General features: G+C 74.3%; 89 protein-coding genes (2 of these 89 cut by a window edge). 47 read left to right on the top strand and 42 right to left on the bottom strand.

The genetic code is table 11. The features are described from left to right. A protein-coding gene (locus AC0HI0_RS07795; RefSeq protein ID WP_480931593.1) for an FAD/NAD(P)-binding protein crosses the window boundary here: on the top strand, positions 1-1,053 show its 3' portion. The gene continues 813 nt to the left of window position 1, outside the view; the window shows 1,053 of its 1,866 coding nt (coding positions 814-1,866); its start codon lies beyond the left edge, outside the window; its stop codon occupies positions 1,051-1,053. Between the two features lie 339 nt (positions 1,054-1,392). Beyond that, complete coding sequence (locus AC0HI0_RS07790) at positions 1,393-2,616, top strand: putative PEP-binding protein (protein WP_480931592.1); 1,224 nt, start codon at positions 1,393-1,395, stop codon at positions 2,614-2,616. 43 nt (positions 2,617-2,659) lie between these two features. Here the strand turns inward: AC0HI0_RS07790 and AC0HI0_RS07785 are convergent, their stop codons facing one another. Continuing rightward, on the bottom strand, positions 2,660-3,226 hold the full coding sequence (locus AC0HI0_RS07785) for a hypothetical protein (protein WP_480931591.1): 567 nt from the start codon (positions 3,224-3,226) through the stop codon (positions 2,660-2,662). Between the two features lie 41 nt (positions 3,227-3,267). After that, on the bottom strand, positions 3,268-4,071 hold the full coding sequence (locus tag AC0HI0_RS07780; RefSeq protein ID WP_480931590.1) for a hypothetical protein: 804 nt from the start codon (positions 4,069-4,071) through the stop codon (positions 3,268-3,270). A 58-nt stretch (positions 4,072-4,129) separates the two neighbouring features. Here AC0HI0_RS07780 and AC0HI0_RS07775 point away from each other — a divergent pair, with 58 nt between their 5' ends. Continuing rightward, on the top strand, positions 4,130-4,999 hold the full coding sequence (locus AC0HI0_RS07775) for an alpha/beta fold hydrolase (RefSeq protein ID WP_480931589.1): 870 nt from the start codon (positions 4,130-4,132) through the stop codon (positions 4,997-4,999). Here AC0HI0_RS07775 and AC0HI0_RS07770 read toward each other — a convergent pair. Then, positions 4,947-5,600, bottom strand: a complete 654-nt coding sequence (locus tag AC0HI0_RS07770) for a mycothiol-dependent nitroreductase Rv2466c family protein (protein WP_480931588.1) — start codon at positions 5,598-5,600, stop codon at positions 4,947-4,949. The two genes, AC0HI0_RS07775 and AC0HI0_RS07770, sit on opposite strands and share 53 nt — an antisense overlap. Before the next feature lie 134 nt (positions 5,601-5,734). Here AC0HI0_RS07770 and AC0HI0_RS07765 point away from each other — a divergent pair, with 134 nt between their 5' ends. From AC0HI0_RS07765 to AC0HI0_RS07755, 3 genes are all read left to right on the top strand, one after another. Next, positions 5,735-7,123 carry a class-II fumarase/aspartase family protein gene (locus tag AC0HI0_RS07765; RefSeq protein ID WP_480931587.1) on the top strand — a complete coding sequence of 463 codons (1,389 nt, stop codon included), beginning with the start codon at positions 5,735-5,737 and terminating at the stop codon, positions 7,121-7,123. Positions 7,124-7,211: 88 nt separating this feature from the next. Next, positions 7,212-7,667: a hypothetical protein gene (locus AC0HI0_RS07760; RefSeq protein ID WP_480931586.1), complete on the top strand. Its 456-nt coding sequence runs from the start codon at positions 7,212-7,214 to the stop codon at positions 7,665-7,667. Positions 7,668-7,802: 135 nt separating this feature from the next. Further along, positions 7,803-7,949, top strand: a complete 147-nt coding sequence (locus AC0HI0_RS07755; RefSeq protein WP_073892909.1) for a DUF1059 domain-containing protein — start codon at positions 7,803-7,805, stop codon at positions 7,947-7,949. 158 nt (positions 7,950-8,107) lie between these two features. Here the strand turns inward: AC0HI0_RS07755 and AC0HI0_RS07750 are convergent, their stop codons facing one another. The 8 genes from AC0HI0_RS07750 to AC0HI0_RS07715 form a co-directional block, all read right to left on the bottom strand. After that, positions 8,108-9,244: a serine hydrolase domain-containing protein gene (locus tag AC0HI0_RS07750; RefSeq protein WP_480931585.1), complete on the bottom strand. Its 1,137-nt coding sequence runs from the start codon at positions 9,242-9,244 to the stop codon at positions 8,108-8,110. A 94-nt stretch (positions 9,245-9,338) separates the two neighbouring features. After that, on the bottom strand, positions 9,339-9,881 hold the full coding sequence (locus tag AC0HI0_RS07745; protein ID WP_480931584.1) for a discoidin domain-containing protein: 543 nt from the start codon (positions 9,879-9,881) through the stop codon (positions 9,339-9,341). A 485-nt stretch (positions 9,882-10,366) separates the two neighbouring features. After that, on the bottom strand, positions 10,367-11,404 hold the full coding sequence (locus AC0HI0_RS07740) for an LCP family protein (protein WP_480931583.1): 1,038 nt from the start codon (positions 11,402-11,404) through the stop codon (positions 10,367-10,369). Next, positions 11,401-11,904: a SigE family RNA polymerase sigma factor gene (locus AC0HI0_RS07735; protein WP_480931582.1), complete on the bottom strand. Its 504-nt coding sequence runs from the start codon at positions 11,902-11,904 to the stop codon at positions 11,401-11,403. The genes AC0HI0_RS07740 and AC0HI0_RS07735 overlap by 4 nt, the downstream gene beginning before the upstream one ends. A gap of 101 nt (positions 11,905-12,005) precedes the next feature. After that, positions 12,006-13,238, bottom strand: coding sequence for an MFS transporter (locus AC0HI0_RS07730; protein WP_480931581.1), 1,233 nt, complete (start codon positions 13,236-13,238; stop codon positions 12,006-12,008). After that, on the bottom strand, positions 13,235-13,945 hold the full coding sequence (locus AC0HI0_RS07725; protein WP_480931580.1) for a TetR/AcrR family transcriptional regulator: 711 nt from the start codon (positions 13,943-13,945) through the stop codon (positions 13,235-13,237). Before AC0HI0_RS07725 ends, AC0HI0_RS07730 begins: the two co-directional genes overlap by 4 nt. Positions 13,946-14,085: 140 nt before the next feature. Next, positions 14,086-14,730 (bottom strand): lytic polysaccharide monooxygenase auxiliary activity family 9 protein, encoded by a 645-nt coding sequence (locus AC0HI0_RS07720; RefSeq protein WP_480931579.1) that lies wholly within the window; start codon positions 14,728-14,730, stop codon positions 14,086-14,088. 268 nt (positions 14,731-14,998) lie between these two features. Beyond that, complete coding sequence (locus AC0HI0_RS07715; RefSeq protein WP_480931578.1) at positions 14,999-18,109, bottom strand: amidohydrolase family protein; 3,111 nt, start codon at positions 18,107-18,109, stop codon at positions 14,999-15,001. A gap of 215 nt (positions 18,110-18,324) precedes the next feature. Here AC0HI0_RS07715 and AC0HI0_RS07710 point away from each other — a divergent pair, with 215 nt between their 5' ends. The 3 genes from AC0HI0_RS07710 to AC0HI0_RS07700 all read left to right on the top strand — a co-directional run bounded on the left by AC0HI0_RS07710 (position 18,325) and on the right by AC0HI0_RS07700 (position 21,874). Continuing rightward, positions 18,325-19,377 carry a DNA glycosylase AlkZ-like family protein gene (locus AC0HI0_RS07710; protein ID WP_480931577.1) on the top strand — a complete coding sequence of 351 codons (1,053 nt, stop codon included), beginning with the start codon at positions 18,325-18,327 and terminating at the stop codon, positions 19,375-19,377. 111 nt (positions 19,378-19,488) lie between these two features. Then, positions 19,489-20,826: an anaerobic C4-dicarboxylate transporter family protein gene (locus AC0HI0_RS07705; RefSeq protein ID WP_480931576.1), complete on the top strand. Its 1,338-nt coding sequence runs from the start codon at positions 19,489-19,491 to the stop codon at positions 20,824-20,826. Between the two features lie 19 nt (positions 20,827-20,845). Beyond that, complete coding sequence (locus tag AC0HI0_RS07700; protein WP_480931575.1) at positions 20,846-21,874, top strand: N-formylglutamate amidohydrolase; 1,029 nt, start codon at positions 20,846-20,848, stop codon at positions 21,872-21,874. 108 nt (positions 21,875-21,982) lie between these two features. On the opposite strand, the gene AC0HI0_RS07695 is transcribed toward AC0HI0_RS07700, so the two are convergent. The 3 genes from AC0HI0_RS07695 to AC0HI0_RS07685 form a co-directional block, all read right to left on the bottom strand. Then, entirely contained in the window at positions 21,983-22,330 is a 348-nt protein-coding gene (locus AC0HI0_RS07695; RefSeq protein WP_480931574.1) for a hypothetical protein, read from the bottom strand. A gap of 64 nt (positions 22,331-22,394) precedes the next feature. Beyond that, positions 22,395-22,610, bottom strand: a complete 216-nt coding sequence (locus tag AC0HI0_RS07690) for a helix-hairpin-helix domain-containing protein (protein ID WP_480931573.1) — start codon at positions 22,608-22,610, stop codon at positions 22,395-22,397. Between the two features lie 53 nt (positions 22,611-22,663). Further along, positions 22,664-23,767: a serine hydrolase domain-containing protein gene (locus AC0HI0_RS07685; RefSeq protein ID WP_480931572.1), complete on the bottom strand. Its 1,104-nt coding sequence runs from the start codon at positions 23,765-23,767 to the stop codon at positions 22,664-22,666. A 290-nt stretch (positions 23,768-24,057) separates the two neighbouring features. Between AC0HI0_RS07685 and AC0HI0_RS07680 the strand changes: the two genes are divergently transcribed. From AC0HI0_RS07680 to phoA, 3 genes are all read left to right on the top strand, one after another. Further along, positions 24,058-24,633, top strand: coding sequence for a snapalysin family zinc-dependent metalloprotease (locus AC0HI0_RS07680; protein ID WP_480931571.1), 576 nt, complete (start codon positions 24,058-24,060; stop codon positions 24,631-24,633). 175 nt (positions 24,634-24,808) lie between these two features. Beyond that, the gene (locus AC0HI0_RS07675; protein ID WP_480931570.1) at positions 24,809-26,407 is read left to right on the top strand and encodes an ABC-F family ATP-binding cassette domain-containing protein; all 1,599 of its coding nucleotides are present in this window, start codon (positions 24,809-24,811) and stop codon (positions 26,405-26,407) included. A 204-nt stretch (positions 26,408-26,611) separates the two neighbouring features. Next, entirely contained in the window at positions 26,612-28,009 is a 1,398-nt protein-coding gene (gene phoA, locus AC0HI0_RS07670; RefSeq protein ID WP_480931569.1) for an alkaline phosphatase, read from the top strand. 98 nt (positions 28,010-28,107) lie between these two features. On the opposite strand, the gene AC0HI0_RS07665 is transcribed toward phoA, so the two are convergent. Both AC0HI0_RS07665 and AC0HI0_RS07660 read right to left on the bottom strand, forming a co-directional pair. Continuing rightward, positions 28,108-29,034, bottom strand: coding sequence for an arginase family protein (locus AC0HI0_RS07665; protein WP_480931568.1), 927 nt, complete (start codon positions 29,032-29,034; stop codon positions 28,108-28,110). Positions 29,035-29,132: 98 nt separating this feature from the next. Beyond that, positions 29,133-29,597 carry a MarR family winged helix-turn-helix transcriptional regulator gene (locus tag AC0HI0_RS07660; protein WP_480931567.1) on the bottom strand — a complete coding sequence of 155 codons (465 nt, stop codon included), beginning with the start codon at positions 29,595-29,597 and terminating at the stop codon, positions 29,133-29,135. A 62-nt stretch (positions 29,598-29,659) separates the two neighbouring features. Here AC0HI0_RS07660 and AC0HI0_RS07655 point away from each other — a divergent pair, with 62 nt between their 5' ends. From AC0HI0_RS07655 to AC0HI0_RS07645, 3 genes are read left to right on the top strand one after another with little or no spacing between them, the layout of a single operon-like run. Further along, positions 29,660-30,409, top strand: a complete 750-nt coding sequence (locus AC0HI0_RS07655; protein WP_480931566.1) for an SDR family NAD(P)-dependent oxidoreductase — start codon at positions 29,660-29,662, stop codon at positions 30,407-30,409. Further along, positions 30,406-31,053: a DUF4386 domain-containing protein gene (locus AC0HI0_RS07650; protein ID WP_480931565.1), complete on the top strand. Its 648-nt coding sequence runs from the start codon at positions 30,406-30,408 to the stop codon at positions 31,051-31,053. The genes AC0HI0_RS07655 and AC0HI0_RS07650 overlap by 4 nt, the downstream gene beginning before the upstream one ends. Beyond that, entirely contained in the window at positions 31,050-31,853 is an 804-nt protein-coding gene (locus AC0HI0_RS07645; RefSeq protein ID WP_480931564.1) for an SGNH/GDSL hydrolase family protein, read from the top strand. Before AC0HI0_RS07650 ends, AC0HI0_RS07645 begins: the two co-directional genes overlap by 4 nt. Before the next feature lie 20 nt (positions 31,854-31,873). Here the strand turns inward: AC0HI0_RS07645 and AC0HI0_RS07640 are convergent, their stop codons facing one another. Beyond that, positions 31,874-33,178: an MFS transporter gene (locus AC0HI0_RS07640; protein WP_480931563.1), complete on the bottom strand. Its 1,305-nt coding sequence runs from the start codon at positions 33,176-33,178 to the stop codon at positions 31,874-31,876. An 84-nt stretch (positions 33,179-33,262) separates the two neighbouring features. On the opposite strand from AC0HI0_RS07640, the gene AC0HI0_RS07635 reads away from it, so the two are divergent. Then, positions 33,263-34,135, top strand: coding sequence for a LysR family transcriptional regulator (locus tag AC0HI0_RS07635; RefSeq protein WP_480931562.1), 873 nt, complete (start codon positions 33,263-33,265; stop codon positions 34,133-34,135). 117 nt (positions 34,136-34,252) lie between these two features. Beyond that, positions 34,253-35,041 carry an SDR family NAD(P)-dependent oxidoreductase gene (locus AC0HI0_RS07630; protein ID WP_480931561.1) on the top strand — a complete coding sequence of 263 codons (789 nt, stop codon included), beginning with the start codon at positions 34,253-34,255 and terminating at the stop codon, positions 35,039-35,041. On the opposite strand, the gene AC0HI0_RS07625 is transcribed toward AC0HI0_RS07630, so the two are convergent. From AC0HI0_RS07625 to AC0HI0_RS07610, 4 genes are all read right to left on the bottom strand, one after another. After that, positions 34,995-35,636 (bottom strand): TetR/AcrR family transcriptional regulator, encoded by a 642-nt coding sequence (locus AC0HI0_RS07625; RefSeq protein ID WP_480931560.1) that lies wholly within the window; start codon positions 35,634-35,636, stop codon positions 34,995-34,997. The two genes, AC0HI0_RS07630 and AC0HI0_RS07625, sit on opposite strands and share 47 nt — an antisense overlap. Before the next feature lie 15 nt (positions 35,637-35,651). Continuing rightward, positions 35,652-36,191, bottom strand: a complete 540-nt coding sequence (locus AC0HI0_RS07620; RefSeq protein WP_480931559.1) for a hypothetical protein — start codon at positions 36,189-36,191, stop codon at positions 35,652-35,654. Between the two features lie 40 nt (positions 36,192-36,231). Continuing rightward, a complete protein-coding gene (locus AC0HI0_RS07615; RefSeq protein ID WP_480931558.1) occupies positions 36,232-37,956 on the bottom strand; it encodes a glycosyltransferase in 1,725 nt (574 codons plus the stop codon). Between the two features lie 685 nt (positions 37,957-38,641). Next, positions 38,642-39,265 carry an alpha/beta fold hydrolase gene (locus tag AC0HI0_RS07610; RefSeq protein ID WP_480931557.1) on the bottom strand — a complete coding sequence of 208 codons (624 nt, stop codon included), beginning with the start codon at positions 39,263-39,265 and terminating at the stop codon, positions 38,642-38,644. A 147-nt stretch (positions 39,266-39,412) separates the two neighbouring features. Here AC0HI0_RS07610 and AC0HI0_RS07605 point away from each other — a divergent pair, with 147 nt between their 5' ends. The 9 genes from AC0HI0_RS07605 to AC0HI0_RS07565 all read left to right on the top strand — a co-directional run bounded on the left by AC0HI0_RS07605 (position 39,413) and on the right by AC0HI0_RS07565 (position 51,789). After that, positions 39,413-40,555: an alkaline phosphatase family protein gene (locus AC0HI0_RS07605; RefSeq protein ID WP_480931556.1), complete on the top strand. Its 1,143-nt coding sequence runs from the start codon at positions 39,413-39,415 to the stop codon at positions 40,553-40,555. A 219-nt stretch (positions 40,556-40,774) separates the two neighbouring features. Beyond that, positions 40,775-43,162, top strand: a complete 2,388-nt coding sequence (locus AC0HI0_RS07600) for an ATP-binding protein (protein ID WP_480931555.1) — start codon at positions 40,775-40,777, stop codon at positions 43,160-43,162. Between the two features lie 121 nt (positions 43,163-43,283). After that, positions 43,284-44,516 carry a cytochrome P450 family protein gene (locus AC0HI0_RS07595; RefSeq protein ID WP_480931554.1) on the top strand — a complete coding sequence of 411 codons (1,233 nt, stop codon included), beginning with the start codon at positions 43,284-43,286 and terminating at the stop codon, positions 44,514-44,516. Further along, entirely contained in the window at positions 44,503-46,110 is a 1,608-nt protein-coding gene (locus tag AC0HI0_RS07590) for a tryptophan halogenase family protein (protein ID WP_480931553.1), read from the top strand. Before AC0HI0_RS07595 ends, AC0HI0_RS07590 begins: the two co-directional genes overlap by 14 nt. Continuing rightward, positions 46,100-47,545 (top strand): FAD/NAD(P)-binding protein, encoded by a 1,446-nt coding sequence (locus AC0HI0_RS07585; protein WP_480931552.1) that lies wholly within the window; start codon positions 46,100-46,102, stop codon positions 47,543-47,545. The genes AC0HI0_RS07590 and AC0HI0_RS07585 overlap by 11 nt, the downstream gene beginning before the upstream one ends. Then, complete coding sequence (locus AC0HI0_RS07580; RefSeq protein WP_480931551.1) at positions 47,542-49,182, top strand: non-ribosomal peptide synthetase; 1,641 nt, start codon at positions 47,542-47,544, stop codon at positions 49,180-49,182. The genes AC0HI0_RS07585 and AC0HI0_RS07580 overlap by 4 nt, the downstream gene beginning before the upstream one ends. Further along, the gene (locus AC0HI0_RS07575; protein WP_480931550.1) at positions 49,182-49,955 is read left to right on the top strand and encodes a thioesterase II family protein; all 774 of its coding nucleotides are present in this window, start codon (positions 49,182-49,184) and stop codon (positions 49,953-49,955) included. The genes AC0HI0_RS07580 and AC0HI0_RS07575 overlap by 1 nt, the downstream gene beginning before the upstream one ends. Then, complete coding sequence (locus AC0HI0_RS07570) at positions 49,952-50,464, top strand: flavin reductase family protein (protein ID WP_480931549.1); 513 nt, start codon at positions 49,952-49,954, stop codon at positions 50,462-50,464. The genes AC0HI0_RS07575 and AC0HI0_RS07570 overlap by 4 nt, the downstream gene beginning before the upstream one ends. Next, the gene (locus AC0HI0_RS07565) at positions 50,443-51,789 is read left to right on the top strand and encodes a cytochrome P450 (RefSeq protein WP_480931548.1); all 1,347 of its coding nucleotides are present in this window, start codon (positions 50,443-50,445) and stop codon (positions 51,787-51,789) included. The genes AC0HI0_RS07570 and AC0HI0_RS07565 overlap by 22 nt, the downstream gene beginning before the upstream one ends. Before the next feature lie 31 nt (positions 51,790-51,820). On the opposite strand, the gene AC0HI0_RS07560 is transcribed toward AC0HI0_RS07565, so the two are convergent. Beyond that, a complete protein-coding gene (locus AC0HI0_RS07560; RefSeq protein WP_480931547.1) occupies positions 51,821-52,615 on the bottom strand; it encodes an SAM-dependent methyltransferase in 795 nt (264 codons plus the stop codon). Between the two features lie 228 nt (positions 52,616-52,843). Between AC0HI0_RS07560 and AC0HI0_RS07555 the strand changes: the two genes are divergently transcribed. Genes AC0HI0_RS07555 through AC0HI0_RS07545 form a run of 3 tightly spaced genes read left to right on the top strand, consistent with a single transcriptional unit; the run spans position 52,844 to position 56,014 of the window. After that, the gene (locus AC0HI0_RS07555; RefSeq protein WP_480931546.1) at positions 52,844-53,743 is read left to right on the top strand and encodes a phosphate/phosphite/phosphonate ABC transporter substrate-binding protein; all 900 of its coding nucleotides are present in this window, start codon (positions 52,844-52,846) and stop codon (positions 53,741-53,743) included. Then, entirely contained in the window at positions 53,733-54,482 is a 750-nt protein-coding gene (locus tag AC0HI0_RS07550) for a phosphonate ABC transporter ATP-binding protein (protein ID WP_480931545.1), read from the top strand. Before AC0HI0_RS07555 ends, AC0HI0_RS07550 begins: the two co-directional genes overlap by 11 nt. Further along, a complete protein-coding gene (locus AC0HI0_RS07545; protein ID WP_480931544.1) occupies positions 54,479-56,014 on the top strand; it encodes a PhnE/PtxC family ABC transporter permease in 1,536 nt (511 codons plus the stop codon). Before AC0HI0_RS07550 ends, AC0HI0_RS07545 begins: the two co-directional genes overlap by 4 nt. A gap of 87 nt (positions 56,015-56,101) precedes the next feature. Here AC0HI0_RS07545 and AC0HI0_RS07540 read toward each other — a convergent pair whose 3' ends face one another. The 9 genes from AC0HI0_RS07540 to AC0HI0_RS07500 all read right to left on the bottom strand — a co-directional run bounded on the left by AC0HI0_RS07540 (position 56,102) and on the right by AC0HI0_RS07500 (position 67,740). Then, complete coding sequence (locus AC0HI0_RS07540; protein ID WP_480931543.1) at positions 56,102-56,515, bottom strand: peptidase inhibitor family I36 protein; 414 nt, start codon at positions 56,513-56,515, stop codon at positions 56,102-56,104. A gap of 930 nt (positions 56,516-57,445) precedes the next feature. Further along, the gene (locus AC0HI0_RS07535) at positions 57,446-57,880 is read right to left on the bottom strand and encodes a hypothetical protein (RefSeq protein WP_480931542.1); all 435 of its coding nucleotides are present in this window, start codon (positions 57,878-57,880) and stop codon (positions 57,446-57,448) included. A gap of 264 nt (positions 57,881-58,144) precedes the next feature. Then, complete coding sequence (locus tag AC0HI0_RS07530) at positions 58,145-58,987, bottom strand: ATP-grasp domain-containing protein (RefSeq protein ID WP_480931541.1); 843 nt, start codon at positions 58,985-58,987, stop codon at positions 58,145-58,147. Positions 58,988-59,103: 116 nt separating this feature from the next. After that, entirely contained in the window at positions 59,104-59,619 is a 516-nt protein-coding gene (locus AC0HI0_RS07525; RefSeq protein ID WP_480931540.1) for a flavin reductase family protein, read from the bottom strand. 22 nt (positions 59,620-59,641) lie between these two features. Next, positions 59,642-61,204 (bottom strand): tryptophan halogenase family protein, encoded by a 1,563-nt coding sequence (locus AC0HI0_RS07520; RefSeq protein WP_480931539.1) that lies wholly within the window; start codon positions 61,202-61,204, stop codon positions 59,642-59,644. 1,590 nt (positions 61,205-62,794) lie between these two features. Beyond that, positions 62,795-64,960 (bottom strand): TerD family protein, encoded by a 2,166-nt coding sequence (locus AC0HI0_RS07515; protein ID WP_480931538.1) that lies wholly within the window; start codon positions 64,958-64,960, stop codon positions 62,795-62,797. Positions 64,961-65,037: 77 nt separating this feature from the next. Next, a complete protein-coding gene (locus AC0HI0_RS07510) occupies positions 65,038-66,645 on the bottom strand; it encodes a hypothetical protein (protein ID WP_480931537.1) in 1,608 nt (535 codons plus the stop codon). A gap of 40 nt (positions 66,646-66,685) precedes the next feature. After that, positions 66,686-67,132, bottom strand: a complete 447-nt coding sequence (locus AC0HI0_RS07505) for a hypothetical protein (RefSeq protein WP_480931536.1) — start codon at positions 67,130-67,132, stop codon at positions 66,686-66,688. Next, on the bottom strand, positions 67,129-67,740 hold the full coding sequence (locus tag AC0HI0_RS07500) for a DJ-1/PfpI family protein (RefSeq protein ID WP_480931535.1): 612 nt from the start codon (positions 67,738-67,740) through the stop codon (positions 67,129-67,131). Before AC0HI0_RS07500 ends, AC0HI0_RS07505 begins: the two co-directional genes overlap by 4 nt. Before the next feature lie 180 nt (positions 67,741-67,920). On the opposite strand from AC0HI0_RS07500, the gene AC0HI0_RS07495 reads away from it, so the two are divergent. Beyond that, on the top strand, positions 67,921-68,865 hold the full coding sequence (locus AC0HI0_RS07495) for a GlxA family transcriptional regulator (protein WP_480931534.1): 945 nt from the start codon (positions 67,921-67,923) through the stop codon (positions 68,863-68,865). Between the two features lies 1 nt (position 68,866). Here AC0HI0_RS07495 and AC0HI0_RS07490 read toward each other — a convergent pair whose 3' ends face one another. From AC0HI0_RS07490 to AC0HI0_RS07460, 7 genes are all read right to left on the bottom strand, one after another. Then, a complete protein-coding gene (locus AC0HI0_RS07490) occupies positions 68,867-69,667 on the bottom strand; it encodes an RNA polymerase sigma factor (protein WP_480931533.1) in 801 nt (266 codons plus the stop codon). A gap of 429 nt (positions 69,668-70,096) precedes the next feature. Further along, positions 70,097-70,816: a TetR/AcrR family transcriptional regulator gene (locus AC0HI0_RS07485; RefSeq protein WP_480931532.1), complete on the bottom strand. Its 720-nt coding sequence runs from the start codon at positions 70,814-70,816 to the stop codon at positions 70,097-70,099. Positions 70,817-71,126: 310 nt separating this feature from the next. Continuing rightward, positions 71,127-74,120, bottom strand: a complete 2,994-nt coding sequence (locus AC0HI0_RS07480; protein ID WP_480931531.1) for an amidohydrolase family protein — start codon at positions 74,118-74,120, stop codon at positions 71,127-71,129. Between the two features lie 63 nt (positions 74,121-74,183). Continuing rightward, positions 74,184-75,728, bottom strand: a complete 1,545-nt coding sequence (locus AC0HI0_RS07475) for an outer membrane protein assembly factor BamB family protein (RefSeq protein WP_480931530.1) — start codon at positions 75,726-75,728, stop codon at positions 74,184-74,186. 131 nt (positions 75,729-75,859) lie between these two features. Further along, a complete protein-coding gene (locus AC0HI0_RS07470; RefSeq protein WP_480931529.1) occupies positions 75,860-76,879 on the bottom strand; it encodes an acetamidase/formamidase family protein in 1,020 nt (339 codons plus the stop codon). Next, positions 76,876-78,270 (bottom strand): APC family permease, encoded by a 1,395-nt coding sequence (locus AC0HI0_RS07465; RefSeq protein WP_480931528.1) that lies wholly within the window; start codon positions 78,268-78,270, stop codon positions 76,876-76,878. The genes AC0HI0_RS07470 and AC0HI0_RS07465 overlap by 4 nt, the downstream gene beginning before the upstream one ends. A 187-nt stretch (positions 78,271-78,457) precedes the next feature. Continuing rightward, positions 78,458-79,594, bottom strand: a complete 1,137-nt coding sequence (locus tag AC0HI0_RS07460; RefSeq protein ID WP_480931527.1) for a substrate-binding domain-containing protein — start codon at positions 79,592-79,594, stop codon at positions 78,458-78,460. 46 nt (positions 79,595-79,640) lie between these two features. Here AC0HI0_RS07460 and AC0HI0_RS07455 point away from each other — a divergent pair, with 46 nt between their 5' ends. Beyond that, positions 79,641-80,060 carry a MarR family winged helix-turn-helix transcriptional regulator gene (locus AC0HI0_RS07455; protein ID WP_480931526.1) on the top strand — a complete coding sequence of 140 codons (420 nt, stop codon included), beginning with the start codon at positions 79,641-79,643 and terminating at the stop codon, positions 80,058-80,060. 482 nt (positions 80,061-80,542) lie between these two features. Here AC0HI0_RS07455 and AC0HI0_RS07450 read toward each other — a convergent pair whose 3' ends face one another. Beyond that, positions 80,543-80,962, bottom strand: coding sequence for an Hsp20/alpha crystallin family protein (locus AC0HI0_RS07450; RefSeq protein WP_480931525.1), 420 nt, complete (start codon positions 80,960-80,962; stop codon positions 80,543-80,545). 99 nt (positions 80,963-81,061) lie between these two features. Next, a complete protein-coding gene (locus AC0HI0_RS07445; RefSeq protein WP_480931524.1) occupies positions 81,062-81,202 on the bottom strand; it encodes a hypothetical protein in 141 nt (46 codons plus the stop codon). A gap of 113 nt (positions 81,203-81,315) precedes the next feature. Between AC0HI0_RS07445 and AC0HI0_RS07440 the strand changes: the two genes are divergently transcribed. Beyond that, positions 81,316-82,614 (top strand): MFS transporter, encoded by a 1,299-nt coding sequence (locus AC0HI0_RS07440; protein WP_480931523.1) that lies wholly within the window; start codon positions 81,316-81,318, stop codon positions 82,612-82,614. Next, positions 82,611-84,011 (top strand): pyridoxal phosphate-dependent decarboxylase family protein, encoded by a 1,401-nt coding sequence (locus AC0HI0_RS07435; RefSeq protein ID WP_480931522.1) that lies wholly within the window; start codon positions 82,611-82,613, stop codon positions 84,009-84,011. The genes AC0HI0_RS07440 and AC0HI0_RS07435 overlap by 4 nt, the downstream gene beginning before the upstream one ends. A 45-nt stretch (positions 84,012-84,056) precedes the next feature. Here AC0HI0_RS07435 and AC0HI0_RS07430 read toward each other — a convergent pair whose 3' ends face one another. Both AC0HI0_RS07430 and AC0HI0_RS07425 read right to left on the bottom strand, forming a co-directional pair. Beyond that, positions 84,057-84,794, bottom strand: a complete 738-nt coding sequence (locus AC0HI0_RS07430) for a RibD family protein (RefSeq protein ID WP_480931521.1) — start codon at positions 84,792-84,794, stop codon at positions 84,057-84,059. Further along, entirely contained in the window at positions 84,782-86,008 is a 1,227-nt protein-coding gene (locus AC0HI0_RS07425; RefSeq protein ID WP_480931520.1) for a helix-turn-helix transcriptional regulator, read from the bottom strand. Before AC0HI0_RS07425 ends, AC0HI0_RS07430 begins: the two co-directional genes overlap by 13 nt. A 261-nt stretch (positions 86,009-86,269) precedes the next feature. Here AC0HI0_RS07425 and AC0HI0_RS07420 point away from each other — a divergent pair, with 261 nt between their 5' ends. The 14 genes from AC0HI0_RS07420 to AC0HI0_RS07355 all read left to right on the top strand — a co-directional run. Continuing rightward, the gene (locus AC0HI0_RS07420; RefSeq protein ID WP_480931519.1) at positions 86,270-86,842 is read left to right on the top strand and encodes a hypothetical protein; all 573 of its coding nucleotides are present in this window, start codon (positions 86,270-86,272) and stop codon (positions 86,840-86,842) included. A 33-nt stretch (positions 86,843-86,875) separates the two neighbouring features. After that, a complete protein-coding gene (locus AC0HI0_RS07415; protein ID WP_480931518.1) occupies positions 86,876-87,541 on the top strand; it encodes a TetR/AcrR family transcriptional regulator in 666 nt (221 codons plus the stop codon). 61 nt (positions 87,542-87,602) lie between these two features. After that, complete coding sequence (locus tag AC0HI0_RS07410; protein WP_480931517.1) at positions 87,603-88,790, top strand: metallophosphoesterase; 1,188 nt, start codon at positions 87,603-87,605, stop codon at positions 88,788-88,790. Between the two features lie 320 nt (positions 88,791-89,110). Further along, the gene (locus tag AC0HI0_RS07405; RefSeq protein ID WP_480931516.1) at positions 89,111-89,326 is read left to right on the top strand and encodes an MbtH family protein; all 216 of its coding nucleotides are present in this window, start codon (positions 89,111-89,113) and stop codon (positions 89,324-89,326) included. A 35-nt stretch (positions 89,327-89,361) separates the two neighbouring features. Beyond that, entirely contained in the window at positions 89,362-95,175 is a 5,814-nt protein-coding gene (locus AC0HI0_RS07400; protein ID WP_480931515.1) for an amino acid adenylation domain-containing protein, read from the top strand. Continuing rightward, positions 95,172-98,288, top strand: coding sequence for an amino acid adenylation domain-containing protein (locus AC0HI0_RS07395; protein WP_480931514.1), 3,117 nt, complete (start codon positions 95,172-95,174; stop codon positions 98,286-98,288). The genes AC0HI0_RS07400 and AC0HI0_RS07395 overlap by 4 nt, the downstream gene beginning before the upstream one ends. Before the next feature lie 73 nt (positions 98,289-98,361). After that, positions 98,362-99,714: an FAD-dependent oxidoreductase gene (locus AC0HI0_RS07390; protein ID WP_480931513.1), complete on the top strand. Its 1,353-nt coding sequence runs from the start codon at positions 98,362-98,364 to the stop codon at positions 99,712-99,714. Continuing rightward, a complete protein-coding gene (locus AC0HI0_RS07385) occupies positions 99,711-100,394 on the top strand; it encodes a DUF6875 domain-containing protein (RefSeq protein WP_480931512.1) in 684 nt (227 codons plus the stop codon). The genes AC0HI0_RS07390 and AC0HI0_RS07385 overlap by 4 nt, the downstream gene beginning before the upstream one ends. Position 100,395: 1 nt before the next feature. Beyond that, positions 100,396-103,641 (top strand): amino acid adenylation domain-containing protein, encoded by a 3,246-nt coding sequence (locus AC0HI0_RS07380; protein WP_480931511.1) that lies wholly within the window; start codon positions 100,396-100,398, stop codon positions 103,639-103,641. Then, the gene (locus AC0HI0_RS07375; protein ID WP_480931510.1) at positions 103,638-104,927 is read left to right on the top strand and encodes an MFS transporter; all 1,290 of its coding nucleotides are present in this window, start codon (positions 103,638-103,640) and stop codon (positions 104,925-104,927) included. Before AC0HI0_RS07380 ends, AC0HI0_RS07375 begins: the two co-directional genes overlap by 4 nt. Beyond that, on the top strand, positions 104,924-109,309 hold the full coding sequence (locus AC0HI0_RS07370; RefSeq protein WP_480931509.1) for a non-ribosomal peptide synthetase family protein: 4,386 nt from the start codon (positions 104,924-104,926) through the stop codon (positions 109,307-109,309). The genes AC0HI0_RS07375 and AC0HI0_RS07370 overlap by 4 nt, the downstream gene beginning before the upstream one ends. Positions 109,310-109,311: 2 nt before the next feature. Beyond that, the gene (locus AC0HI0_RS07365; RefSeq protein ID WP_480931508.1) at positions 109,312-110,313 is read left to right on the top strand and encodes a class I SAM-dependent methyltransferase; all 1,002 of its coding nucleotides are present in this window, start codon (positions 109,312-109,314) and stop codon (positions 110,311-110,313) included. A gap of 10 nt (positions 110,314-110,323) precedes the next feature. Further along, positions 110,324-112,516: a PQQ-dependent sugar dehydrogenase gene (locus AC0HI0_RS07360; protein WP_480931507.1), complete on the top strand. Its 2,193-nt coding sequence runs from the start codon at positions 110,324-110,326 to the stop codon at positions 112,514-112,516. A gap of 299 nt (positions 112,517-112,815) precedes the next feature. Further along, positions 112,816-115,343 carry the 5' portion of a DUF4082 domain-containing protein gene (locus AC0HI0_RS07355; protein ID WP_480931506.1) on the top strand. It continues 2,302 nt past the right edge of the window, so the window shows 2,528 of its 4,830 coding nt (coding positions 1-2,528); the start codon lies at positions 112,816-112,818; its stop codon lies off the right edge, out of view.

Here is a 115,343-nt window from a genome sequence, read left to right as displayed (position 1 = left end):
CCGCCGCCCCGGTTGGCGGCCGAGGAGTACGAAGGGCGCGAGGAGTTCCTCCGCCGGTTCACCGCGGAGTGGGAACGCGCGTGCGCGGGCGTCGCCGCCGAACACCCCGAGATCGCGCCGCAGGTGGTCACCGAGCGGGTCGCGAAGTCGTGGGAGCCCTACCTGCCCGCGATCCTGGAACGGGTGCCCTCGGCCGACCTGCGCCGGATCCTCGACCGGCACGGCAGCCTGCTGGCCGTGCTGCGGGTCGGCGCGATGGCCTACACCACGCGGGCCGTCGACGCCGCCCTGGCCACCGGCCGGATCACCCTGTCCTGCGGGAAGGTCGAGCACATCCGGGCCGGTGCGGGCGGCTCGCTGGCGCTCTCGGTCGCCGGCCGGGACGGCGCGCACACCGTCGAAGCCGACCTGGTGCTGGGCAACTTCGGCCGCGAGTCCGACTACACGCGCGCCGACTCGGCGCTCTGGGCGAACCTGCTGGGGCGCGGGACGGCCGTCGCGCACCGCCGCACCGGGCGCGGGGTCGAGGTGGACGCGGCGGGCAACCTGCTCGGCCCGGACGGCGCGCCGAGCGGCCCGCTGCTGGTCGTGGGCAGCCCCCGGGAGGGCGACGAGCTGGTCCGCAACGGCCGGACGGGCGCGTTCACCTTCAACCTCGCCGCCATCAAGAACCACTCCGTGGTCGCCGCCACGACCGTGCTGCACCGGGTCGAGTCCTGTTTCGACGACCAGGCGGTCGACGTCGCCGTCGCGCTGACCGGCACGGCCGACCGCGAGCTGGACCAGGCCGTCGCGCGCGCGGTGACCGCCGACGTGCGGCGCATGGCCACCCGTCGGCGTGAACCGCGCGACGCGTTCGCCATCCGTCTGGAGCAGAACCTCCAACGAATCCGTGACATCAATACCCGAAATGGTGGAAAACCGGTTTCCGATCGCGCACTGCGTTTCGTGGTGAACGCCGCGGCGACGACCGGAATGACCGACCTCTCGGTGACCCCGCGCGAGCTGAGGACCCTCCTCGAACTCGACGAACCGGCGGATCCGATCGGCTGAACGCCATTCCCGGCGGCCGGCCGGCGCGTTCGGCGACAAACCCCTCGGTGCGTGATTGCGCGCCGATCGACAGCCCCGGCAGAATGACCGGCGGGGTTTCCGTCCAGCGCGGCCGGACACTTCGCAAGCGAGAAGAAGCCGAATGGTCCGGGCTGCTGCGAGGCTCGTGTCATGACTACCGGACGGGACGTGTTCCGCGGGATGTCCCGGCGATCACGCGCGTGTCCGTCCGCAGCCGCGCGACGCCCGGGGGCCGCCGACGCCACGCCCCGGGCGACCGCCCCGGCCCCCTTGTCGCGCCCCCGTCCGCAGGCCAACCGGATCCGGCAGGAGAGCAACGTGAGCTTTCGGGAGATACCGGGGGTGCTGCTCGTCGGTTCCCCGGCGACCAGCGTCCGGGGTGTCAGCAACCGCACCGGGCGGCCCCGGCGCGGCGGAGTCCTGGTGGTCGACAGACTCGGTCCGGAGCTGTACGACGTGATCGTCGTGTCGGCCGCCGTCGTCTGCTCGGGAGGCGGCCGGACCGGGCACATGGAATCGCTGTGCCGCTCGCGCGGCATCCCGGTGCTCCGGGTCGCCGCCGCCGACCTGCCCTCCGTCGTCGGCGAGGTCACCGTGCGCACTGACCGCCAGTCGGTGACGTTCGGCGGCTTCGAGCCGGACGACGAGGTCGCGGGCCTGCCCGCCGTCGAACCCGGTGACCTGCGGTCGATCTGCGTGGTGGTCGCCGACGCGACCGACGTGCGGGCGACCAACGCGCTCACGCCCCGGGTCGAGCAGGTGGACTCCTTCTTCGTCCGCGAGGAGTTCGTCTGCCTGTCGGCCGGGTTGAGCCCGCTGGACGCCCTGCGCGCGGGCGTGCGCGAGGCGCGGCGCTACGGCGCGGCGGTCGGTGCCGAGCTGTGCGCGATCGCCGGGGAGCTGCTGCCCGGCCAGCGCCTGGTGACGCGGCTGCTGGACCTGCGCTCCGACGACGCCGCCCAGATCACCAGCGCGGCCGACGTCGACCACGAGACCAACCCGGAGCTGGGCCTGCACGGGGCGCGCTGGCTGTTGCAGGAGCCGCACTACCCGGACGCCTTCCGGGCGCTGCGCGAGCACGTCGCGCGGCGGCTGGGGCCGGGTGCGGGCCGGTTGAGCTTCGCCGTGCCGTTCATCAACGACAGCGACGAGTTCGTGCGGCTGCGGGCCCGGCTGGGCCTGCCGGACGAGCTGCCGCTGTCGGTGTTCGTGGAGACGCCCGCCGCCGTGCACTCGGCGGCCGGGTTCTGCGCCGCCGGGGCGAGCGAGATCTTCGTCGGCACCAAGGACCTCACCCAGTTCTACCTGGCGGCCGACCGGGGCAACCACCGGGTCGCCGCGTCCTACCAGACCCGGCACCCCGCCGTGCTGGCCGGCCTGCGCCAGGCGGTGGAGGACGGCCGTGCCGCGGGTGTGCCGGTGCACGTGTTCGCGCTCGGCGCGGACGCCGGCCACTACCTGGCGAACCTGCCGGTGGACCGCTTCATGATGTGCACGGCGGAACTGGGCCAGCTGGTGGACCGGCGGCCCAGTCGGGTGTAGCCCACTCGGGATCTGGCGCAGTCGGGATCTGGTGCAGTCGGGGTCAGCGCACGCCGAGCAGTCCGGCGACGCGCACGGCGCGGCGCACGTCGTCGTCCAGCCGGTCGGCGGCGTGCCTGCCGTCCGCGAAGCACAGCAGTTCCCGTTCGCGCAGCGACCAGCGCGGCAGGTCTTCGGCGATCATCGCCTCGGCGAGCGCCGGCGACACCGCGGCGGACGGGCCGCCCGGCACGTCGGTGCGCACCCGGAACCTGCGGTCGAACGCGGCGTGCCCCACGGGGTCCTCGGCCCTGCGGCGGTCCAGTTCCGTTGCGGCGTAGGCGTTCCGCAGGTGCAGCACGACGATCGTCAGCTCGATGATTCCGCCGGAATCGGAATCGCCGTAGGAGTGCGCGACGTAGGCGAGGGTGAACGGGTGGCCGCCCGCGACCCCGTCGACCTGGAACTTCGTGCCCGCCTCGGCCCGTCTGGGCAGCGAGTACACCCACGCCAGTTCGGCCGCGCCCAGGCGGAAGGTCAGCCCGCGCGCCCGTGCCCACTCCTCGACCGCACGCAGGTGGTCGCGGTCCTTGCGGCGCGACCGCAGGTAGAACACGACGCCGCCGGTCACGAAGGCGACCGTCCAGACAGCGGCCCAGTCGCCCGCGCCCACTAGCGCACGCCCAGCAGGTCGGCGACCCGGATCGCCCGGTCGACCTGCTCGTCCAGCGTGTGCCCGCCCAGCCGGCGCACGGCTTCGGCGAGCCTCGGCCGTTCGACCAGCGCGGGCGCTCCCCCGTGCTCGGTGCACACCAGTTCGCGCCCGTGCAGCGCCCACACCGGGATCTCCCGCCGGACCTGCGCCTCCGCCACGGCGTGCGGCACCCCGGCGGAGGGCCCGCCGGGCACCTCGGCGTGCACGGTGAACAGCTCGTCGAACCGGGCGTGCCCGACCGTGCCGTACTCGCGGCCGGCGACACCGGCCCACCCGCGCCGCTCCGCCACCTCGACCGGCGGGTGGTCCGCGGCCAGGTGGATCACGACCACGGTCAGGTGGACCCGTTGCGCGACAGGCGTCTGCGCCACGCCGACGAGCCGGTCGCCCCAGTCGTGGCGGACGTGCGCGAGGGTGAACCGCCGCCCGGCGCGCTCGCCGGACACCTGGAACCGGACGCCCGCGTTCGCGCCGTGCGGCAGGCGGTACGCCCAGGCCGGTGGACCGCCACCGGCCCGGAACGCCCAGCCGTGCCGAGCGGCCCACCTGGCGACGTGCCGGTCGTACGCGCTGGTGGAGCCCCGGACAACCACCCTGCCCACCACGGCGACGGCCAGCAGGAACGCCGCCGTCACGGCCACGCCGAGTCCGTTGTCCCAGTCGGGCACGCCGCACCTCCTGCCGGGGTCGAACACGTTGTACCGCAACGAATTCCACCTCGACAGCGCCATCCGGCCGCCGTTGCCGGAAGCTGCCGGCACGCCCCACCCCCGCCGACGCCCCACTACGGTGGGCCGAAGTCGGAAGGAGAGGGTGGCCGTGGGGGAAGCGCACACGCAGGGCACACCGGCCACCGCGTCGGTCGGCGGCGGACGCGAGCTGTACTACGTCGAACTGCCCGGCCCCGGCGGCGGCGCGCCGACCGTCGTGTTCGAGGCCGGTATGGCGGCCACCCGCTCGTACTGGTCGCTGGTGCAACTTCTGGTGGCGCGGTGGGCGCGGGCGGTGGCCTACGACCGGGCCGGGCTGGGGCGCAGCGCGCCGGACCCCGGCCCCCCGCGCACCGTCGACCACCTCGCGGCCGACCTGAACGCCCTGCTCGACCACCTCGGGCCCGGACCGTTCGTGCTGGTCGCGCACAGCGGCGGCGGGCCGGTCGTCCGGGTCGCGGCGGCGCGGCGGCCCGAGCGGGTGGCCGGGCTCGTGCTGGTGGACACCACGGACGAGGCGTGCGACCTGCTGCTCGACCCGACCTTCCGGCGGGTCGAGCGGATCGCGCAGCGGGTCAGCGCGGTGCTCGCGCGGGTCGGGCTGCTCGGGTTCGCGTTCCGCGGCCACGTGCGGGCGTTCCCGCCGGACGTGGCCGCGGAGGTCCGCGCGGAGGCGTACACGCCCGGGGCGATGCGCACCAGAGGCCGTGAACTGGCCGCGCTGGTCGCGGCCACCACGGCGTTCCGCGACCGGCCGCCGGTCCTGCCCGCCGACATCCCGGTCACCTCGATCTCCGGCGTGCGCGCGGACAGCGGGATGCCCGAGAGGTTCCGGCGGGCCGCCACCGAGTCCCACCGGTTGCGGGCCACCCGGTCCGCGCACGGCCGGCACGTCCTGGCGCACCGCTCCGGGCACAACGTCGTGCTCACCGAACCCGGGCTGATCGCCGACGAGGTCCACCTGCTGCTGGACCGGTGACCGGGCGGGTGCGGGCGCGCTTCAGCTCGGAGAAGCCGTCGGTGCCGGCGAGCAGCCGCACGCCGTCCCACAACCGGCCCGCCGCCTCGCCGCGCGGCACGGGGCTGACCACCGGGCCGAAGAACGCGACCACCCGGCCGTCCGGGTCGGGCAGGTGGATCGCGGGCACGCCCAGGTCGTCGCCGATCGGGTCCAGCGCGGCGGCGTTGCCGGCGGCGAGCACGTCGTCCAGCGCGGCGCTGTCGGCGGCGTCGGCGAGGTCGGCGGGCAGGCCGACCTCGGCGAGCGCGTCGAGGCTGAGTTCCCGGTCCACCGGGCGCTGGTCGACGTGCAGGCGGGTGCCGAACGCGGTGCAGAGGCCGCGCACCACCTCGCCGCCGTGCGCGCGCTCGGCCGCCGCGACCACCCGCGCCGGGCCCCAGCGCTCGTCCAGCCACGCGCGGTACCACCGGTCGACCTCCCGGTCCCGGTTGTGCAGGGCGAGGCTGAACACGTGGAAGCGCGACTGCACCGGGCGCACGCCTTCCACCTCTTCCAGCCATCGCGACGCGATCCACGCCCACGGGCACACCGGGTCGAACCACAGGTCCACCGTCACCACGGTCGGCTCCTTCCACTGTCGGGAAACGGACCGTACGGCGTGGATTGGCACCTGAACGAGGGCCGATCAAGCCGCGTTTTCCTGGGCCACTTCCCAGCCGCCGCCGACCGCCGGACGCCAGTACCGTGAACCGGATGACCGGTCGAGATGTCGATTCCGCGTTGTTGTCCCCGGTGTGGGCGGGCACGGGCGCCCCGCTGTCCGACGAGTCCTGGCTCGCCGCGATGCTGGAGGTCGAGGCGGCGCTCGCGGCGGCGCAGGCCGAACTCGGCGTGGTGCCCGAAGCGGCGGCCCGGGTGATCGCCGACGTCGTCGCGACGGCGCACCTCGACGTGGTGGACATCGCCCTCCGGTCCCGCGAGGCAGCGAACCCCGTGGTCGCCCTCGTCCAGCAGCTCACCGCGGCCGTCGCGGCGGTCGACCCGGCCGCCGCCGAGCACGTGCACCGGGGCAGCACCAGCCAGGACGTCCTCGACTCGGCCGCGATGCTGCTCGCCGCCCGCACCCTGCGCCGGATCGACGCCGACCTGGTGGCGTGCGCCGGCTCGCTGGCCCGGCTCGCCGACGAGCACCGGGGCACGGTGCTGGCCGGCCGCACGCTCGCCCAGCACGCCGTGCCGATCACCTTCGGGCTCAAGGCCGCCGGGTGGCTGGCGGGCGTGCTGGACGCCTCCGACCGGGTCCGGCGGACCGCCGCCGACCTGCCCGCGCAACTGGGCGGCGCGGCGGGCACGCTGGCGGCCTACGAGGAGTACGCGGGCGAGCCCGGCCACGGCGTGCGGCTGGCCAGGCACTTCGCCGCCCGGCTCGGGCTGCGCGAGCCGGACGCGCCCTGGCACAGCCGGCGGACCCCGCTGCTCGACCTGGGCTGGGCGCTGACCTCGGTCACCGGGTCGCTGGGCAAGATCGCGCTGGACGTGCAGGGCATGTCCCGCACCGAGGTCGGCGAACTCGCCGAACCCGCCGCCGACGGCCGGGGCGCGTCCTCGGCCATGCCGCAGAAGCGCAACCCGGTGCTGGCCACGCTGCTGGTCTCGGCCGCCCGGACGGTGCCCGCGCAGGCCCTGGTGCTGGGGCAGGCGATGCTGGCCGAGGACGAGCGCGCGCCCGGCGCGTGGCACTCCGAGTGGCAGCCGCTGCGCGAGGCCCTGCGCACGGCGGCCGGAGCGGCGCACACCGCCGTGACGCTGCTGGACGGGCTGGAGGTGTTCCCCGCGCGGATGCGGACCAACGTGGACCTCACCGGCGGGGCGATCGTCGCCGAGCGGCTCACCGCCGCGCTCGCGCCACGCCTGGGCAAAGCGCCCGCGAAGGCGCTGCTCGGCCGGGTCACCCGCGAGGCGGCGGCGAGCGGGCGGCCGTTGCGCGAGTTGCTGCGCGAGGTCCCGGAACTGGACCCGGACGCGGTGCGCGACCTGCTGGAACCCGAGCACTACCTGGGCGCGTCCGGCGACCTGGTCGACCGGGTCCTGGCCCGCCACCGCGACCACGACCGGTCCACGAACGTCCACAGTGGACTGTGACCGTCCACTGCGGACTCGACGCCGGCGCGGACCTCGGACCGGAAGGTTCCGGACCCCCGGTCGACCGGACGTCGTTAGCATCGGGAGAATGACGTTACGCGGTACAACCGCCCTCGCGGCCACGGTCTTCCTGCTGGTCACCGCCTGCGGCTCGGAGCCGACGTCCGACACCCCCGAGAACGCGCTGGCCGCCCTGGTCAAGGCCGGCAACGACCGCGACGACGCGGCGGTCCGCAAGCTGGTGTGCCCGGAGAAGTGGCAGGAGAACCTGACCTTCGCGGCCACCAAGGCCCAGGTGGTGGAGCTGGACCCGCGACTCGGCGACATGTCCTACCACTTCACCGACAGCGGCATCAAGGACAAAACCGACACCACCGCGACCGGCCGGATGGACCTGGACGTCAGCGGGAAGCCCGACGACCTCTCCGCCGAGGCCGAGAACGGGCTGGACGCCATGCAGGCACCGCTGCCGATCGCCCTGTACGGCCCCGACCGCAGCATCAAGCTGGTGAAACGCGACAGCGGCTGGGTCGCGTGCGACTGACCGCGCTCCACAGTGGAAGCGGCCCCCGAAGGACACCCCGAACGCACCCGGCCGGGCGATCCGCGCAACCAGGTCGACAAGCGCGCCACCGTCAGTAGAGTCGGGAAGCGAGATCGGCGTGACGGAGGACCAGCGATGAAGCGCAACATCACGTGCCCCTGCGGTGAGCACATCACCGGCCAGGACGAGGACGACCTGGTGGCCAAGACCCAGCAGCACCTCAAGGAGAACCACCCCGGTCACGACTACTCGCGGGACGAGATCCTGTTCATGGCCTACTGAAAGACACCTCCGCGACACCAGCCGGACACCTCCGGCTCCCTCGTCGACCGGTCGACGGCCGTCGACGGGGAGTGGGGAACCGCCGACTCGGGCCCGTGGTCCGAGCGGCGGTCGTGGCGCGGCTGCGGCGAGGTCGGCGGGCCGCGCGCGAGCGCGGCTCAGGCGGCGTAGCGCCAGAAGTCCCGCATCCAGGCCGGCGCGACCGGGGCGTCCTCGCCGACCTGGGTCAGCAGGACGGCGATGGTCGAGGTGGACGGGACCAGGTGCGCCGAGGTGCCGGTGCCGCCGACCCAGCCGTACCGGCCCGGCACGTGCCACGGGTCGAGGACGGCGATGTCGACCGAGCCGCCCATCCCCCACCCCTGGCCCTCCAGGAACAGCGCGCCGATCGCGCGCTGCGCCGCCGTGGTGTGGTCGGTGGTCATCAGCCGCACGGCCTGGGCGGACAGCACCCGGCGACCGTCGGCCACGCCCCCGGCGAGCAGCATCCGGGCGAAGGCGAACCAGTCGTCCACGGTCCCGACCAGGCCGCCGGACCCCAGCGGGAACGCGGGCGGCGCGCTCCACTGCCCGTCCGGCGCGTCGGCCAGTCGCAGCCCGCCGTCGTGCACCTTGTAGAAGCTGGTGAACCGGTCCCGGTCGGCGGCGGGCACGACGAAACCGGCGCCGGTCATGCCCAGCGGCGCGAACAGGCGTTCGGCGAGGAACTCCGGCAGCGTCCGGCCCGACGCGCGGGCGATCAGCACGCCCTGCACCGCCGAGCACGTGTCGTAGAGCCACGACTCGCCGGGCTGGTAGAGCAGCGGCACGCGGGACAGCTCGTCCAGCCACACGTCGGCGGCGGGGAAGCTCTGCGGTTCGCGCCCGTCCTTCTGCACCGGGAACAGCCGTCGCACGGCGGGCAGCGAGAAGTCCGACGCGAACCCGTAGCCGGCCTGCGAGGTGAGCAGGTCGAACACCGTGATCGGCCGGGCGAGCGGCACCACGTCGTCCAGCGCGCTGCCCGGCGTGCGGACGACCACCGGCGCGGCCAGTTCCGGCAGCCAGCGGGCGATCGGGTCGTGCAGGCCGACCTGCCCGTCGTCCACCAGCGCGAGCAGCGCGGCGGCCGTGACGGGCTTGGTGAGCGAGGCGTACCGGAAGATCGAGTCCCGGGTCATCGCCGCCGAGCCCTCGACGTCCGCCGAGCCCACCGCCGCGAACTCGACCTGGTCGCCCCGGGCCACCAAGGCGACCGCGCCGGGCAGCGCGCCCGTGGCGACGTGGGCCGCCAGCACACCGTGCAAGTCGGTCATGGAACCCTCCCTCGACACGGGCACGCTAACCCACCCGGGCGAGGTCGGGGTTCCGATGACCGACCGCGGAGCGCGCACCAGGGGCGAACCTGGCTCAGAAGTCGAACGCCTGGATCTCGTTCACCCGGGTGTGACCGGGCTGGTGGGTCGGGCCGACCTTGGCGAGCACGCGCACGCCGATCACCGCACTGGCCGGGAAGGTCACGCTGACCGAGGTCGAGGTGTTGTAGTTGAAGGTCGCCAGGGTGTCGAACCAGCCCGCGCCGACCCGCTGCACCTGGACGTCGAAGTCGCGCAGTTCGTAGCCGGCGGTGGTGACCACGACGATCCGGCTGATGGTGCGGACCTGGCCCAGGCTGACGTGCACCCACTGCGGGTTGACCGGCGGGTAGTCGACCAGGGCGTTGTTGCACCAGCTGGCCCCGCCGCCGAGCGTCGTGCTCGCGTCGCCGTCGTTGACCTTCGCCGCCGCGTAGCCGGGGAAGGTCGAGGACGCGCTCGCCGTGCCGGACAGCGCGTAGTTCACCGACTGCGCGGTGACCGGGTCGGCGGAGGCGACGGACGGGATCAGGGCGGCGGCCACGACGGCGACCACCGTCGCGAGGAGGCGGAGCGGTCTCCGGGTCGAGCTGCTCATGGGTTGCCTTTCCTTGTCCTGAACGGGAAATCGGGTTCGATCCCGGTTGAGAACATGCCGGGTGCGCCGACGCGGTGCCTACCGCCGACCCGGTGACGCGCCACCCGACCCTGCGCGGTGCCGCACCGTGTGTTATCCACTGTGGACGGTCCGGCGACTCTTCCACCGGACGGGCGAACCGACCGCGCCACAAGGCTTCCACCGCCCTGCGTCGACCGCCGGCCGGGCACCCGCGCGGTGCCCCGGCGGGGGTAGCCCGACCGGCGCGGGCGGTGCGGCCACCGGCGCCACCGCCCGCGCGCCGACCCCGACCGCGTGCGGCCCAACGGTTCAGCCCCGCTCGTACGTCCGCCCGCCGGGCCGCCCGACCCGCGTTACCACCGGTACGAACGGCAACGCGATGCCGGGTGGAATCCCGTTGTGCGGCAACGGCGACGCCCGGCGACCCCGACCGATGCGGTCGGGGTCGCCGGGCGTCGCCGAGGTCAGGCCACGCAGCCGTCGGCGGGTTCCGCCGGGGTCCCGGGCGTGCCGGAGGACGGGGTTTCGCCGGTGAAGTCCGTCACGAAGGCGCGGACCGCCGCCGGGTCGACCTGGACGACCTGGCCGGCCTCCTGGTCGAAGGTGGACTCGCCCACCGGGATGGTGGCGGCGCGGACCGGGGCTCCCGGCGTGAGGCCGCGGGCGAAGTCGAGCAGGTTCCACCCCTCGTCGGTGCGGGTCTGCGCGGTGGCCACGTCGACCACGGTGCCCAGCTTGGCCGGGTCGCCCAGGACCTCCGGGCTCAGGTACTTGCCGGCCAGGGCGCGCAGCACCGCCTGCTGGCGGACCACCCGGTCCAGGTCGCCCCGGGGCAGGTCGTGGCGCTGGCGCATGAACGCCACCGCGGCGTCGCCGCCGATGGTCTGCCGCCCGGCGGGCAGGTCCACCCCGGAGTACTCCTCCTTCGCCGGGGCCTTGAGGCACACCTCGACGCCGTCGACCGCGTCCACCAGCCGACCGAGCGCGGACATCTCCACCACCGCGTAGTGGTCGATCCGCGCGCCCGTCAACTGGCCGACCGCGCCGAGCAGCGCCTGCGCGCCCGCCCGGACCCGGTCGCCGGTCGCGGTCTCCTGGGCCCGGCCGTAGATCGTGTTCAGCTTGGCCTTCGCACCGCCGGGCACGTCGACCCACGCGTCCCGGGGCAGCGAGACCGCGTTCACCGCGCCGGCCGCCGTCACGTGGGCGAGCACCACCGAGTCGGTGCGGCCGCCCTCGTCCAGGCCGACCAGCAGCACGTTGTGCGGCTCGGCGAGCGGCGTCGCCGGCGGCGCGGGCGTGCTGGGGCGCGACAGCGTCAGCGGCACGACCACGGCGATCGCCGCCGCCACCGTGGCCACCGTCGCCGCGGCGATCAACGCCCACGGGCGCCGCCGCCGCGCCCGGCCCCGGTGCAGGGCGGCCAGCACGTCCCGGCTGTCCACGGCCTCGGCCGCCTCGGCCGCGACGGCCTCGCGGATGAGCTGTTCCTGGTAGGTCATCGCAGCACCTCCACCGGGTTGTTCTCGTTGGTGCGCAAGGTCTTGAGCGCGCGGGATATGTGACTGCGCACGGTGCCGACCGTGCAGCCGAGCACGCCGGCGATCTCCTCGTCGGAGCTGTCCTCGTAGTAGCGCAGGACGATCGCCGCCCGCTGCCGTCGCGGCAGCACCGCGATCCGGGCGCGCATCGCGTCGCGTTCGGCGTGCCGGACGGCGTGGTCGGCCACGGTGGGCGCGACCTCGTCCAGCGCGGCGTGCGAGGAGACCACGTCGCGGGCGGCCCTGCGCCGCCGCCACGAGAGGTACTCGTTGGTCACCATCCGCTTGACGTAGAGGTAGGGCGCGTCCATCGCCGCGATCCGGGTCCAGCGGTCCTGCACGCGCAGCAACACGTCCTGCACGATGTCCTGGGCGAGGTGCTTGTCGCAGGTCATCGCCGTGGCATAGCGCAGGAGCCGATCGAGGCGATCGGCGACGAACCGGTCGTAGTCGTCGGGCACGTCGTTCCTCTCTGCCGAACTGTCGTCCACGTCCCGGGAAAGGCCGCCGGCCACCCCTGACATTGAACGGTGTGACGTGCTTCACGTCCCGACCCGGAGGTTCAGCGCGGGTCGGGCACCGGTTCCACGAGGATCGGCGCGCGGGTCCGCGCGAACCTCGGGTGGATCAGCACGAACGCCGTCACGGTCGCCATCACGACCGCGCTGATCACCAGCGGCAGCGGGGCCCACAGCGAGTAGAGCGAGGTGCCGGCGGTGGGCGCCACGACGAACGTCAGGCCGTTGTTCGCGCCGATCAGCCCGGCCAGCCCGCCCTGCTCCTCGCGGGTCATCAGCAGGGTGGGGCCGGCGGTGTAGCCGGGCATCCCGATGCCCAGCCCGAGGCCGACCAGGAGCATCGCCACCACCAGCGTTGCGATGCCGAGGTCCGGGACCAGCGCCAGGAACCCCAGCGTGGCGACCACCCCGCCGACCCGCAGCAGCGTGCCGGGCTGCCACCCGCTGCGCGGCACGAGGACCACCTGGGCCGCGATCAGGCCGACCCCGGAGGCGAGCAGCGCCGCCCCGGTGACCAGGCCGGTGGTCTCCGCGTCGAGCCCGAACCGGTCCTGCACCACGAACCCGGTGACGAACTGGATGAACCCCAGCGCGGTGAACATGCCGAACCCGGCGACCAGGTAGGGCCACACCCGGTCGTCGCGTGGGCTGATCCTCGGCGGGTTCACGACGAGGTCCGCGCCGGTCTCCCGGCGCAGCCGCAGGACGACCAGCAGCAGCCCGCCGGCCAGCAGCACCGGCACCGCGACCAGCGGCACCATCAGGCCGAACCCGGCCAGCAGGCCGCCGACCACGGCCCCGGCGGTGATCGCGACGCCCTGCACCGCGCCGATCCCGGCCATCCCCTTGACCCGCTGGGTCTCGTCGGTGGTCACGTCGGCGATGTAGGCCTGCGCGGTGGGCGGCACGGCGGCGATCGCGGTGCCGAACGCGACCCCGCGCAGCAGCACGAACAGCGCGAACAGCCACGCCCCGGCCAGCACGCCGGTGATCCCCAGGTAGGCGACCAGCGCGAACAGCGCCATGGCGGTGGCGGCCAGCCCCATCGCCGCGATCAGCACCGGGCGGCTGCCCCACGACTGGGACCGGCGGCCCCACAGCTGGCTGGTGGTGACCACCATCAGCGCGGCGACGCTGATCGTCACGCCCACCTGCCACTCGGCGAGGCCCACCTCGCGGGACAGCGGCGCGATGATGGGGTTGAGCGTCATCTGGCCGAGGAAGGCCAGGAACACCGCGGCGAGCACCAGGGAGAGCTGGTGGGTCCGTCCGGTCACGGTCGGTCTCCCCCGTTGTCCGGTCGAGGGGCGAGTTCGCGTTCGATGCCGGCGAGCACCACGCGCAGCTTGCCGAGGAACCACTCGACGGGGTCGGCGCGGATCGCCGCCGACATGGCCGCGCGCACCGCCCGGCGCTCCTCGTCGGTGGCCGTGCCGGCACCGGCCGGCGCGGTGCCGGCGGTCCACAGCTCGTCCAGCCGGCCGCGCTGGTCCGCGGTGCCGCGCCCGGACGGGAGGGCGAGCAGCTCCACGCCCCGCCTGCTGTCCGCCGCCAGGTCGAAGACCAGGTCGAACGCGCGCACCGCGTCGTCGGGCGAGAACCCGGCGCGCAGCAGCACCGCGCCGACCTCGTCGGACAGCGCGACGACGGTCGGCGGCAGCACGCCCCGGGTCACCTCGACCACCGCGCCGGGGTGGGCCTCCCACGCCCGCCACGAGGCGAGCGCGTACCGCTCCAGCACCTCCCGCCACGTCCCGTCCGGGGACGGCCACGGGTGGCGGCGGACCGCCAGGTCCAGGCCCAGCCGGACCAGGTCGTCCCGGTTGGGGACGTGCCGGAACAGGGTGGCCTGGCCGATGCCCAGCCGGTCCGCGACGGCGGTGAAGGTCAGGTCGCGGAACCCGACCTCCAGCACGGCGGCGGCGATCGCCTCCCGCGTGACCTGCGGCGGCCGGCCGAGCCGGCGGCGGGTGACTCCTGGCACGGGCACGCTCCTCAGGTAAGCCTCACCTTATTTCGAGAGCGTACTATCAGAAGTACCCGGGCGGAAGGCGCCACCCGGGGGAGGCCGGGCCGGCGGTGACCCGCGCGGCCCCCGGCCGGACACCGGGGGCCGCGCGCGGATCAGCCGAGGACCACGTCGGAGCAGGTGTAGAACGCCTCGCCGCTGTCCGGCTTGTGGCGCTGCCAGATCGAGTAGACCAGGTGCCGGCCGGTGTGCCCGCCCGGGATCGTGGCGGCCAACTGGTACGCGCCGCCGGTGACCGGCGGGTTGTTCTGCTGGTAGAACGGCACGTCCTCCAGGTCGGACCACTTCAGCGGCTTGGTCGGGTCGTAGCCCGCCTTGGTGATGTACAGCTCGAACGTGCCGGGGTGCCGGGCGGTCGCCTTGTACGCGAAGGTGTACGCGCCACCGGCGGGCAGGGTGGTCGCCGGCCAGTCGGCGCGCGGCAGGTCGAGCCCCTTGTACTTGTCCCGGCCGGCGCTGCACAGCTTGCCGTCCGGGATGATCTTGCGGCTGTTGCCGTCGGCGTTGGGCTGGTTCACCTCGTCCCAGTCGTAGAGCGGCCAGCTCTCGCCGGCCGCAACCGCCGCCTTGCACGCGGCCGACTTCGGGTTCTCCGGTCCTTCGGTGAAACAGCGGTAGATGCGGCTCGCGGGGTTGCTCATCGAGCCGTGCGCGTACGCGGGCGCGACCACCACCGCGCCCAGCGTCAGGATCGCGCCGGTCAGGGCGGCCAGTACGGCGACGGGGCGTCGTAGCCTCATCACAGTCTCCACTTCCGCGGCGGCCTGGTGTTTACCGCAGAGGTCTAGACCATGGTGGGCTGACGGCGCACGGCGGCGGTACCCCCGATCGTGCGTCGTCGGTGAATGCCGAACAACCTCGCAGAGCGGACATTCGACGGTCGCGCCGACGACTCCACGTCACCTCGCCCCCGCGTCGACCACCGGAACGGCCGAAGACGTGCGGCCGTGGTTCCTCCCCGTCGGCGTCGGCGCCGACGGCCTCGGCGGAAGCGTTCCCGCCGACCGGTCAGAACTCGCCGCAGCACACGTGCGCGGACCACTCCGGCTCGTGCCACCAGTGGTCGTGGTCGTGCGCGGCGGACGCCGACGGCGGCAACGGTTCGGCGGTCGCGACCGCGTTCGCCCCGGCCCGCGCCGACCGGTACGGGGCCAGCAGGTCCGCCACGTCGTGCAGCACTCCCCCGACCATCACCCGGCGCACCGCGGCGGCGGCCCGGATGTCGGCCAGCGGGTCGCCCGCCACGAACGCCACGTCCGCGTGCGCGCCGGGCCGCAGGGTGCCGATCCGGCCGGACAACCCCAGCCACGCCGCCGGGTTGCGGGTCGCGGTGGTCAGCGCCTCCAGCGGGGTGAACCCGCCCGCCACCATCGCCCGCAGGTTCTGGTGGGTGGCGGTGGCGATGTAGTCCAGCGGCGCGTCCGTGCCGCAGATGACCAGCCCGCCGGCGCGGTGGATCCGCAGCACCATGTCCACCCAGCCCGCCAGGACGTCCTTCGACCACGGCGACGCGGGCGTGCCGGCCGCCGCCGCCTCGGCCACGTACCGCTCGTACTCCCACGGCGGGAACAACACGCGGGTGCGCTCGTCGTCCACAAGGGACTTGTCCTCGGCGTAGAGCGCGCGGGCGTGGAACAGGGTCGGGGTCACCGACATGCCCGACTTCACGAACAGGTCGACCACGTCCTGGTAGGTGCGGCCGGTGCGGCTGATGGTGTGCGAGTAGCCCAGCCGGTTGGTCGCGCCGACGTGCTCCATGCCGTCCATGCCGATGTTCGCCGCCGGGTACAGGTAGTGCGACGACAGCCGCAGCCCGCCCCGGTGCGCGGCCTCGACCGCGGCCCGCTGGAGTTCCACCGGCAGCCGGACGTAGGTCTTGATCATGTCGTAGTCGAGTTCCAGCGCCCGCTTCAACTCCAGGTCCAACTGCTCGCGCGAGAGCGTGGGCCGCATGAAGTTGTAGTAGACGCGGGACCCGTCGATCGCCTCGCCGGTGCCGTAGAACCTCGGCCCCACCAGGGTTTCGGCGGCGAGCGCCTCGCGGGTCTCCACCATCTGGTACGCCGGGTCGCCCGGCGACCGGGTGGTGGTGATGCCGTAGGCCAGCCACGCCCGGCCCTGCCGCGCGCCCCACTGCCGGCCGCGCAGGTGCCAGTGGTTGTGCGCGTCGATCAGACCGGGGATGGCGACCAGGTCGGCGGCGTCCACGACGTGGTCGCCGGCCGACGCGCGGTGCGGGCGGATCTCCCGCACCCGGCCGTCCTCCACGACGACGTCCACGTCGTGGCGCAGCCGGTCGGACTCGCCGTCCCACACCGCGCCCGCGTGCACGATCGTGCGGTCGGGCGCCTTCGGCCGCCGCCAGGTGAAGTCCAGCCGGATGGTGCGCGCCGGGCCGCCGGCCAGTCCGATCCGGCGCAGCTTGCCGTTGCACAGGTAGACCAGCGCGTCCGACCCGCTCCAGGACAGCGAGTCGGTGACCTCGGAGGTGACCTGGCGCGGGTCGCCGAGGAAGCGCCCCGCCGCGTCCACCGGCACCACCCAGGCGACGCTCTCCACCACGAACGCGAGGTGCCGGCCGTCCGGCGACCACACCGGCCCGTCGTCGCCCCGGGTCGCGATCGACCGGAACGGCATCGGCTCGGCGTAGCGCAGGTCGCCGCCGGCCAGGTCGACGGTCAGCACCTGGCTGGTGCCCTCGCGGAACCGGCGGGAGAACGGTTTCACGGCCGCGAGCGCGAGCACCCGGCCGTCCGCCGACCAGGTCGGCCGGCCCGGCATGAACAGGGTGGGCGTGACCTGCCGGCGGGTCCCGGCCGCCACGTCCAGCACCCACACCGCGCCGTCGTGGTCGACGTAGGCGATCCGGTTGCCGTCCGGCGCGAACCTCGGCGCGGTCTGCGCGCCCGGACCGGCGGGCAGCACCCGGTCCCGACCGGTGGCCAGGTCGCGCAGGTGCAGCGTCGGCACGCCGGTGCGGTCGCTGGAGTAGACGACCGACCGGCCGTCCGGCGCGAAGTCCGGGTCGGAGTCGAACCAGGTGCCGTCGGTGAGCCTGCGCGGCCGGCCGCCGAGCGCGGACACCAGGTGCACGGCGTTGAGCGCGCGGAACGCGATCGTGGAGCCGTCCGGCGAGACCACCGGCCCGGCGATGCCGAGCACGTCCCCGGAACCGGCCGGGTCGGGCCGCTGCCGCACCCGGGGGCGCTCGGCGACCGGGACGGTGGCGGTGAACGGGACGTCGGTGGTGGCCCCGTCGGCGGTGCGGCGGCGGATCCGGCCGTTCGCGGTGTAGAGCGCGGCGCCGCCGGTCCACGTGGCGGCGAAGCCGAACACGTCCTCGCCCGCGGTGAGTTCCCGGCCGGCGTGCACCAGGTCCGCCCGACCGCCCCGGACCAGCGTGTAGGACGGCGCGCCGTCGGGGCCGAAGGCCGCCCCGTACACCCGGCCGTCGGCGGGCGCGGTGACCACGCGGACCCGTTCGCCGGTCGCGACCGTCACCACGTCGACGGCGGTTTCGTTGGCGGTGAACACGATCCGCGCGCCGTCGGGCGACCAGCGCGGCGCGGCGGCGTCGTCCGGCGGTCCGGTGACCGAGGCGATCGCGCCGGACCCGACGTCCAGCGTCCAGACCCCGTAGTGGCCGCCCCGGTCGCTGGTGAACGCGATCCGCCAGCCGTCCGGGGAGAACACCGGCTCGCGGTGGTCGAACCGACCGGAGGTGAGCCGCCGGGGCTCGCCGCCGGCGACGTCGACCCGGTACAGGTGGAAGTTGCCGTCCCGGTAGGACTGGAAGACCAGCGAGCGGCCGTCCGGCGCCCACGAGGGCAGCGTGGCGTCCTGGAGGTCCCCGGTCAGCCTGCGCGCCGAGCCGCCGGCGGCCGGCAGCACCCAGATCGCGGCCACCAGGTCGGTGGCCAGCCACCTGCCGTCCGGCGACGCGGCCACCGAGATGTTCGTGCCCTCGCGCAGCACGACCGACCGGCCGGCCGCGACCGCCTCGGCGTCGGCGGGCGCCGCCTCGGCGGACCCGACCGCCGCGCCCGTCACCCCCAGCACGGCGGCCACCTGGCCGGTGCGCACGAGCAGATCCCGTCGCGTCAAATCCTGCGGTGCCATCGCTCCCCCAAACGCGGCTCGGTACGACCTCCACCACACAGTGCCAGTCACCGCGTGGCGCGAGATGCGCCGTTCGGCCGCATACCCGTTCACCCGGCGCACACACCTTGGCACGCTCCGCCACCGGACGCCTCCGCGCCCCGACGGGTCCCGCTCCGCCGTCCGGCGCGCGTCGACTTCGCCTCGCGCGGCAGGGGCTCTAGGGTGACGGCGTCATGGCATCGAACTGGACCACGGCGGCAGCCCTGGCGCACCGGCTCCGCCGCAACCACCTGGCCACGCCGTCCGCGGCCGGGCCCGCCACCGTGACCGGCGACGTGTGCGCGTTCCAGGCGCAGGCCCCGCTGGCCGCCGAGCTGGGGCTGGCCGTGCGCTCGGCGCGCCTGGGCCGCGAGGCGTTCCAGGCGCTGGTCGAGGACCGCACGCTGGTCCGCACGTACGCCATGCGCGGCACGGCCCACCTGCTGGCCGGCCGGGACCTGGGCCTCTACCTGGCCGCCGTGCGCAAGGCGACCCCGGTGACCGCGTCGGACGTCGAGCGCAGGCTGCTCGCCGCCGCCACCGAGGCGCTCGCCGGCGGGCCGCTCGTGCGCGCCGAACTCGTGGCCCGGCTCAAGGACCTCAGCGGGGTCACCGAGCTGGACGAGACGCTGACCGAGTTCTCGGTGCTCGCCGCGCACGCGGGCGTGCTCGCGTTCGGGCCGCAGCAGGACGGCAAGGAGACCTTCGTCCGGGTGACCCCCGACGAGGTGGACGAGGACGCGGCGCTGCACGAGGTCGTGCGCCGGTACGTGCGCAACTACGGCCCGGTGGCCCCGCGCGACCTGTCCCGCTGGCTGGGCGTGACCATCCCCGCCGCGCACGACCTGCTGCACGCGCAGGACACCGTCGACGTGCTCAACGGCTCGCACGTGCTGGCCGAGGACGCCGACACCCGGCCGGAACCGGTCACCGGGGCGTGGCTGCTCCCCCGCTACGACGCCTGGGTGCTGGGTTCGGGCCAGCGCGAGTCCGTCGTGCCGGACGAGGTGAAGCCGCTGCTGCGCCGCCACCACGCCGGGCGCACCGAGGGCGCGGCGGGCGTGCAGGTGGTGCTGGTCGACGGCGTCGTGCACGGCACCTGGCGCGGCACCCTCACCCACCGCACGCTGACCGTCGAACTCGACCTGCTGACCACGCTGGCCCACGCGCACCGCGAGTCGCTGGACCGCGCGGCGCGGCGGCTGGCCGCGCACCACGGCGCGGAACTGCGGCTGTCCGCGAACTGACCTCGTTGGGGTGAACAGGCGATCTCGTTCGGGCGGGCCCGGCGGGGCCCGCCGATACTGGCGGTCCAGGGGCCGCGCGGCCCGCCACGAGACGGGGGACGCCGGCCGGCCATGGACGCACTGATCATCTCGCTGGAACTGCTCGTGGTGCTCGGCGCGATCGTGATGGGCACGCGGTCCAGCGGCGTGGCGCTGGGCCTGTGGGGCGGGCTCGGCGTCGGCGTGCTGGTGTTCGTGTTCGGCGAGCCCGCCGGCACGCCGCCCGTGGACGCGCTGCTGATCGTGCTGTCGGTGGTGCTCGCCGCGTCGATGATGCAGGTCGCGGGCGGGATCGACTGGATGGTGCGGATCGCCGCCCGGGTGATCTCCCGCTACCCCAGGCAGATCACGCTCATCGCGCCGCTGGTGACGTTCCTGTTCTCGGTCGGCGCGGGCACCTCGAACATCCTCTACCCGCTGCTGCCGGTGATCAGCGACGTCGCCTACCGCAACGGCGAACGCCCGTCGCGCCCGCTGTCGCTGTCGGTGGTGGCCACGGGGGTCGCGCTGGCGTGCAGCCCGGTCAGCGCGGCGATGGCCGCCATGGTCACGCTGACCGACGTGGACCCCTACCGGTTCGAGCTGATCGACATCGTGAAGGTGACGCTGCCCGCCGCCGTGCTCGGCATCATCGCGTCGTTCTTCGTGGTGCGGCGGCTGGGCAAGGACATCGCCGACGACCCGGAGATCCAGGCCAAGGTGGCCTCCGGCGAACTGCCGCCCGCCTCGCCCGGCTCCACCCGGGGCCTGCCCGAGGCGACCCCGGTCGGCCGCAACGCGGCGCTGGTGTTCCTGCTGGGCGTGCTGGTGATCGTGGTGCTGGGGCTGTTCAAGGACCTGCGGCCGCAGGACGCGCGCGGGGCCGAGCTGAGCATGACCCCGATCATCGAGATGGTGATGTTCGCGGTCGGCACGGTCATCCTGCTCATCGCCCGGCCGAAGGTCGCCGACGTGCCGATGGCCAGCGTGTTCCGCGCCGGCATGGTGTCCGCGATCGCGCTGTTCGGCCTGGCGTGGCTGACCGACACGTTCATCTCCGCGCACCAGGCGCTCGTGGTGGACACGGTCGGCCGCTGGGTGGACGCCGCGCCGTGGATCTTCGCGCTGGGCGTGTTCCTGGTGTGCGTGGCGACCACCAGCCAGTCCACCGCGACCCGGACGATCGTGCCGATCGGCCTGGCCGCCGGGCTCGCGCCGGGCATGCTCGCCGGCATGTGGGGCGGCGCGTTCGCGGGCATCTACGTGCTGCCCACCAACGGTTCGCAGATCGCCGCCGCGAACTTCGACGAGACCGGCAGCACCAAGCTCGGCAGCAAGCTGGTCGACCACTCGTTCTTCGTGCCGGCCGTGGTGCTGGCCGTGACCACGGCCGTGTTCGGTGCCCTGATCGGGCTGCTGATCGGGGGCTGACCCCGGAGATCGGAGGGCCATGTCCGCCCCGGTGCTCATCCCGCGCGGGACCCGGTTCACCGCCGAGGACATCACGTTCTACGCCGACCGCGACCGGCGCTCCCCGGCCGACGCGCTGGCCGACGCCGACCTGGTGGTCAGCTGCCCGCACGCCGGGGCCGCCGTCCCGGAGGAACTGGCCGGGTTCCTGTCCCCCGCGCTGACCCGACGCCTCCAGTACGACTTCACCGACTGCACGACCGCGCCCGTCGTGCGGCGGTGGGCCGAGCTGGACCCGAGGATCGTGTACGTGGAGAACCCGCACCCCCGGCTGGTCCGCGACCCGAACCGGGCCCGGCCCGACGACCTCGCGGCCGGGCTGCGCGAGGCGTTCGACCGGGTGCGGGCGGCGGGGCCGGGCAACCGGGTCGACCTGTCCGGGTGCGACGCCGTGCGGCCGGTGACGTTCTCCTTCATGCCGATCTTCACCGGCCGGTCCGACGCCGACGCCGAGGCGCTGGCCGAGGTGGTGGCGCAGGTCGCGGCGGTCGGCGTGGACGTCTACGAGCGGACCCGGGACGACCTGGTGGCGCGGGCGGGCGACGGCGTGACGTTCCTGTCGTTCCACGACACCATGAACCACACCACGCGGCCGGACGGCGCGGTGGCCGTGCCGCGTCCCGAAGCCGACCGCCTGCCGCCGGTCGTCGCGCTGTCCAACCGGGGCGACGCGCGCGGCGAACGGCGGGGCGACCACACCGTCACCATGCGGCCCGACCTCCTCCGCGCGCTGGCCGACGCCCACCGGGTCGGGTTCGCCGCCCGGCCCGACGACGTCGCGCTCAACCAGCCCTACCTGGGCAGCAACGAGATCACCCACACCAGCGCGCGGTTCCCGGGCGTCGAGGCGGTGCAGGCGGAGTTCCGCCGCGAGTACCTGCTGGGCCCGGCGGGCGCCGCGCACCTGATGTCGCCCGGCGCGGACTGGCCGGCCCCCGACCCGGCCCGGGTGACCGAACTCGCCTTGGCGTGCAAGGCGAGCTGGGACCACTACCGCGAGAACCGGTAGCCCGGGAGGGGTCGGTCGCGGGCGTCTCGAAGCAGGTGTCGGGCGGCGACCGGGGTTCGCCCGTTCGGACGCACCGGCCCTCGCCGGTCCACTGTGGACGGCCCCGGCTCACCACCGCTCGGCGAGCGTCGTGAGGTAGCGGCGGAAGGCGCGCGCGTCCTTGGCCGGCAGGGCGTGCGCGGCGATGGTCAGGATGTGGCGGACTTCCTCCGGGTCCGGGCAGCACTGCAAGACGCCGCACCCGCCCTGCGCGGGCTCCCACAGCCGGTGGGCCGGGTCGCGGAGGAGCCGTTCCCAGCCGAGCAGCGCGTCCAGGACGGCCGCCGGCCACAGCCTGGTGCGTTCGATGCCGGCGATGACCGAGATTCCCCTCGCGGAGAGGCGAACGGGGAGCCGGACCGGGCCGCCGGGCCCGGGGCTGTGCGCGCGGACGCGGCTCGGCGGTCTACGCGCCATCGCCCTTTCGAGTGGTCGACATGGTGGCGATCATGGCACACGCGCGGGTGGTGAGGCGAGCGGTTCAGGACTCGTCGGCGAAGGAGAGCCCTCGGGCGGCCAGTTCCTCGCGCAGGATCGTGATCCCCTTGCGGCCCATCCCGTGGATCTTGAGCAGTTCCCTCGCGGTGGTCCCGGTCAGCTGCTCGTAGCGGGTGTAGCCGTGCAGGGACAGCACGCGCCGGGCGACCTTCCCGATCCGGTGCGGGAACTCGGTCTCCGGATCCTCCTCGGCGGCCACGCCCCCTCCTCTCCACGACCGGCCCGAACCGTAGCACCGGGCGCCGGTCCGGGTCAGGGGTAGCGGATGGCGACGTCCATCAGGCTGTGGCCGGGCGTGGACGGGTCGAACGTGTCGAGGTTGGCGAACACCGTGACCGACGTCCTCGTGCCGGGGTGGATGCCGTTGTAGGTGCGGAAGCCCGGCAACCGGCCGTTGTGCTCGATGACCATGTCCTTGCCCTCCCGCCAGGTCTGCACGCCGTAGCCGTAGTGCGCGCTCTTGCCCGGGATCTGCACGGACGGCGCGAGCACCAGGTCCCGGGACGCCGGGGTCAGCAGCGGCGGGGTGCCGGTGAGCAGGAAGGTGTTCCAGCGGGCCAGGTCGGCGGTCGTGGCGTACAGCGCGCCGCCGGCCTGGAGTTCGTCGTCCACCGACGGCCCCGGGGTGCTCGGCGCGAGGTAGCCGACCGCGCGGGTGGTCGGGTCGGCGGCGGGCCAGTCGATGCCGGAGTCGCCCATGCCCAGCGGGTCGAGCAGGCCCGCGCGCAGGAACGCGGCGTACGTCCCGCCGGTCGCGTGCTCGATCACCGCCCCCAGCACGTCGTAGCCGGCGTTGCTGTACGCCCACGTGCCGGCCGCGCTCAGCGGTCGGGCCAGCACCCTGGCCGCGAGTTCGGCGTGCGTCGGCTTCGAGGCGAGCAGCGCCGCCAACTCCGCCGGGGTGTCGGTGACGTCCGGGACCACGCCCGCCGTGTGCGTGATCAACTGTTCCAGGGTGACCGCGGACCACGACGGCGGGCAGGACGACAGGTGCGCGCACGCCGCGTCGGTCACCTTGAGCACCCCCTGCTCCTGGAGCAGCAGGATGGCGACCGCGGTGAACTGCTTGGTCACCGAGGCGACGCGGAACCGGGTGGTGGGGGTGTTGAGCCGGCCGGTGGCGACGTCGGCGGCCCCGTACGCGCGCGAGAGCAGCACCCGGCCGTCCCGGCGGACCTCGACCACGCCCCGGAAGCCCTGGCGCTCCAGCGGCCCGACGGTCTGCTCCAGCCGGGCCACGACGTCCGGCCCGGTGGAGGTCGGCGCGGGCGGCGTGGAGTCCCCGCCGCAGCCGGCCACGAGCGCCGCGCCGCACAGCGCGGCGCACAGGGCGGCCACCACGCGCGTTCCGATCATCTGTCCCCCTCGGGAGTCCCCTGGCAGGCAGACATTCTCTCCCGGCCGCGCGGCCGGCGACGCCGGCGAACGGAGCAAGCGCCGCCGTCGTCCACGGTGGACTTCCGCACCGCGTTTCCGCAGCAAGAACTGCGTTATGGCCAGGTGCTATATGGCCGGCCGGGGTCGGTGGCGTTACCTTCGGGACAGATCGACTCGACCGCCGCAACCGCCACGGCGCCGGGCCGGTGTCCGGGCAGCAGGCGTCCGCGCGGCAGTGTTCGCGGACGCGTCGAACGAAGGAGCTTCCGTTGTTCCGAGCGAAACTTGTGGCGGCGATCTTCGGGGTGGTCGCCGCGATCACCCTGGTCGGCACGCCGGCCGCCGTCTCCGCACCCCGCGACGCGCACCCGCTCGCGGTGCGCACCATCTACTACGAGTCGAGCCGGGCGGCCGAACTCGCGCCGCTGGTCGACCAGGCCGCGCAGATCTGGAACACCGGGGTGAGCAGCGTGAAGCTGGTCAAGGGCACCGGCGGGGTCACGGTGTCCACCGCGCAGAACGGCGCGGCGCCCGGCATGGCGAGCTGCGTCGGGTGCACCCGGGGGACGATCACCTTCTACCGCAACCAGATCAAGTCCTCGGGCGCGGGCCCGCTGCGGGTGGTCGTGCACGAGTTCGGGCACATCCTGGGCCTGAACCACCCGTCGGACATCGGCAACTGCGACAAGGTGATGGCCGGCGGCCGGTGCGACAACCCGCAGCCGAACGCGCAGGAACTCGCCGCGGTCCAGCGGTTCTGGGCGTCGCGCGGCCTGGCACCGGTCCCCGGTGACCGGCCCGACGACAGCACCGTCTTCGACGCTGCGGCGTTGACCGGCGTGTAGCCGAGCACGTGACGGGGCCGGCGCGCACAGCCAGTGCGCACCGGCCCTTTTTTCGGGCGACACCGCGCGACGCGCGAGCTAACCTGGGAGCCATGTCAACGCCCCGAGTCTCCTAGCTCAGGACCCGCTTCCCCACCAGAAGTGTGTCTCCAAGCCGACTCCGGAGCGTTGCCCCGTGATCTCCGCACGTGGTCTCGTGCTGCGCGCAGGCGCCCGCCTGCTGCTGTCCGACCTCTCCTTCACCATCTCCCCCGGCGACCGCGTCGGCCTCGTCGGCCGCAACGGCGCGGGCAAGACGACCCTGCTCACCGCGCTGGCCGGGCAGTCCAGGCCCGCCGCCGGCACGATCAGCGGCACCGGTTCGACCGGCTACCTGCCGCAGGACGCCCGCGCGGCCGACCAGTCGGCGACGGTCACCGACCGCGTCCTGTCCGCGCGCGGCCTGGACGCGGCGCTGCGCGACCTGCGTGCGGCGACCTCGGCGATGGCCGACCCGGCCGGTCCGCTCGACCGGGCGATGGACGCCTACTCCCGTGCGGAGGCCGCGTTCCTGGCCGGTGGCGGCTACTCGGCGCAAGCCGAGGCGGCCCGGGTCGCGGCCGGGCTCGGCCTGCCCTCCAGGGTGTTGGACCAATCGCTGGGCACGCTGTCCGGCGGTCAGCGGCGGCGGGTGGAACTCGCCCGCATCCTGTTCGGCGGCCACGACGGCGTGCTGCTGCTCGACGAGCCGACCAACCACCTCGACGCCGACTCGGTGGCGTGGCTGCGGGGTTTCCTGCGCGGGCACGCGGGCGGCCTGGTCGTGATCAGCCACGACACCGACCTGCTGGCCGAGGTGGTCAACCGGGTGTTCCACATCGACCCGCAGCGCACCACGATCGACGTGCACAACACCGGGTGGGCCGCCTACCTGGCGCAACGCGACGCCGACGAGCGCCGCCGCACCAGGGAGCGGGCCAACGCCGAGCGCAAGGCGTCCGCGCTGCACGCCCAGGCCGACCGGATGCGGGCGCGGGTGGCCACCGCCGTCGCCGCGCGCAACATGGTCCGCCGCGCCGACCGGATGCTCGCCGACCTGGAGCCCGTGCGCCGCGCGGACAAGGTCGCCCGGATCCGGCTGCCGGAGCCCGCGCCGTGCGGTCGGACCCCGCTCGGCGCGGTCGGCCTGACCAAGTCCTACGGCGACCACGACGTGCTGCGCGGCGTGGACCTCGCGGTGGAGCGGGGCAGCCGGCTGGTGGTGCTCGGCTTCAACGGGGCCGGCAAGACGACCCTGCTGCGGATCCTGGCCGGGCGCGACCGGCCCGACGCCGGGCGCGTGGTGCCCGGTCACGGCCTGGTCCTGGGCTACTTCGCCCAGGAGCACGACACGCTGGACCCGGAGCGCACGGTCCGCCGGAACCTGTCCGCCGCCGCGCCGCACCTGGCCGACGACGAGGTCCGGCACGTGCTGGGCGCGTTCCTGTTCACCGGTCGCGACGTGGACAAGCCCGCCGGGGTGCTGTCCGGCGGCGAGAAGACCCGGCTGGCGCTGGCCGGCCTGGTCCACTCCGGGGCGAACGTGCTGCTGCTCGACGAGCCGACAAACAACCTCGACCCGGCGTCGCGGGCCGAGGTGCTCGCGGCGATCGACGGCTACCCCGGCGCGATCGTCATGGTCACCCACGACGTGGCCGCGATCGACGCCCTGCGGCCGGGCCGGGTGCTCCTGCTGCCCGACGGCGAGCAGGACGTGTGGGACGAGCGGTACCGGGACCTCGTCGCGCTCGCCTGACCGGGCTGCCGCCCAACCCGGCCGAAACCGGACCGACGGCACCGGCCGGACACTTGGCGCACCGCCGACATCGCGACAGCTACCTGCGCAAATCGTCGGCGGTGCGCCGAGTGTTCACCGGCCGGTCCCCGACACGTCGCCGCCCGGCCACGCCCGCAACTCGTGCGCGGCGGCTAATAGCCGTCGTCCAGAGCAACGTGGAGGGTGGTCGCAGTGAGGATCGGAAGACGGCGGTTGGTCGCGATCGGGGCACTGGGCGCGGCCGTGCTGGTAGGCACGCCCGTGCTGGCCGCGACGGGCCAGTCGGACCAGGAGCGCACCACCGCGTCGTCCGGCGACCGCACGCAGGACGTGCGCTCGGCGATCCGGGGCGGCAAGGCGCGCAACGTCATCCTGTTCATCGGTGACGGCATGGGCGACTCGGAGATCACCATCGCCCGCAACTACGCCAAGGGCGCGGCGGGCAGGCTCAACCTGGACACGCTCCCGCTGACCGGGGCGTACACCACGTACGCGGTGGCGAAGGGCGACCCGACCAAGCCGGACTACGTGACCGACTCGGCCGCGTCGGGCACCGGCTGGGCGACCGGCACCAAGACCTACAACGGCGCGATCTCCGTGGACGCCGCCGGCAAGCCGGTGCCGACCATCCTGGAACTGGCCAAGCGCAACGGTTTCCGGACCGGCGACGTGACCACGGCCGAGGTGCAGGACGCCACGCCCGCCGTGCTCGGCGCGCACGTGGTCAACCGCGACTGCAAGGGCCCGGACGAGACCAGCGCCAAGTGCGCGGTCAACGCCAAGGAGAACGGCGGCGCGGGCTCGATCTCCGAGCAGCTCGTGCAGACCCGGCCGGACGTCCTGCTCGGCGGCGGCGCGAAGTACTTCGGCCAGACCGTGAAGTCCGGTCCGTTCGCCGGCCGCAAGGTGCTCGACCAGGCGACCGCGGCGGGCTACCAGGTCGCGACCGACGCGGCGGGCCTGCAGCGGGTGCGCGGCGACAAGCCCGTGCTGGGCCTGTTCGCCGAGACCAACCTGGAAGTCCAGTGGAGCGGCCCGGCGGCCAAGGTCGGCGGCACCGCGCCCGCCACGTGCGCGCCGAACCCCGCGCTGCCGGCCACGCAGCCCAAGCTCGCGGACCTGACCCGCAAGGCCATCTCGCTGCTGGACCGGACCGACCACCGCTCCGGCAAGGGCTTCTTCCTCCAGGTCGAGGGCGCGAGCATCGACAAGCAGGACCACGCGGCCAACCCGTGCGGCCAGATCGGCGAGACGGTCGGGTTCGACGACGCGGTGTCGGTCGGCCAGGCGTACGCCCGCGTGCACCCGGACACCCTGGTCATCGTGACCGCAGACCACGGGCACACCAGCCAGATCATCCCCAACGAGGCCAAGAGCCCGGGTCAGACCGCGACGCTGATCACGCACGACAACGTGCCGATGACGATCAACTACGCGACCAACACGCCCGGCCAGTCGCAGGAGCACACCGGCACCCAGGTCCGCATCGCGGGCCGCGGGCCGCAGGCGGCCAACGTGGTCGGCGTGACCGACCAGACCGACCTGTTCCACACCCTCGGCCGCGCGCTCGGCATCCGCTAGCGCGCACCGCGCCCGGACGCCCGACCCGGAACCGGCCCGGCCTCCGCGCGGAGGCCGGGCCGTGGTGCTTCCCGGGGTCCGAGGTCACCGGCCCGGGGTCACGGGTTGCGTTGCAGGCCGATGACGTTGAGCAGCAGGCGGGTGATGGTGAGCGCGGTGGTCCGCGCGATGTCCTTGGCGGGCTGGAACTCGGTGAACACGCACGCGGCGATCTTGCGCTCGCGGGCGAGCCCGGCCACCAAGGTCCGGATCTGCGGGTAGGTCAGGCCGCCGGGCTCCGGCCAGCCGACGCCGGGCGCGATGGCCGGGTCGAGCCCGTCGCAGTCCACCGTGACCACCCAGCGGCGGTCGCGCGGCAGGTCGGCCAGCACCGCCGCCGCGCCGCGCTCGTGCAGGTCCCACGCCGTGACCAGGTGGTTGCCGGCGGCGCGGGCGTCGGCCAGGTCGGCGGGCCGGGCGCTGCCGACCGACCGCAGGCCCACCTGCACGACCCGGTCGACGCAGGCCAGCTCCCGGATCCGGCGGATCGGGCTGGAGTAGCCCCGGGTCACGCCGGCCACCTCGGCGCGGTAGTCCAGGTGCGCGTCCACGTGCAGCACGTGCACCCGCTCCACCCCCTCGAACCCGCCGACCACGATCGGCGGGACCGCGTCGAGGCCGCCGACCACCAGCGGCACCACGCCGCCGCGCACCAGCCGGCCGACCACCGACAGGCCCCGGTCCCAGATCTCGTCGGGCGCCCGGACGTCGCCGACGACGTCGCCGCAGTCGGTCACCGGCGGCTCGCCGGGCGCGAACAGCGGGCCGTCCAGGTCGAAGTCGTGGTGCCCGGCGATCAGCCGGTACTCCATGAGGTGCGCGACTTCGCGGACCGCGTCCGGGGCGTCGGCGCAGACGTGCAGGTCGGCGGGAGCGTAGGGCGGGCCGTACGGGATGCCGAGGAAGGCGTACGGGGTGCGCACCCGCCTCGGGTCCAGCTCGACCGGGACGTCGAGGAAGGGTTTTCCGGGCGCTTGCAGGAACATCACGGGCCTCCGGCCGCAGCGCACCCATCGGGGAGGACAGGAGACCCGCGACCACCGCCGTGGCGCCGGGCGAGCCTACGAGCGGCCGGCCGCGACCGTCAACCGCGCCGGTAGCCGGGGTGCACGCCGGGCACGAGCCCCTGCTGGTCGGCGACCAGCCGCAGCAGCGCGGTGAACCGCTCGCGCTGGTCGGCGTCGAGAGCCGCGCAGATGTCGTCCTCGTGGGCGGTCGCGGTCTGCCGCAGCCGGCCCATCAGGGCGGTCGCCCCCTCGGTCAGGTGCAGCTCGTAGTTGCGCCGGTCGTCGGTGCTGCGGCGGCGTTCCACCAGTCCCGCGCGGTCCAGCGGGTCGATCATCGCGGTCACCCGGCTGGGCACCACGCCCAGGTCCTCGGCCAGCGAGCGCTGGCTGCGCCCCGGCTGCGCGGCGATCATCCGCAGCAGCCCGACGTCGGCCGGGGTCAGCCCGAGGTCGGCGATCCGCTCGGCGAACCGGTTCGCCGCGTGCGCGCCGAGCTGGGCGAGCAGGAACGCGGCTCCGGGCTGTTTGCGCGACGCGGTCACGACGCCTACTGTACGCCAGAGAGAACCATTCACCTCTATGAACGATTCACTGGGGAGAAGCGATGGACGAGGACTTGACGGGACAGGTGGCCCTGCTCACCGGGGGTTCCGGGAGCATCGGCGCGGCGACCTGCCGGGCGTTGGCCGCGCGCGGCGTGCGGGTGGCCGTCAACGGGCGGGACCCGGCCGCCGTCGACCGGGTGGTGGCGGCGATCACCGCCGACGGCGGGCAGGCGCTCGGCGTGCCCGGCGACGTCACCGACGAGGACGTGGTGGCCGGGCTGCGGGAGAGCGTGGAGCGGGCGTGGGGGCCGGTGCGGATCCTCGCGCCGTTCGCGGGCGGCCAGGGCGCTCCGGTGCCGACCGCCGAGCTGACGCCGGCGCGCTGGCGGGAGGTGCTCGACGCCGACCTGACCTCCACCTTCCTCACCGTGCACGAGTTCCTGCCGGGCATGGTCGAGCGGCGCGCCGGGACGGTCGTGCTGATGTCGTCCACGGCGGGGCGCGTGCCGGGCGGGGCGAACGCGGCGTACGCGGCGGCGAAGGCGGGCGTGGTGATGTTCGCCCGGCACCTGGCCGCCGAGGTCGGCCGGCACGGCGTGCGGGTCAACTGCCTCGCGCCGTCGGCCGTGCTCAACGACCGGATGCGGGCGAACCTGGACCCCGAGCGGCTGCGCGGGCTGGCCGGGACGTTCCCGCTGGGGCGCGTCGGCGAGCCCGACGACGTGGCGCAGGCGGTGCTGTACTTGGCGTCGGCGTCGTGGGTCAGCGGCGTGACGCTGGACCTGACCGGCGGGCGGGTGGTCGCGTGAGCGCCGAGGTCCGCCGCCCGCTGTCGCCCGGCGTGCCCGGGGTCGCGTTCGCGGTGCTGTTCCTGGCCGGGCTGGTGCTGAGCATCGTGGTGGCGGGCGGCGTGCCGTTCCCGTCGCCGTTCGGGCCGGAGGCCGACATCCTGGCCTACTTCCGCGACCGGCAGGACGCGGTGCGGGTCGCCGCGCTGCTCCAACTCGCCGCGGTGGTCCCGCTGGCGCTGTACACGTCGGCGGTCACCGGCCGGGTCCGGGGGTACGCCGCGGCGGTGGGCGGCGGGCTGGCGGCGGCGTTCCTGGCGGTGTCGGCGCTGGTGAGCTGGGTGCTGTCGCGGCCGGAGGTGGTCGGCGACGCGGTGGTCGTCCGGGCGCTGCACGACCTGTCGTTCATCACCGGCGGGCCGGGGCACGTCGTGCCGCTGGGCCTGCTGGTCGCGGGCATCGCCACGGGCGCGCGGCTGCCCCGGTGGCTGCGGACGGCCGGGCTGGCCATCGCCACCGCGGCGGGCCTGTCGCTGTTCACGCTGCTGCTGCCCGAGGCGGCCTACCTGCTGCCGATCGCCCGGTTCACCGGCCTGGTCTGGCTGGTGGCCGTCGGATTCCTGCTGTCCCGCAACGATCGCGACGAACGGAGCACCACCTCGTGAACGGCATCGAACGACTCGTCCGCTTCCAGCGCCCGGAGCGGTCGCTGCCCTACCTGGCCGGCGCCGACGACGCGCGGATCGCCGCGGTGTTCGGGCTGGACGCCGACGCGTACCGGGGCGTGCTGGCGGACCTGGAGGAGCAGGCCCGTGCGGCGGCGCGATCCCTGCTGGCCCGACCGGAGTTCGCCGAGGCCGTCGACCGCGTCCCGTTCGAGGGGGTCGTGGTCGCGGTCGGCGAGAGCACCACGGCCGACCGGTTGTCGTGGTTCGAGATCCTGCGGCACGTGCTGGCGCTGCGCGGCTCGGACTCGGCGATGCTGGTCAACCTGGCCGTGTCCGGGCACACCACGTCGCAGTCGTTGACGCAGTTGCCCGCGCTGGCGTTCCAGCGGCCGGACCTGGTGCTGTGCATGACGGGGGCGAACGACGCGCAGCGGCTGCGCGCGGACGGGCCGACGCTGGTGAGCATCGAGGAGACCACGCGCAACCTCGCGGCGCTGCGGGACCTGGCCGGGGTGGCGCGCTGGACGTGGCTGACACCGTCCACTGTGGACGAGCGGCGGATCGGCGAGTTCGTCCACTTCCGCCGGGCGGGCATCTCGTGGACCACCGAGGACATCGACGCCGTGGCGGAGGCGATGCACCGCCGGCCGGAGCCGACCGTCGACACGCGGGCGGCGACGACGGGCGCGGACCACCACCTGGACGACGGCGTCCACCTGAGCGTGGAGGGCCAGAGCGCCGTGCTGACCACCCTGGTCCACGCCCTCGCCGAAACCCCGCCGACTCCGCGGGCGTAGCGCACCCGCGCCACCGAAGGTCAGCGCGTGCTCCCCCGGGCGAACCACGCCCCGGCGGCGGCGCACAGGACAGCGGCCAGGAGGAACGCGCCGGCCGGGTTCGTCAGGGCGACCAGGCTGCCCATCGTCGCGACGCCCAGGCCGGCGCCCGCCTGGCGCACGGCGTTCAGCAGGCCCCCGGCCGACCCCGCCATCCCCGGCGGGGCGGCCTGGACGGTCGCGGCCACCACGGCGGGCAGCACGAACGACACCCCGAAACCCACCAGGAGCAGCCCCGGCAGGTAGGGCAGCACCTCGCCGGCGGCACCCGCCAGGGCCGCTGCCCCGGCGGCCACCAGCGCCAGGCCCAGCACCACGGGCGGCCGAGGGCCGAACCGCACGACGAGTCGGCCGGTGAACGGGGGGTTCAGCACGAACGGCAGCGTCAGCGGCAGGAACGACAACCCGGTCGCCAGGGCGCTCGACCCGCCGTTCTCCCGGAACAGCAGCGGGAGCACGAACAAGCACCCGTTGAGCGCGAAGGTCACCGCCGCCCCGGCCGCCAGCGACGCCCGCACCCGCCGGTCCCCCACCAGTTCCCGCCCGATCACCGGCACCCGGCTGTGCCGTTGCACCACCACGAACACCGACGACGCCGCCACGGCCCCGACACCCGACACCGCCGCGTGCACCCACGAATCCGACAACGCCACCAACGCGTCGGTCGCCAACGCCAACACCACGCACGCCACCGCCTGCGCGCCCCAGTCGATCCGCCGATCCCCACGCGCACAACGAACCCGCCCCGCCGTCAACGCCGACACCACCACCGAAATCGGCACGTTCACCAGGAACACCGCCCGCCACCCGGCCAGGTCGACCAACCCGCCCCCGATCACCGGGCCGGCCGCCACCGCCGACCCGCTGATCGCCGCCCACGCCGCCACGGCCCGTGCGCGTTGCGCGCCCGACGGGTACAACTCGGCGATCAGCGCCAAGGACGACGGGACGCACGCCGCGCCCGCCACCCCGAGCAACGCCCGCAACCCGACCAGCACGCCCACCGAAGGCGCGAGCGCGCACAACGCCGAGACGATCCCGAACCCGGCGACCCCGAACCCGAACACCCGGTGCGCGCCGTACCGGTCCGCGACCGCCCCGGCCGACAACAACAACGCGCCGAACACCACCCCGTACCCGGTCGTCACCCATTGCAGCCCGGCCACCGACGTGCCCAGGGAAGCCGCGAGATCCGGTTCGGCGACCGACAGGACGGTCATGTCCAGCAACACCATGAAATAGCCGAGCGAAACGCCGAAAAGCACCGCACCGCGGGAAGAAGTCACCCGTCACACCCTGCGGACCGCCCGCCCGCGCCTCCACCGGCCGACCCGCACGCGCATTCGGAAATTCCGCACACCCCGCGCGGGTTGACCAGGAGCATGGAACTGCGCCAGCTGCGAACCTTCCAGGCCGTCGCCCGCCACCACACGGTCACCGATGCCGCCAACGCGCTCGCCCTGGCACCGTCGAGCGTGTCCGAGCAGATCCGCACCCTCGAACGCTCCCTGGGCGTGCCGCTGTTCGACCGCTCGCCGCGCGGGATGCGGCTCACCGTCGCGGGCGAACGCCTGGTGGGCTGGGCCCAGCGGCTGCTCGACCAGGCCGACCAGGCCCGCCGCGAGGTGACCGGCCACGCGGTGCGCCTGGGCGCGCTGGAAACGGTCGCCGCCACGCACGTGCCCCGGGTGCTGTCCCGGCTCGCCGAGCGCCGCCCGGACGCCCGGGTCGAGGTGCGCTCGTCGGTGAGCCGCGACGAACTGCTGGCCGACGTCGTGGCGGGCCGGCTGGAGGCCGCGCTGCTGCTGGACACCGGGCGAGAGCTGGGCGAGCTGGGGTTCGCGTCGCCGGAGCTGGCGTTCCTGGACGTCGAACCGGTCCCGCTGGTGCTGGTCGCCGCCCCCGGCCACCGGCTGCACGGCCGCCCGCTCGCCCCCGCCGACCTGGCGGGCGAACGGCTCCTGGTGAACGCGCCGGGCTGCTCGTTCCTGATGGCCGCCGACCGGGTCCTGGGCCCGGCCCCGGAGCGGGTGCACGCGGGCGCGGTGCCGGTGATGCGGGCGTGGGCCGAGCGCGGGCTGGGGGTCGCGCTGCTGCCGGAGTTCGCGGTCGCCGACGCGTTGCGGGCCGGCGCGCTGGTCCGGCTCGGCCTGCCCGCGCCGGCGCTGACCCTGCGCCTGGTGTGGCGGGACGACCGGGAGGACCTGCCGGGTCTGCGCGAACTCCTCTACGCCGCCGGCTGACCGGCGAAGACCGCGTCGCACCGGGGCCGATTTTCTGGACTTGCCGGTCCATTTTTCCGTGGGCAGGGTGGACGTCGAGAACACCCCGCACGACGACGACCCCAGGGGGCAACACCGATGGACCTGCACCTCACCGGCAAACGCGCGCTCGTCACCGGCTCCAGTTCCGGTCTGGGCGCGGCGATCGCCGCACTGCTCGCCGCCGAGGGCGCGGAGGTGGTCGTGCACGGGCGCGACGCCGAGCGCACCGCCGCCGTGGCGGCCCGGATCCGGGACGCGGGCGGCAACGCCGACCACGTCGTCGGCGCGCTGGACTCCGACGCCTCGGCCGACGCCGTGGCCGACCTGGCCGGCCCGGTCGACGTCCTGGTCAACAACGCCGGGTACTTCGACCTCGACCGCGACTGGTGGTCCACCGACCCCGACGAGTGGCTGGCCATCTACAACACCAACGTGGTGTCGAGCGTCCGGCTGGTCCGCCGCCTGGTGCCCGCCATGCGGGAGCGCCGCTGGGGCCGGGTCATCCAGATCGGCAGCGCCACGGCCGCGCACCCGATCCCGCAGCAGCCGCACTACAACGCCACCAACTCCGCGCGGGAGAACCTGACCCGGTCGCTGGCCCGGGAACTGCGCGAATCCGGCGTCACGTCGAACCTGGTCGCGCCCGGCGGCATCTTCGGCGAGACGACCCGCGAGCGGTTCACCGCCGTCGCGGCGGCCAACGGCGTCACCGGGACGTGGGAGGAGGTAGAGCCGGCGGCGGTGCGCGTGCTCGCGCCCAACGACATCGGCCGGGTGGCCCGGCCGGAGGAGATCGCGGGCGCGGTCGCCTACCTGGCGAGCCCGGTGGCGGACTTCCTCACCGGGGTGACCCTGCGGTTCGACGGCCACTGGTACCACGGCTGAGCGCCGACTCGCGCATCCGCGCGATGCTCCAGTCGATCGCGGCCTCCAGGTGGTCGCCGGAGCCGGTGGACAGCATGATCGTCACGCCGCCCTGCACGCCGGTGAGCAGCACCCGCGCCGCGGTCGCCACGTCGAACGCCGGGTCCAGCCGCCCACCGGCCTGCAACGCCCGCATCCCGTCCGCCAGGTGGCCCTCCCACCGCCGCAGCAGGCCGTCCACGACCGACCGCGCGCCCGGCCCGGACCGGCCGACCTGGAGGAACAGCGAGCCGAGCGGGCAGTTGTCGCCCAGGTCCCGGTAGCGCCGCACCACGATGTCGCGCCACTCGTCCCAGGCCGCCCAGGTGGACAGGTCGCCCAGCCGGGGCTGCTGGTCCTCGATCACCTGGTCGGCCTCGTGGTGGGCGACGGCGAGCAGCAGTTCGTCCTTGCCGCCCGGGAAGTAGTGGAACAGCTGGCTCTTGCTGGTCCCGGTCTCGGCGCGGACGTCGTCCAGGGTGGTGTCGGAGACGGCGCGCTCGCGCAGCAGCCGCGCCGCGCCGGCCACGATCCGCGCCTTGGTCGCCTCGCCCTTGGGGGTCAACGCTCTGCTCACCCGGTCGACGCTAACTCACCGCGGGCCACCGGCCTGGTCGAGCACGGCGTCCAAGCCGGGGAAGGACTCGCGGACGCAGGCGACCGGGTGGGCGGCGTGGACCAGCCGGTGGCAGCGGACCAGGCCGACCCGGTCCTGGCCGTACCAGAGCAGTTCCCGGCGGTGGGCGACGCGCAGCCGGGCCAGGGCGTCGCCGATGCCGGGCTCGGTGTCGCGCAGCGCGTCGGGGAAGGCGGGCGGCAGCCGTTCGGGCAGCATCACCGTGGTGGCCTCCACCAGCAGTTCACCGGTGTGGGCGTCGTACAGGGCGGTCCGCCGGGACAGCGCGGGCGCGCCGGGCGAGGCGTCCAGCCACCGCGCGGTGTCCGCGTCGAGCCCGACCTGGTCCAGCGACAGCACCTCGACCACCACGGGGGCGAGCCGGTACGCCTCCAGCGCGGTCGTCAACGTGCCGTCGAGCAACAACAACGCGCGCAGCCTGCCGGGCAGGTCGCGCACGTCCAGTTCGAGGACGTCCGCCGGTGGGTCGTACCGGCATCGTAAGTTCCGCTCCACCGACCTGTTGACCATCACGTGTGCCTCCTCGGTCTCACCGTCATCCGGCGGCGGTGGACGCCGCCGCCTCGTCCCGCCAGCGGACCAGCCGGGCGACGGCGGGGCCGAGACCGGCCCACCGGACCAGGCCGCCGCGGGCGGCTTCCACGAAATCCGCGTAGGGCCGCGCGGTCGGCCCGATGTCGATCGACAGCTCGCCGTCGCCGAACACCGTCACCCGCAGCCGCGACCGGGCCGCGGACCCCGTGGTCTCGATCGCCCCGCGCACGCCCGCCACCACGACCGTCGCCCGGATCCGGTGCGCCGACGCGGTCTTGACCAGCGCGCCGACGTGGCCGCCGAACACCCGCTCGACCGCGTCCAGCAGGTGCGGCAGGGCTTCGCCGTCGGTGTGCTCCAGCCGTGCGGTGAACCGGGTCGGCACGCCGATCCGGCCGGCCGCGACCGCCCGGCCCAGCGCCGCCAGCTCCGGGTGGTCGGCCCACGGCCGCACGACCGCGCACCGCCCCTCGGACGAGCGCGCGGCGTCGACCAGCTCGGCGTCGTCGGAGATCGCGGCGGGCTCCAGCAGCACGTGCAGCCCCCGGCGCAGCGCGGCGACGGCCAGGTCCGGCCGGTGCGACCCGATCACCACGCCCTCGCACGGCACGGTGTCGACCAGGCGCGCCGCGTCCCGCATCGCCCACGGCACGTCGTGCGCGCGGACCGCGGCGAGCAGCGCCGTCGGGTCCTGGTCGGCGACCCCGACCAGGCGCACGCCCGGCACGGTGCGCAGCGCGAGGTGGGTGGCGGGTCCGCAGTCGACCGCGAGCACCCGCACGTCCTCGGGTCCGGGCAGGGCCAACGCCCGGTCGCTGGTGAAGAAGCTCCGGTCGGCGGCCTGGACCAGCGGCCACACCCGGGGTCTGGACAGGTCGCGGTAGTCCTTGCCGACCGGGGTCCAGTCGAGGTCGGCGGCGGGGTGGCGCGGCCCGGCCGCGAACACCCCGGCCCACCGGGCGCGCAGCACCCGCATGTGCCGCTTCCACACCCGTAGCTTGTCGTGGCCCACGTGGTTGAGCGTCGTGCCCTCGAAGTGCCGCATGGCCACCGTGCCGACGTAGACCACCCGCTCGCCCGCCGCGCCCAGCCGGCAGCACAGGTCGACGTCCTCGCACAGCGACACCGGGTCGAACGCCACGTCGAAGCCGCCGGCGCGGCGGAAGGAGGTGCGGCGGACCATCAGCGCCGCGGTGGGTGCCCAGGTCTGCGGGCGGCGGACGCGGTGCGCGTCGGACACCGGGCGACCGCGCCCGACCAGCCCGATCCGGCCGTCGCCGGTCGAGCCGCCGCCCGCGCACTGCACCAGGCCGTCGTCGCCGGGGAACAGCAGCAGCGGCGACACCGCGGCGACCGCCGGGTCCGCCGCCAGTTCGGCGGACAGCGCCTCGACCACGCCGGGGTCGTCGGCCACCACGTCGTTGTCGACGAAGAAGAGGAACTCGCCCCGGGCCGCCGCCGCACCGGCGTTGCGCCGTTCCGCGCCGCCCCGGTCGTCGGCGAAGCGCAGCACGGTCACCGGCCGGTCGCAGCCGGCGGCGAGTTCTTCGAGGTAGTCGGCGGTGCCGTCCTGGGAGGCGTTGTCCACGATGACGAACTCCAGGTCACCGGACGCGCGGGCGAGCGACCCGACCGCCAGCCGGGTGTACTCCAGGCGGTTGCGGACGAGCATGACGACCGAGACGAGTCCCGGCACGACGGTGGGGTTCAACAAGTCGCCTTTCACCCACGCCGGTATGCGCACCCGGCGTCGCCCCGGTGTTCGGTGACCCCGGGACGCCGCCGCATTCACTTTCCCGGATCGGCGGTGTCGATATCCGCGAAACGCACACCACGACATCATGATCCGCGCTGTTCGGACAGAGCATAGAGGCGACGGTCCGACAACACCAGGGCGCGCCCCGGGAAAACCCCGGCGGAAACGACGACCCAGCTCACGCGGCCTATCACCGCCGGGTATTCAACAGATGCTATGGCCGATTCGGGCGCAACTGGTGCAGCCATTCGGACCGCATTGTTCTGCCGGCCCGCCGGGCAGGCCGCCCGGTTTGCCGTCGCGGCGCGCCCGGAATGCGGTCTCGCGCGACCCCGGAACCCGCGCGTTCGAGCAGTTCGGCGTGCGGCGAGCCGATCCGCGCGGCCAGTCGCGCCCATTACACCAACCGTCCGCCGATGTCACTGCTCGACCTCGGCGCGATGCCCGATTTCCCGGAATCCGGGCGGGCCGCGTCCGCCGGCGCAGCCCCCTGGGCTCCCGGAATTCACAAACCGCCGCCCGCGCCGCCTTGCCGGACGGCCGGGCCGTGGACCTGCCGGAATTGGGCCGGCCGGGTCCGCGCGCGCTTCCCGGGGTATTCGCCGCACCCCGGGAAACCGCGCTCGCGGAAACCGCCGGCGAAACCGCGCGCGGATCAGCCGGCGAGGCCGGCCGGCAGCCGGGCGGCGTCCGCCGGCCGGACCAGGAACCCGGCGTGGCTGCTGTCCAGCGCGTGCACGTCGAACGGGTTGTCCGGGGTCAGCGCGTCGGCCTCGCGGATGAACCGGTCCTGCAGCGCCGGCGGGATCGACCGGTCGCCGGCCGGCCGGACGTAACTGCGCGGGGTCCGGTCCCAGGTGGCCGCCTCGACCCGGTCGGCGCCCGCGTCGAGGCCCTCGTCGGGCTCCAGGGTGTTGAGGAAGGCCAGGAACTCCGCGTCCGTGCCGTCGTCGAGGACGCGCGGGTCGCGTTCTCCGGGGACCGGCTGTGCCCGACCAGCACCACCGCTCCGTGCTCGGCGACCCGGCGCACCACGTCCACCACGTGCGCGACCGCGTCGGCCGGGGCGGTGCCGGGCGAACCCGGAGGGCGCGGACGCGAGCGCGGCGAGGTCCTGGGGTGCCTGGTAGGCGCGGGAGTAGGCGGCGGCGAAGCCGTGCCCGGGCAGGTCGACGGCGAGCGAGCGGTGCCCGAGCAGGGCGAGTTCGCGCTGGAGCGGGCCCCAGGAGAAGGAGTTGGCGTTGGAGCCGTGGACGAGGACGTAGGTCGCGGTGGTCACCGGGCCGTCCTCGCCCGCGCGCCGCCGGCCGCCTCCGGCGCGGCGGGACCGGCGACCGCCCGGAACTCCACATCGGACACTGACCGTCCACTGTGGACTCCGTGCGAGGGGTGGGCCGGCGGGCGGCTTCCCGCTACGATCGGCCGCGTGGACCCGTTGACACCCCGGTACGGTTCCGGCTCGCTCTCCGACGTCGTCCCGTCCCTGCTCGCCGGCCTCGACGTGCCCGGCACGGCGGACGTGCTCGGGCTGGCCGGCCCGACGCGGGTGTGCCTGCTGCTGGTCGACGGCCTGGGCCTGGAGCTGCTCGCGGCGCACCGGGCCGACGCGCCGTTCCTGTCCTCGCTGACCCCGCGCCCGCTGACCGCCGGGTTCCCCGCCACCACCGCCGCGAGCGTCGCGGCGCTGGGCACCGGCAAGCCGACCGGCGAGCACGGCGTGGTCGGGTACAGCTTCGCGGCGGACGGCGAACTGCTCAACGCCCTGTCGTGGCACCGGCACGGCGTGCCCGAGCAGGTCGACCTGCGCGAGGTGCTGGTGCCCGAGCGGGTGCAGCCGACCAGGACCGCGTTCGAACGGGCGGCCGACGCGGGCGTGGCGGTCCGCCTGGTCGTGCCGCGCGAGCACGAGGGCAGCGGGCTGACCCGCGCGGTGCTGCGCGGCGGCCGGTTCCGGGGCGCGTTCGCGCTGGGCGACCTGGTCGGCCGGACGCTGGAGGCGTTGCGCGAGCCGGGCCGGGTGTTCGTCTACGCCTACCACGCCGACCTGGACGCGCTGGGCCACCTCTACGGTCCGGGCAGCGAGCCGTGGCGGCGGCAGCTGGCGTTCGTGGACCGGCTGGCCGAGACCCTGGCCGGCGACCTGCCGCCGGGCGCGGCGCTGGTGGTGACCGCCGACCACGGCATGGTCGAGGTGACCGACGCGGACCGGGTGGACTTCGACGCCGAGGACCGGCTCCGGGCGGGCGTCCGCCTGCTCGGCGGCGAGGCGCGGGTCCGGCACGTCTACCCGGTCGACGGCGCGCAGGCCGACGTGCGCGCCGCGTGGACCGGGGTCCTGGGCGACCGGGCGTGGATCGCCTCGCGCGACGAGGCGATCGCGGCCGGCTGGTTCGGCCCGGTGGTGGCCGACCACGTCCGGCCCCGGATCGGCGACCTGGTGGTCGCCGGCCGGGGCTCGCTGGCCGTGGTCCGGTCCCGGGCGGAGCCGTTCATCAGCACGTTCACCGGCCACCACGGCTCGCTCACCCCCGCCGAGCAGCTGATCCCGCTGCTGGTGGCGGGTTCCTGACCGACGGCGGCCCGGAATCGGCGTGATTTCACCGCCGAAGTCGCCCACGGCCCGCTGGACAATCGCCGACGGCGCGCGGCAAGGAAGAGTTCCACGTCTCGCAATTCAGCCTTCCGGGTGATGTAGTCCGCCGTCGGTAGCGTTCCCGGGGAACCACTGCGGCAGTGGGTTTCGTCACGCCCGCGCGGGCCGCGCGTGGTCCGCGCTGGGGAGGTCGCGGTGGGCGAGCGGAAGTGCGCGGCGTGCGGGACGGACCTGGCCACCCCCGCCCGCCGCGAGGGCGCGGCCGGCAGACCCGCCCGGTACTGCTCGAACGCGTGCCGGCAGCGGGCGTTCCGGCGGCGCTCCGGCACCCGCCCGGACGCCTCGCCCCGGGTGCCCGACCGGTTCGTGGGCCGCCGCGCGGAACTCGCCGCGCTGCGCCGCCACCTGCGGGACGCGCGGCTGGTCACGATCACCGGGCCGGCCGGCGTGGGCAAGACCCGCACCGCGCGCGAACTCACCCGGTCGGCCGGGGACGGGCCGGTGCACTGGGTGCTGCTGGACTCGGTGCGCAACCCGGCCGCGCTGGTGGCGGCAGTGGGCGCGGCGCTGGGCGTCGACGGTCGGCGGCTGCCGGTGCTGGACGCGGTGGTCGACCGGCTGTCCGCGCGGCGCACCGTGCTGGTGGTGGACAACTGCGAGCACCTGTCGGTCGCCTGCGCCGAGCTGATCGTGCTGCTGCTCTCCCGCTGCCCCCGGCTGCGGGTGCTGGCCACCGGCCGCGAACCGCTCGGCCTGCCGGACGAGGTGGTGGTGCGCCTGGGCGTGCTGCCGCTGCCCGACCCGCAGCGCCCGCCGGGCAAGGCCGCGGTGCTCGCCGCCGACGCGGTGCGGCTGTTCGTCGACCGCGCCCAGGCCCGTGCGCCGGGGTTCGCGGTGACCGAGGAGAACGCGGCGGTCGTCACCGCCATCTGCCGCCGGCTGGACGGGCTGCCGCTGGCCATCGAGCTGGCCGCCCGCCAGGTGGGCGCGGTGCCGCCGGCCGCCGTGCTGGCGGGCCTGACCGACCAGCTCGACCTGCTCGCCGAGGGCACCCGCGCCGGACCCGCCCGGCACCGCGAGCTGCGCGCCACCATGGCCTGGAGCTACCGGCTGCTGACCGCCGGCGAACGGCTGGTGTTCCGCCGGATCAGCGTGCTGGAGGGCGAGTTCGACGCGGCCCTGGCGCGGGTCGTGGTGGACGAGCCCGCGACGTCGGCCGCGACCGTCACGCGGGTGCTGCGCTCGCTGGAGGCCAAGTCCCTGGTGCAGCGCAGCGCGGGCGGCTCGACCGGCGCGCGGTACCGGCTGCTCAACACCGTGCGCGCCTACGGCGTCGAACGCCTGGCCGGGCACGGCGAACTGGCCGCCACCCGCGACCGGCTGGCCGGGCGGCTCGCCGAGATCGCCGTGCCCACCGCGAGCAGCCTGTTCTTCGGCGGCTCGGCGTCGGTCGCGCTGCTGCGGGAGCGGGACAACCTGGCCGCCGCCGTCGAGCACACCGCGACCCGGCCGGGCGGGCGGCACACCGTGCTGGCGGTCGCGCTGGCCCGGATGTGGTGGCACCTGCACCAGAACGCGGACGGCGTGGCGCTGCTGCGCCGCGCGATCGCGCTGGACCCCGGCCGGTCCGACGAGCACCACTGCGACGCGCTGGCCACGCTCGCCTGGCTGACCGCGCTCCAGCACGACTACCCCGGCGCCCTGGCGATCGCGCGCGACGCGGTGGAACTGGCCCGCCGGCGCGGCACCCCCGCCCAGCTGAGCCGGTCGCTGGACGTCCTGGGCCGCATCCACCTGTTCCTCGACCGGCTCGGCGCGGGCGCGGACGCCTACCGGGGGTGCGTGCGGCACTGCGCGCCGCAGGACCTCCCGATGTGCCTGCGCAACCTGGCCTGGGCGCTGGTCCTGGCCGGCGAGCGGGAGGAGGCGGCCGACCTGGTGGCACGGGCGCTGACCGCCACCGACGTCGTGCTCTCGCTGCGGATGCGGGGCGCGTTGCTGCACACCTGCGGGCTGCTGCACCTGCTCGACGGCGACGTGGACCGGGCGGAGTCCGCGTTCGCCGGCGCGCTCAAGGCCACCGCCACGCACGGCTACTACGCCGCCTACAGCGTCGAGGCGCTGGCCTGGGTCGCGGCCCGGCGCGGCGACCACTACCGGGCCGCCATCCTGGTCGCCGGCGCGGACGCCGGGCGCGAGGCGCTCGGCCTGGACAGCGAACCGGTGTGGCGGCGGCACGTGCGGGCGGTGGCCGACGAGGCGGCCACCGTGCTGGGCCCGACCCGCACCGCCGCGGCGCTGACCTACGGCCGCAACCTCAAGCCCGACCACCTGGTGGCGCTGGCCCTGCACGCGCACGGCTGGGGCGATCCGGGAAACGCCGCGCACGACTCGCTGACCGACCGGGAGCAGCAGGTGGTGGCGCTGATCGCGGCCGGCCTGACCACCGCCGAGATCGCCCGCGCGCTGCGCATCTCGGCCAGCACGGTCAAGACCCACCTGGCGGGCGTGCGGACCCGGCTGGGGCTGCGTTCGCGCACCCAGATCGCGGTCTGGTACGCGGCGGTGCGACAGGTTTCGTAACGGTCGTCCACTTTGAAGCCGCACGGGGGGATGCCGCCGTGCCGGCCGCTGTGGAAGATGAAAAACATCGATCTCCGGTTCCCTGCGATTCGCCACCACGGCCAAGCCGAAAAGGCGGAACATGACTTCCCAGAACACGCTCGGCACGTCCGCGCGCGCGGCGCGGGACAAACGGGCGGCGGCCTGCCCGCGTGAATTGAGCATCTACTCGTCGGTGACCGACCCGGGCCGGGCGGGCGACCTCGTCGCCGCGCTGGCGGACCTGGCGCCGCTGCACTGGGACCCGTACGTCGCGGCGTGGCTGGTCTGCGGCCACGACGAGGTGCGGACCGCGCTGACCGACGACCGGTTCTCCTCCTACCGCTCCGCCTACGCGCGCGGCGAGCCGGCCCCGGCCGGCCAGGTCGACCTCAACGCGGTGGCGGCCCGGATGCTGCTGCTCAAGGACGGCGCGGAACACCTGCGGCTCAAGAAGGTCGTGCAGGTGGTGCTGTCGCCGAGGCGGATCAAGGCGCTGGAGCCGCACATGCGGCGGCTGGCCGGGCGGCTGCTGCCGGCGGGCGGCGGCCGGGTCGACTTCGCCGGGTTCGCGCGGCGGTTCCCGCTGCTGGTGGCGGCCGAGCTGCTGGGCATCCCGGAGGACGACCTGCCGGTGGTGGCGGCCGGGTCGGACGCGATGACCGAGATCGTCGGCGGTCTGCACCCCACCACCGACCCGGACGTGCACCGCCGCGCCCGCGCCCTGCACGACTACGCGCTGGCGATGGTGCGCGACCGCCGGGAACGCCCCCGCGACGACGGGGCGGGCGCGTTCGTGGCGGCGGCCGAGGAGGCCGGGTTCACCGAGGCGGACATCGCGGCGAACCTGGTGATGCTGATCGCGTCCGCGCACCAGACCATGCCCGGCCTGCTCACCCTGACGCTGCGCGACGCGCTGGCGCGGCCGGACGAGCCGCTGCCGACCGTGGCGCGGGCGCTCGCGCACGCCACGCCGTCCCGGTTCGTCGGGCGGATCGTCACCGACGAGGTCGAGCTGGACGGTCGGCTGCTGGTGCCCGGCGACGCGGTCGTGGTCCTGCTGGCCGCCGCGAACCGGGGCCTCGACCCGGCGCGACCGGCGCGGCACCTGTCCTTCGGCCACGGGCGGCACCGCTGCGCCGGCGCGGCGATGGCGGAACTGGAGGCGGCGGTGGTGTTCGACCGCCTCGCCGAGGTCCGGCCGGCCGCCGTGCCGGGGGAACCCGCGCCGCTCAACGACGACGTGAACCTGCCGGCGCTCACCAGCCTGCCGGTCACCCTGCCCGAACCGCACCGCACCACCGACCAGGAGGACGTGCACCGTGGACAACCATGACACCGACGACCGGATCCGCCGGGTGGTCGTGCTGGGCGGCGGCACAGCCGGCTGGATGACCGCCGCGTACCTGGCCAAGGCGTTGCAGGGCACGGCGGCCATCACGGTGCTGGAAGCGCCCTCGGTGCCCCGGATCGGCGTCGGCGAGGCGACCATCCCGAACCTCCAGACGGCGTTCTTCGACTACCTCGGCATCCCCGAGGACGAGTGGATGCGGGAGTGCAACGCCAGCTTCAAGTCCGCCATCAAGTTCGTGAACTGGCGCACGCCCGGCGTCGGCGCGCCGGCACCGCGCCCGACGGGCGGGGGCCGGACGGACTACTTCTACCACGCGTTCGGCGTGCTCCCGAACCACGACCACGTGCCGCTGTCGCACTACTGGTTCAACGACTTCCACCACGGCCGCACCGATGTGGACTTCACCTACGCGTGCTTCCGCGAGCCGCCCGCGATGGACGCGCTCAAGGCCCCGCGCCGGCTCGACGGCGAGCGCGCCACCCGGTACGCCTGGCACTTCGACGCCAACCTGGTCGCCGACTTCCTGCGCCGGTTCTCGGTGGGCGAGCAGGGCGTCCGGCACCTGAGCGACAAGATGACCGAGGTGCTGCGCGACGAGCGCGGGTTCGTCACCGCGCTGCGCACCGAGGGCGGGCTGACCGTCGAGGGCGACCTGTTCGTGGACTGCTCGGGGTTCCGCGGCCTGCTGATCAACCAGGCCATGGAGGAGCCGTTCATCGACATGGGCGACCACCTGCTCAACGACAGCGCGGTGGCCACCGCCGTGCCGCACGACGACGCGGCGAACGGCGTGGAGCCGTTCACCTCGGCCATCGCGATGTCGTCCGGCTGGACCTGGAAGATCCCGATGCTGGGCCGGTTCGGCACCGGGTACGTCTACTCCAGCCGGTTCACCGGCGAGGACGAGGCGATCGCCGAGTTCAGCGCGCTGTGGGGGCTGGACCCGGCGGGCACCGACTTCAACCGGATCCGGTTCCGGGTCGGGCGCAACCGGCGCACGTGGGTGAAGAACGTGGTGGGCATCGGCTTGTCGTCGTGCTTCCTGGAACCCCTGGAGTCGACCGGGATCTACTTCATCACCGGCGCGCTGTTCCAGCTGGCCAAGAACTTCCCGGACCGGAGCTTCGACCCGGTGCTGATCGGGCAGTTCAACAAGGAGATCGAGACCATGTTCGACGACTGCCGCGACTTCGTGCAGGCGCACTTCTACTTCTCGCCGCGCACCGACACCCCGTTCTGGCGGGCGAACAAGGAGCTGCGGCTGGCCGACGCGATCCAGGAGAAGGTCGCGATGTACAAGGCGGGCATGGTGGTCAACATGCCGGTCGCCGACGAGGTGAGCTACTACACCAACTTCGAGGCCGAGTTCCGCAACTTCTGGACCAACAACAACTACTACTGCGTGCTGGCCGGGCTGGGCGTGCTGCCCGAGCGCCCGCTGCCGGCGCTCGCGCACCGGCCGGACTCGGTCGCGGGCGCGCGGCCGCTGTTCGCGCGGATGGCGCGCGAGCAACGGGAACTCGTGGCGAGCCTGCCCACCACCTACGAGTACCTGACCCGCTTCCATGGGCGCTGAGCGGATCGCGGTGGTCGGCGCCGGCGCGACCGGGACGTGCGTGCTCGACGCGCTGGCCCGGTCGCTGCCCGGCCGGGCCGAGGTGACCGTGTTCGACGGCAGCGGGCGCTTCGGCCCCGGCCGGGCCTACCACCCGGGCGGCGGCGCGCTGGTGAACGTGCCGGCCGGGAAGATGTCGCTGCGCCCGGACGAGCCGGGGCACTTCCGGGACTGGCTGGCCGCGATCCCGGGCGGGCACCCGGAGTTCGTGTCCCGCGAGCTGTACGGGCGGTACCTGGCCGAGGTGTTCGGCCGGGCCGCCGGGCGGGTGCGGGCCCGGACCGTGCCGGCGCGGGTGGTCGCGGCCGAGCGGGACGGCGGCGGGTACCGGCTGCGCACCGGGGACGGCGGCACGTCCGGCTTCGACGCGGTGTTCCTGTGCGTCGGCACCGCCGGACCCTCCGATGTGCACGGTCTGGCGGGCCGGCCCGGCTACCTGGCCGACCCGTACCCGCTGACCGGGCTGGCCGCGATCGCGCCGGACGCCCCGGTCGCCGTGCTGGGCGCGGGCCTGTCGGCCGTGGACGCGGTGCTGGAACTGGCCCGGCGCGGCCACCGGGGTCCACTGTGGATGGTCTCGCGCTCCGGGTACCTGCCCGGCGTGCGGGACACCGCCTCCGCGCCGGCGTTGCGGCACGCCGGCGCGGAGGCGGTCAAGGAGGCGGCGCGGGCCCGGGGCTCGCTGTCGCTGCTGGACGTGCACCGGGTGCTGCGCGGCGAGTTCGCGGCGCAGGGCGTCCCGCTGTCCGCGCTGTGGCGGGAGTTCCGCCCCGGCGAGGACCCGGCGGACCGGCTGCGCCGGCAGCTGCGGCAGGCCGCCGAGCGCCGGCCCGCGCTGCCGGTGTTCCTGGCCGTGGCGGGTCTGCTGCTGGAGCACGCGTGGCGGCTGTTCGACGACGACACCCGCGCGCGGGTGCTGCGCCACTGGCACGGGCCGCTGGCGCGGCTGTGCGCGCCGATGCCGGCGGAGACCGCCGCCCGCCTGGTGGCGTTGGCCGACGCGGGCGCGCTGCGCATCGCGGGCGGCGTCACCGGGGTCGACCCGCGCGACGGGGGCTTCCGGGTGCGCCTGGGTTCCGCCGAGGTGGACGTGGCGCACGTCGTGGGCACCGTCCGGCCGACCCCGGTGCCGATCCCGGCACCGGCCCGGGCGCTGGTCGGCTCGCTGGTGGCGGCGGGGCTCGCGGACCCGCACCCGCTGGGCGGGCTGCGGCTGGACGCCGACACCGCCACCGTGCTGGACCGGTCCGGGCTCCCGGTGCGCGGGCTCTACGCCCTCGGCGAGCTGGCCACCGGGGAGCTGTACGTGGAGACGACCGTGCTGGTGGCCATCACCCGCCGGGTCCGCCAGGCGGTCCACAACCTGCTCGGCCGCTACCCGATGGAGGCGTCATGACCGTCACCGACCTGATCTTCGACCGGATCCGCGCCGAACCCGACCGGCCGGGCCTGAGCGGGCCGGACGGCGAGCTGACCTACCGCGAGGTCGGCGAGCGCTGCGCGGCCCTGGCCGACCTGCTGGCCCGGCACGGGGTGCGGCCCGGCGAGGTGGTCGCGATCGACGCGCCGCGCTCCGCGCTCGGCGTGTGCCTGGTCCTCGCGGTGTGGCGGGTGGGCGCGGGCTTCCTGCTGTTCGACCCGGTGCTGCCGCCGGCGCGCCGGGCGGAGCTGGCCGCCGACGCGGGCGTCCGGGTGCGGCTGGGCGTGGTCGGCGAGGACGTGGTGGTCGACGTCGAGGAGGGCGTGACCGCGCGGCGGCACCCCGACATCGCCTACGTGGTCTACACGTCCGGGTCCACCGGCACGCCCAAGGGGGTGCTGTGCCGTCACGGGTCGCTGCCGCCGGTCGTGGAGATGGCGCGCGACGGGTTCGGCGTGCACGCCGGCGACCGGGTGGTGCTGCTCGCGCCGCTGCACGTCGAGGGCGCGGTGTTCGAGATCATGACGCCGCTCGCGCTGGGCGCGAGCCTGCACGTGCCCTCCGACGACGAGCGGGCCGGCGCGCCGGAGCTGACGAAGTTCCTGCGGGCGCGGGAGATCAGCGTGCTGGTCGGCACCCCGACCCGGCTGGCGGACCTGGACCCGCTGCGGTTCCCGGCGCTGCGCCTGGTGGTCAGCGCCGGCGAGGAGCTGTCCCCGGCGCTGGCCCGGCGGTGGGCCGGCGGGCGGCGGCTGGTGAACAGCTACGGCGTCACCGAGGCGACCATCGCCAGCACGTTCGCCGTGGTCGCGCCGGACGTCGAGCGGGTGCCGATCGGCCGGCCCATCGCGCACAACGCGGTGCACGTGCTGGACGAGTCGCGGCGGCCGGTCGGGCCGGGCGGCACCGGCGAGATGTACCTGGGCGGCGCGGGGGTCGCGGCCGGCTACCTCGGCCGGCCGGACCTGACCGCCGCGCGGTTCGTGGACCTGCACGGCGAACGGGTGTACCGCACCGGGGACTTCGCCGAGGTGGGCGCGGACGGCCTGCTGTACTTCGCCGGGCGGCGCGACGAGCAGGTGCAGCTGGGCGGGTACCGGGTCGAGCCCGGCGAGGTGCGCGGAGTGCTGCGCGGCCACCCCGCCGTGCACGACTGCGCCGTGGTGGCGCGCGAGGGCGGCCTGGTCGCGTACGTGGTGGGCCGCGACGGGTCGGCGACGCCCGCCGCCCTGCGGGACTGGCTGGCCCGGCGGCTGCCGGGCTACCTGGTGCCGGCGCGGTACGTGCTGCTGGCCGACCTGCCGAGGACCGCGTGGGGCAAGGTGGACGTGCGGGCGCTGCCCGACCCGGACGGGTCCGCGCGGGGCGTGTCCGGGACCCGGGCCGAGGTGGTGCTGGCGCGAGCGGTCAACGACCTGCTGGGCGCGGGCGCGGTGGGCGCGGACCGGTTCGACGAGGACCTGTTCCTGCTCGGCCTGACCTCGGTCCTGGTGGCCCGGCTGATCCGGGTGGTGGACGAGCAGGTCGGCGTCGCGCTCAGCCCCGTGGACGTGTTCGAGCACCCGACCGTGCGCGAACTCGCGCGGGTCGTGGACCGGGCGCGGGCGGCGTGATGGCGGCGAGCGCGTGGTTCCCGGCGGCGGCTCCCCGCGCGGGGAGCCGGGTCCGGCTGGTGTGCCTGGGCGGCGCGGGCACCGGGGCGTCGGAGTTCGCGGCCTGGCCCGCCGGGCTGCCGCCGTGGGTGGAGGTGTGGGCCGCCGCGCTGCCCGGTCGGGAGCGGCGGATCCGGGAGGCCCCGGCGCAGACCATGGCGCAGCTGGCCGACCCGCTGGCCGCCGAGCTGCGCCGGCTCGACGACGGCACGCCGTGGGCGCTGTTCGGGCACAGCTTCGGCGGCCTGGTGGCGCACGAGGTGGCGCTGCGGGTGGTCGGCGAGGTGGCGGTGTGCGGTCTGGTGGTGGCCTCGTCGGTGGCGCCGCACCACCAGGCGTCCCGGCTGCCGGTGACCGCCGACGACGACGAGACCCTGCTGGCCTGGGCGCGCGGCGCGCGGGGCACCGACCCGGCGCTGCTGGCCGACGAGCGGTTCGCCCGCTGGCTCGCCGGCGACCTGCGGGCCACCCTGCGGATCCGGCGCGGCTGCCCGGCCGCGCCGCCGCGCCCGCTGCCGTGCCCGGTGCTGGCGGTCGGCGGGGCCGGCGACCCGGACGCCGGGCCGCACGACCTGGCGGCCTGGCGCGACTGCACGACCGCCGGGTTCGCCTGCCGGCAGGTCGGCCGCGGCCACTTCTTCCTGCGCGACCGGCGGGCGGACCTGCTCGCCGTCGTGGTGGCGCACCTGGACCGCTGGACCGCACGTCCCGAGCACGTGGAGGAGTTGTCGTGACCCGTTCCCTGGACCTCGCGTCGGCCTCGGACTTCCGGGAGCTGATGGCCGGTTTCCCCACCGGGGTGTCGATCGTGACGGCGCTCGACGCGGACGCGTCGCCGCGCGGCATGACGTGCTCCTCGGTGTGCAGCGTCGCGGTGGACCCGCCGACGCTGATCGTCTGCCTGCGCCGGGGCGGCCCGACCCTGGACGCGGTGCTGGGCCGGGGCACGTTCGCGGTGAACGTGCTGCACGAGGGCGCGCGCGAGCGGGCCGAGCTGTTCGCCTCCGGCGCGCCCGACCGGTTCTCCGGGGTGCGCTGGCGGTGCGCGGCCGACGACGGCGGGCCGCACCTGCTCGACGACGCGCACGTGATCGGCGACTGCCGGGTGGGGCGCACGGCGACCGTCGGCGACCACGTCGTGGTGTTCGGCGAGGTGCTGCGGGTCGGCGGCCACCCGGCGCGACCCCGCCCGCTGCTCTACGGCCTGCGCCGGTACGCGGCGTGGCCGGTGGCGTCGTGCTGACCGCCGCCCCGCCCGCGCTGCCCGGCGCGGTCCCGGTGGTCGGGCACGCGTTCGCGCTGTCCCGGCGGCCGCTGGAGTTCGTCACGCGGGCGCGCGAGCACGGGCCGGTGGTCGGGTTCCGGCTCGGCGCGAAGCCCGCGTTCCTGGTGACCACGCCGGAGGCGGTGCGCGAACTGCTGGTGACGCACAGCCAGGTCACCGCGAACGGCGTGCTGTTCGAGAAGCTGAAGATCCTCGGCGGGGACGGCATCGGCAGCATCTACGGGCCGCCGCACCGCCGGCGACGCCGGTTGCTCACGCCGCTGTTCGGGCAGCGCCGGTTGGAGGACTACGCGGAGGTCGCGGTGGCGGTCACCGCCGCGAAGGCCGCCGAGTGGCACGACGGCCAACGGCTGCGGCTCGACGAGCACCTGCACGAGGTGGCCGCCGCGATCGTGGTGCGCAGCTTCTTCCCGGGCGGTGGCGGGGTCGCCGCCGCCGCGCTGGCCGCGCGCGAGCTGCCGGTGGTGTTCCGCGGTGTCGCCCGCCGCGCGTACGCGCCGACCGACCTGCTGTTCGCCCTGCCCACGCCGGAGAACCGCCGGTTCGCCGCCGCGTGCCGGGCGTTGCACGCGCTGGTGGACGGGATCATCGCGCAGTGCCGCGCCGACGGGGCCACCACCGGGATGATGGCGGCGCTGCTGGCGGCGCGGGACGAGGAGACCGGCGAACCGCTGACCCACGCCCAGATCCACGACGAGGTGATGACGATGTTCTTCGTCGGCACCGAGGCGTCGGCGGCGGCGTTCGGGTGGATCTTCCACCTGCTCGACCGCGACCCGGGTGCGGCGGACCGGGTCCGGGCCGAGCTGTCCGACGTGCTGGGCGGCGGGCCGGTGCGGGCCGAGGCCGTGCCGAGGCTGGGATACCTGCGCCAGGTGGTGCACGAGGCGTTGCGGCTGTACCCGCCGGGCTGGCTGTTCCCCCGCGTGCCGCAGGAGGACCTGGTGCTCGCCGGGCGGCGGGTGCCGGCCGGCGCGAACGTGTTCTACAGCCCGTACGCGCTGCACCGCGACCCGGCGTCGTTCGCCGAGCCGGACCGGTTCGACCCGGACCGGTGGTCGGCCGGTCGCGCGGCGGAGGTGCCGCGCGACGCGTACCTGCCGTTCGGGCAGGGCGCGCGGACCTGCGTGGGCGCGGCGTACGCCGTGCTGGAGGCGGTGATCGTGGTGGCCGGGCTGCTGTCGCGCTGGCGGGTGGCGGGCGTGCCCGGGCACCGGGTCTCGCCGGTCGCGGCGACCACGCTGCACCCGGACCGGCTGCCGGTGGTCGTGCACGCCCGGTGAGGGGTTCCGGCGGGCCGGAACCCCCGCCCGCTCAGGGCTTGCGGGCCACGCCCGCGTAGTGGCCGGACCGGTCCGGGTCGTCGGCGGCGACCCCACCCGGCTCCGGCCGCCACCGGGCGGTGAGCACCACCCCCGGTTCGACCAGGTCGAGACCGCCGAACAGGGCCCGCACGGCGGCCCCGTCCCGGGGGTGCACCGGTGCCGCGGTACCGGCGAAGAACTCGACCGCGGCGGCCATCTCGGCGGCGAACCCGTCCGCCGTGAAATGGGTCAGCGCGAGGTGGCTGCCGGTCGCCAGCGGGTGCGTGTAGCGGGCGATCAGACCGGCCGGGTCGAGTTCGTCCGGGAGGTATTGCACGACCCCCAGGAAAAGCAGCCCGACCGGTTTTCCGAAATCGATCGCACCCGTCGTCGCGGGGTTTTCCAGAATGGTCTCCGGGGCTCGCAGGTCGGCTTCCACGACGGCCACCCCGGGCAGCCCGCCGAGCAGTCGCCGGCCGTGCTCGACGGCGGTCGGGTCGTTGTCCACGTAGACCACCCGGCAGGTCGGGTCCAGCGCGCGGGCCGTCTCGTGCACGCTGCCCGCGGTCGGGATGCCGGACCCGATGTCCAGGAACTGGGTCACCCCCGCGCCGACCAGGTACCGGACCGCCTTGACCAGGAACTCCCGGTTCAGCCGGGCCATCCGCCGGAACGGCGCCACCGAATCGAGCCGCTCGGCCACCTCGCGGTCCTGCGGGAAGTTCTGGGCGCCGCCCAGCAGGTAGTCGTAGATCCGGGCCGACGTCGGTTTCCCGACCGCCGCCCCGGCACTGTCGAAATCCATGGAAACGATCACCTTTCCAGGACTGCGGTAATTGCCTCGACAGTTTCGAGGCTACCATCCGGCGGACGACCCGAACACATTCCGGAAACCCTTTTCCGGCGGGTTCCGGGCAGTCCGGTCCCGATCTTCGGAAGGCCACATGACGTCTGGGTGAACACGGCCGCCGGCCCCCGTCGGCGGGCGCGGTCGGCGCTACTGTCCACGACGGGCGGACCGGGGGATGTGGTGATGGCGGTCGAACGGGTGCGCGCACGGCTCGCGCACGGGGTCCTGCTGCTCGCGGCGCTGCTCGCCGCGACCGGCTGCGGCACGTCGGCGGACCCGGCCGACCCGCCGGAGCTGGTGCTGGGCGTGATCCCGTACGAGAACTCGACGTCGGTGGCCGACGACTGGCGGCCGTTCGCCGACATGCTCGGCCGCGAGTCCGGCAAGCACGTCGAGGTGCGGGTCGCCACGGACTACGGGGCGCTGGTCGAGGGCCAGCGCGCGGGCACCGTGCACCTGGCCGTCTACGGGCCGCTGTCCTACGTGATGGCGCACGACTCGGGCGCGGGCGTGGAGCCGATCGGCGTCCAGGTGACCCGCAAGGGCGCGCGCCCCGACTACCGCTCGTACCTGGTGACCCGGGCCGACTCGGCGGTGCGCGGGCTCGGCGACCTGCGCGGCGGGCGGATCTGCTTCGTGGACCCGAATTCCACCTCCGGCTACCTCTACCCGGTCGCCGCGCTGACCGCCGCCGGCGTGCCGCCGGACAGCTACCGGGCGCGGTACGCGGGCGGGCACGACGCCGCCGTGCTGAGCGTGCGGGACGGGGACTGCGACGCGGCGGCCGTGCAGGACCGGCTGTTCGACGAGGCGCTGCCCGCCGAGGGGCGGATCTCCCCCGCCGGGTTCCGCAAGATCTGGACGTCGGGCCCGATCGTGAACGGCCCGCTGGCGCTGTCCACCCGGTTGAGCCCGGCGCTGCGGGAGAAGCTGGCGCGGGCGACCACCGAGCACGGCAACGCGGACGCGCTCGGCGTGCCGAGCATCGCCGGGGTGTGGGGGTTCGCGGCGATCACCGACGCGGCCTACGACTCGGTGCGCGAGGTGTGCGGGACGGCGAAGGTCAAGCTCTGTGGCGGGTGAGCCGGCGATCCGGTTCGACGGCGTGACCAAGCGGTTCGGGTCCGGCGTCACCGCGCTGGACGACGTCGGCCTGGAGGTCGGGCACGGCGAGGTGGTGGTCCTGCTGGGCCCGTCCGGCTCCGGCAAGTCGACCTTGCTGCACCTGGTCAACGGGCTGGAGCGGGCCACGTCCGGGCGGGTGACCGCGCTGGGCGCGGACCCGGCCTCGGCGGGCGGGCGCGAACTGCGCCTGCTGCGGCGGCGGATCGGGTTCGTGTTCCAGGGCTTGCACCTCGTGGGCCGGTTGTCCGCGCTGGAGAACGCGTGCGCGGGCGCGCTCGGCCGGCTGCGCGGGCCGCGACCCGGCCTGGCCTGCTACCCGCGCCGGATCCGCCGCGAGGCCGCCGAGCGGCTGGACCGGGTGGGCCTGTCGGCGCACCTGTTCCGCCGGGTGGACACGCTCTCCGGCGGCGAGCGGCAGCGGGTCGCGCTGGCCAGGGCGCTGGTGCAGCGGCCGGACGTGCTGCTCGCCGACGAGCCGGTCGCGTCGCTGGACCCGGCGTCCGCCGCGGTCGTGCTGGGGCTGGTCCGCGACATCGCCCGCGAGGAGCGGCTGACCGTGCTGTGCAGCCTGCACCAGGTCGAGCCGGCCCTGTCGCTGGCGCGCCGGGTGGTCGGGCTGCGGGCCGGCCGGGTGGTGGCCGACGCGCCGGTCGGCGGCGTGGACGAAGCCCTGCTGGCCCGGGTGTACGGCGGGTGACCCGGACCGGGTGGGCGGTGCTCGCCGGGGTGGTCGGGCTCGCGGGCTGGGCGGTGGTCGACCTGTTCGCCGGGGTGGCGCTGTCGCCGGGCAACGTGGTCGGGTTCCTGCGCCGGGCGTGGCCGCCGGACTTCCCGCCGGCGGCCGAGGTCGTGGCGCAGACCGGCCGGACCCTGGCCGTGGTGCTGCTGGCCACCGCGTTGTCGGTGGTGCTGGGCGGGGTGCTCGCGATCCTGGCGACGGTGGGCGTGACGCGGCGCGGCCGGGTGGTCGGCGGGGTGGCGCGGGCGGTGTCGGCGGCGGCGCGGGCGACACCGGACGTGGTGCTGGCGGTGGTGTTCGCGCGGCTGCTCGGCCTGGGCGAGACGGCCGCGGTGCTGGCCATGGGGCTGCACTCGGCGGGGATGGTCGGCCGGCTGGGCGCGGCGGCGGTCGGGCAGGTGGACCAGCGCCCTCGGCTGGCTTTGCGGGCGGCGGGCGCGAGCCGGGCGCAGGAGTTCGGCACGGCAGTGGTGCCGGCGGTCGTGCCCGCGTTCATCGCGATCGGGTTGCACCGGTTCGACGTCAACCTCCGGGTGTCGGCGATCCTCGGGTTCGTCGGGTCGACCGGGATCGGCACCGAGGTGGCGACGGCGTTCGGCCGGCTGGACTACCCGCGCGGGATGGCGTGGGCGGCCCTGCTGTTCCTGCTGTGCGTCCTGGTCGAGGCGGTGTCGTCGGCGGCGCGGCGGGCGGTGCTCCGCGCGCCCGGAAAGTCCTTTGTGGACTCCGGCGGGAGGACGTCGCCACCGTGGACGGCGCGCCGGGTGGCGGGTTGGGCGTCGGTGGTCGCCGGAGTGGCCGTGCTGGTGTGGGCGGGCGGTGTCCTGGACGTGACGGCGCAGGGTGACGTGTTGGCGACCCTCGCGTTGTTCTGGCCGCCGGGCGCGCGTGGCGCGGACCTCGTCGGCGCACTGCTGGTGACCGTCCAAGTGGCGGTCGCCGGCACCGCGCTCGGCGCGCTGCTCGCCGTGCCGCTGGGGTCGCTGGCCGCGCGGACCACGGCACCGAACCCCGTGGTGCGCGGGATCTGCCGGGTCGCGGTGACCGCCGTGCGCAGCACACCCGAACTGGTGCTCGGCGTCGTGTTCGTGGTCACCACGGGACTCGGCCCGGCCGCAGGGGCGCTGGCGCTGGCGTTCGGCGCGTCCGGGTTGCTCGGCAAGCTGGTCGCGGACTCGCTGGAACACCTGCCGCCGCACCCCGCGCGGGCGTTGCGGGCGGCGGGGGCGTCGCGGTTGCAGGCGTACTTCGGCGCGACGCTCCCCCAAGCGTTCCCGGAGTTGTCCGGGCACGTGCTCTACCAACTGGATGCCGACCTGCGCGCGGCGACCCTGCTCGGGTTGGTCGGTGGCGGCGGCATCGGCCTGTACCTGCTCCAGGCCATGCGGACCCGTGAGTACCCGGTGGTGACCGCGGTGCTGCTGGTGCTGTTCGGCGTGGTGCTGGGACTGGACTTGTTGGCGTCTTGGCTGATTCGGCGGGTGCGTTGACCTGCCGTCCTGGGGCGGTGTCCCCAGTTCGGCCGCGTGGGTCGGCTCGTACGCCTGCTTCGGGGATGTGGTCGGCGTGGTGCCGGGTCAGCCGCAGTCGTGGAACTTGTGCCCCCGGTTCTTCCGCGCCAACGGCCCGAGGTCGGCCAGCGATCCGCCGGGCTCGATGGTGACCCGCGCGCCGCTGTGGTCCGGACCCGCGAAGATGGTCACCTGGCAGGTCGTGTCGAAGTTCCGGACCGAGCGTGCGCTGCGCGCGATCTGCCCGCCGGTGGACGCGTACAACCACCGCGTGGGTGACAGCAGGTCCGCTGAGCCGAGGTAGAAACCCGCGCTCGCGCCGCCGAAGTCGGCTTCCGCGTAGTAGCACAGCTGGCCGTACGGCCGGGTCTCCGCGACACACGGCCCCGCCGGCGCGTCCGATCGTTGCGCGGCACCCGCCACCCCCGCCCCACTCACCACGAGAAGTACCGCCCCCAGCACCGCTCCCGATCTCTTCACGCGCGCGCTCCTGTTCCTCGGGGCTCTCGGATCTTCAGTTGTAGCAACCGGAAGGCTCATCCGCACCGCCCGAATCCACTATGGCGAACGACCTTTTGGTCGCCCTCGCGGGAGTGAGACCATCCGGGCTCCCCCGCGTGAGGGCGGCCGGAAGGCGGAACCGACCGACGTGGGCAGCATGGCCTGTTGGGTGAGTGGTTGGCCGATTTGTGGTGAGGGAAGGGTGTGCTCGGCAGGCCATGGGGTTCGGGTGCTGGTGTCGACCGGCGTTGGGGCGTGGCTGCCGGTGTTCGTACTGGGGACGGGTCGTCGTGCGGCGGTGGAGGTCTCGGGGTGAGGTGCGCTGTTCGACAAGCTGAAGCGCTACCCGTGCGTGCGGACCCCGTCTCGTCGCAACCCGCAGGCATTGGTGCCGTCTCCTCCAGACCGCCCAGCCGCCGGAACGACGACGTGTTGGGGCAATCCCTGCATCGCAGCGACTCTGCCCACCCCCGCGCGAGCGGGGAAGCCACGTGCGCCGGTACCGCATCGCGTGCATCGAGGGGCCACTCCCGCGTGCGTGGGGAAGACGGCCTGGACGGGGTCGCCGAGCGCGCGCCCTACGGACCACCCCCGCGTGTGCGGGAAAGACACTTCCTGAGCTGGGGGTTCATGTCACCGCACCCCCATTTTCATTCGGTTCGCTCCGGTACCGGAACCCTTGGCCGCCACCACAAGCCTATCCACACCCGTCGGCCACCGTGCCGTCATGGATCCGCTCCCGCACAACGCGGACCGCTCCACGCCCGTCCGCCGGACCCCGGCGTCCACGAACCAACCAAGGCGGCGAGTCCTTCCACCCCATCCCTCCACAAAGGACCAGTCAGCCCAGGCGCAACGCGCCGCAGTCCGACTCCCCCGGCAACAACGGCCGCAGCGCGATCATGCGGGTCATGCCGTCACCGCGCGCACCACCCTGCCCACCTCGCCCGCAGTCGTGACGTCCGGCGCGACGATCCGCGTCACCGCCCGCCCGGACGCGTGGCCGAACGTCACCACGAGCACCGACGCATCAGGCGTCTGGCTGCGGAACTCGCGCGGCTCGGCCAAGCCCGCCTCACGCGCCTTCTCGTACAGGCGGGTGAACTCCTCACCGGTCACGTGGTACTCGCGGGCCACGGGCGTGCCGCCGTCCTCCCCGTCCGCCACGATCAGCCGGCCGTCGCCGTAGAGCACGAACGTCGGGAAGTCGACCGTCCCGGGGCCACGTGGCCCGCCGGCCAGCAGGTCGACGCGCAACGCGACCGCGTCACCCACCGGCGGTGCGGCGGCGGACTGGCAGCCGGCGACCAGAGCCGCCACGACGAACAGGAGTACGCGGTTCATGCCACCAGGACGTCACAGCCGCACGGCGTGGTTGCACCGGAGTGGTCGTCCGCCGTCGCCGCTGGCACGACGACGGCGGACGACCACGGTTTGCGTCAACGCACTTTCCCCCTGCGGCAATACGATGCCGGGACACGGCGAATCGCTTCGCTGTGCGCTCACCGCCACGCCACGACCAGGATCAGCGGCACGGCGGGACTCCACGCTGTTCGGTCGCTCCACCCCCCGGCTTGAGCGTGTCGCGCGATGCATTCCGACGCGACCTCACCAGGTTAACCCGAACCACGCGGCGACGGGCAAATCATTTGTTTCCGCAGAAATTCCGCACGGACCGGAAAGCCCTGCCGAAAGCGCCGTCCGAAAATCGGACAGGGTGAATATCCCCCCATTACCCGCGCGGAAATCGCGAACCCCATTCACACAACGGGCCGGGTCGACGCGGGCGCAGAAAGGGCCGGTCGCGTTCCGACACCTCGTCGGCCGGCCCGGCGGAGCGGAGCACCACGTCCAACGCCGCGTCCGGGTCCGACCGGTACGGCTGGGCGAACCACGCCATGTTCGCCTCGACCACCACCACGTCCCGCCGGGGTCGTCGGGCGGCCCGACCAGGCCGACGTCGAGCACGACGGCACCGGGCAGCGTGCCGCCGACCGCGTCGAGCAGGTCCGCCGCGAAACCGCGCACCCGCACGGCTTCGGGGTCCTCGTCGAGCGGACGGGGGTCCGGAAAACCCCACGTCGCGTAGCGGGAACCGGTGCGCACCGCGCCGTCGAGCACGTACAGCCGGAATTCCGCCGCGAACGCCACGACGTCGGCGACCTGCACCGGGGTGTCGCCGGGCAGGTCCGCCGTCCGGGACGCCAGGTCCGCGCCGTCGGCGTACACCCGGGACGGGAACTCCTTGCCAGTAGGCGGTTTCACGAACGCCGGACCGCTCGCGGCACGTGCCCGCGCCAGGGTCGTCAGGCGGATCCGACGTCCGGTGTGGACCTCCGCCAGATCCGACAGCCACGAGTCGCCCGGCTCCAGCAGTCCCGCGCCGAGCTGCCCGGCGAGCAGCCACGCGCGGGGCAGCGCGGCGGGGGCGAACACGAGGACGGCGGGCATGACCGGAATCGTCGGCGGCGGACGGCCCGCGCGCCACCGCGTTTCCACCGCCGTCACGGGGGAACGGCGGTGGAAACGCGGTCGGGCCGGTCAGGCCGGCCGACGGGGGAAGGCCGTCAGGCGGGTCGGTCCGACCAGCGGCGGTAGCCGCCCTGGCCGTAGAGCAGCGGGTGGCGGTCCGCTCGCCGGGTGATCCGCGAGACCTCCCCGAACACCACCACGTGGTTGCCGACCACCTGGGTTGGGCCCACCCTGCAGTCGGCGACGGCGTGCGCGTCGGCCGCCAGGTGCGGGCCCGCCGCGTCCTGGTCGAGCCGCCAGGCCACCCGGTCGAAGCGGTCCGGGTCGCCGGATGCGAACAGTTCGGCGGTGGGCCGGGCGTCCTCGTGCAGCAGGTTCACCGCGAACCCGCCGCGCACCAGGACGGCGGCCAGTGTCGGGCCCGTGGAGCGCAGGCAGACCAGCAGCGTCGGTGGTTCGAGGTCGACGCTGCACACCGACGAGCAGGTCATGCCCCACGGGCGTCCGGAGAGGTCGGTCGTGGTCACGACGGCCACGCCGGACGGGAAGCCGCGCATCATCGCGCGGAACCCGTCCGGCAGGGCGGCCGATCGCGTGCTGGGCTCGGTCATGGGTCCGCCCGGGTCCGCCGGCTCAGTGCAGCCGGGCGTGGTACTCGTACTGGGCGGGCAGCCGCTCCACCAGGTGCCGGGCCTTGTCCCGGATGGCGGCGAACTCCTTGCGCGCCGCCGTGTCGTCGGACAGCGCCAGCGACGGCGACGGGCGCAGCGGGATCGCGCCGCCGCCGAGCAGGATGCACATGTACGAGTACGGCGGCAGCCCGTGGTAGTACGGGAAGATGTTCTCCGAGTCGGGCAGCTGGACCTTCCAGCGCTCCAGCCGCTCGGCCAGGCCGTCCGGGATCGCCCGGGTCTTGGTGTCCTTCCAGTACTGCGTGTCGTCGCGCCGCGCGCCGATGTAGTGCAGCACCAGGAACTCGCGGACGCCGTCCATCACGTTGGCGATCGCCGAGTTGTACATGTCGCGCAGCTTCGGGTGCCAGTCGGCGGCCGGGAAGAACTTGACCAGCTGCTCGATCGCGTGGTGGATGAAGAAGATCCCGGTGGACTCCAGCGGTTCCACGAAGCCGCTGGACAGGCCGATGGCGACGCAGTTGTTCACCCACGACTCGCGGCTGCGGCCGATCCGCATCCGGATGTGGTTGGCCTCGACGTCCTCGGCCTCGGGTCCGACGAACGCGCGCAGCGTCCGCTCGGCCTCCTCGGGCGAGCAGTAGTCCTTGGCGTAGACGTAGCCGGTGCCGATGCGGCCGAACAGCGGGATCGTCCAGATCCAGCCCGCCTCCTGCGCGGTCGCCGTGGTGCACGGCCGCAGGCCCCGGGCCTGCATGTCCAGCGGCACCTGGAGCGCCACCGCGCTGTCGTTGGGCAGGGTGTCCTGGTAGGACTGGAACGGCACGCCGAGCGCCTTGTTGATCAGCAGCCCGCGGAACCCGGTGCAGTCCACGAACAGGTCGCCGCGGAGTTCGCCGTGGTCCTTGGTGACCACGTGGTCGATCCAGCCGCGCTCGTCGAGCCGGACGTCCTGCACCTCGTCCACGATGTGCCGCACGCCCCGGTCCACCGAGTACTTGGTGAGGTACTTGGCCAGCAGCGCGGCCTCGAAGTGGTACGCGTACGGGAACTGGGTCTTGCCCTGGTGCTCGGACATGGTCAGGCCGACCGGTTCCTCGGCGCCCTCGACGTAGTCCTGCTCAAGCAGCCGGCCGTCCATGTGCCGGGGGCTGCGGCCCGCGTCGCACAGCGACGCCATCACGAAGCAGTCCTTGTCGAACCGGTCGGTCGGGCCGTCCTGGAGCCACCAGTCGGTGAGCGGGAACCCGCCGACCGACCGCATCTGCTCGAACGGGTGGTAGAAGTGGTGCCCCGGTTCGCGCCAGTCCTCGAACCGGACCGCCAGCTTGTAGGTGGCGTTGCAGGCCGGCATCCAGTCCTCCTCCTTGAGGTCGAGGAACTGGAAGAAATGCCGGATGTCGCTGAACGTGGCCTCGCCGACACCGATGGTGCCGATCTTGCCGGACTCCACGAGGGTGACCGAGATCCGGTCGCCGAATGCCGCTTTGAGGTACGCGGCAGTCATCCAGCCGGCGGTTCCCCCACCCACCACGACCACGTTCTCCGGATTCCTGGTGTTCATCCCAACCCTCTCCCCTTCGACCTGGACCGGCCCGCGGATACCGGCCCGGCCGGGTGGCCGCCCGCGCCCTGCGCGCCGGCGGCGGTGAATCGATTGTGCGCAGGGTGGTCGTGCCGGGTATTTCCGGTGCCGGCGGGATGTCCGCCGGGCGTCCGTGTCGAGCTATTCGAAAAACCGATGCCTCCGCCGATCGGCTGCACCGGCAAAACCGATTACCGCGTTCACCGCGGGCACCGCACGACTGCGCGACCGATCGACGCCGGGCCGGTCGCGGTACCACTCCGCCCTGGCGAAGAACCGGGCGGGAGAACCCTCGCACTGCTCGGCGGCGCCTGCCGAGCAGCCCGTCACCCCGACAACGGCACTGGTGGGAGCCGCGTCGGAGGTCCTGCGGTGATCATCTGGGCCCGTTGTGGACACCACCGGCCGCGGCCTTCTCGAAGGGATGTCGCGAAGTCGTCACGCCACACTGCGCCACCATTTCCCGATCCGGTATCCACCTCGGCACCTCCGCAGATATATACACGCCGGACCGGGCCTGCTCAACCTATTCCAAGCAAACTGGAATGGGTACCGCAAAGATTCCCTGATACCGTTCCGACCGGCGCCCGAGCGGCGGGTTGACAGCGGGCCCGGAATGTGGGCGTGACGACCCGGCGAGCCGCTTCGCCATTCGCCGGACGATACGATTCCGCACCGCACGACCACCGTGCGTCACCAGGTGAATTCCACCCGCCGTCGGACGGCCGCCGGTCCGCCGGAAAACAGAGCACCGGGGATATCTGCCGAACGGCCGCGCGGCCCCGGACCGGCCAATGCCGGTGCACCGGAATCCGCCCGCACCGCCCGCTCCCGGGTGCTCCGGAACCGCCCGGTGAATGGGCCGACCGGACGCGGAACCACCGCCGGACGGGCCGGCGGAGCACCCGGGAACGCCCGGCGCGGGTTTCGCGCGCCGGACGGGGAGGCAGTGCCACGGCCCGCCGTCATCAGGAGTTCCTATCCCAGCGGTTCCGCCGGACCGCGGTTCCCCCGGCACCGTCCACAGTGGCCGCCGGACCGAGGCCGCCCCGGCGGACGACCGCGGCGGCCGGTGACCGGGCGTGACCGGGAGCCCTGCACCTCGCGCTGGTCGACCGGGTCGCCGGGCGGGGACGGGAACTCGGGCCGACCGTCCACGAGGACCGCCACCCGTTCACCCGCTGCGAGCCGCCCGCCCCGGACGGCTCCGGCTCGGCGTCGGCACCCGCCCGGTCGAGGCGGGACGGCGCGTCGTCCTGAGGCCGCACCCGGCACCCGCTCATCCCGGTCACCGTCGCCGGCGACGCGGCCCGGAGCGTGCTCGGCGGCGCGGACCTCGGCGAGCACGCCGACCTCGTCTCGGCCGCCACCTGGCCGCCCGACCGCCGCGCCGCACGACCACGTTCGTGCCGACCGGCGGACACCTGCGGATCCCGGCGCGGAACCGGAGGTGCCGTACCCGCTGTCGGCCGCACCCGGCAGCGGAGGAGAGGGGCGAGGAGAAGGCGGGAACTAGGGTTTCGGAGTGAGAAGGAAGCTCCCGCATGGCCTCGCCGCGTCAGGCTAGCACTACTCGGGCACCAGGTTCTTCAAGGTGGCCAAGGTGAACACCTCCGAACCCCCGGGCAGCCCTTCGGGCCGTTCGATGCCGATGTAGGTCACCGGCCCGTCGAACGCCGGCTCGTCGGACACGTCGTCCGGCGTCCACACCGTGTACTTGTCGGCCTTGGCGCGCAACAACTCCACGAGATCACCGACCGACAGGTAGCGGCGGCCCATCACCGCGCGGACCAGCAGTTCGGTGCTCGCCCGGTGCTCCTCCACCCGGTTGCCCAGCGACTGGCCGCGCAGGTAGAGGTGCAGCCACTTCGCCGTCCACGCCCCGTCGCCGTCGCGGCTGAACGCGACCGGCAACGCCACGTTGCCCGCTCCGCGCACCTCCGACCGCATCCGCACGGTCGCGGCCTCGTACGGCAGGCCGCGCTGGTCGAGGTCGCGGGTCATGAAGCCGAACGACGATTCCGCCGCCTCGGCGAACTTCTCGCCCGCGTAGTAGTTCACCTGCGGCACCAGGTAGTGCGCGGACACGGTGTCCAACGGGATGTCGATGAACTCCGTCGCGCCGTCGGGCGCGTCGGTGATGTCGCCCGAGTAGTACGCGTTGCCGTGCCGGTAGTTGGTCCACGAGAGCTGGCCGAGGAACCCGAAGTCCTCGTCCAGCAGCAACGCCGAGAGGTCGTAGTCGGTGCGGCGCTCGTGCTGCCGCCAGTACAGGAAGAACCGCAGCAGCTCGCCCGACACCGGGCTCACCGAACCGCGCGGCAGCACCGCGAACCCGTCCGAGGTGCCCTTGTCCGACAGCGGGAGCGCGACCGCGAGCACGTCCGGGTCCACCACCAGGTGGCGGTGGGCGGGCAGCCGGCGCAGCAGTTCCGCGTCCAGCAGGGCGACCAGCCGGTCCACCGCGACCGGGTCGAGCGGGGCGCGGTCGTCGGAGGTCACCCACGACCGCTGCGCGCGGTTGGTGAACACCCTGGCGGGCTCCGGCGCGGTCCGGTTGACCAGGTGTTCGCGCACCGAGCACAGCACCCGGCCGGACACCCGGCCCAGCACCGACCCCACGGTGTCCAGCACGTCGGCCACGTCGTCCGGCCCGCTCGACCGCAGCACCCGGTCCACGGCGCGCAGCAACGTGCCCGGCGCGCCGGCGAGCAGCCGGACCGCGCCCGGGACGTCACCGGCCGCGAACGCCAGTTCCACCTCGCCCGCCGACGACCGCACGTCCCGTTCGCCCCGGGCCACCGCGAAGACGTCCCGCGCGTGCGGGAACGCCGCGTGCTCGTGCGGGTGCAGCCGCTCGCCCAGCCGCTGCCAGCGGCGGCGGTACGCGGGCACGTCGCCGAGCGCGGCCGGCGATCTCCCGACCACGGCGTCCAGCGCGGCCATCAACGCCCGCCGCTGCGGCCGCCGCAACGACCGGAACCTGGTCGCCTCGCGCAGCGTCACGTCGCCGCCGGACGCCCGGCAGGCCAGCCGCAGCACGTCGGTCACGGTGTCCACACCGACCAGGGGCCGGCCCGCCGCGAGCCGCGCCGCGTTGACCACCGCCCGGTTCTCCCGGACCGGGGCCGGTTCGGGGTGCTCGCCGTCCAGCCCCAGGGTGACCAGCTCCGCCAGCAGGTCCAGGTCGGTCTCGTGCAGCGGCACCGGGCTGGACGCCAGCGACAGGTAGAGGGCGCGCCCCTCCTGCTCGGCCGTCCCGCCCAGGTGCAGCACGGTGACCCGGTCCTTCCACGACGGGATCAGCTCGTCGTGCGCGGCCAGGAGTTCCTCGTAGGTGTGCTGGACGCGGCCGTAGCCGGGCAGCGCGAGCAGGTCGAGCGCCCCGCCGGCGACGGCCGGCGGGTGGCCGCCGTCGTCGAGCAGCGCCAGGCGCAGCGACCTCAGCCAGAACGCCGTGGTGTCCGGCACGCCGCGCGGGAAGTTCTTGAAGTACGGGTTGTGCTCGACGTCGTCCCCGACGATCTCGCGCACCGCGCCGACCACCTCGACCGCGAGGTCCAGCGCGACCGGCGCGCCGAGCCCGGACACGTGCCGCAGCAACTCGCCGGACGCCTTGAACCCGGCCAGGAGCAGCACCGCGTCGAGTTGGCGCGCGACCGCGCGGCCGTCACCGGCCGGGCCGTCGGAGGCCGGTACCCGGTGGGTGTGCTGGATGATCGTCCTGTGGAGCATGGTGCCCTTCCGCGCGGTCCGACGCACAGCTTCGCACCGCGAACCCGGCCGGCGCACCGGATTTGCGCAGGAGACGGCTACCGCCGGCGGCGCACCTCGCGGTACTCGGCGACGGTCCGCGCGGCGATCCGGCGCAGCACGTCCACCGGGTCCTCCCCCGGCGGCCCACCGGGCACGTCGGCCGGGCCGACCGCGATCTCCACGGCGACCGCCGCCGGATCGGCCCGCTGCGGGTGGACGACCGAGCGCACCGCGTCCTCATAGGAGTCCAGCACGTCGACCAGATCGGCCAGGCGCTCCGCCTCGGCCGCACCGGTCGGCGCGGGCGGCGGGACCGCGAGGTCCGCCGCGATCCGCGCCCGGTGCGCCCCGACCAGCGCGGGCACGGACGCGAGCACCGCCGCCCGGTCGTCGGCGACCGGACCGGGCACGTCCCGGCACAGCGCCGAGGCCAGCGCGTCCCGCCGCTCCCGCAGTTCGCCGGTCAGCGGCCGGACCGGCGGGGCGAAGTTGGGCAGGCAGTGGCCGACCAGGGTGAAGTCGGCGGGCGCGGTGGCGCGCAGCCGGTCCACCGCGTCGGCCAGGTAGGCGCGGAACCCGGCGGTCGCGGCGGTCCACTCCGGCTCGTCGGTCACGCCGTGGTGGACGGCCAGCGCGGCCAGCACGGCGTCGGCCGCGCCCGCGTCGAGCGGCTGGGCCGCCAGTGCCCGGGTGAACGCGTCGAAGTCCCGCTTCCGGTGCCGGGCGGGCGGTTCGCGGGGCAGCCTGCCCTGGTCGGCGATCCACCGCCACGCCTGGCGGGCCGCGGTGAACACCGGCAGCGTGAAGCGCTTGCCGTTGTCCGCCCGCCACTTCCGGACGTCGGCGTCGTCCTCGCGGCCGAACGCGGTCCACGCCGCGGCGAGCGCCGCCGCGCCGTCCGGGGTGAGCAGGCGGCGCAGCGCGGCGTCCTCGGTGAGCCGGCCGAGGACGCGACGCACCACCCGGCGGTCGGCGGACCCGGCCAGGTCCCGGGCCGCCGCGCCCATCCGCTCCCCGGCCGCCTCGACGGCGTCCAGCTCCCGCAAGCGGTCCCGGCACGCGCACAACGCGGTCGCGAGGTCCGGCGGCAGGCCCGACCGGTCCGTCAGGAGCGCGTCCAGGCGGTCGGGCCGTGCGGCGGCCACCTCGCGGGCGAGGGATTCGAGCCCGCGCAACGACCTCCGCGCGGCCACGTCGCGCGCGGACCACTCCCGCATCGCCGACAGCGAACCCGACAGCCGCGCCACCAGCCGGTGCACCTCGTGCTCCACGGCCGTCCACCGGGCCAGCAGCCCTTCGTTGGCCCGGTGGTACTCCTCGATCCAGCCGGTGAGCACCCGGTGCACGTCGTCGGCGTCCCGCCCCGCGAACGGCAGCACGTGCACCCCGGCGTCGGCGACCAGCACCAGGCACGGGACGTGCCCGGAAAGGCCCGGCCACCGGGCGAACTCCGGCCCGTCGAGGTGGAACTCGATCCGGACCGGCCCGGTCGAGCGCGCGGTCAGGTCGTCGCGGTACCGCTGCGGGAACTCCCGGCCCACCGCCGAGTCGTCGCCCACCACGAGCACGCGCCAGCCGAGCCGGTCGGTGAGCGACCGCGTGTCCTCGGCCGGCCGTAACGCGGGCCGGTGCGCCAGTTCCGCGCCGGGGGCGGAGGAGACCATTGACCGACCATGACGATCGAGGTCGGGCGCTGTCAAGCGATCACGCGCCGGTCGTCGACCCCGGCCGGACGACCATCAGCACGGTCACCGTCGCCCACAGCAGGTTGAACAGCCCGGTGTGCATCGCCAGGCGCCTGGCCGCACCGCCGCCGATCGTCAGCCCGGTCAGCACCCGGTCCTGTCCGGGCAGCACGAGCAGGAGCAGCACCCCGGCGGCGACCGCCGTCAGCCCCGTGGAAACCACTAGCCAGGCGTCGCCGAGCACGCCCATCGCCGAGCCGGTGGCGATGCCCAGCACCGGGACGGCGATACCGACCCCGGCGTACACCCGGCAGATCCGGTGCAACGTCCGCACCGGCCCGAGGTCGGGGTCCGGCGCGGCCAGCGCGCGCCGGGCGGCGGCCGGGAACATGCTCGCCGCGACCGTCACCGGTCCGACCGCGACGATCGCCGCGAGCACGTGCAGCGAGAGCAGGAGCTTGGTCACGCGCCCACCCGGTCCGGGACGGCCCGCCACACCGTGCCCCGGCGCTCGTAGGCGAACAGCTCCTCCACGGCGAGCGCCGCGCCCGGCCCGAGTACGCGCTCCAGCAGGTACAGGCCCAGGTCCAGGCCGGAAGTCACGCCGGCGGCCGTGACCAGGTCGCCGTCGTCCACGACGCGGGCCCGGACCGGCGTCGCGCCCGCCTCGGCCAGCAGGTCCAGCCCGAGGTGGTGGGTGGTGGCCGGGCGGCCGGTGATCAGGCCCGCCAGGGCGAGCAGCAGCGAGCCGCCGCACACCGCGGCCGTGGTGCTGCCGGGCCGGTCGAGGGAGCGCCCCAGCAGCGCCGGCAACCCCGTGCCGAGGGCGCGGCGCAGCACCCGCGCCACGACGTCCGGCGTCCCCGCCGCGCCCGGCACCACCACCAGGTCCGCGCGCCCCGGGTCCAGCGGCCCGCCGGCGCGCAGGGTCAGCGGGGCAAGCCCGCTGGGCACCTCGCGGGCACCCTCGGCGGAGACGAGTTCCGCCGGCACGCCGCCGGCGGACAGCACCTCGTACGGCGCGGTCACGTCCAGCGGGTCGAACCCGTCGAACAACACGATCTGCGCGAGCATCGCCGGATCAGTCCTCCTCGGTCGTCGGCGACACCGACGCTAACGATCTCCGAGACCGCCGGGAACTGGCCGGACTGCCACGTTGCACCCGATTCTCGCCAACTCGATGACCTGCACAGATGGATGAACCAGCAGGTCGGCGGACTTGGCGTGAACTGCCCTTGGAACTACGTTGTCGCCATGCACACCGTGGCGGTCCTCGCGCTCGACAAGGTCATCCCGTTCGACCTGTCGACGCCGATCGAGGTGTTCACCCGCACCCGCCTGCCCGACGGCCGCCCCGCCTACCGGCTCCGGGTCTGCGGCGTGACGCCGACCGTGGACGCCGGCGCGTTCGCCGTGCGGGTGCCGTGGGGCCTGGAAGCCCTGGCGGACGCCGACACGGTCATCCTGCCCGGCTGCGCCGACCCCACCGCGCCGATCCCGGAGGAGGTGCTCGACGCGCTGCGCCGGGCCGCCGCGCGCGGCACCCGGATCGCGTCGATCTGCTCCGGCGCGTTCATCCTCGCCGCCACCGGCCTGCTCGACGGCCTGCGCGCCACCACCCACTGGGTGTGCGCGGTGCTGCTGGCCGAGCGGTTCCCGGCGGTCGAGGTCGACCCCGACGTGCTCTACGTCGACAACGGCCGCTGCCTGACGTCGGCGGGCGCGGCGGCCGGGCTCGACCTGTGCCTGCACCTGATCCGGTGCGACTACGGCTCGGCGGTGGCCGCCGACGCCGCCCGGCTGTCGGTGATGCCGCTGGAGCGCGAGGGCGGCCAGGCCCAGTTCATCGTGCACGACCTGCCGCCGGTGCCGCGCGGCTCGGCGCTGGAACCGCTGCTGCGCTGGATGGACGAGCACGCGGCCCGCGACCTGACGCTGGCCGACCTCGCGCGGCAGGCCGGGACGAGCACCCGGACGCTGAACCGCCGGTTCCGCGAGCAGACCGGGGACACGCCGCTGCAATGGCTGCTGCGCGCCCGGATCAGGCAGGCCCAGCACCTGCTGGAGAACACCGACCACCCGGTGGACCGGATCGGCGCGCGGACCGGGTTCGGCTCGCCCACGGCGTTCCGCGACCGGTTCCGCCGGGTCGTCGGCACCAGCCCGCACGCCTACCGCGCCGCCTTCCGGGCGGGCTGAGCTAGCCGGTGGGCTGCAACCGGGGCGGCTCGGCGACCCGGATCGTGTTCAGCGACGCCAGTTCCTCGGACAGGTCGCGGCAGCCGCGACACCGCGCGAGGTGTTGGTCCACAATGGATCTTCGCCGGGGCCGCAGCGCCCGCCGGGCCCACGTCCCCAGTTCGCTCACCACGTGCGCGCAACCGGGCGGCAGGGGCCGGCGGGTCACGTGGGCGTCGAGATAGGCCGCGCGCAGCGCCTCCCGGGCGCGGTGGGCGCGCGAGGACACCGCGTTGGGCGAGATGTCCAGCAGCGGCGCGGCGGAGGCCGGCGACAGGCCGAGCACCTCGGTGTAGAGCAGGACCTGGCGGGCGGACGCGGGCAGCCGGTGGAACGCGCGGACCGCCAGGCTGCGTTCGAGCACCCCCTCGACGGCGCGTTCCTGGTACGGCTGCGGGTCGACGCGCGCGTGCGCCGCCTCGTCCGCCGCCGGGTCGCCGGTCAGCAACTCCTGCGCCTCACGGCGTTTGCGGGCCAACGCGGTGCGGGTGATCGTGGTCAGCAGGTAGGCGCGGAAGGAGCGGGTCGGCCCGCCGCCGACCAGCAGGACCTCCAGCACGCGCAGGAAGCCCTCCGACACCACCTCGTCGGCCTCGGCCGGGCACCGGGGCACCAGGTGGCGGGCCCGCGCGCGGGCGACCCCGAGGTGCCGTTCGTAGAGGGGGCTGAAGGCGGACACGGTGCCGGCCCGCACCAACGCCATCAGCCGGTCGTCGCTCGCCGCCGAGTGGTGCCCTCGCGCGACAACTCCCGATCCGGTCACGAGTCAGCCTCGCAATTTAGCGGTACATCAAAGTAAGGGTTACATCAACGTACCAGCAAGGATGCGCAGAGTGCCAATTCAAGTGCCGAGAGTGAGGACGGCCTTCGCACGGCCCGGCGCGGCCGTCGACCGACGCGCTTTAGCTGTAGTAACAAACGGGTCGACCGCCACGACCGCGCCGACGCGGGGTCCCGCCGCCGTCCGCGACCGACCCGATCACCGGCACGCCCGTAAGGCGCAGGCACACCGGCCTCCGCCACGAACCCCGCCCCACGAGAAGGACCCCACCCGCGCCGGGTTCCCGCACCACGCGGCCGTCCGGTTCCGCGACCGCAGCGTCACCGTGCCGCCACCTGACCGCCCTGCCCGACCGGGTCCCGCACTACAACACCCAACGCGCCCACAGCACCATCGGAGGCCACCCGCCCATCAGTACAGCCGGCGGTCGGACTCCGCCGGATCCGGCAGTGGCGGTAATGGCAGGTCGGGGTCGAGCGTCAACCCCGCCTCGCGCAGCACGTCGTCCAGCACGCCCCACGCCCAGTCCGCCAGCCGGTCGACCAGTTCCGCCCGGTCCAGCGAGCCGGGCTCGACCGACCACCGGGCCGTCGTCGACTCGACCATGCCGACCAGCCCGAACGACAGCGGGTCGGCCAGCCGGGCGTCCACGCCCAGCAGCGCCATGTAGCCGCCGATCACCTGGCCCAGCAGACCGCTGATCCGGGCCCGGATGTCGGCCGCCCACAGCCGCCGCTCCGGGTCCGCCTCCACCGAGCGGGACACGACGTAGTGGTAGAGCGAGACGTTGTCGGTCATCCACACCACGTACGTGCGCACGATCCGGGTGATGATCTCGCGCGCGCTGCCGCTCGGCCGGGTCAGCACGGGCACCATCTCGGCGATGATCAGCTCCGAGATCCGCCGGCCGACCGCGGCGTAGACGTCGTCGGCGTCGTCGAAGTGGCGGTACAGCCGGGGGCGGGAGATCCCGGCGCGCTCGGCGATGCGTTCGGTCGACACCCACGGGCCGTGCTCGCCGATGGCCGCCAGCGCGGCTGTCACGATCTCCGCGCGCCGCTTCTCCCGCTGCCCCGCCCACCGGGCGACCCGCCCGTCCACGGGTTTGTCCTGTCCGCCGCCGTCCGCCACGGGAGTACAGCGTAATGACCGCGCAACCCGAATAATCGGGCCCGACCGCGCGCACAACGCGAATCCGGCCGACCGGAATCCGCCTGCCGGAAAAGCCCCGGTGCCGGGCCCGGTGAACCGCGATCCGCAGGTCGGAAAAGCACGCAGGCGAACGTGTGCACCATTCGGGTACTTTTGTCGACGGCCGTGGACGACCAGATCAGGGGAACGTGCCGTCGGGTGCGCGGCGGTGGACCCGCGCCGGGACCCGGACCCGCCGGCCCGCCGCCTGCATCGGCGTGGCAAGGGGTCCGGGTCCCGGCGCGGGGGTTCAGCGGCCGGCGGGCCCGGCGAACGGCTTCACCAGCTCGTCCACTGTGGACAGCCGCCCGTTCTTCATCACCATCCGGACGTCGGCCAGCTTCGCCAGGTCGCGGGAGGCGTCGCCGCCGGTGAACACCAGGTCGGCCAGCTTGCCCTCCTCGACGCTGCCCAGGTCGCGCTCGACGCCCAGCTGCCGCGCGGACAGCAGGGTCGCGCTCTGCAGCACCGCGAACGGGTCGACGCCGTACTTGCCCATCGCCCGCAGGTTCAAGTGCAGCGCGACCGCCATGGTGTCCAACGGCGCGTCGGTGCCCGCGAGCACCGTCCCGCCGGCGGCCAGCAGCCGCTTGACCACGCCAACCTCGCGACGGGCCTGCTCGGCGTTGCCGTCGAGGAAGCCGCACGGCCCGAGTCCCTGCGCGCACAACACCTTCGCGTGCAGGGTCTGCTGCTCCTGCGGCGTGTAGAGGGCGCGGATCCGGGGGTCGTTCTCCAGACCGGGGTCGTCGGCGAGCATCGAGCCGGAGCTGAACAGCGTGGTGCTGAACGGCATCCCGCCGCGCGCCGCGAGCTGGACGACGTCGTCGTAGACGCCGCCGGCCGCCGCGTCGCGGGCGAACGCGAAGCCCCACTTGGTCGGCCCGGCGAGGTGCTCCTTCATGTCCACGCCGTGCGCGATGCCCGGGTACAGGTAGTGCGAGGTGGTCGGCACGCCCAGCCCGTGCGCCCGGTCCGCGACCCGGGCCTGCCAGTCGAACGGGAACCGCTCGTAGGTCTTGACCAGGTCGTAGTCCAGTTCGCGCACCCGGGACAGCTCCAGGCCGAGCTGGCGCTCGCTGCGCACCGGCCGGGCGAACTCCCAGCCGACCCGCGAGCCTTCGAGCATCTCGCCGGTCAGGAAGAACCGGGGGCCGGTGCGCGCCCCGGAGTCCAGCGCCTCGCGGTCCTCGACCGCCCGGTACACCGGGTCGCCGGTCGAGCGGGTGGTGGTGATGCCGTAGGACAGCATGAGCCGGCCCAGCCGGTCGCCGACGTACTTGGCCCGCATCTCCTGGTGGACGTGCATGTCGACCAGGCCGGGCGTGACGGTCAGCGCGCTCGCGTCGACGTACTTCCAGCCCGCCAGGGACCGGTCCGCCCGATGCGGCTCGATGGCGCGGATCCGGTTGTCCACCACGACGATGTCCACGTCGGTGCGCGGCACGGCGTTCTTGCCGTCCCACAGCCGGCCGGCCCGGATCACCACCCGGCTGTCCGGCTTGTCGCGGGTGTAGGTGAGCCCGACCGGCACGTCGGCCGGCTGCCCGCCGTCCGCCGCGGTCTTCTTCAACCGGCCGTTGTTGAGGTACAGCAAGGTGTTCCCCGGTCCCCACGTCGGCGCGTCGCTCGCCTCGCGGGTGACCTGCCGGGCCGGGCCGGTGGGCGTGCCCGACGGGTCGACCGGCAGCACGTGGATCGTGCTGTCCATGGAGAACGCCAGCGCCCGGCCGTCCGGCGACCAGACCGGCCCGTCGTCGCCGCGGGTGGAGATCGACGCGAACGGCCCCGGCTCGACGGTCCGGGTGGCACCCGAGGCGAGGTCGAGCAGCAGGATCTGGTTGCGGTCGGCCGCCGACACCGCCATCGCCAGGGTCCGGCCGTCCGGCGACCAGCTCGGCCGGCCGGGCGCGTTCTGCGGACCCAGCACGCGGGTGGCCGCGCCGGAGGCCAGGTCGAGGGTGAAGGTCTGGGCGTTCTGGTCCTGGAACGCCACGGCCCGGCCGTCCGGCGACCACGTGGGCGCGATCTCCGCGCCGGGCGACGAGGTCAGCCGCTGCTCCTTGCCCGTGGCCACGTCCAGCGCGTACAGGTCGACGCTGCCCGCCTTGTCCGAGGCGTAGGCGATCCGGGTGCCGTCCCGCGACCACGCCGGGTCGGACTCGTGGTAGCCGTCGCGGGTGAGCTGCTTCGGGCTGCCGCCGATCGGCAGCAGCCACAGGTCGTTGAGGGCCTTGAACAACACGGACCCGCCGTCCGGGGACAGCGCCGGTCCGGCGATGCCGCGCACCGGGCGCGGTCGCTTGCCGTCGAAGTCGTACGCCTTGCGGTCGTAGCGGTCGCGCCGGAGCTGGAAGGTCGCGGTGAACGGGATCTCGCGGGACGCCCCGGTGCTCACCCTGGTGACCGCGATGTGGCCGTTCGCGCCGTAGCCGAGCTGGTCGGCGTCCAGCCAGCGCGGCGGGAACGGGAACACGTCGCGGTAGGTGCCGACCTGGCGGACCGCGCCGCCCTCGGCGACCTGGAGGGTCCGGCCGCCCTGCCCGCCGCGCAGGAACGCGAGGCGCTTGCCGTCCGGCGACCACGAGGGCGCGCTCACGAAGCCCGGCGCGGCCGGCACGAGCGTGCTCACCGCGCCGGTCGCCAGGTCGACGCTCTCCACCGCGTTGCCCTGCACGTAGGCGATGGAACGCCCGTCGGGGTGCCAGGTCGGGTGCGTCTCGGCGGTGGCCGCCGAGGTGATCCGGGTGACCGCGCCGGAGCGCACGTCGACGGTCCAGATGTCCTCGCCGCCCTGCCGGTCGGAGGTGAACGCGATCCGGCGGCCGTCCGGCGACCACGCCGGGTACAGGTCGTCGTAGTCGCCCCTGGTGACCTGGCGGGCGTCGGTGCCGTCGGCCGCGACGGTCCGGATGTGGAACATGCCGTCCGCGAACGACTGGAGGGCCAGCCTACTCCCGTCCGGGGAGAACGACGGCCAGTACGGGTCGAGGAAGTCGGCGCCGATCGCGGTGGCCGCGCCGCCGCCGGGCGGCACCGAGAACAGCTGTCCCTGGAGGTCCACGACGATGGTGCCGTCCCGGGGCGACACGGCCACCGCGAGGTTGGTGCCCTCGCTGACGGTGACCGGGATCGTGCGCGGGCGTTCGGCGGCCGTGGTGGTGGGTGCGGAGGTGGCGGACGAGGTGGCGAGCAGGCAGGCCAGCGCCACGACGCCGAGACGGCGGTGGTGCGCAGTACGCATGTCAGAAACTCCTTGCGCGGTGCGCTCCCCGCGCCGGGGGCTCCGGCGCGGGGAGCGGCGAGGTCAGAGTCCGAACGCGAGCAGGACGTTGCCGTGATCACTCGGGTAGGAGGGCCAGTAGCCGGACTGCACGTAGAGCATCCCGTTGGCGATCACCGCACCACCGTTGCCGGAGATCGCGCTGCCGCGCCCGGTCAGGCCGTTCACGCCGGCGAAGTCGCGGATGGTGTCGAACTCCCACCGCACCTTGCCGGTGGTGGAGTCGTAGATCCGCATCTTGCCGTCGACGCTGCCCTCGTAGACCAGGCCGGGGCTGGTGCTGACGGCCGGTGTGTGGGAACGCTGGCACACCTGCGGGAACTGGGCCGCGCCGCCGGTGGTGCAGCCGTTGTCCGGGTTGGGCGTCTGCCAGACGACGTCGCCGTTGCCGGGGTCGAGCGCGAACACCGTGCCGGGGTTGCCCCAGTTCGTCGCCATGTACAGCCGCTTGCCGTCGAAGCTGCTGCCCCACTGGATGCCGCTCAGGCCGCCGCCGGGCATCGGCTTGGACAGCTGCCGGCGCCACTGCACCGAGCCGTTGCGCGCGTCGAACACGTGGAAGACGCCGCTCTTCTGGCCGACGCCGACGAACGTGCGGCCGTCGTGCCGGAACAGGGTGGGCGTCGCGCCGATGTCGTAGTCCAGCGCGGTGCCGTCCTTCTGCCCGGGGCAGTAGCCCTCGTTGTCCGGGAAGCCGCACAGCAGCCGCCAGGTGTCGGCCTGGGTGACCTTCTGCTTCCACTTGGCCGCGCCGGTCCGGGCGTCGAGCGCCAGCAGGGTGTCGAAGTCGCCGGTGGTGCCGGAGTAGAGGTTGCCGGTGCCGACGTAGAGGGTGTTGGTGCGCTCGTCGACGACCGGCGAACTCCACACGCCCGCGCCGGACGGTTCGTAGCGGGTCGCGCCGCTGGGCCAGGTGCCGACCGCCTGCGGTTCCGGCGTGGTGAAGTAGCGCCACACCAGGTCACCGGTCTCGGCGTCGATCGAGTCGACGTGCCCGCGGAAGGTGCAGCACGGGTAGTTGCGGTCCGGGTTGATGTTCTCGCCGCTGGACGCGCCGACGTAGATCCGGCCGTCGTGGTAGAGCGGGGAGCTGGTGTGCATCCCGGCCGCGTGCGGTTCGGTGTCCTTGGACCACGCGAGCCGCCCGCTCCGCTGGTCCAACGCGTACAGCCGTCCGCCGTTGTCGCCGAAGTACACCTTGCCGCGGGCCACGGTCGGCCCGTCGATCACCACGCTCCCCGCGCTCACACTCGCGAGGTCGAACGTCCAGCGGCCCGCACCGGTCTTCGCGTCCAGTGCGTGGAATTTGCCGTCAGGACTGCCGAAGTAGATGCCGCCATCCACCACGGCCGGTTGACTTTTTGCCGGGAACCCGTTCTTCGGATAGGCGAATGCCCACTTCAGCTCCAGTTTCCCGACGTTCCACGGTGCGATCCGGCGTTCTGCCGGGGCGAACCGGGAACCGGACTTGTCGCCGGTCCAGCCCGGCCAGTCGCCGGACCGGTGGCCGGTGGTGTTTCCGCTGGCGGAGGCCGCGCCGCCGATGAGCAGCGCGACCACGCCAACCACTGCCGTGATGCGATGTAGCACTTTGACCACAGGCACGTCCACTCCTCCAGGTGGGCGGCCTGACACTCAACGTAGCGGGTGCCTGTGGGATTGCCTTGCTCCGAATCAACCAATTCGCGAAACGAGACGAGCTAGCCCCGCTCGGACAAGTAGCGGGCCGCCGCGGCGCGCAGGCGGGAATGCACCCCGTCAAATACCACAGCACCCGAAAGAATGTCCTTGGGCAGTTTCGCCAACATCGTGTAGTTCGTGTCGACAACGTTCCCGGCGGGCGCGAGCCCGGCCTGGCTCACCAATTGGTACGCGTCCAGCGGGTCGAGGCCGAGCAGCCCGCCGGTCCACCCGACCAGGTCGTGCTGGCTGATCCGGAACGCGTCCTCCAGCGGCCGGGCCGAGCCGGTGGACATCAGGTGGGTGTCGCTCTCCAGCCGGGGCCACGGGGTGGCCGCGCCCTTGATCAGGTCGACCACCACGACCGTGGACATGGCGGCCTCCACGGCGGTGCCGCAGACCTCGCCCTCGCCCTGCCGGCAGTGGCCGTCGCCGATCGAGATCAGCGCGCCGGGCACGTTCACGCCGAAGTAGGCGGTGGTGCCCGCGCGCATCTCGGGGGTGTCCATGTTCCCGCCGTGCGCGCCGGGGGTGATGCTCATGATCACCTCACCGGCGGCGGGCGCGACGCCCACCGTGCCGTGCATCGGGTCCAGCGGGAGTTCCACCTGGAACTCGCTCGACCTGGCGTTGAACCGGACCACGCCGCGCTCCACGTCCACGTCGTAGCGCCAGACCCGTTCGGGCAGGGCGTCGTGCAGCATCGCCGTGGTGTGCGTCGCGGTCAGCGCGCCGAAGTGCGGGAACGTGGTGGACACCGCCCAGTCGCGGGTCGGCCGGATCTCCACGAAGTGCACCGCCACGGTGTCGCCGGGCTCCGCGCCCTCGACCGCGATCGGCCCGGTCACCGGGTTGAGGTAGGGGAACTCGCAGACCTGGCTGGGCAGGTCGTCCACCCCGCGCACCGCGCCGCCGAAGCAGTCCTCGGTGCTCAGCTCCACCACGGTGCCCGGCTTGACGGTCAGCAGCGGCGCGCGCCCGCCGAACGCGTAGCCCAGGTCGGCTCGTTCCGGGTGCAGCCGGACGACCTCGATGCTCACTTGCCCTCCTCGTCGTCGCCGGCGATGCCGGCCAGTTCCGGTTTGCGGCCCGCCGCGAGCAGGCCGACCAGGATGACCGCGCCGATGCCGAGCCAGACGAACCCGACCGTCTGCGCGGCGACCTTCGCGTTGACCACCACGTAGGCCAGGATGCCGAACCCGATGGCCGGCGCGATGAGGTGCTTCCACCAGTCCCGGCTGCGCCGCCGGATCACGTAGTGCGCGACCACGGACACGTGCAGCACCAGGAACGCGGTCATCGCGCCGAAGTTGACCAGCGAGCTGAGCAGCGTGATGCCGTCCTCGCGGGACTGCATGTAGAGGCCGAGCCCCAGGGACACCGCGGCCACCAGCAGCGTGGCGTTGACCGGGATGCGCCGGGTCGGGTGGATCTTGGCCAGGAACTTGGGCAGCTGGCGGTCGCGGGCCATCGCGAACAGCAGCCGGGACGTGGCCGCCTGGGCGACCAGCGAGTTGGCGAAGCCCCAGGACACGGCGGTGGCCGCGGCGGTCAGCGTGGCCAGCCAGGGGCCGCCCGCCGCGCGGGCCGCGTCGTAGAACGCGGTGCCGCCGGCGTCGCCGTTGGCGATCAGGCCGTCGGGGTCTTCGACGAGCAGCGAGGCGACCCACGTCTGGGTGATGAACAGCAGACCGGTGACGACCAGCGCGGCCACCATGGACCGGCCGATCGCGCGGGCCGAGTCGCGGTTCTCCTCGGCCAGCGTGGAGATGCCGTCGAAGCCGAGGAAGCTGAGCACCGCGATGGACACCGCGCCGAACACCAGCGGCCAGGAGAACGTGGCGCTGTTGAACAGCGGGTCGAAGCTGAAGCCCCGGCCCTTGCCCTGGGTCAGCGCGACCACGCCGATCACTAGGAAGATCGCCAGGATGATCAGCTGGGCGACCAGCATGACCCGGTTGACCTTGGCGGTCATCTCGATGCCCAGGTAGTTGACCGCGGTGTTGAGCAGCACGAACGCGATCAGCCACAGCCAGACCGGCACGGCGGGCACCAGCGAGTTCATCGCCACGCCGGCGATCAGGTAGAGCAGGCCGGGCACCAGCACGTAGTCGAGCAGGATCATCCAGCCGGCCAGGAAGCCGACCGGCGCGCCGATGCCGCGCCCGGCGTAGGTGTAGACCGAGCCCGCGATCGGGAACGCCTTGGACATCTGGGCGTAGGAGCCGGCGGTGAACAGCATGGCGAGCATGCCGATGGCGTAGGCCAGCGCGACCATGCCGCCGGAGCCCTGGAACACGCTGCCGAAGATGCCGAACGGCGCGATCGGCACCATGAAGATCAACCCGTAGACCAGAAGGTCCTTGAACCCCAGGGACCGCCGCAGTTCCTGGGTGTAGCCGTACTTCTCGACGCCCTGATCCTGCGCCATGCGTCCTCCTGCCGTGCGGTGGTGCGGCGAGCCTAGACACGTTCCTTCCATTTGGAAAGGTTCCGTCTGGAAGGAGTTTTCCCTACCGCTGCCGGCCGATCACATCCGGTCGCGCGCACGTCACGTCCAGTCGTCCGGAGAGCTTCCCGGAACCTCCGCCGCACCGCGCGGGGGCCGCGTCACGCGCTCACGGGAGGCGGCGCACGGGCCGCAACGGCGCGATCACGGTCAGGTCCAGACCGTCCGCGCGCGCCAGGAACCCGCCGAGCCGGGGCGGTCCGGCCGGCGCGCCCGCCCACGCGCCCCGGTCGGCCGACGCCAGCAGCGCCGCCGTGCCGGCCTGCGCGTCGTACGCGGTCAACGCGCCGGTGCGCGCCAACGCGGCGGCCAGGTGCACGCCGTCGTAACACCCCTCGGCGTACGCGTCGAGCACCGGGGCACGGCCGCCGAACAGCGCGTGGTGCCGTTCCGCCAGCGCCACCCGCCGCTCGTCGCCCTGGCCGGCGAACGACCGCATGGCCGCGTACAGCTCCCCCGTGTCGTCCCCGCCCGCCGCGAGCAGGCCGTTCTCCTCCAGCGAACCGGACAGCCGCACCACCCGCCCGGCCGGCGGCGACGCGGTGAACGCCCGGTTGAACAGCGCCAGGTCCCGGCCGACCAGGCTGAGCAGCACCGCGTCCGCACGGGCCCGCGCCAGCGCGGCGACGATCTCCTCCGCGTCGATCCCCGGCCCGGGGAACGGCGTCAGCCGGGTCGCCACCACCTCCGCGCCCAGTCCGCGCACGATCCCCGCCGCCACCCGGTGCACCGCGCGCGGCCAGATGTAGTCGCTGCCCACCAGCGCCCACCGGCGCAGCCCGCGCCGGGCCACCAGCCACCGCACGGCCGGCGCGAGCTGGCGGCCCGGCGAATCGCCCAGCAGCACCACGCCGGGCCGGCGCGGGCCGCCCTCGTGCGGCGGGGTGAACACGTACGGCGCGCGCCCGCCCAGCGCGATCTCCAACGCCCGGTGCACGTCGCTGGTGTGGAACCCGACGAACGCGTCCACCACCCCGACCAGCCCGGCCGCGTCGCGCGCCACCTCGTCCGGCAGCCGCCCGGCGTCGACCAGCACGAGCTGCACCTGCCGGCCCGCGACCCCGCCGGCCGCGTTCAGCTCGGTCGCCGCCAGCGACGCGGCGAGCAGCCCGGACGGCCCGGTCAACCCGAGCGCGCCGGACAGCGGCAGCAGCAGGCCGATCCGCAGCGCGCCGGGGTCGGGACCGGCCACCGCGACCTCCAGCCGGTCGCGCAGCACCGCGCGCACGACCGCCGAGGACTCCACGCCGGTCAGTATGCTCGCCGACGAGTCCCCCGGTGAAAGGTGCGTCATGCCTGATCAGCAGCACACCCGCCGGGCGGACCTGGTCGACCTGCTGACCCGCACCCAGCGCGCGTTCGTGCGCGACCTAGGCGCGGTGCTGGAGGAGGAAGGCGCGAGCGTCGACCAGTGGCGGGTGCTGCGCGCCCTGGCCGCCGAGGAGCGCTCGATGGGCGAACTGGCCGCCGCGCTGGAGATCCCGCACGCCACGCTGACCCGGATCGTGGACGGCCTGGTCGACTCGGCGTTCCTGTACCGCTCGCAGTCCGGCGAGGACCGCCGCAAGGTCTCCGTGCACGTCTCCGACCTCGGGCAGGTCAAGCTGGACCGGCTGGAGGCCCTGGCCGCCGCGCACGAGCGGGCGCTGGCCGACCGGCTCGGCCCGGACACCGTCACCGGCCTCGCCGACCTGCTGCGCGACCTGCTCTGAGGTCCCGGGGATTTCCCGCCCGACCGTGCGACCATCCCGCCGGCCCGACTCGCAGTACGGGGGTCCGACGAGTCGACAGGCCACGGCGTGGTGGGGGTGCCCGGAGGTTACGAGGAGTTCGTGGCACGCGCCTCACCGCGCCTGCTGCGGACCGCGTTTCCGCTGACCCGCGCCCGAGCCGTACGTCCGGCGGATCATGGTCGACACCTGCCACCTGGTGGCGGCGGCACTGGCGGGCCGAGGAGCCCACCGGTTCGCACGACGCCCGGCGGCTCTACCTGTCGGTGCTGGTCGACGGGCGCAAGACGGGCGGTGGGTCCTGCGGTCGGGATTCCGTCGCCCTGGACGACCCGGGCAGGCCGCAGGAGGCGACCATCGTCCCCGGTCGCGGGCTGGGAGGCGATCTACGGCCTGCGGCCTCGACCCGGATCGGCCGGTGACGCTCAAGGTCGTCCCGGAGCGGATCACCGGGGACTGGGTCGTCACGTCCCGGGAACGACGGTGACCTCGGTGGCCGGGACGCGGACCACCAGCACCCCGTCGCGCAGCCACGCCTCGATGCGGTCCACGTCGACGGCGGGCAGGGTCGCCCGGTACAGCAGGCCGCACGTGCGGCGGACGGTGATGCCGACCCGGGAGCGGGGCACCGGCACGCCGTCGGCCGGCAGGTCGTGGTCGTGCACCTCGACGACGAGGTCGTGCGGGTGCGCGCCGGGCACGACGGTCGCGAGCAGGTAGGCGTGCGCGGTGACGACGACGTCCACCGACGACGGGCAGGAGTCGTCGGTGGACACGTCCCAGGGACGGCCGAGCGTGCGGCCGACGCGTTCCCACCACAGGTCCATGTCGCGCAGCGGGCCCGGCTGGGCGGGCACGCCCCGGCGGACGGTCAGCCACTCCACGACGTCACCTTCCCCGCTGGTGTGGGCACGTCGGAGCACGGGTACCCGCCCGGTCGAGGCGCACACCCGGCCGATCGGGTGAAATCCGACCCGCCGGGTTCAGTCCGCCTCGGCGCGGGCGTCGGAATCCTCCACGGCGGGGAACGGGGTGGTGGCCGCTTCCGCCGCCGCCTCCGCGTCCTCCACCAGTTCCGGACCGCCCCACTGGCGGTCGGCCGCGCCCATGCTGTGCTTGCCCATCGTGATGCTCCCCTCGAAGTTCGAGTGACTGATACCCACTTCGTGGACAGTTCACACCTCCCGTGGAATTCACGCTGGGCGGGACCGCCCGGAAATGCGAAGATTCTTTGCCTATGTCCCCGATCACCTCCCGGGTCCGCGCCGGCTACGCGATGGGCTCCCTGGTCACCGGCGCGTTCGGCACCGTGCCCGGACTCCTCCTGCTGCCCTACCTGACCGACAGCCTGGCCGTGCCCGCCGCCGTCGCCGGGCTGCTGGTGCTCGCCCCGAAAGCCTGGGACGTGCTGTTCAACCCGGTCGCGGGCCGGATCAGCGACCGGGCGGGCGTGCGCCGGCCGTTCCTGCTGCGCGGCGGGATCGCGGTGGCCGTGCTGTTCGCGCTGCTGTTCGCCGGGCCGTTCACGGGCGCGCCCGCCGCCGTGTACGTCGCGCTGGTGTTCCTGCTGTGCGCGACGGCCTACGCGTTCTTCCAGGTGCCTTACGTCGCCATGGCGGCGGAGATCACCGAGGACTACGACGAGCGCACGCGGCTGATGGCGTGGCGGATGGCGTTCCTCGCACTGGCGATCCTGGTCAGCGGCGCGGGCGCGCCCGCCGTGCGCGACCTCGCGGGCGGCTACTGGGCGGTGGGCGTCGCGGTCGGCGTGCTGATCCTGGCGGGCACGGTGGCGACCGTCGCCGGGACGCGCGGCGCGCCGGTGTCCCACCGGGTGTCCTCGACCGCCACGCCCCGCGAGCTGCTCGCGGCGGTGCGCGGGTCGCGGCCGTTCCGGCTGCTGCTGACCGTGTTCGTGGTGCAGGCGGTCGGCCTGGGCACCATGTTGGCGGGCGTGGACTACTTCGCCCGGCTGGTGCTCGGCGACCAGGGCCTGCAGACCTGGCTGTTCGTCGGGTTCGTCGGCCCGGCGCTGGTGGTGATGCCGCTGTGGCAGCGGGTCGGCCGGCGGCACGGCAAGCGGACCGGACTGGTCGCGGCGTCGCTGCTGTTCGCGGCGGCGGTGGCCGGGCTGGGGCTGTCCCGCGCGCTGCCGGTGGCCGCCGTGCTCGCGCTGATGGCCGTGATCGGCGTCGGGTACGCCGGGATGCAGGTGTTCCCGCTGGCCATGCTGCCGGACGTGATCACCGCGCAGGAGCGCCGGGACGGGACCTCCCGCGCCGGGCTGTTCGCCGGCGTGTGGACGGCCGGCGAGACGCTCGGCCTCGCGCTCGGCCCCGGCGTGTACGGCCTGGTGCTGGCCGCCGGCGGCTACGCGGCGAGCACCGACGGCGCGGTCGTCCAGTCCTCCGGGGCGGTGCTGGCCGCGCTGCTCGGGTTCACCGCGATCCCGGCCGTGCTCGCGGTCGTCGCCCTGCCCCTGCTGCCCGCCGAACCCGCACGTTCCGCTGAACCCGCTCGTGAGGAGACCGCATGACCGCGCCCGAAGACGTGCTGGCCGAACTGCGCGCGTTGCGCGCCGGCGACCTGCCGACCCACGGCGGACGCACCCTGGCCTACGTCTACGACAGCGCGGTACCCGGCCTGGACGACCTCGCCGCGCGGGCGCACGCGCTCGCCTCGTCGGTCAACGGCCTGGACCCGACCGCGTTCCCCAGCCTGCTCAGGCTGGAGAACGACGTCGTGGCCACCGCCTCCCGGCTGCTCGGCGGCACGGACGCGACGGTCGGCACGGTCACCTCCGGCGGCACCGAGTCGTGCCTGCTCGCGGTGCTCGCCGCGCGGAAGTCCCGGCCCGAGGTCGCCGACCCGGCGATCGTGCTGCCGGAGACCGCGCACGCCGCGTTCCACAAGGCCGCGCACTACTTCGGCGTGCGGGTCGTGGCGGTGCCGGTGGACCCGAAGACGTTCCGCGCCGACCCCGCCGCCATGGCCGCCGCGATCACCGATGACACCGTGCTGGTCGTGGTCAGCACGCCGTCCTACGCGCACGGCGTGGTCGACCCGGTCGCGCCCATCGCCGCAGCGGCGGCGGAACGCGGCGTGCGGTGCCACGTCGACGCGTGCATCGGCGGGTGGATCCTGCCGCACGCCGACGTCGAGCCGTTCGACTTCTCCGTGCCGGGCGTCACCAGCATCTCCGTCGACCTGCACAAGTACGCGTACTGCCCCAAGGGCACGTCGGTCCTGCTGCACGCGAACGCCGACCTGCGGCGCGCGCAGTACTTCGCCTGCGCCGACTGGCCCGGCTACACGATGCTCAACTCCACCACCCAGTCGACCCGCTCCGGCGGCCCGCTCGCCGCCGCGTGGGCCGTGCTGCGGCACATCGGCGACGACGGCTACCGCGACCTCGCGCACCGGGCGCTGACCAGCGCCGCGCTGATCCGCGACGGCATCGACGGGATCGCGGGCCTGCGCGTGCTGGGCACGCCGGAATCCACCCTGATCGCGGTCACCGCGACCGGCGAGGACTTCGACGTGTTCACCGTCGCCGACGAGATGCGCGCCCGGAACTGGTACGTGCAGCCCCAGTTCGCCTACGGCTCGTCGCCTGCGAACCTGCACCTGACGGTGACCGCGGCGAACTCGGGCAACGAGGCCGAGCTGCTGGCCGACCTGCGCGACTCGGTGGCCGCCGCGACCACCGCCGGACCTGTCGCGGTCGCGCCCGAGGTGGTCGCCGCGATCGGCGCGCTGGACCCGGATTCGCTGACCCCGCAGGAGTTCGCCGGACTGCTCGCGGCGGCCGGGCTGGGCGGCGCGGGCGTGCTGCCCGAGCGGATGGCGACGGTGAACGCGCTGCTGGCCGCCGCGCCGCCGGCGTTGCGCGAGCGACTCCTGGTCGAGTTCCTCGGCGTGCTGTACTCCTGATGTCCACTGTGGACTCCCCACTGCGGACTCCCCGGGGAGTCACGGCTACCTCACCGGCCGCGCCAGCAGGCGCACGTCCGAGCCGCTGCGGGCCACGTCGACCAGTTCGAGCCGGAGGATCTCCGACATGGCGCGGATTCCGGCGTGCCCGAGGCCGCTCTTGCCGGAGCCCAGGAGCGCGGGCGCGACGTAGTTCACCACGCGGTCGACCAGCCCCTGCGCGATGAAGCTCCCGGCCAGCGTCGGCCCGCCTTCCAGGAACACGCCCCTGATGCCACGGGCGAACAGCCCGCGCAGCACGCCGTCGAGATCAAGACCTCGCGCCGCCCGCTCGACCCGCAGCACGTCGGCCACGCCGTCGAGGTGGGACGCGTCGGCGTCGGCGGCCACCACGATCAAGGTCGGCGCGGCACCGTCGCACACGTTCGCGTCGGCGGGCGTCTTCGCGTCGCTGTCGATGACGACCCGCCACGGCTGCCGGTCCGGGTTCGTCACGGTCGAGAGGTCCAGTCGCGGGTCGTCGTTCCCGCGCACGGCGAGATTCGGGTTGTCGGCCCGCTGCGTCCCCGAACCGACCACCGTCGCATGGCACCCGGCACGCAGGAGGTGGACCTCGGCCCGGCTCTCCGCGCTGGTGATCCACTGGCTCGTGCCGTCTTCGGCGGCGATCCGGCCGTCGAGGGTGGCCGCGAACTTGTAGACGACGAACGGCCGGCCCCGTTCCCGGTTGACCGCCTCCCACTCGCCCCTGCCGACCAGTTCGTCAACGCTCAGTGCGCCCACTCGGCCGCTCCCTCCACCGCGACAGCTTCCAGGAATTCGGCTACGCCGCGGTGCGAACGCCACGGTGCCAGGTATGCAGAGCAGCCGGCCAGTTCGCGAACCGTCCGCCGTGAGCGGGTGTCCCGGGCGATGTCGAGCGCCGACGTCCCGCTGTCGACGGCCGCGTCAGGTGTTCCCGCGCGCGCCGCGACCACTGTTCGGCGCGCGAGGTGAAGGCCCAGTTCCCGGCGGAACTCCTGCGGCCAGTCGCCGAGCGCCCGGTCGTACTCGTCGAGCGCCGCGCGGTGCCTGCCCAGGGTGTTCAGCACCGCTGCCCGCTGGGCGGCGACGTACGTCGGTGTGCAGTAGCCCGCGAGCGAGTAGGGATCCGGTTCGCCGGGCTCCCGCTCGCTGAGGTGGAATGCGGTGTCGAGGTGGGAGAGGGCGGCGTGCTCGTCGTCGTCCAGTGCCGAGGCGTGCGCCGCCTGCTGGTGGAGTGCCGCCCTCACCCGCGCGCTCTTGATCGACCTCTCGTGCCGGATCGCCGAGTGCGCCAGACCGCTCGCCTGCGCCCGGTCACCGGCCAGTTGCGCCTGCTGGCCCATCCGCATGAGGAGGTACGCCACGACGTCCGCGTCGCCGGAGGAGTGCGCCCACTCAAGACCTCGGCGCGACCAGGCCCTGCCGTCCTCGAATCGTCCGAGGTCGTCGGCGAGCCAGCCGCACAGCTCGGCGAACAGCGCGCCCACTTCGAACAGGCGCCCCCGGGTCGCCCGGTCAGCCCGGTCGTACAGGCGGGACACGTTCGCCACCTGCTCGACCGCGGAGTGCAGGAGATTCGCCGGCCCGAGCAGGCTGTCCGCCGCGACGAGCGAGTCCCGCAAATCGATGAAGGTGGCCACGACACGGGGGTCGAGCGCGCCTGCGGACCGTTCTCCGAGCGCGAGCAGAATTCCCACGCTGACACCGGATTGGATCATACTTCGCCGATCCACCCCCGCATCCCCAGTGGCCTCCGGTACCCGCTCCGAGCCCCTGAGCAGATCGCGCAACTCGGCGGGTGTCCGGTCGAGCAGCTTCGCCAACTTCGGCCACAGGTAAGGCAGTGGCAGTCGACGTCCGGACTCCCAACGCTGGACCGTACCTCGATCGACGTGCAGCGCCTCGGCCAAGCTCTCCTGCGTGTGACCCGCCATGCGGCGGGCGTCCGCCAGCGCGGGTCGTGGTTGCGCCATGCAATCAGTGTCTCACTGTGCGCGAGAGTTGCAACAACCGTGTTTTCGTAGTTCAGACGGCCGAGTGCCGCATGTGTGCCACATGGTTGCCGCATACTCGCCGCAGGACCACGCCACGGGGCACCCGCCGACACGCGGACCCGATCCGGCCGTGGCGGCGAATGCCCGGGGTGCCGCACTCCTGACATCCACTGTGGACGGTCCATGTGATGCTCGACAATGGATTTGCGCCGGGTCGCGGCCGGTTGCGAGGGTGTCGGCATGGCTCAGTGGCGGGTGTTGTTGTTGGGTGGCGCGTCGGGCAGCGGCAAGAGCGCGCTGTCCTACCCCGTGGCACGCGAGCGCGGGGCCGCGCTGGTCGAGGTGGACGACCTCGTGGTGGCGTTGCAGAGCATCACCACGGCCGAGCAGCAGCCGGCGCTGCACCACTGGCGGACCCGCTCCGACGTCGGGATGTCGTCGGCCGAGGTGACCGCCGCGCAGGTGGCGCTGGCCCGGTCGATCGAGCCCGCGCTGGAGGCGGTGATCACCAACCACCTGGAGACCGACCTGCCGCTGGTGCTCGAAGGCGACTACCTGCTGCCCGCGTTCTGCGCCCGGTGGACCGGCGGGGACGTGCGGTCGGTGTTCGTGCACGAACCGGACGCCGGTCAGCTCGAACGCAACTACGCGAGCCGTGAGCCGGACGCGGGCGTGCAGCGCAAGCGGGCGGCGGACAGCGCGTACTTCGGCGACTGGCTCGCCGCCGAGGCCGGGCGGCACGGGCTGCCGGTGATCACCGCGCGGCCGTGGGCGGACTCGGCGGAGCGGCTGGCGCGGGCCGTCCGGGGCTGAGCAACAGACCGGTGGTCCGTTAGACTCCGGTTCGTGGAGTTCCGGCGGGCCAGGAGCCCGGAGCAGGTCGAGGTCCGGCGGGCCTCGATCCTGGACGCCGCCGAGGCGATGCTCGCCGAGCAGCCGCTCGCCGCGATCAGCCTGCGCGAGCTGAGCTGCCGGGTGGGCCTGGCCAAGTCGAACGTGCTGCGCTACTTCGACAGCCGCGAAGCGGTCTTCCTCGACGTGCTCGACCGGCGCTGGTCGGCGTGGCTGGACGAGGTCGGGCCGCTGGTCCGGGCCGCCCGGCCGGACCCGGTGCCCTACGGGCGGGCGATCGCCGTGGCGAGCGCGCTGGCCGCCTCGCTGCCCCGGCACCCGCTGCTGTGCGAGCTGGTGGCGAGCATGGCAAGCGTGCTGGAGCGCAACATCGGGCTCGACGCGGCGCGCGCGTTCAAGGGCCGGGCGACCGCGCACACCGCCCGGCTGGCCGAGCTGGTCCGGGGCGAGCTGCCGCAGCTCGACGACGCCGCCGCCCGGCACTTCGCGGGCGCGGTCGTGGTGATCACGGCGGGCCTGTGGCCCTACGCGCACCCCACCGAGGCGGTGGCCGAGGCCGCCGCAGAACTCGGCCACCCGCCGCCCGCCGAGGCGTTCGCGGCGGCGTTGACCGAAGGCCTGGTGAACCAGCTCATCGGTCTGGTCGTCCGGGCCAGCTGACCCGCGTACCCTTCGAGAGACCACTGGTCTCTAAAACCCGATCCGCGACGGAGCGACACCCATGGCCGACGACTCCCCCACCACGACCGACGCACCGGCCCGGCCGGGGACGGCCCGGCGGCGGGTGGTGTTCGGGCTGGTGCTGTTCGTCATCACCTCGCTGCTGTTCTGGGTGCCGTGGGCGGGCCTGTTCGCGCCGGGCGCGCAGTGGCCGACGGCGGTGACGGTGGTCGGCACGGCCCTGTTCGCGGTGGGGTACCTCGCGTTCCCGGTGCTGCTGATCCGCTCCCTGGGCCGCCGGCACTCCGACCGCGCCGCCCGGATCGCCCTGCCGCTGCTGGGTGTCGTGTGGATCGCGTTCGCGTGGACCCTGGTCACCGACGTGCTGCGGCTCGTGCTCGCGGTCGCCGGCGTGGAGAACCCGTTGCGGGCACGGGTGATCGCGGTGCTGCTCGCGGTCATCGTGGTGGGGCTCGCCGGGTACGGCCACCACGTGGCCATGCGGGTGCCGCCGGTGCGGCGCGCGGAGGTCGTGCTGCCCCGGCTCGACCCGGCGTTCGACGGGCTGACCGTGGCCGTGCTGGCCGACACCCACTACGGGCCGATCGACCGGACGCGGTGGTCCGAGGGCCTGGTGGCGGCGGTGAACGAACTCGACGCCGACGTGGTGGTGCACGTGGGCGACATCGCCGACGGCACGGTCGAGCAGCGGCGCGGCCAGTCCACCCCGCTGGCCGGGGTCCGCGCGGGGCACCGCTTCTACGTCTCGGGCAACCACGAGTACCTGAGCAACGCCCAGGCGTGGCTGGAGCACATGGACGAACTCGGCTGGACCAGCCTGCACAACACGCACCGGGTGCTGGAGCGCGGCGACGCGCGGCTGGTGTTCGCCGGCATCGACGACATCACCGCCGAGCACTCCGGCGAGGAGGGCCACGCCGCCGACCTCGACGCCGCGCTGGCGGGCGTGCGCGCGGACGACCCGGTCGTGCTGCTGGCGCACCAGCCCAGCGAAATCCGCAAAGCCGCGGCGGCGGGCGTCGACCTGCAACTGTCCGGGCACACGCACGGCGGCCAGATCTGGCCGTTCCACTTCCTGGTCCGGCTGCAGCAGCCGGTGTTGCGGGGCTTGAGCGAGCACGGCGCGCGCACCAGGCTGTGGACCAGTCGCGGCGCGGGTTTCTGGGGTCCGCCGTTCCGCGTGTTCGCGCCCAACGAGATCTCGCTGCTGACCCTCCGGTCCCGCTGACACCAGCCCCTTGAGGGTGATTCCCGGTCCTCCGCGAGGATGCCGCCGTTCGGCGTCCACAGTGGACTTGTCGGCCCAGCGGTCCGGGCCGGACGACGCCGCGGCGGCGGTCGGGCCATTCCCCGACCGGGCCGCGCCGAGGCATTTCCGCTACCGATCGACCACGCCCAGTGACGACCCATAGTCTATTCAAATAGTTCGACGGCCGATCGACAAATGGCCGGTTCGACCGTTTAGTGGATTCCAGTAATGTCCGCCTGACGCGTAGCTTTGACGCCACGGCAACCCGTCCGCCGACGGAGGGCAGGAGAACGAACGACATGGGCGTCGAGAACGCGGATTCACCTGAATTCCTGGTCGTGGTGAACGCCGAGGAGCAGTACTCGGTGTGGTTCGCCGGACGCGACCTCCCCCTGGGCTGGCGCGCCGAGGGCACCACCGGGACCAGGCAGGAATGCCTGGACCAGATCGCGCGGGTGTGGACCGACCTGCGCCCGCGCAGCGTGCGCGAACACCTCGCCGCACACGGCGGCTGAGCCGGCGGCTCAATTCGGCCACCCGGTGATTCCGGGTGGCCCGACGCTGCCCGGAAATAGGCGCTAATTCCGCGCGCGGACCGACCGGCACATTACTGGGGGAGGCTTTGGTGTACACGGATCCGGCTGTCCGGACCACCCCGGCACTACCGTTGCAACGCGGAATGATCGCGGCCGGCCTGCGGGATCCGGAGGCGGGCACGGACGTCATCCAGTGCGTGCAGCGGTTCACCGGGCCGTTCGACGCCGGGGCGTACCTGGACGCGTGGCGGGCGGCCGTGGAACGGCACCCGATCCTGCGCACCCGGTTCCGCTGGCGGCCCGACGGCGACGCCGAGCAGTGGGCCGGTCCCGCCGCCGACGTGCCGATGGTGGTGGACGACGCGGTCGCCGACCGGGCCGCGTTCGACCTGCCGGGATTCCTGGCCGAGGACCGCAAGGCCGGCGTCGACCCGGTGGACGGCCCGCCGCTGCGGCTGCGCGTGCTGCCCGGCAACGTCGTCGTGGCGACCTTCCACCACGCGATCCTGGACGGCCGGTCGCTGGCGATCCTGCTCTCCGAGATAGACGACGCCTATGCCTCCGGCGGCACGGCCGAGTTCGCGCCGCGCCCCGAGTTCGCCGACTACGCCCACTGGTACGCCGAGCGCACCGCGCCCGAGGACGAGCGGGCCGCGGCGGACCGGCGGTTCTGGGCCGCCGAACTCGCCGACCTGCCGGAGCCGGGCCTGCTTCCCCTGGAGCACAACGGTTCCGCCACCCCGGCGATGGGCACGGCCGCGCTCGACCTGTCGGACACCGAGACGGCGGCGGTGCGGGCGCTGGCCGACGCGGCGGGCGTCACGGTGAACACGGTCGTGCTCGCGGCGTGGGGCCTGCTGCTCACCACGCACTCCGGCACCGGCGAGGCGGTGTTCGGGGTGACCCGCGCGGCCCGCCACGGTTCGGTGCCCGGCGCGGAGGACATGGTCGGCCTGCTGCTGGCCACCGTGCCGCTGCGGCTGCCGGTGGACCGCGACCTCCCGGTCACCGAGTGGCTGCGCGACGTGCGGGAGCGATCGGTCGCCGCGCGCGACCACCAGCTCACCCCGCTGCCGGACATCCAGCGCGCGGCCGGCCACGACGCGTTGATGCGCAGCCTGGTGCTGTTCGAGCACCGCGAGATCAACACCGTGCTCGCGGCCCGGCCGACCGCGCCGCCCGGACGGCACGTGCGGATCCTGCGCAGCCCGGGCTACGCGATGACGCTCTACGCGTTCGCCGAGCCGCACCTGAGCCTGCAACTCATCCACGACACCACCAGGTTCCCGGACTGGGCGCCGGCCGCGCTGCTGGCACAGTTCCGCGAACTGCTGGCGGGCATGGCCGAAGCGCCCGCCCGCCCGGTCCGCGAGCTGACCGAGCCGCGCGGTGCGGAACTGGTGCGGGTGGTGGAGAAGTGGAACGACACCGCCGTGGAGTACCCGGCGGACTCGACCGTGCCCGACCTGTTCGCCGAGCAGGTGCGGCTGCGCCCGGAGGCGGACGCCGTCCACGACGGCGACCGCTGGCTGAGCTACGCCGAACTCGACGCGCGGTCCAACCGGCTGGCCCACGCGCTGCTCGCCCGGGGCGCGCGGCCGGACCGGCCGGTGGGCCTGGCGCTGCCGCGCGGCGCGGGCCTGGTGACCGCGATGCTCGCGGTGGTCAAGACCGGCGCGGCGTACCTGCCGCTGGACCCGGGCAACCCGGCCGCCCGCGACGCGGTGGCGCTGGCCGAGTCCGGCACGACCCTCGTCGTCACCGAGCGGGACCGGCCGCTGCCGGCCGGCGTCACCGCCGTTCGACTGTCCGAAGTGGACGGGCCGGAGACGCCGCTGCCGCCGGCCGCGCACCCGCTGGGCGTGGCGTACCTGAACTACACCTCCGGTTCGACCGGCAAGCCCAAGGGCGTGGCCGTGCCGCACCGGGGCGTGGTGCGGCTGGTGACCAACCCGACCTTCGCCCGGTTCGGCCCGGGGCAGACCTTCCTGCACCAGTCCGCGACCGCGTTCGACCTGACCACGCTGGAGGTGTGGGGCCCGCTGCTGACCGGCGGCCGGGTGGTCGCCGCGCCGGAGGGCCCGCCGGACCCGGCCGTGCTCGCCGAACTGCTGCGCGAGCACCGGGTGAGCGTGCTGTGGCTGACCGCCGGGTTCTTCCACCAGCTCGTCGCGCACGCCCCCGAGGTGCTCGCGTCGGTCGACCAGCTGCTGGCCGGCGGTGACGTGCTGGCGCCCGACGCGGTGCGCGCGGCGTTGGCGGCCCGCGCCGGGAAGCCGGTCGTCAACGGCTACGGGCCGACCGAGAACACCACGTTCACCACCTGCCACGTGCTCACCGACCCCCGGCAGGTGGGCACCACCGTGCCGATCGGCACGCCGGTGCAGCGCAGCACGGTGTACGTGCTCGACGAGCGGCTGCGGCCGGTCCCGGTCGGCGTGCCCGGCGAGCTGTACACCGGCGGCGCGGGCCTGGCCCGGGGCTACTGGGCGAACCCGGCGCTGACCGCGGCGAGGTTCGTGCCCGACCCGTTCGGCGGCGAGCCCGGCGCGCGGCTGTACCGGACCGGCGACCTGGCGCGCTGGCGGCCCGACGGGGTGCTGGAGTTCCTGGGCCGGGCCGACCAGCAGGTGAAGGTGCGCGGGTTCCTGGTCGAGCCGGCCGAGGTGGAGGCGGTGCTGCGGGCGCACGAGGGCGTCGCGGAGGCCGCCGTGCTGCCGGTCGGCGACGGCGACGCCCGGCACCTGGTGGCCTACCTGGTCGGCGACGCCGACGTGGCCGACCTGCGCCGGCACGTCGAGGAGCGGCTGCCCGCCTACCTGTGCCCGGCCCGGTACGCGGTGTTGGCGGCGCTGCCGCTCAACCGCAGCGGGAAGGTCGACCGGGCGGCGTTGCGCGCGGTGCGGCCGGACGGGGCCAGGGGTGTGGTCCGGACCCGGCCGCTGGACGGGACGCAGGCCCGGCTGGCCCGGCTGTGGCAGGTGCTGCTGGGCGTCGAGGACGTGCGCGCCGAGGACGACTTCTTCGCGGTGGGCGGCAACTCGCTGCTGGCCGTGCGGTTGGCGTTCCGGGTGCGCGAGGAGTTCGGTGCGGACGTGCCGGTGGCCGACCTGCACCGGGCCCGGACGCTGGCCGCGTGCGCCGAGGTGATCGACCGGGCCCGGTCCGCGACGCCGGACCGGGGCATCACCCGCCGCGACCGGACCGCTTACCTGGTGCCCGCGCAGCGCACCCCCGAGCAGACCGGCGCGCGGACCGCCGGCCCCGAACGCGCTGCGGACACCGCCGCCGGCCGGACCGTCGAGGACCACCTGGTGCTGCCCCGGGGCACCGGCAACTGGGCCGCCTGGCGGTGGGTCGAGCTGCGCGGCACGGGCTTCGGCATCGAGCCGCTGCTGGCCGTGGCGAGCCCGGACGCGGCCCGCGCGGCGGAGGCGGTGCTGGCCGCCGACGACGCGCTCGGACAGGCCCGCTGGGCGGCGTTCCGGGTGCTGCGGGCCGTCGAGGACCAGGCCGAGGGCGAGCAGCGGTCGGCGCTGCGCAAGATCGGCCGGCTGGTCCGCAAGGGCCGCTTCGCCGAAGCCCGGGACGCGCTCGCGCACACCCCCGAGGTGGCCGGCGCGCTGGCCGACGCCGCGACCGCCGCGCACGCCCACGAGGCCGCGCTGGCCGATTACGCCGAGCGCTTCGAGCTGGGCCGCCGGGGCGCGGCCGAGGTGCTGCGCGGTGTCAGCGGCGACCCGAAGTTCCGGGAAGCCGTGGCGTGGCAGAACCCGAGGGCGCTGCAAACCGCCGTCGACGCGCTGCACAAGGCGTTGAGCGGGCTGCGCGGCAGCGGGCGCAACGTCGACTACCGGCGGTGGGAGCACACCGTCGTCAGCTACCTCCAGCGGTACTGCGCCAAGAACGACACCATCGGGTTCTTCGGCCCGGTCGGCTGGGCGCGGGTGCGCGACGACGCCGCCGCCGCGCTGGTGTCCCGGCCGGGCCCGGGGCTGGTCGACAAGCGCACCACGTACTTGGAGAACTGGGCGGTCCAGCAGCTCGCCGAGGCGCTGACCACCGACGACGTCCGGCCGTGGGCGGTGCCCCGGCGGATGCCGTACGTGTCGGTCGTCGGCGACGTGCTGCACGTGCCGCTGACCGAGCCGATCCGGCTGTCGCCGCTGGACGCCGCCGTGCTGGCCGCCTGCGACGGCCGGCGGCGCGCGCACGACATCGCCGGCCACGTCGGCGCGGACCGTGCGGAGGTGCTGGCCGTGCTGGAGCGGCTGCACCACGGGCGGCGCATCGCGTGGACGCTGGAGGTGCCGCCGTCCGCACTGGTCCCGGAACTCGCGTTGCGCGACCAGGTCGACGGCATCGACGACCTCGACGTCCGGCAGCGGGTCGCCGACGCCGTGGACGAGGTCGTGGCCGGCCGGGACCAGGTCGCCGCCGCCGTGGGCGATCCGGACCGGCTGGTCCACGCCATCGCCGACCTCCAGGAGCGGTTCACCGCGATCACCGGGGCCGCCGCCGTGCGCCGGCCGGGTCTGTTCTACGCGGGCCGCACGCTGGTGCACGAGGAGTGCCGCCGGGACCTGGAGGTCGACCTCTCCCCCGCCCTGCTGGACACCCTGTGGCCGTCGCTGGAACTGGTGCTGGAGGCCGCGCGCTGGTTCACCTGCGCGGGCGCGGCGCTGTACACGCGGGCGCTCAAGGAGGTCTTCCGGGAGCACGCGGGCGGGCGCACGTCGGTGCGGCTGGCCGATTTCTGGATGTGGGCCAACGACACCATCTTCCGGCTGGACGACCGGGTGGTCGGCCGGCTGGTGACCGCGTTGCAGGACCGGTGGGCGTCCGCGCTCGGCCCGCACGACCCGGCCGCGCGGCACGTGCGGCATTCGGTCGCGGACGTGCGCGAGGCCGTGCTGCGGCTGTTCGCCGCGCCGCGTCCCGGCTGGCGGGGCGCGGTGCAGCACAGCCCCGACGTGCTGATCGCCGCGGCGGACGCGGACGCCGTGCGGGCGGGCGACTACCAGTGGGTGCTGGGCGAGGTGCACCCGGGCGTGAACACCATGCGCTCGGCGCTGTTCGTGTCGCAGCACCCGGACCCGGGCCAGTTGCACGAGGCGATGCGGCGCGACATGGCCGGGCCCCGGGTGGTGCTGACCACGACCCGCGAGCAGGGCGGCACGCCGCAGCGGCTGGCCGACGCGCTGGTGCTGCCCGAGGACTTGCGGATCGCGTTCGGGCACGACTCGTGCGGGTCGGACATCCACGGCTCGGTGCCGATCGGCGACTGCGAGGTCGTGGACGACAACGGCAAGCTGCGGGCGCGCAGCCGCGACGGCCGCGTCGACCTGGAGCTGGTGGAGCTGCTCAGCGAGCAGATCATGGCCCAGCTGGTGCAGAAATTCCGGCTGCTGCCCTCCGGCGAGCACACGCCCCGGGTGAGCCTGGACCGGTTGGTGGTGGCGCGGGAGAGCTGGCAGCTGCCCGCCGCGCGCAGCGCGTTCGCGTTCGCCGCCGACGAGCCGGGGCGGTTCCTCGGCGCGCAGGCGTGGCGGCGGGAGCACGGGATGCCGCGGTTCGTGTTCGTCAAGAGCCCGGTCGAGCACAAACCGTTCTACGTGGACTTGGAGAGCGGTCCGTCGGTCGAGCTGTTCGCGCACGCGGTGCGCGCGTTGGAGCGGGAGCAGCCGGCTTCGCCGATGGGCGTCGGCGAGATGCTGCCCGGCCCCGACCGGCTGTGGCTGACCGACGCCGAGGGCAACCGGCACACCGCGGAGTTCCGGTTCGTCGCGGTGGACCGCCGGGGTTGGCGCAAGGGAGGAGCGCGGTGAGCACGGTGATCCCCGACGGACGAGAGGTCTTCCGGTTCCCCGCTTCGTCCGGCCAACGCCGGTTGTGGCTGCTGGACCAGTTGATGCCCGGCCCGGTGTACAACATCGGCTGGCGGGTGGCGCTGGACGGTCCGGTCGACGCGGAAGCGCTGCACGGCGCGCTGAACGCGGTGGTGGCGCGGCACGAGGCGCTGCGCACCCGGTTCGCGGCCGAGGACGGCGTGCCGGTGCAGGTGGTGTCGGCGGCGCAGCCGGTCGACCTGCCGGTGCGCGAGGTGGCCGAGGACGACCTGGACGGGGTGGTCCGCGAGCTGGTCGGGCGGACGTTCGACCTGCACGCCGGGCCGCTGCTGCGGGCCGACCTGCTGCGGCTGCCGGACCGGCACGTGCTGGTCCTGGTGCTGCACCACAGCATCGCCGACGGCTGGTCGTGCGCGGTGCTGTTCGACGAACTGGCCCAGTGCTACGCCGGTGACGGCGACGCGCTGCCGGAACTGCCCGTGCAGTACCCGGACTACGCGGTGTGGCAACGGGAACAGGTGGAGGGCGACGCGTTCGCCGCCGACGCCCGGTACTGGCGGGAGGCGCTGCTGGACGCGCCGACCGTGCTGCCGCTGCCCGGCGACCGGCCCCGGCCGGCCACGCCGAGCGGGCGCGGCGCGGAGTTCCGCCGGGGGCTGGAGATCGGCGACGGGTCGTTCGCGACGCTGCTCGCGGTGTTCCAGTGCGTGCTGCACCGGGTGACCGGGCAGGCGGACTTCCTGGTGGCGACGCCGGTCGCGGCGCGCACCCGGCCGGAGACCGAGGGCCTGGTGGGCTTCGTGGCGAACACGCTGCCGCTGCGCGCCCGGTTCACGCCGGAGACGACGTTCGGCGAGGTGATCGTGGCCGCCGAGACCGCGACGGTGTCCGCGCTGGCGCACCAGGATCTGCCGTTCGAGCAGGTGGTGGACATCGTCGCGCCGCAGCGGACGCTGGCGCACGCGCCGCTGGTGCAGGTCATGTTCGCGGTGGAGCCGCTGCCGCCGGTCCGCAAGGCGGGCGCGGTGTCCCTGCGGCCCGAGCCGGTCGCCAACGGCGGCGCGAAGTTCGACTTGTCGCTGACCGTGGAGCGGGACGGCGACCGCTGGTTCGGCCGCTGGCAGTACGACGCGGAACTGTTCGACGAGGACACGATCGGCGCGCTGCACGAGGTGTTCGCCACGCTCGCCGGGCACACCGACCGCGCGGTGAAGGTCGCCGAACTCCCGCTGACCGGGCCGACCCCGGCGCAGGAGACCGTGCGCGGCGCGGAAACCGCGCTCGGACTGGTCACCGCGGCGCTCGCCGCGCACCCGGACGCCGTCGCGGAAACCCTGACCTGCCGGGAGATCGACCGGGCGTCGAACCGGCTGGCGCACGCGCTGCTCGCGGCGGGCGCGCGCCCCGACCAGCCGGTGGCGCTGTGCCTGAGCCGGGGCGAACCGACCATCATCGGCATCCTGGCCGCGTGGAAGGCGGGCGCGGGCTACCTGCCGCTCGACCCGTCGTGGCCGGCCGAGCGCCTGGCCGCCATGGCGTCCGACGCGGAGATCCCGGTCGTGGTCACCGACGCGGCGTCCCGGGCCGGGCTCGCCGGGCCCGAGGGGCTCGACGGGCCGTGGCGGGAGGTCGACCTGGACGCCGTGACCGGTCCCGACACCCGGCCGGACGCGGTACCGCCGATCCCGGAGAGCCTGGGCTACATCATCTACACGTCCGGTTCGACCGGGCGACCCAAGGGCGTCCGGGTGACGCAGGGCGGCCTGGCCGCGCTGCTCGCCGCGATGGACGCCATGCTCGACCTGTCCCCCGCCGACCGGCTGGCCTCGATCAGCACGCCGGCGTTCGACGTGTCCACGGTGGAGATGCTGGTGCCGCTGCTGCGCGGCGCGCGGTTCACCGCCGTGGCGGCCGCGGACGTGGCGGACGGATCCCTGCTGCGGCAGCGGATCGCCGAGTCCGGCGCGACGGTCGTGCAGGGCGGTCCGGCGAGCTGGCGGATGGTCGTGGCGGCCGGTGGCGTGCCCGCGCACGTGCGGCTGCGGGTGACCGGTGGCGAGGCGCTGACCCGGGACCTGGCCGACGACCTCCAGTCCGACGGCGCGACCCTGATCGACGGCTACGGCCCCACCGAGACCACGGTGTACTCGGCGGCGGGCGTGGTGCCGCGCGGTCCCGCGCCGATCCGGTTGGGCGCGGCCGTGGCGGGCACCACGCTGCACGTGCTGGACCCGTTGATGCGGCCGGTGCTGCGCGGGCTGATCGGCGAGCTGCACATCGGCGGCGCGGGCGTGGCCCGGGGCTACCAGGGGCAGCCCGCGATGACCGCGGACCGGTTCCGGCCCGACCCGTTCGGCGAGGGCCGGCTGTACGCGACCGGCGACCTGGTGCGGCTGCGCGCCGACGGCCGGCTGGAGTTCCTCGGCCGGGCCGACCGGCAGGTCAAGATCCGCGGGTTCCGGATCGAGCCCGGCGAGGTCGAGGCGGTGCTGCGCGGGCACCCGGAGGTCGCGGACGCGGCGGTCACCACGTGGTCGGCGAGCGCGGCGGACGTGCGGCTCGTGGCGTACGTGGTGCTGCACGACGGCGGCTCGCTCGACGCGGTGCGCCCGCACCTGGCGGCGAAGCTGCCGGACTACATGATCCCGGCCGCGATCGTGGTGCTGGACGAACTGCCGCGCACCGGCACCGGCAAGACGGACCGGGACGCGCTGCCCGAGCCCGAGTGGTCGACCTCGGACGCCGAGCACGTGCCGCCGCGCGACGACGCCGAGGCGCGGATGGCGGAGATCTGGCGGGACGTGCTGAGCATCCCGGCGGACGGGCGGCTCGGCGTGCACGACAACTTCTTCGCGCTGGGCGGCCACTCGCTGACCGCGACCCAGATGCTGGCCAGGGTGCGCACCTCGCTGGGCGCGGACCTGCCGCTGGCGGCGCTGTTCTCGGCACCGACCATCGCCGGCCTGTGCACCGCGCTGGCCACCGCGGGCGCGGGCGTGCGCGGCCCGGTGCCGCTGCTGGACCAGCTCGACGACCTGTCCGACGCCGAGATCGACCGACTGCTCGGCACGTTGAGCGACGACGACCTGTGAACCGGGCGCAGCACTCTACGGGGGAAGCTATGCGGGACAGCACATTCGGCCGGTCGGCCCACCGGGACCGGACATGACCGGCGCGGTGGTGGTGGGCGCGGGCCTGGCGGGCTCGCTGGCCTCGGTGTACCTGGCGCGGCGCGGGTTCCACGTGCGGGTGCTGGAGCGGCGCGAGGACCCGCGCACGCCCGGCGTGCGGGAGTCGGGGCGGTCGTTCAACCTCGGCATGTCCCAGCGGGCCGTGGTGGCGCTGAAGGAGATCGGGCTGTTCGACGCGCTCGCGCCGGCGACCGTGCCGATGCGCGGCCGGGTCGTGCACCTGGCCGACGGCTCGCTGCGGTTCCAGGCGTACGGCACGGAGGAGGACCAGGTCCTGCACTCCGTGCTGCGGCACGACTTGAACGTGGCGCTGATCGACGAGGCGGAGAAGCGCGGCGTCGAGTTCCGCTGGGGCCACCGGGTCACCGCCGTGGACCGGGATAGTCCTTCGGTGACCACGGTCGGTCCACAAGGGACGGTCGAGCACGGGGCGGACCTGGTGATCGGCGCGGACGGCGCGTTCTCCGCCGTGCGCGCCCAGCTGGCCCGGGGCGCGCGGACCACGCTGCACCAGGAATTCCTGGAGTGGGGCTACAAGGAGCTGCTGATCCCGGTCGGCGAGGACGGGCGGCCGCGCACCGAGCTGCGCGCGCTGCACGTGTGGCCGGGCGACGACGGGCTGATCGTGGCGCACCCCAACGTGGACGGCTCGCTCACCGCGACGGTGTTCCTGCCGTTCGAGGGCGCCGGCGGGTTCGCGGGCCTGGACACCCGCTCGCGGGTGCGGGACTTCTTCGCCCGCGCGTTCCCGGACACCCTGACCCTGGTCCCGGACCTGGTGGAGCAGTTCCTGGCGCGCGAGGTGGCCAGCCTGGTCACCATCCGCACCGAACCGTGGCACGTGCCGGCGGGCGACTCGCGCGGGACCGTGCTGCTGGGCGACGCCGCGCACGCGGTGTACCCGTTCTTCGGGCAGGGCATGAACGCCGCGTTCGAGGACTGCTCGGTGCTCGACCGGTGCCTGGCCGCCCACCCGCACGACCTGCCGGGCGCGCTGGCCGCGTTCGAGAAGGCCCGCCGCCCGCACACCGACGTGCTGGCGGAGCTGTCCAAGCGGAACTTCGTGGAGCTGCGGGACAAGGTGCGCTCGCCGCTGTTCCTGGCCCGCCGGAAGGCGGACCTGGTGCTGCACCGGGCGTTCCCGCGCTCCTGGGTGCCGTTGTACACGCTCATCACGCACACGACCGTGCCCTACGGCGAAGCCCTGGCCCGTGCCCGCCGCCAGGACCGCCTGCTGGGCGGGGTGACCGCCGCGCTGACCGGCGCGGCGTTGGCCGGACTGGCCCGCCGGTCCCGACGCCGTCGAGGCGCAAGGCAGGTGAGATGATGCTGTTCCACCCGACCCGACCGGTCCACCCGCTGGTCGAACCGGCGGACTTCGCCGCCGACCGGCTCCCGGACGCCGTCGCCGCGCACGAGGACGCGCTGCGCGCCATGCACCGCTGGGCGCTGGACTACCTGTGCGCGCCGCACGCCGATCTCGGCCGGCGCGGGGACGTGTGCCCCTACACCGGCGGTTCGCTGCAGAAGAACCTGTTCTTCCTGGCGGTGCGCCCCGGCCGGCCCACCGACCCGGCCGAGCTGGCGGACCTGCTGCGGCACTACCGGGAGTGGTTCGCCGAACTGGAGCCCACCGGCGGTCCGGCGGCCCAGTTCAAGACGATCCTGGTGCTGTTCCCGGACCTCGTGGAGCCCGGCGACTTCGGGATCGTCGACCGCACCCAGGAGCTGCTCAAGGTCGAGTACGCCGAGCACGGGCTGATGCTCGGCGAGTTCCACCCCGGCCCGCCGGACAAGGAGGGCCTGTGGAACCCCGACTTCCGACCGCTCAAGAGCCCGGTGGCGCTGCTCGGGATGCGGCACATGGTGCCGACCGACTTCCCCTTCGTGCGGGGGGACGACGTGACGCTCTCGGCCTACCTGCGCCTGTTCGGCGACCGCGTGCCGACGCACCTGCGCCAGGACGTCCAGGCCGCCGCCGACCGACTCGCCACGTCCGGGAGCTGACATGACCGACCCCGACGCCGGGTCCGCCGCGCGCAAGCGCGAACTGCTGGCCCGCAGGCTGCGCGAGCGCGCGGCCAAACCGGCCGCCTACCCGCTCTCCTTCGGCCAGCAGCGGCTGTGGTTCCTGGACAAGTTCTCGCCGGGCGGCGCGGTCTACAACATCCCGCTGGCGCTGCGCCTGCGCGGGGCGGTCGACCGGGGCGCGCTGCGCCGGGCGCTGGACGGCGTCGTCGCCCGGCACGCCGCGCTGCGCACCACGTTCCCGGACTCCGGCGGCGAACCCGTCCAGCTGGTCGCGCCGACCGGGACGGCCGAACTGACCGAGCACGACCTCGCCGACCGGGCCGTCCCGGACAGCGGGCGGGACGCGGCGGCGCAGGAGTTCGCCGACCGGCGCGGCGCGGACGGGTTCGACCTGCACCGCGGGCCGCTGTTCCGGACCAGCCTCGGCCGGTTCGCCGACGACGACCACGTGCTGGTGCTCAACCTGCACCACATCGTGTCCGACGCGTGGTCGCTGTCGGTGCTGCTGGCCGAGATCGGCGAGGGCTACGCGGCCGCGGTCGAGGGCCGCGACCCGGTGCTGCCGGAGCTGCGCCTGCAGTACCCGGATTTCGCGGTGTGGCAACGGGACCGGATGGGCGACGAGATCGCCACCGGCCACCTGGAGCACTGGGCCGGGCACCTGGCGGGCGCGCCCGAGCTGCTGACCCTGCCGACCGACCGGCCCCGACCGGCCGTGGCGACCTACCGGGGCGCGCTGCACCCGGCGGACGTCCCGGCCGCCGACCTGGCCGCGCTGGAGGGCTTGGCCCGCGCGCACGGCGCGACCCTGTTCATGGTGCTGCTGGCCGGTTTCGCGGCCCGGCTGGGCCGGCTGGCGGGCCAGCGGGACGTCGTGGTGGGCACGCCCGTCGCGGGCCGCTCGCACGCCGACCTCGAAGGGCTGATCGGGTTCTTCGTCAACACGCTGGCGCTGCGCGCGCACGTGGGCGGCGACCCGACGTTCAGCGAACTGCTCGGCCGCGTCCGGGATTCCACAGTGGATGGTCTGGCGCACGCCGACCTGCCGTTCGAGCGCCTGGTGGAACACCTGAAGCCGCAACGCAGCCTGGGCCACGCGCCGCTGTTCCAGGCGCAGCTCATCCTCCAGAACACGCCACCGCTGGCGTTCGACCTGCCCGGCCTGCGGATGACGCCGCTGACCCCCGACCCCGGCGTGTCCAAGTTCGACCTCACGCTGGCCGTGGAGCACCGGGGCGACGCGCTCGGGCTCGGCGTCGAGTACAGCACCGACCTGTTCGACCGGGCCACCGTCGCCGACTTCACCGACCGGCTGATCGCGCTGCTGGTCGCCGCCGCCGCGGACCCGGGCAAGCGGATCTCCGAGCTGGACGCGCTGACCGGCGTCCGGCGCTGGGAGGTGCTGGAGGGCTACAACGACACCGACCTGCCGCTGCCCGCCGCGACCACCGCGCTCGACCTGATCCCGCGCGCGGACACCGTCGCCGTCTCCGGCGCGGACGGCACCACCCTGACCTACGACGAACTCGACCGGCGCGCCGGTCACGTCGCCGCGCTGCTCCAGCGGCACGGCGTGCGGCCCGGTTCGCTGGTGGCGCTGCACCTCCCGCGCACGCCGGACCTGGTCGCGGCCGTCCTCGGGGTGTGGAAGGCGGGCGCGGGGTACGTGCCGCTGGACCCCGGCTGGCCCGGCGACCGGCTGGCGCTGATGCTCGCCGACTCCGGCGCGGCGGTCCTGCTCACCGACCCGGCGCTGGACCCGCTGGCCTTCGACGGCCCGGTCCTGGCGCTGGCCGACGCCGAACCCGCCGCGCCGCGGGCGGTCCCGGTCTCCGGCGACGACCTCGCCTACGTCATCTACACCTCCGGCTCGACCGGCACGCCCAAGGGCGTCGAGGTGCCGCACCGGGCCGTGGTGAACCTGCTGACGACGTTCCAGCAGCTGTTCGCGCTCGGCCCGGAGGACCGGCTGGCCGCCGTGACCACGCTGTCGTTCGACATCTCGGTGCTGGAACTGCTGCTGCCGCTCACGGCCGGCGCGGAAGTCCTGGTGGTGCCGGGCGGGACGGCGGGCGACGGCGTCGCGCTGCGGCGGCTGCTGGCCGAACGGGGGGTGTCGGCGTTGCAGGCCACCCCCGCGACGTGGCGGCTGCTGCACGCGGCCGGCGGCGTCCCGGAGACCGTCACGACCCGGATCAGCGGCGGCGAGGCGCTGCCCCGCGACCTCGCCGACGACCTGCTGACCGACGAATCGCTGCTGTGGAACGTCTACGGCCCCACCGAGACCACGGTGTGGTCGGCGGCCGGCCTGGTCGACCCGTCGCCCGCGCCGGTGGTGATCGGCCCGCCGATCGGCAACACCCGGCTCTACGTGCTCGACGGCCGGCTGGAGCCGGTACCGCCGGGGGTGGTCGGCGAGCTGCACATCGGCGGCCTGGGCGTGGCGCGCGGCTACCACGACCGCCCGGCGCTGACCGCGAGCCGGTTCGTGCCCGACCCGTTCGCGCGCACCCCGGGCAGCCGGCTGTACGCGACCGGCGACCTGGTGCGGCACCGGTCGGACGGGACGCTGGAGTTCCTCGGCCGGGCCGACCACCAGGTGAAGGTGCGCGGCTTCCGGATCGAGCTGGGCGAGATCGAGGCGGCCCTGCTCACCTCCGGCGAGGTCCGCGAGGCCGTGGTGGTCACCCGCGACGCCCGGCTGGTCGCCTACCTGGTGCCGGAGAAGCGCTCCGACGACCTGTGGGCGCGGCTGCGCGCCGAACTCGCGCTGCGGCTGCCCGAGTACATGCTGCCCGCGACCGCCGTGCTGCTGGACGCGTTCCCGCTGACCCCCAACGGGAAGATCGACCGCAACGCCCTGCCGGAACCCACCTGGACGCCGCAGGGCGAGCGGGTCGGGCCGCGCGACGCCGTGGAGGAGGTGCTGGCGGGGATCTGGCGCGAGGTGCTGGACCTGCCGGACATCGGCGTGCACGACGACTTCTTCGCGCTGGGCGGCCACTCGCTGCTCGCCGCGAAGGCCCTGGCCAGGGTGCACGGCGCGTTCTCGGTGACGGTGCCGATCGGCCGGATGTTCGCCGCGCCCACCGTCGCCGGGATGGCCACCGCACTGGTGGCGCTGGACGAGCCGGGGCGCATCGCCGCCGTCGCCGAGCTGCGCGTGCAGCTCGCCGGGATGACCAACGAGGAGATCGAAGCCATGCTCGGGGAGGCACCGTGAAGCGGTTCGCCGTGGTCTGGGCCGGACAGCTCGTCTCGGTCATCGGGTCGGCGCTGACCGCGTTCGTGCTCGGGGTGTGGGTCTACCTCGGCACGGGATCGGTCACGCAGTTCGTGCTCATCCAGTTCTGCGCGGTGCTGCCGGGCATCCTGCTCGCGCCGTACGCGGGCGCGTTCGCCGACCGGTACGACCGCAAGAAGATCATGCTGTTCGCGGACAGCGGCGCGGGTGTCGTGACGGTGTTCCTGCTCGTCGCGGTCAGCACGGACTCGCTGGCGGTGTGGCAGATCTACCTCGCCTCGGCGCTCACCGCCACGCTGAACTCCTTCCACATCATCGCCTACCAGGCGCTGGTGCCCGCGCTGGTGCCGCAGAAGCACCTGGGCCGGATCAACGGCCTGATGCAGATCACCCAGGGCGTGCAGATCGCCGCGCCGCTGGTGGCGGGCGCGCTGCTGGGCCTGGTGGGGTTGCGCGGCGTGCTGGTCATCGACCTGGTGACGATGGTGTTCGCGGTCGGCGCGCTGCTGGCCGCCCGGCTGCCGGTGGTCACCGGGGACGGCGCGAAGGGCGGCGGCAAGCAGGGCATCGGGGCGGGCCTGCGGTGGCTGCGCGGCGCTCCGGGGCTGTTCACGCTGTGCGCGGTGTTCGGCGTGTGGAACTTCCTGTTCGCCATCGCGGGCGGGCTGGTGCAACCGCTGATCCTGTCGTTCTCCGGCCCGGCGACGCTGGGCGTGCTGATGGCGGCCGGCGGCAGCGGGCTGTTCATCGGCGGCCTGGTGATGGGCGCGTGGGGCGGCCCGAAGCGCCGGGTCCAGGGCATCTACCTCGGGCTGGGCCTGGGCGGGGTGTTCCTGGTGCTGCACAGCCTCGCGCCCTCACCGTGGCTGATCGGCATCGCCGCGCCCGCGTTCCTGTTCACCTTGCCGCTGATGAACACGTGCTGCGTGACGCTGTTGCAGACCAAGGTCGACCCGGCGGTGCTCGGCCGGGTGCTGGCGGTGGTGCGGATGATCAGCACGGCCGCGATGCCGGTCGCGTTCCTGCTGATCGGCCCGCTGTCCGACGGCGTCGCCGAGCCGCTGATGGCGCCCGACGGCGCGCTGGCCTCCACGGTCGGCGCGCTGATCGGCACCGGCGAGGGCCGGGGCATCGCGCTGATCTTCCTGGTGGTCGGTGTGCTGATGTTCGCGCTGACCGCCTACGCCTGGTCGCGGCCCCGGCTGCGGACCGTCGACGACCTGCCGGACCCGGTGGCCGAAACGCCGGAAAGGACCCTCCAGTGACCGACGCCGACCAGCGCCAGAAGCTGCTGGACCGCCTGCTCGCGCAGCGCGGTCTGGCCGCCGTCCGGCAGGAGGTGCCGCGCCGGCCCGAGGGCGCGGCCGTCCCCCTGTCCGGCAACCAGCGCGGCCTGTGGCTGACCGACAAGCTCGGCTTGGACGCGGGCGCGTACGCCATGTTCGCGCCGATCCGGGTCACGGGCGAGGTCGACCCGGAACGGCTGCGCGCGGCGGCGGCCACCGTGGTCGGCCGGCACGAGGCGTTGCGCACCCGGATCGCCGAGCGCGACGGCGTGCCGGAGCAGGTCGTGGCGACCGATCCGGTGTTCGACTTCGCCGTGGTGGACCTGGCCGACCGCGACCTGTCCGAGGTCGTGGTGTCCGAAGTGGACGCCCCGTTCGACCTGGAAGCCGGTCCCCTGCTGCGGGTCCGGCTGGTCCGGATCGCGCCGGACGACCACGCGGTGCTGTTCGTCGGCCACCACATCATCTGCGACGAGGTGTCGCTGTCCGTGGCCGCGTGGGAGACCGGCGACGTCTACCAGGGCGTCGACCCGGGCCCGGCGGGCGCGCAGTTCCCGGACTACGCGCACTGGCAGGCGGGCCGGCTCGCGGAAGGCGAGCGGCAGCGGCAGCTCGACCACTGGGCGCAGCGGCTGGCGGGCGCGCCGGACGTGCTGGACCTGGCCGCCGACCGGCCGCGCACCCGGCACCGGACGGTGTCCGGCCGCACCCACCGGTTCACCCTGCCGGTCGAGCTGACCACCGGCCTGGCCGACCTGTCGCGGGCCCACGGCTGCACGACGTTCGCCGGTCTGCTCGCGGCGTTCTCGCTGCTGCTGGGCCGCCGAGCGGGCGTGGACGACCTGGTGATCGGCTCGCCCACCACGCACCGGCCGTTCCCCGAGCTGGAGCGCTCGGTCGGCATGTACGTCACCACGACCGCGCTGCGGGTGGACCTGTCCGGCGACCCGACCGTCGCCGAACTGCTGCGACGCGCCAGGACCACCGCCGTCGACGCGCTCGACCACGCCGAGGTGAGCTTCGACGAGGTGGCCGCGCGGGTCGCACCGCGCCGCGACCTCGCCCACCACCCGCTGTTCCAGGTGATGCTGGTGCTCGCCCGGGGTGGCGGCCGAGGCACGTGGGCCGGGATGCCGGCGGGCCCGCTGCCCGTCGACCGCAACACCAGCCGGTTCGACATCACCCTGCACGTCCGCGAGACCGAGGGCGCGTGGGACGCGCAGTTCGACTACAGCACCGACCTGTTCGAGCCGGACACCGTCGCGCGCCTGGCCGACCACCTGCTCGCCGCGCTGGCCGCGCTGATCGCGCACCCCGAGGCCCGGCTGTCCGAACTGGACACCACCGCCGAGGCGGACCGGATCGCGGCGGAGGCGCTCAACGGCGGCCCGGTCGCGCCGGCGACCGGCGTGCTGGCCCGGATCGCGGAGCAGGTCGCCGCGCACCCGGACACCACCGCCGTGCTCGCGCTCGACCCGGCCGGCAGCGCGGTGGCCGAGCTGACCTTCGCCGAGCTGGACCGCCGCGCGAACCACGTGGCGCACGCCCTGGCGGCGCGCGGCGTCGGCCCGGAGACACCGGTCGGGTTGGCGCTCACCGCGGGCCCCGACGCGCTGGTGGCGCTGCTGGCGGTGCTCAAGGCGGGCGGCGCGTACGTGCCGCTGGACCCGGCGCACCCGCCGGCCCGGCTCGCCGGGCTGCTCGCCGACTGCGCCGCGCCGGTGGTGATCGCCGCGCCGGCGGGCCGCGACCGGTTCGCCGACTACGCCGGCGAGGTGCTGGTCACCTCGGACGAGGCGTTCACCGGGGAGGCCGCCGGGCCGCCGGCGGTGGACGTGCCGGCGGGCGGGTTGGCCTACGTCATCTACACCTCGGGCTCGACCGGCGTGCCCAAGGGCGTGCAGGTGCAGCACGACACCCTGGCCAACCTCACCCGCGCGTTCGTCGACCTGCACGACTTCGGGCCGGGGCAGCGGATCCTGATGGTCCCGCCGCTGAGCTTCGACGCGTCGGTGGGCGACGTGTTCCCGGCGTGGTGCGCGGGCGCGGCGGTGGTCGTGCACCCGGAGCCCGCCGCCGTGGACGGGCCGGAGCTGCTGCGGCTGTGCGCCGAGCACCGGCTGACCGCCGTGGACGGGCCCGCGCCGCTGTGGCGGCGGTGGGTGGCCGACCTGGCGGGCGTGACCGACACCGGTGGTCCGCTGCGGGTGATGATGATCGGCGGCGAGGCCGTGCCGCCGCAGGCCGTCGCGGACTGGGCCAAGGCGACCGGTGTCGAGCTGGTCAACCACTACGGCCCCACCGAGACCACGGTGTGCGCCACGGCCCACCGCACGCTCGACGCCTCCGAGGTCGACCACCGGGCGGCGACGCTGCCGATCGGCCGGCCGCTGGACGGCGTGCGCGCCTACGTGCTCGACGCCGACCTGCGGACCTCGCCGGTGGGCGTGCCCGGCCAGCTGCACATCGGCGGGATCGCGCCCGCGCGCGGCTACCGCAACGACCCGGCGCGCACCGCCTCGGCCTACCTGCCGGACCCGACCGTGCCGGGCGGGCGGATGTACCGCACCGGCGACCTGGTCCGGCTGCTGGCCGACGGCACGCTGGAGTTCCTGGGCCGGGTGGACGACCAGGTGAAGCTGCGCGGGCACCGGATCGAGCCGGGCGAGGTGCGGGCCGCGCTGCTCAAGCACCCCGGGCTGGCCGACGCGGCGGTGGCCGTGCGGTCGGAGACCCTGGTGGCCTACGTCGTGCCCCGGCCCGGCGAGGACGCGCCCGCGCTGGACGAGCTGCGCGCGTTCTGCGCCGAGCACCTGCCGGAGGCGATGCTGCCCGGTGCCCGGGTCGTGCTCGACGAGCTGCCGCTGACCGCGCACAGCAAGGTGGACGTGGCCCGGCTGCCCGAGCCGGACCTCCAGGCCGCGCCGTACGAGCCGCCGCAGACGCCCGTGGAGCGGGTGCTCGCGGAGGTCTGGGGCGAGGTGCTCAACGCCCCGCTGGTCGGCCGGCGGGACACGTTCTTCGGGCTGGGCGGGCACTCGCTGGTCGCCGCCGCCGTGCTGGCGAAGGTCCGCGCGGTGCTCGGTGTCGCGGTGCCGCTGCGCGCCCTGTTCGCCACCGCCGACCTGGCCGAGCTGGCCCGCGTGGTCGAGGAGGCCGCCACGTCGGACCACACGTTCGCCCAGCGGTACCGGACGGGCCTGCCGTCGGCCGACGAGATGTGGGCCGACGCCCGGCCACCGGACGACATCGTGGCCGAGCACCCGGTGCGCACCGGTCCGCCGCAGCGGGTGCTGCTCACCGGGGCGACCGGCTTCCTGGGCGCGCACCTGCTGGGCGAGCTGTTGACCCGGTCCGACCTGGAGGTCCACTGCCTGGTGCGGGCTGCGTCGCCGGAGGCCGCGGGCGAGCGGCTGCGGGAGAACCTGCGCCGGGCCCGGCTGGACCTGCCCGAGGACCGGCTCGCCCGGATCGTGCCGGTGCCCGGCGACCTGTCGAAACCGCTGCTGGGCCTGGGCGGACGCGGGTTCGACGCGCTCGCCGAGAGCGTGGACGCGATCTACCACAACGGCGCGCTGCTCAACTTCGTGCTGACCTACCGGCAGATGATGCCGTCGCTGGTCGGCAGCACGGCGGACATCCTGCGGCTGGCCACCAAGTACGCCACCAAACCGCTGCACCTGACCTCCACGCTCGGCGTGTTCCTCGGCACGAACTACGACGGCAGGCTGATCTTCGAGACCGACCGGCCGGACGACCCGACCGGTCTGGACACCGGCTACAACACGGCCAAGTGGGTGGCCGACATGATGGGCCTGCTGGCCCGCGACCGGGGTGTGCCGGTGTCGGTGCACCGGATGGCCGCGATCGTCGGCGACGTGCGCACCGGCACGGCCAAGACCGAGTCGTACCTGAGCCGGCAGATCCGGACCTGCGCGGCGACCGGGGTCGTGCCGCGCACCACCGACGTGATCGACATGCTGCCGGTGGACCGGTTGGCGGGCGCCATCGCGGGCCTGTCGCTGCGGCCCGAGCTGCACGGCCGCGATTTCCACTACTACCGAGCGGACGGCTTCGGCTACCCGGACCTGGGCGACGTGCTGACCTCCCTGGGGTGGCCCACCCGGGTGCTGGAGTACCCGCAGTGGCGGGCCCGGATGATGGACGCCCCGGACAGCCCGTTCGGCCCGCTGGCCTACGGGCTGACCACCTCCGGCCGGCCCGAGCCCCGGTTCGACACGTCCGCCACCTGGCGGGCGGCGGCCGAGTGCGGCGTGGAGTTCCCGCCCGCCGACGCCGAGATGATCACCCGTCACATCGAGTTCCTGGCCCGCGCGGGCGTCATGCCGGAGAGGTCCTGACCATGCCACTGAACCTGCCCCCGGACGAGGGCCCGCCGTCGTTCCCGGACCTGCTCACCACCGCGGGCTACCGCGCGATGGCGGCGGCGCTGCGGCTGGGCGCGTTCGCCGCGCTGGCCGGCGGTCCGCTGTCCGGGCCGGACCTCGCGGCGAAGCTGGGCACCGATCCGCGCGGCACCGGGCTGCTCGCCGACGCGCTGGTCGCGTTCGGCTACCTGGAGCACGGCCGGGACGGCTACGCCAACACCGCGCCGACCACCAAGTGGCTGTCCGACAACGGGTACAGCCAGGTCGACCGGTTCTGGTCCACGGTGCTGTTCGAGTCCTGGGGCGAGCTGGAGGAGTCGGTCCGGACCGGCCGGCCCGCGCTGGACTTCTACCGCTGGCTGGCCGGGCGGCCGGAGACGCTGGCCCGGTTCCAGGGCATGCTCTCCGGGCTGGCCGACGCCATCGTGCCGGAGGCCACCGAGGTCGTGCCGGTCGGCGAGCGGCTGCTGGACGTGGGCGGCGGGCACGCCAAGTACTCGATCGGGCTGTGCGCGGCGCACCCGGACCTGCGGGCGACCGTGGTCGACCTGCCGGACGCGCTGGCCGTCGGCGGCCGGGCGGTGGCCGAAGCGGGGCTGTCCGACCGGATCACGTTGCGCGAGGGCGACTACGACGAGATCGACCTGGGCTCGGACTACGACACCGTGCTGCTGTTCAACGTCGTGCACGGCCGCACGCCGGAGGCCAACCGCGCCCTGCTGGCCCGGGTCGCGGCGGCGTTGAAGCCGGGCGGCGCGGTGGTGCTGCTGGAACAGGACGAGCATTCCGACGACCCGTCGTCCGACGTGTTCGCGCGGGTGTTCAGCCTCAACCTGTTCCACGGGCAGGGCGGACAGGTCTACGCTGCCGAGGAGATCGGATCCTGGCTCACCGACACGGGTTTCCCGGACACGACCACGCATTCCCTGCGTTCGGTGTCCGGTCAGTCGCTCATCATCGGCCGGAAATCTCCTTAAGGGGCACGGAATGCGCTCGCTGGTGGTCGTCGTCGCCTTGCTGCTGACCGGAATTCCGGCCTACGCGAACGCGGCGTTCAGCCTGAAGGTGAACTTCTCGGACCAGGCGACGACACCACCGGTGGGGTACGCGCGCGATTTCGGCGAGGCGTACGGCATCCGGGCCGGCGGCCACACCTACGGCTGGGTGGCGGTCGGCACGACCACCCCGCTCAACCTGGTGGGCAACGGGCGCAACCGAGGCACACCGGACGTGCGGCTGGGCACCCTGATGCACGCCCAGCTCCCGGCCGGCTCGGCGGGCGTGCCGACGCCGGGGAGCTGGGAACTGGCCGTGCCCGACGGCGTCTACTCGGTCACCGTCGCGGTGGGTGACGCCGGCACGGCCCTGGACAGCACGCACTACGTCGACATCGAGGACCAGAACGGGGTCGCCGCGTTCAAGCCGACCTCGTCGGTCAAGCACGCGCTCGCGACCCGCGTGGTCACCGTCGCCGACGGCCGGCTCACGCTCAGCCCGCGCGCGGGGACCAACAGCAAGTTCGACTACGTGGACGTCGACGAGGTCGTCGGTGCCGCCGCCCGGCCCTCGGTGCGCACGGCCACCCCCGCGAACCTGGCCACCGGGGTGCCGCCGACCTCCAGCGTGGTGGCCGATCTCCGGCTGCCGGCGGGCGCGGTGGACCCGGCGTCGCTCAACGGCACGTCGGTGCGGCTGACGAAGGTCTCGGACGGCAGCGCGGTGCCCGCCAACGTGATCACCAGCGGCGGCGGCGACGTGGTCAACCTCTCCCCCACCGCGCCGCTCGCGCCGCAGACGCTGTACCGGTTCGACGTGACCGACGGCGTGCGGGACGTGGCGGGCAACCGGTTCCAGCCGTGGTCGTCGGTGTTCACCACCGGCACGGCGGGCGGCGGCGGCGCCATCGCGTTCGACCAGGTGGTCGGGGTCGCGACCGGCGCGGCGTTCACCAGCGTCGCGGTCGGGCCGGACGGCCGGCTGTACGCGGCGACGTTCACCGGGCAGATCCACCGGTTCCCGGTCAACGCGGACGGCACCCTCGGCACCGCCGCGGTGATCGACACGGTCCGGGCGCACGCCACGGCGGCCGGGCTGCCCGGTGCGCCCAACCGCACGGTGATCGGGATGGCGTTCGACCCGACCTCCGCGCAGCCGGTGCTGTGGATCACCGACAACTTCGGCGGCACGGCCAACGCGCCGGACTGGTCGGGCAAGATCGCCCGGCTGAGCGGCCCGGACCTGGGCACCTACACCGAGGTCGTCACCGACCTGCCGCGCTCGATCAAGGACCACGAGTCGAACTCGCTGGCGTTCGGCCCGGACGGCGACCTGTACCTGTCGCAGGGCTCGATGAACGCCATGGGCGCGGCCGACTCCACGTGGGGCAACAGGTCCGAGCACCTGCTGAGCGCGGCGGTGCTGCGGCTGCGCCCGGCGCGCCTGCCGGCGGTGCTGCCGGTGAACGTGCGCACCGAGGCCGGTGGCAGCTACAACCCTTATGCGGCAACGGCTCCGCTCACCATCCACGCGACCGGCGTGCGCAACGCCTACGACCTGGTGTGGCACCGCAACGGGCACCTGTACGTGCCGACGAACGGTTCGGCGGCCGGCGGCAACGCCCCGGCGACCCCGACGCCGCTGCCCGCCTCGTGCTCGTCCCGCCCGGACGGCCCGTACACCGGCCCCCCGGTGCCGGCGGTCACCAACAACCCCGACGCCGAGACCGACTACGTGTTCGACGTGAAGGCGGGCCGCTACTACGGCCACCCCGCGCCGGTCCGGTGCGAGTGGGTGCTCGCGGGCGGCAACCCGACCGCCGGCACCGACCCGTTCCAGACCGCCGCCTACCCGGTGGGCACCCGGCCGGACCGCAACTTCGACCTCGCGGGCACCTACGACGCCGGGTTGCACGCGTCCGCCGACGGCGCGATCGAGTACCGGGGCGGGGCGTTCGGCGGCCGGCTGGACGGCAAGCTGCTCGTGGTCCGGTACTCCTCGGGGCAGGACATCGAGACCTTCGACGTGGCACCGGGCGGGGCGCTGTCCAACCGGACCACCGGGATCACCGGCCTGACCGGGTTCAACCAGCCGCTGGACGTCACCCAGCACCCCGGCAGCGGGCACCTGTACGTGACCGAACTCGGCGCGAGCCGGATCACCCTGCTGCGCGCCCGGTCCTGAGACCGGCGGGGAACACGCTCCGCAACCGCCGATCGGCGGCTGCCGCCCGGACCGGACCGCGAGGCTACCGGCGAGTCTCCCCCGTTTCGGGCAGCGCCTGGGCCGAGGGGAGTAGTGCCGGCGGGCGCGGCCGGTCCTGCCGCGGCACCGCTCATCGGCGGTTCCCGTTGCGCTGCAAACGTTCCCGGCGGCCGGTGGAATGGTCGGTTGTCCGAATGGCACCGTAACGGTCGGTGTCCTCCTGCCGATTCCCGCCGTGTACCGGGACGGTCGATGTCCCGGAGGGGAGAGGCGAGACCATGTCGTTACCGGGCGCTGCCCGCCACAGATCCCGCGCGGTGTTGGCGAGGGTGGTAGCACTCGTCGTCTTCACCGCCGCCGTCGTCGCCCCACCGGTCTGGTTCGCACCCGTCGCGATGGCCGCTCCGTGCGATCCGCCCGTGGTGAACAAAGTCCTCTGCGAGAACCTGAAGGAGGGCGCGCTGGACTGGCAGGTCCCGTCCCGCGACGACACCATCCTCGGTTTCACCACCGACATCAGCGCCACGCCCGGCGGCCAGGTGCAGTTCAAGATGCTCACCAGCGCGCCCGCCTACACCATCGACATCTTCCGCCTCGGCTACTACGACAACCGGGGCGCCCGGTACGTCGACACCGTGCGGCGGACGACCCCGCAGAGCCAGCCGCCGTGCCTGCGCGACGCCCCGACCGCGTTGAACGACTGCGGCAACTGGGCGGTCTCGGTGACCTGGAACGTGCCGGCCGACGCGGTCTCGGGCATCTACTACGCTCGGCTGACCCGCGACGACAACGGCCTCCAGAACGAGATCGTGTTCGTCGTGCGCGACGACACCAGCCACTCCAAGATCGTGTTCCAGACCTCGGACTCCACCTGGGTGGCCTACAACCGGTACCGGGGCAACTCGCTGTACTTCGGCGACGGCCCCGGCCAGGGCGGCCAGGCGTACAAGGTGAGCTACAACCGTCCGTACACCGGCGGTGACGGCGACGAGAACTTCATCTTCAACGCCGAGTTCCCGATGCTGAAGTTCCTGGAGCGCAACGGCTACGACCTGAGCTACACCACCGACGTGGACACCGCGCGGCGCGGTCAGCTGATCAAGAACCACAAGGTGTTCATGGCGGTCGGCCACGACGAGTACTGGTCCAACGAGCAGCGCGCGAGCGTCGAGGCCGCGCGGGACGCCGGGGTGCACCTGGCGTTCATGACCGGCAACGAGATCTTCTGGAAGACCCGCTGGGAGAAGAGCACCGACTCGTCCCAGACCGACTGGCGCACCCTGGCGTCGTTCAAGGAGACCAAGGGCACCCAGGACGACGGCCTGCCGGACTGGACCGGCACCTGGCGCGACCCGCGCCACCCCGAGCAGGACGGCGGACGCCCGGAGAACGCGCTGCTGGGCAACATCTTCTCGGTCAACGGCCGGCGCGACGACGCGCTCCAGGTCCCGGCCGCGTACGGCAAGATGCGGCTCTGGCGCAACACCGACCTCCAGAGCATGGCCTCCGGCACCACCCACACGTTCAAGGCCGGCACGCTGGGCTACGAGTGGAACAAGGTCCCGGACAACGGCGAACAGCCGGCCGGTGTCGCGCAGCTGTCGCGCACGACGGTGGCCATGAACGACGGGCCGTACATCCTCCAGAACCACGGCGACCTGTACGCCCCCGGCACCGAAACCCACGCGCTGACCTACTACAAGCACCCGTCGGGTTCGCTGGTGTTCGGCGCGGGCACGGTGCAGTGGGCGTGGGGCCTGGACGACGAGCACGCGTTCCTCACCAACACCCCGACCTCCGACATCCGGATGCAGCAGGCCACGGTGAACCTCCTGGCCGACATGGGGGTGCAGGCGGGTTCGCTGATGCAGGGCCTGTTCCAGACCGGTGGCATCACCGACACCGCCGCGCCCGTGGTCACCTACACCACCGTGCCGACGGTGTCCACCGTGGGCAAGCAGTACACGTTCGAGGGCAACGTCACCGACGCGGCCGGGCAGGTCGCGGGCGTCGAGGTGTCCACGGACGGCGGTGTGCGCTGGCACCCGGCCGAGTGGCAGGCGGGCCAGACGAAGTGGAAGTACACCTACACGCCCGCCGTGTCCGGCCCGGCGCAGCTGCGGGTGCGCGCGGTGGACGACTCGCTGAACCTGTCGACGCCCGTGTCCGCGTCACCGGGTGTCGGCGCGCGCGTCTGCCCGTGCGGCATCTTCGCCGACCACGAGAGCCCCAAGACCCCGGACAGCGCGGACGGTTCCGCGCTGGAGCTGGGCGTCAAGTGGCGTGCGAACACCGACGGTTACGTCCGCGGCGTCCGGTTCTACAAGGGCCCCAACAACGCCGGCACGCACACCGGCACCCTGTGGGGTCCCGACAAGCGGCAGCTGGCCACCGGGACGTTCGTCAACGAGACCCCGAGCGGCTGGCAGACCCTGCTGTTCCCGGTGCCGGTCGCGGTGAGCGGCGGCACGACGTACGTGGTGTCCTACCTGTCCCCCACCGGGCACTTCTCGGTCGACACCGAGTACTTCAGCCGCACCTCGAAGTACCTCGAACCGCTGACCGGCCTGCAAACCGGGGTGGACGGCAAGAACGGCGTGTTCCGGGGCGGCGCGGGCTACCCCGAGGGCACCTCGCAGGACAGCAACTACTGGGTCGACGTGGTGTGGGCGCCGGACCCCGGCCCCGACACCCGCGCGCCCGAGCTGACCGCGACCACGCCGCAGAGCAGCGCGGCGAGCGTGTCGCTGAACCCGACGCTGACCGCGACCTACGACGAGGCGGTCAACCCGAGTTCGCTCCAGTT

The organism is Saccharothrix sp. NBAS 001 (assembly GCF_056640475.1).
The sequence above is the reverse complement of the archived record's forward strand: the minus strand, read 5'-3'. Positions and strand labels throughout refer to the sequence as shown.

Bases quoted from the DNA above. Each gene is read 5' to 3' on its own strand.
- AC0HI0_RS07765 (WP_480931587.1), top strand. From the start codon at position 5,735: ATGACCGGTCGAGATGTCGATTCCGCGTTGTTGTCCCCGGTGTGGGCG.
- AC0HI0_RS07760 (WP_480931586.1), top strand. From the start codon at position 7,212: ATGACGTTACGCGGTACAACCGCCCTCGCGGCCACGGTCTTCCTGCTG.
- AC0HI0_RS07755 (WP_073892909.1), top strand. From the start codon at position 7,803: ATGAAGCGCAACATCACGTGCCCCTGCGGTGAGCACATCACCGGCCAG.
- AC0HI0_RS07750 (WP_480931585.1), bottom strand. From the start codon at position 9,244: ATGACCGACTTGCACGGTGTGCTGGCGGCCCACGTCGCCACGGGCGCG.
- AC0HI0_RS07745 (WP_480931584.1), bottom strand. From the start codon at position 9,881: ATGAGCAGCTCGACCCGGAGACCGCTCCGCCTCCTCGCGACGGTGGTC.
- AC0HI0_RS07740 (WP_480931583.1), bottom strand. From the start codon at position 11,404: ATGACCTACCAGGAACAGCTCATCCGCGAGGCCGTCGCGGCCGAGGCG.
- AC0HI0_RS07720 (WP_480931579.1), bottom strand. From the start codon at position 14,730: ATGAGGCTACGACGCCCCGTCGCCGTACTGGCCGCCCTGACCGGCGCG.
- AC0HI0_RS07715 (WP_480931578.1), bottom strand. From the start codon at position 18,109: ATGGCACCGCAGGATTTGACGCGACGGGATCTGCTCGTGCGCACCGGC.
- AC0HI0_RS07710 (WP_480931577.1), top strand. From the start codon at position 18,325: ATGGCATCGAACTGGACCACGGCGGCAGCCCTGGCGCACCGGCTCCGC.
- AC0HI0_RS07705 (WP_480931576.1), top strand. From the start codon at position 19,489: ATGGACGCACTGATCATCTCGCTGGAACTGCTCGTGGTGCTCGGCGCG.
- AC0HI0_RS07700 (WP_480931575.1), top strand. From the start codon at position 20,846: ATGTCCGCCCCGGTGCTCATCCCGCGCGGGACCCGGTTCACCGCCGAG.
- AC0HI0_RS07695 (WP_480931574.1), bottom strand. From the start codon at position 22,330: ATGGCGCGTAGACCGCCGAGCCGCGTCCGCGCGCACAGCCCCGGGCCC.
- AC0HI0_RS07685 (WP_480931572.1), bottom strand. From the start codon at position 23,767: ATGATCGGAACGCGCGTGGTGGCCGCCCTGTGCGCCGCGCTGTGCGGC.
- AC0HI0_RS07665 (WP_480931568.1), bottom strand. From the start codon at position 29,034: ATGTTCCTGCAAGCGCCCGGAAAACCCTTCCTCGACGTCCCGGTCGAG.
- AC0HI0_RS07655 (WP_480931566.1), top strand. From the start codon at position 29,660: ATGGACGAGGACTTGACGGGACAGGTGGCCCTGCTCACCGGGGGTTCC.
- AC0HI0_RS07630 (WP_480931561.1), top strand. From the start codon at position 34,253: ATGGACCTGCACCTCACCGGCAAACGCGCGCTCGTCACCGGCTCCAGT.
- AC0HI0_RS07595 (WP_480931554.1), top strand. From the start codon at position 43,284: ATGACTTCCCAGAACACGCTCGGCACGTCCGCGCGCGCGGCGCGGGAC.
- AC0HI0_RS07585 (WP_480931552.1), top strand. From the start codon at position 46,100: ATGGGCGCTGAGCGGATCGCGGTGGTCGGCGCCGGCGCGACCGGGACG.
- AC0HI0_RS07580 (WP_480931551.1), top strand. From the start codon at position 47,542: ATGACCGTCACCGACCTGATCTTCGACCGGATCCGCGCCGAACCCGAC.
- AC0HI0_RS07575 (WP_480931550.1), top strand. From the start codon at position 49,182: ATGGCGGCGAGCGCGTGGTTCCCGGCGGCGGCTCCCCGCGCGGGGAGC.
- AC0HI0_RS07560 (WP_480931547.1), bottom strand. From the start codon at position 52,615: ATGGATTTCGACAGTGCCGGGGCGGCGGTCGGGAAACCGACGTCGGCC.
- AC0HI0_RS07555 (WP_480931546.1), top strand. From the start codon at position 52,844: ATGGCGGTCGAACGGGTGCGCGCACGGCTCGCGCACGGGGTCCTGCTG.
- AC0HI0_RS07535 (WP_480931542.1), bottom strand. From the start codon at position 57,880: ATGAACCGCGTACTCCTGTTCGTCGTGGCGGCTCTGGTCGCCGGCTGC.
- AC0HI0_RS07530 (WP_480931541.1), bottom strand. From the start codon at position 58,987: ATGCCCGCCGTCCTCGTGTTCGCCCCCGCCGCGCTGCCCCGCGCGTGG.
- AC0HI0_RS07525 (WP_480931540.1), bottom strand. From the start codon at position 59,619: ATGACCGAGCCCAGCACGCGATCGGCCGCCCTGCCGGACGGGTTCCGC.
- AC0HI0_RS07520 (WP_480931539.1), bottom strand. From the start codon at position 61,204: ATGAACACCAGGAATCCGGAGAACGTGGTCGTGGTGGGTGGGGGAACC.
- AC0HI0_RS07515 (WP_480931538.1), bottom strand. From the start codon at position 64,960: ATGCTCCACAGGACGATCATCCAGCACACCCACCGGGTACCGGCCTCC.
- AC0HI0_RS07510 (WP_480931537.1), bottom strand. From the start codon at position 66,645: ATGGTCTCCTCCGCCCCCGGCGCGGAACTGGCGCACCGGCCCGCGTTA.
- AC0HI0_RS07500 (WP_480931535.1), bottom strand. From the start codon at position 67,740: ATGCTCGCGCAGATCGTGTTGTTCGACGGGTTCGACCCGCTGGACGTG.
- AC0HI0_RS07495 (WP_480931534.1), top strand. From the start codon at position 67,921: ATGCACACCGTGGCGGTCCTCGCGCTCGACAAGGTCATCCCGTTCGAC.
- AC0HI0_RS07480 (WP_480931531.1), bottom strand. From the start codon at position 74,120: ATGCGTACTGCGCACCACCGCCGTCTCGGCGTCGTGGCGCTGGCCTGC.
- AC0HI0_RS07465 (WP_480931528.1), bottom strand. From the start codon at position 78,270: ATGGCGCAGGATCAGGGCGTCGAGAAGTACGGCTACACCCAGGAACTG.
- AC0HI0_RS07455 (WP_480931526.1), top strand. From the start codon at position 79,641: ATGCCTGATCAGCAGCACACCCGCCGGGCGGACCTGGTCGACCTGCTG.
- AC0HI0_RS07445 (WP_480931524.1), bottom strand. From the start codon at position 81,202: ATGGGCAAGCACAGCATGGGCGCGGCCGACCGCCAGTGGGGCGGTCCG.
- AC0HI0_RS07440 (WP_480931523.1), top strand. From the start codon at position 81,316: ATGTCCCCGATCACCTCCCGGGTCCGCGCCGGCTACGCGATGGGCTCC.
- AC0HI0_RS07435 (WP_480931522.1), top strand. From the start codon at position 82,611: ATGACCGCGCCCGAAGACGTGCTGGCCGAACTGCGCGCGTTGCGCGCC.
- AC0HI0_RS07425 (WP_480931520.1), bottom strand. From the start codon at position 86,008: ATGGCGCAACCACGACCCGCGCTGGCGGACGCCCGCCGCATGGCGGGT.
- AC0HI0_RS07420 (WP_480931519.1), top strand. From the start codon at position 86,270: ATGGCTCAGTGGCGGGTGTTGTTGTTGGGTGGCGCGTCGGGCAGCGGC.
- AC0HI0_RS07410 (WP_480931517.1), top strand. From the start codon at position 87,603: ATGGCCGACGACTCCCCCACCACGACCGACGCACCGGCCCGGCCGGGG.
- AC0HI0_RS07405 (WP_480931516.1), top strand. From the start codon at position 89,111: ATGGGCGTCGAGAACGCGGATTCACCTGAATTCCTGGTCGTGGTGAAC.
- AC0HI0_RS07390 (WP_480931513.1), top strand. From the start codon at position 98,362: ATGACCGGCGCGGTGGTGGTGGGCGCGGGCCTGGCGGGCTCGCTGGCC.
- AC0HI0_RS07385 (WP_480931512.1), top strand. From the start codon at position 99,711: ATGATGCTGTTCCACCCGACCCGACCGGTCCACCCGCTGGTCGAACCG.
- AC0HI0_RS07380 (WP_480931511.1), top strand. From the start codon at position 100,396: ATGACCGACCCCGACGCCGGGTCCGCCGCGCGCAAGCGCGAACTGCTG.
- AC0HI0_RS07365 (WP_480931508.1), top strand. From the start codon at position 109,312: ATGCCACTGAACCTGCCCCCGGACGAGGGCCCGCCGTCGTTCCCGGAC.
- AC0HI0_RS07360 (WP_480931507.1), top strand. From the start codon at position 110,324: ATGCGCTCGCTGGTGGTCGTCGTCGCCTTGCTGCTGACCGGAATTCCG.